Raw genomic sequence first — 115,343 nt, forward strand, 5'->3', positions numbered from 1 at the left:
CCTATTGAAAAATATAGCCTTGAACATCGCCAGAAAATGTAGCTTCCACTCTATGAAGGATGCGATCACAGCTTTTGCCAACAAAATAACACTGATGGCTAAATACATTAGAACTTAACGACCCTGCTCTCAAGAGGGGAATTTAGATACTGCTATAGTTAGGATCTATAGTTTCATAGTCGCAATTTCACCTCACCCCAACCCTCTCCTAACAGGAGAGGGAGTTTTTATGCCTTTGCTATCGTATAAGCTAGAGTTCTATAGTTGACGTTTAACACCCCTATAGTCCCCTCAAGGGGACAGTTCTGCTAAAGCTATAGTTGTAATTATAGTTTTATAGGTACAGCCTAAAATGGCACAGGTCGCGACCTGTCCCTACGAAACTATAGCCACGATAAATCTCGAAGCTTACCGATTCAAACTATAGTTAAGCTGTAGCTATGAGAAACGTATCAGTCTTTGGGTTGAGCGCCTTGTAAATATCTGGTGCCGTGAAGGCATTGCGACGAAGGAACAAAAGAGATTTGCACAGCGCGATGCCCGAAGACGAGGCCTCCCGGCCACGAGGGCACCAAAGCTAGATTGAAACTATAGATTTATAAAGCTCCCAGGATTACAAGAAATTTGAAAGGATAGCTTGGTTCAGATTGGAGAAAGCTTCAACTATAGTAATAAGAGGCTAGCAGGAGCTACGCACGCTGCTAGGTCTAAACTGCCTGGTCTTTAACTTATAAATCAATAACTCCCGTTATACTTCCTTACAAACCACTCCACAGAAACCAACGCTAACAACACCAAGAACAACCATTTCAAATCCACCATATCGCGGATATCTTCCTTGCTGTCGATAACAGGTTTATAGTTTGCTTTAAGAATATCTTGCTGGAGTTGTTTTAGCTGATTGGGGAAGTATAGGTTTGCACCGGTATTACTGGCGAGCTGATACAAAAGGTTATGGTCTGCCACGGCGTGCAGGGCTTCCAGTTGCAGTTCTTCTACCATAAAATCGCCCTTGTCCTGCTGTAGTGAGTTGTTAATGCGGGCAGTGGCGGTATAGGTATAGCGCCCGCCGGGTAGGTTTCCGATAGTTACGCCCGTTTGGTTTTCTCCATTTGCAAAATTGAAGGTCTTTGTAGCACCGTTTTCATCAGTGATCTTCAGGTTTATATTTTGGCCGTAAACTGGTTCTAGCGCTTCGTTGTATGCTTCTGCTTCAAAAGTGATCTCGTCGTTGCTGGTATAGTCGTTTTGGGCAGGATATACGTTCAGACGTTTCTTATTACGTGGGGCGCTCAGCAACTGCACCAGGTTCGTGATCAATTGGTCATACACTACAGGCTGTTGATTATTGGCTGCTTCGGCAATGCGCCATTGCCAGGTTCCGGAAGCCAGTAGCGTAGCGTTTCGGGTACTGCCTGTTGTTTGTACTGTTAATAATGGTTTGGTAGTGCGCACACGGCCTACTTGTTGGTAAAGCACCGTTTCTGTATTAGGAGCTAATTTGTAATCGCCGAAAGGTACTGTTGCTGGCGGGTATTGCTGCAGGCGCTCGGTGGTTTCTTCAGCCACCTTAAATGTACTGAAGTTGGGATTTATAGCCGTTGTTACTTCATCAGCCTGCCCATTTGTGCTCACGCGCACCCCTGTATTCAATCGGTTAAAATCCTGTATATCGCTTTGTGGACCAAGTATAAACAGGCTTGGGATATTTTTCTGTCGGACTAAATTTAAAGCGGCATCGCCTCCGGCTGTTCTGCCCGGCAACTGGTGAAGTATAGCTACATCGTAATCCTGCTGCTTTAGCGAGGTGAGGCCAGGTATAAACAGCTCAGTTTCGTAGTTTTCGTTGGTTTCGATGGCGGCACGCAGGGCGTTAATATCGGGGTGTGGCGCAGCAGCGGCTATCAGTATCTTTATCTTTCCTTTTACCACATCGATGTAAGCATGCTTGGTATTGTTGATGGCTGTAAACTCCCCTTGCAGCGGTACTACTTCAACTTCGTAATGACGTTTGCCTAAACCACCTGCCATCACCTGAAAAGGCACCTGCTGTACAGCCTGCCCTTGCTTTAGAGTTATCGTTTTACGGTCTATCGCTTTGCCATTCTCTATTAAGGTAACAGCTACAGTTTTATTGCCAAAGCCCTGCTGCTCTACTTCTGCTTCCAACGGGAAACGGTTGCCACTATAGGTTACTTTATTGTAGCGCAACGATGCCAGTACAATGTCTTTTTTAGGAACCGTATCACCCACAGCTACCGGGTAAATGCTATAGTTATAGTTGGCGTAGGTGGGTGAAATACCCTGGTTCACGATACCATCGGAAAGAAGCACCACGCCAGCCAGGTTCTGGTTGCTATAATCGTTGCGAATGTTTTGTAGTAGCTGGCTCAGGTTAGTGGAGGGCGCACCAAACTGCACTTGTTCCAGTGTTTCGGGTTTGGTGGTGTCGCTTAGCGTGCGAATCTCTGTTTCGTAGCCGGCATCCTGTAGCCCGGTAAGTATAGTTTGTAATTCACGCTGAGCCTGATTTAACTGAACAGAATCAGAAAATAACTTTACTGACTGGGAATTATCTACCGCGAAAACTATAGTTGGTTTTATAGTTGTGTTGGAGATATAACGCACCATTGGCCCCAGTAGCAGGAAGCACAGAAAGCTGACCACCAAAAACCGTAGTACCGCCAGACTGTAGTTTATACTTTTAGACCACGGAGCTTTCTTACTATACAATAGCCACGCATACAGTGCACCCACAGCCAGGCAGGCAAGTATAAGCCACGGAGAATAAGTCGTTATCAGTCGGAAACTGTTCAAGCGATTTTAGAATTTGAAGTATGGTTGGATGTCCTTTCAGCTAAAGATAAACAAAAAGACCAATGCTACTAACGATAACGTTACAGCATTGGTCTTCATATAGTTTTACGAAGTATAAAATTAATTCATCATTCGTAATTAATCATTCCTAATTCTTAAGTCAGCATACCGCCATCAACCTGTAGTACCTGGCCAGTAATGTAAGAAGACTGGTCGGATGCAAGGAATACGGCGCAGTTCGCCACATCCTCAGGAGTACCACCACGTTTTAACGGAATCGCCTTTCTCCATTCGTCTACCACTTTCTGATCCAGCTCGCCGGTCATTTCGGTTTCTATAAAGCCTGGGGCAATTGCGTTGCAACGGATATTGCGTGAACCCAGCTCTAAAGCAACAGACTTGGTAAAGCCAATGCTACCTGCCTTAGACGCTGCATAGTTTGCCTGGCCTGCGTTACCTTTAATACCTACCACCGAAGTGATGTTGATGATAGAACCATACTTGGCACGCATCATGTGCTTGGTAGCGCCTTTGGTCAGGTTGAAAACAGATTTCAGGTTGGTGTTGATCACGGCATCCCACTGGTCTTCGGTCATGCGCATCAGCAAACCATCGCGGGTAATACCGGCGTTGTTTACCAGTATATCAATCTTGCCGAAATCAGCCACTACATCTTCTATCAGTTTGTCGGCCTGCGCGATGTCCGATGCATCGGAGCGGTAGCCTTTTGCTTTACCGCCGTTGGCAGTAAGTTCCTGCTCCAGGGCCTGTCCTTTTTCAACACTTGATAAGTAGGTAAATGCTACCTGCGCGCCTTCTTCCACAAACTTCTGTGCAATGGCACGTCCTATTCCTTTTGATGCCCCGGTTACCAGAGCTACTTTTCCTTCTAATGCTTTCATAAGCACCAAAGTTATAAAAGATTTTTTAAAGCAATAATGCTCCTGCGGCCAACTACAGAAAAACAACTATAAATAACTGAACTATAGTTACATAGCAAAAACACTACACTTTTATAGTACAATCCTGCTTTACGACAAGTGCAAACTTAAATGCTAAATCAGGTATAGCAAAAATCAGCGTAACTGATTTATAATCTGATTATTGTATTGACATTTATTTTTATTTCTATTGCTTAAGCTATATTTTCGCACATAATTTCAATTTTAAGCCAGTTAGTAATGTTCAAACGTAGTATCAGCCTAGCCACCCTGATAGCTATATCAATGTTAGTGTTTTTCACAGTAGTACAAAACCTGACTTTCGAAAAAGCCAGTGCCCAGAGCAAACCAAACGCACCAGCACAACCAGTTCAGCCTACCAAAGTAAAAGCTCCTGCACCTATAGTTTATGGTATCCCAACCGACTCGCTGGAGATAGTGGAAGCAACTGTAAAACGTGGCGAAAACCTATCGGAGATACTGGATGAATATAACATTTCGCTGACGACTATTTCAGAACTGGCAAAAAAATCAAGAGAAGTTTTTAACGTGCGCCGCATCAGCGCTAACCGCAACTATACCATTCTGCACCTGCCAGATTCCGGCAAAACAGCTCAATACTTTATTTATGAGCCCAGCGAAACCGAATATGTGATCTACGACCTGCGCGGCGACCTGAATGTAATCCTGGAGAAAAGAAAAGTAGACACCGTTGAAAGAGCAGTAGCCGGTATCATCCAGAATTCGCTGTTCGATGCATTGATTGAAGCCGGAGGCTCTGCGCAACTGGTAAACCACTTTGCTGATATTTATGCCTGGCGCCTGGACCTGAACCGCATACAGCCCGGCGATAAGTTTAAGCTGATCTATGATGAGCATGTGGTAAATGGTGAAACCATCGGCTTTGGTAAAATAAAGTCAGCTTATTTTGAGCACGAAGGAAAAGAAATTTATGCAATTGGTTTCAGCGAAGGCAAAAGCATGGGTTACTACGACCAGGACGGAAAAAGTCTGAAAAGAGCATTTTTGCGTGAGCCCCTGGAGTATAGTCGTGTTAGTTCCCGCTTCTCTAAAAACCGTTTTCACCCGGTACAGAAGCGATACAAAGCCCATCTGGGTACTGACTTTGCAGCCCGCCAGGGCACTCCTATCCGTACGGTTGGCGATGGCGTGGTGTTGGAAGCAAAGTATACCAGCGGCAATGGCTATTATGTAAAGATCAAACACAACAAAACTTACACTACCCAATACCTGCACATGTCGAGGTTTGCAAAAGGCATGCGCCCGGGCAAACGCGTAGTACAAGGCCAGACGATCGGGTATGTAGGCAGCACTGGTCTGGCTACCGGCCCGCACCTGTGCTACCGCTTCTGGAAAAATGGCCGCCAGGTTGATGCACTTCGCGTAAAACTGCCTTCTGCCAACCCGATCAGCAAAAAGAACATGGATGAGTTTGAGGAACTGAAAGAAGCAACTATAAACCAGATGCAGGCCCTCGACCTAAATGGCACCAAACCACAGGAATTGCTGGCATCCGACAAACAGGAAGCACAAAAAGGAGCATAGGACTAACTATAGTGAAACATGGTTCAGGAAGGGCGCAGCTTTTAGTTGCGCTTTTTCTGTTTGTCTGAATCAGGATTTACAGGATGTAAAAGGATTGAAAAGGATTTTAGTGTACAAGCTATTAATTGCTGGCGCGAGTTTGTAACTCGTGTCTTACAAGAAGTTAATTTTTTTGTCATCCTGAAAGGATCTTTGGGTCGGAAGTATAGGCCTAACCTATTTGCAGCAATAGTTCTTAAAATGCCAGTGGCCACACCTTAGATTGAAAGAATGAATCAGCACTATCTATAAGCTCACAGTTTGTTGCTTAATATTTCGTAATTTTGCAGCCATTCCATTTAAGATAGAACTATGAGTGAGCTAACCCCACTAAGCGAAGTAGGTGAGTTTGGACTGATCAGACGCATAAAAGAGCAAGTTGTGTTGCAGCAACCCTCCACAATAAAAGGTATTGGCGACGATGCTGCTATAATTGAGCCCGTAGAAAAGCAACTGGTTATAACCAGCGACATGATGCTGGAAGGGGTACATTTTGACCTTACCTTTTGCCCTCTGAAGCACCTGGGTTATAAAGCCGTAGCTGTAAACGTATCGGATGTGGCGGCTATGAACGCCAAACCTACCCAGATTACAGTGAACATAGCCGTTGGCGCACGCTATACTGTAGAAGCCATTGATGAACTATACGAAGGCATCAGGCTGGCTTGCGAAAACTATAAAGTAGACTTGGTTGGCGGCGATACAACTTCCTCTAGAGCAGGTTTGGTAATAAGTATAACGGCTATCGGTGAAGTGGCCAAAGGCGAAGCAGTGTTGCGCAGCGGGGCAAAAGTAAACGATCTGATTTGTTTGACGGGTGATATTGGCGCAGCATATATGGGTTTACAGATACTGGAGCGCGAAAAGCAGGCTTTTATGGCAGATCCGGAAATGCAGCCTGAACTCGAAAAGCATGAATACATAGTTGGTCGCCAGCTTCGCCCGGAAGCACGTATGGATGTCATTCACGAGCTGAAAGAGATCGGCGTGAAACCAACTTCCATGATCGATGTGTCGGATGGGCTGGCATCGGAGTTGATGCATATTTGTTCACAATCTGGTGTAGGTGCTACCATTTACCGCGAAAACCTGCCTGCAGACGAGCAGATGTTGGAAGCTGCTATGGAATTTAACCTGGACCCGGTTATGTGTATGCTGAACGGTGGCGAAGACTACGAACTGCTGTTCACTGCTCCTCTATCAGATTACGACAAGCTAAAGAATCACCCGGATATCAGCATTATCGGTAAAATTACGGAAGCCAGCGAAGGCATCAACATGGCCAACAAACATGGTCAGTCGTTCCCGCTTAAAGCCCAAGGTTGGACGCATTTTTAATCTATTTGAAAAAAACTATTTGACATTGAACAATAGATAAAAACAAAAAGAGAAGCCGATTAAGCTTCTCTTTTTGTTTAATACAACTATAGTTTTCCCCTTTGACTTTTATCAAAACCTTAATCTTCCGGATAAGGAATAAACACGAAGTTCTGAAACTCGCCGTCAACTACAAAAAGGCAGCAGAACTCATCAGCGTCTTTATAAGCAGCTTTAAAATCTTCTACGCGATCTTCCAGTACCAATTGGCGCTGCATAAAATCTTCGAGGTACGATGCGTTGATGTTCCACTCCAAAGCCAGTTCTTCCTTAGCTAAAAAATTGGAGCCAACCGGCACCTGCGTTCTGCTGAACACAAAGATCGGGTACTTGGAAATGTTTCGCTTGCGCACCTGGTAAGAGGCTTCGCGCAATGTTTCGGCCACCACTACAAAATCCTTCGAAATGGTGCCCAGGTATTTACCGTTTAATTCCGGATCGTTTTCCATCGTATCTTATTTTGCAGTTAGTAAAACTATATTTTCAACTTTTGCAGTTAGTAAAACTATATTTTCAACGTGATGGGTCTGCGGAAACATATCCACAGGCTGCACACGCGCTACATCATACTTATCAGATAACAACTCCAGGTCGCGGGCCTGCGTGGCCGGGTTACAGCTTACATAAACTATACGGTCGGCGTGCACCTGCAGCAGTTTTTCAATCACATCCGGGTGCATGCCAGCGCGCGGTGGATCTGTAATCACTACTTCCGGTCTGCCATGGCGTTCAATCAGTTCATCCGACAGAATGTCTTTCATATCACCAGCATAAAAAGTAGTGTTAGTGATATTGTTAAGTTCTGAGTTGATTTTGGCATCTTCGATAGCGCTTGGCACATATTCGATACCGATTACTTCTTTCGCTTGATGGGCTACAAAGTTGGCTATAGTTCCGGCGCCTGTGTACAGGTCATACACCAGTTCGTTACCTGTTAAGCCAGCAAACTCGCGCGTTAAACGGTATAGCTCGTAAGCCTGGTCGGCGTTGGTCTGGTAAAACGACTTCGGCCCCACCTGGAAACGAATATCCTCCATCTGCTCGTAAATGTACGGCTGGCCTTTGTAGCAGATCACTTCCTGGTCGTGGAAGGTATCGTTCATTTTCGGATTCACCACATACTGCAACGACGTGATCTCAGGGAACTTGGCGTATAAGTCGTCCAGGATGCCAACTATAGCTTCCTGGTCATCATACTTTACTAACAGTATCACCATAAGGTCGCCGGTGTTCGCTGTACGAACTATAAGGTTACGCAGGAAACCGGTTTGCTTCACCGCATCATAATACTCCATACCTTTTGCACGGGTATAATCGCGAACAGCTAATCGAATGGCGTTGGATGGATCAGGTTGCAGGTAACAGTGCTGAATATCCAGAATCTTATCGAAGCGACCGGGCATATGAAAGCCCAGCGCATTGCGGTCATAGTTCTCACCAGACTGAATCTGCTCGTTGGTCAGCCAGCCAAAGCTCGAGAATGTGAATTCCAGTTTATTGCGGTAGAACTTATCCTGTTTAGAACCAAGTATAGGATCAAAAGCCGGAAGCGCTACTTTACCAATTCGCTCGAGGTTATCTTTTACCTGTTTCTCTTTATAGTAAAGTTGTGTGTCGTAACCAATGTGCTGCCACTTGCAACCGCCGCAAATACCGAAGTGCTCACAAAAAGGCTGCACGCGCAACTCAGAATACTCTCTGAACTGCACAGGCACAGCTTCCATAAAGCTCTTCTTCTTTTTGGTAACACGCAGGTCTACCACGTCGCCGGGAGCCACGCCGCCCACAAAAATTACCAAGTTGTTATGGCGCGCCAGACATTTGCCCTCAGCCACCATCTCTTCTATCTTAATGTTTTCGAGTATCTCGAAATGCTTTTGCTTCTTCTTTCTCACGATGCTGCAAAATTAGCTAATTTTTGGGATTTAGCTTTTGGTTTTAGTAATAGAGCCGGAGTTATAACCTGAAACCAACTATAAATCAAAAAGACAGCCACCTGAGCAGCTGTCTTCTTACTTTTTTAAGATAAAATTCTATTCTAATAAGCTTCCAGCAGGAACGTAATATCATCTGATGGAGCAAACTCCATTGGCTTTTGGCCTTGCAGGAAAACGCGTGCCGTAAGCGGGCCTTTTAATTCTATTTTATCACTTTGAACGCGCAGCATGCTACCTTCTCGCAGTCCTACAACTGGCTGACGGTTGTGCCCATGAAACTCTAGAATTCTGGTTTCGCGGGTTTCGCCCATGTGGGTAGAGTCTGGTATTGGGTCCAGGTAATGCGGGTTGATGTTGAATGGCACTAGTTCCAAAGCATCCAGCGTTTTGGGGTGTACAATAGGCATGTCGTTAGTGGTACCTATAGTTTTACCAGCTACGTTTGTTCCGGCACTGGTCCCGATGTACGGCATGCCTTTACGAACACGCTCTTTCAAGGGCTCTACCAGTTTGTTGGCGTATAGTTGCTTTAAAAGCAAAAAGGTATTACCACCACCTATAAAAACGGCTTCGGCTTCGTTTACAGCTTTCACCGGGTTATCATGCTCGTGCACGCCGGTCACGCTTATACCCCATTTCTCAAAAGCTTCGCGTGCTTTAGCTGTATAATCAGCATGTGATATGCCATTTGGGCGAGCAAAGGGTATAAACAAGAGGCTGCTTTTGCCTTTCAGTAATTCTTTTATTTCAGATTCGGCATGTTCCAGGTAACCGGTTCCATGCGTGGTAGATGTGCTTATTAATAACAAATTTCTGCTCATACTTCAAAAGTATAGAATTTGCCTGAGCTATAGTATAGTTGTTCTTAAGTTTTGGCTGAATGCTGATGGTTGATATGTTTAATTGTTGATTGCTGATTTTTTAATCAGTTAGGGTAAAAGACGCAACATATTGCATCTCTACAACATCTCAACTTACTAACTTACACTTTTCTAACTTCCTAACTACAAATCATTCGTTCTCTTTGTTGATAGAGAGCTTGAGTTTTATAGTTTCGGCATAGGGGTCGAGAGCGTGGTAAGTGGTAAGGGCGCGTACTAGGCCGATGCTTTTTAGGTCGTAAAAAAACCAGAGTTCCACGTAAAAATCATAGAGCCAGTACAGGTCAATTTTACACCAGCCTCTGATGCGGTGATGCAGGTAATGCCCTTCGGTAAGGGCGATCTCTGCCTGAAGGTGCGGCGGCAGATTATTGAATTCTTCGGGGCTGATCATAACTCAAACCGGATACTACACAAACCAACTGAAATAAAAAAAAGGCTGCTCATGGCAGCCTTTCTCATTAACGTAAATAGTTACTGAAAGATTTTAATTCAGAAACAAAGTATATAATTCGAATCGGTGAGAAGCAAAGCTCCAGTGTGATGATGAAGGATGTATTTCCACGCCATCTTCATCCATCAGGGTAATGGCAAAGCCTTCGCCCTGGTTCATCGGTTCTGTAAAGTGCTTTACAGGATATATTTTGCCTTCTTCCACCCACTCTTCCGGCTCAAATGCCGGTAACGATGCATCTATACATTTGGCATAAACTGCCATATAGTTCGGAGGTACAAATAAGTTAACCATGATGTTCTAACTTCAATATCAGAAAAATAATTCCGCTGCTGCACCTTTGGCAGGCCCTACAGCTACATATAAATTTACAAAAAGCGTGCCTATAAATACAGGTAAATCTGTGCAATAAATAATCCAGTTTTTTACCTGACAAACCAGCAAATAGCACTGCTAATGGCAGAACTATAGGTTCGGCATTAGTAATATAAAGCAAAAACTAATACAATGCAACAATGCGCCGTTAACTTGGCAAATACATTTACCTTGCTTTAATTCAGCACGTTATGTATATTCATATGTTAATACTTTTTTAAAACAGCCTATCATTTTGTTTAACAAATTAACCATGCCAGTTGCCGGCCACTTTGGCCTAAGGTGCGTAGTTAAATATTCCTTTACTTATAGTTACCACGTTATTTACCGTAAGAATCTATGGAGGCAAATGAAAATCAGAACCGGAGCAAACATACTTTTCCGGTAGCGCCCGGCGTATGGGGCATGAAGACCGTATTCGTGAACCTGTACTTTGTAAGCGAACCGGACGGCACCTGGACCCTGATTGATACCGGGGTGTATGGCTCGGCGGGCAAAATAAAAGCTGCTGCCGAAGAGCTGTTCGGGCCAGGCACAAAACCGCGTTCCATCCTGCTCACGCACGGCCACTTCGATCACATCGGCGCTGTTAAAGAGCTTGCCAACGAATGGGATGTACCAGTTTATGCCCACCCGCTAGAGCTCCCTTACCTGACCGGCCGCTCCAGCTACCCGCCACCAGATGCCAGCGTAGGCGGAGGCGGTATGGCCTACATGGCATTTTTGTACCCCAAAAAACCTATTAACATAACCAACCACGTAGAACTACTCCCTCAGGATGGTACCGTTCCCGGCTTACCACGCTGGCACTGGTTGCACACGCCGGGCCACACAGCGGGGCACGTTTCGTTTTTCAGGGAGAGCGACAGAGTGCTGCTGGCAGGGGATGCTTTTATCACCCGCCACGGCGAATCGATGGTAGCTGTGATGACGCAAAAAAAACATGTGTACGGACCGCCAAAATATTACACCACCGATTGGGCCGAAGCACACCATTCTGTAGAGAAACTGGCAAACTTGAGCCCGGCCGTAGCTGCTACCGGACACGGTATGCCTATGCGGGGGCAAACCCTGCAATGGCAGTTAGATGACTTGGTACATGACTTCTGGACGGTAGCTGTGCCCGAGCATGGCCGCTATGTGCATGAGCCTGCCATAACAGATGAATTGGGGGTAGTATCGGTGCCGCCAGCGCCAAGTAACCCCGTACCTAAAGTGCTGATGGCGGCCGGGGTGGTAGCCCTTGCCGGTGCAGCTATAGTTGCCATGCGCCACAAAAACGGCAAAGCAAAAACAGACAAAACATATCCATCCGGCAGGCCGTTTTCGCATAACAGGCCCCTGACAGATGTGCCGCCAACTATAGCTGACGACGTTGCACAGGAACATACCAATAATTACCCGTAACAAAAAAGGGCTGGCAGTTTTTATACTGCCGGCCCTTTTTTAAACTATAGTTTTACAGTTATGATTTGCCCCTGCCCGAGCCGCTTTTCTTGCCGCCACCATCGTGTTTGTTTACGGTAGCCCAGGCTCTTTTTTCAGCTTCTTTATCACTTACGCCACGTTTTTCATAGCTCTCCTCAATATGCTGCGCCTGGCGCTTCTGCTTATCGGTGTAGGCTGACTTATCTCCTTGTGCCATAATCTACTTTAGTTTAAATGAAACATATGCAAGCCCGAAGGCCCAGCTATAGTTTACGGCACTAACATAAAAATGGCCCGAATGTAAGGAGGCAAAAGATGTGTAGCTAATAACTGGTTGCCTTAAAGTAAATTTTAAACGTAGATCCTACGCCTTCTTCACTTTCTACTTCTATGCGGTCGCCGTTATTTTCCAGTATCCTTTTTACGATGTATAAGCCAAGCCCCGATCCCTCTACGTGTGTGTGCATACGCCGGTACATCTGGAATACTTTATCCCGTTGTGCTTCGTTCATGCCCAGCCCGTTATCAGCTATACTTAGCACCAGTTGCTCCGGGCTTGGTTGCGTCATGGTTACATTTATTTCCGGGACTCTGTCCGGAGACGAATACTTGATGGCATTGGATAACAGGTTATATACAATGCTGCGCAGGTTTTTACGCGGATAGCGCAACAACGAAAAGCCCTGTAGGTTAGAATGGATGCGGGCACCTTTTCTTTCCATGTTCAGCTGCAGATCCTCTTTCACTTCTTCTAGCAGGCCCTGTAGTTCAACTACTTCTTTAGTAGCATTGCTATCCTGCAGCCTTGCCACTTCAGTCAGGTCAGTTATTACATTTTTAAGCCTGTTTATAGAGGCGGTTATTCTGTCAAGTATAGGGTGGTGCGTGTTATCGCCAAGGTCTTCCTTCAGTACCTCAACAAGGCCCTCCAGGTTTATGACTGGTGCTTTTAAGTCGTGCGAGGCAGTGTATACAAAGTTATCGAGGTCGGTATTGATGCGGAGCAGCTCCTGGTTTTTGTGCATCAGTTCCTCATTTTTGCGGCGCTCCGACAGGTCTCTGGTTACTTTCGAAAAACCAATGTGTTTGCCCTGCTTGTTATAAACAGCCGTAATAACCACGTTTGCCCATATCTGGGTGCCGTCTTTACGTACACGCCAGCCTTCGTCCTCAAACTTACCGTCTGCTTTTGCTTTGGTTAACTCAAATTGCGGGTAATTACTTTCTATCGCCTCTCTGGGGTAAAAAATAGAAAAATGCTTGCCTATAATCTCACTGGCTTTATACCCCTTAATATGTTCGGCACCGGCATTCCAGGTAATAATGCTACCCGATGTATCCAGCATAAAGATGGCATAATCGTTTACGCCTTCAATAAGTAAGCGGTATAGTTCTGCAGTATTAAGGTTATTGGTCGCTTCGGTGCTTGTTGATCCCTCTGTTAAAGGCAAAGAGTTGTTTGTTTTACTCATGTGTGCGGCGTTGCGCTTATTAAAGAACGATAAATTAACCTGTAATTTACAAAGAACCATCCGCAAAAACCAGCTTTAGCAGCTCTATAAATTACCTGGCAAATATAAATCTTACTATACTTTTAGTTTATACATTAGTTGTACTAAAAAGCAAAAAAAGGGCTGCAACTATAGTTAGTCAGGAGGTTATAGTTAACTGGGCCTGCCACAAAAAAGCCCGGCGGTTTTGCCGGGCTTGTATTTTTAGTTTATCTCTATTTTTGTTACCAATTGGTTGTACCCGGCAAATACCCCAAGGCCGCCCTGCATGTTGGTATACATCAGCGCAGGTTCAGCAAACGGATTGCCATTCGATTCTTCCTGCTTGTCCAGGGCCCGGTGGTAAAGGAAATAGTTTTTGTCTGATACGACCAGCACACAGTTTATATAGTAGGGCTTATCAACGCTTCCGGAATTATAGTCGTAGTAAACCAATGGCTCCGAAGACATAATGCTGCCCTGGTAATCTTCGTCGTCCTGCAGTTGCTTGTCCTCGTTATCGTAGCTGCCATAAAGGCCCTCTTTATACGTATGCTTTTTGCCACTGAAATCTGTAAACGAATACTCTTTAAAGGCCAGGGTACGGTAAAAATTTTTGACTCCGGGGGCATCCTGCCATTTAAAGGTAATGGTATACTTAGGCACGCTTTGTCCATAATAATCCTGTATGATGGTGTAAGGCGCTGTTGCTTCGGTTATCGTTATACCATCGGTTAAGGGTATGGTACAAGTGGCTTCGGCGGTGCTGCCGGGCGCCGCTACTTTTAAATGGTATGTTTTTCCGGCTTGCACAGGCCAGGCACGCGCATCGGCTTCGTACTGGTTAGTAGTTGCATTGTAAGCCAGCGCAACTATAGCTGTACCATCTGCTATAGTAACTACAGCATCCTTTACATTGCGTTGTTCTTCCGTTAGCTGCTTGCCCAGGGCAGGTTGTGTTTTCTGTACCCGCACTACCAGCATGGTGTCCTGTGGCGAAATATAAGACACCACTACCAGTTTCGACTTACTTTCAAACGATTCAATATTGTTCACATCGCTTTCGCAGCCGGTAAGGGTTGTAACTATAGTTACCAGCAGGGTTATTACGCGTAAAATTTTCATATCAGTGTTTTCAGAAAGATCAGAATTTGGAACCGTAGCTAAACGAAGGAATGATCGGGAAAAGCGTAACCTGTTTCAGTTTTGCTTCCGTTTGCTGACCTTCTGTAGACTCTACATCTATGTAATAAAAGAATGGATTTTTACGATTGTAGGCGTTATAAAAGCTTACTTCCCAGGTGCGTTCTCCCCACTTTTTCTTTTTATGGAATTGTATGCCCAGGTCCATGCGGTGGTAAGCGGCCATACGGGAGCTGTTGCGTTCGCCATAGTCCACGGCTTTGTTATTGTAGTAAGAGTACCACTCTATTTCGTATTTACTTGGTTTGTTAGGGCTATCGTTATAGCTGCCGGTTGGCATAGTTACCGCATTGCCGGTGCCGTATACCCACGTACCAGACAAGGTAATGTTCTCGCGCAGCTCATAAATACCTACCAACGAAATGTCGTGGCGGCGGTCATAACGCGCGTAGAATTTTTTGCCAAAGTTTACAGAATCAAACTGTTGCTGCGTCCACGACAAAGTATAACCTGCCCAACCCGAGAATCGTCCTGCTTTTTTCTGCAGCAAAAACTCCAGGCCATAAGACCAGCCCTGCCCGGCCGTAATGTTATCTTCCCAGCTTACTTCATCGGCAGTTTCCGGGTCGTCCATCATCAAAAAGCTGGCTCCCTCTTTATACCCTATTATGTTATCCGACTTTTTATAGTAGCCTTCTATCGTTAGGGCCAGGTCTTTTTGGGTAAAATCTTTAGCCACACCTACAGCTACCTGCTGCGACCGTTGTGGTACTATGCGGTCTGTAGTTGGCACCCACAGGTCGGTTGGCAGGCCAATACCGGTGTTGCTGATCAGGTGCACATACTGGTTCATGCGGGCATAAGAGGCTTTCACGGCCAGGTCGTCGCGCAGGTTATAAGCTGCCGATAAGCGGGGCTCAGGCATCAGGTAGCTTTTGTGTTCGGAGGCAAAGTGGCTTAACCTGAAACCTGCATTTACCCGGAATAACGGCGATGGCTTGTAAGTATCTTCTATATATACCGATGATTCGAGGCTGTTTATACTTTGCTTATGATTCTTTAAGCCCGTCCTTTCAGAGTCTTTAACAACCAGTGCGCTTGGCGTAAACATATGGAACGTAGACTGCACACCAGCCCGGATGGCATGCTCCGGATTTGGCATAAAATCAAGGTCAGATTTCATTGAAACATCCTGTATACCTGAGAAGTAATTCAGCTCATAGTTGCCATTCTCAGCGTCTTTCTCTTCTGCTGATATATTGAATTTGTACCGGCTGAAAATAAGGGATGTGTTGGAAAAAAGCTGATCGTTAAACAAGTGGTTCCAGCGCAGTGTGCCAGTGGCGTTACCCCAGTGTACGCCGCCCATACTTTCGCTTTCTTTATCTTCATCTTTGTAAAAGAAGCGGTCCTGACCAAAGTAGCCGCTCAGGTATAGTTTGTTCTTGCGGCCAAAATCATAGTTTACTTTCGTGTTCAGGTCATAAAAATAGTAACCGGCCTTGCCGTCAGTTGGCATAAATGGCCGGGCAAGTACATCGGCATACGTCCGGCGCCCCGAAACCAGAAACGACGACTTTCCTTTTTTAAGCGGCCCTTCCAGCATCAATCTCGAGGATATTAGCCCGATACCACCTTCGCCGTGCAGTTCTTCCTTGTTGCCATCTTTCATATTAAGTTCGATAACCGAAGACAGCCTGCCGCCATAACGCGCCGGAAAGCCGCCTTTGGTCAGTTCCACACTTTTAAGTGCATCGCCGTTAAACAACGAGAAAAACCCGAACAAATGTGAGGCATTGTAAACCGTGGCATCATCCAGAATAATCAGGTTTTGGTCTGGTCCGCCGCCGCGCACATAAATGCCGCTGTTGCCTTCGCTGCCCTTCTGCACGCCCGGCATCAGCTGCAACACTTTCATTACATCTTTCTCGCCCAACAGCATCGGTATATTTTTTATCTGCGCTATCGGAACAACTATCTTGCTCATCTCTACCGAGCGGCTAACTTTTTCTACCCGCTCGGCCACTACTTCTACCTCTTTTAAAGATGTTTCCAGGCGTTGCAGGTCTATGTTGAGTGCCGTATTCTGGCGCAGTACTAACGTCCGGATCTCCTGTTTGTAGCCCAGGTAGCCAAAAGCAAGCCGAACGGAGTCAGTGGCGGGCAGGGTTAGCGAATAGAACCCGTAGGTATTGGTGCTGGTACTGATAACCGTGCCCGGCTGGTAAATACTAACCCCGATAAGTTGCTCGCCGCTGCCTTTTTCGCGCACATAGCCACTTATGGTGTATTTATTTTGAGCAAAAGCCAGGCTTATGCTGCCCAATAGCAGCAAGAGGGTAAAAAGCTGTTTCATAGCGGCTAAAAGTTTAATAATTCAGCAAAAATATATAATATTTCAGTAGCTATAATCGGGCCAAGTATTAAATTCTTAAAATATTTAGTAACCAAAATATTAAACCCATTCTGAATAGAGATACTGTAAAATTAGCCAACTATAGTTTTGCAGAGTCTTGATTTTCAACCACTACCGTGCCCTTCCGTACCCGTTCCAAACTACAGCTTACCGCCTGAAAAGCCACAGAAACTATAGCATCCGGCAACAATTGCCTACCTTTGTGTTATGATTTCGATGAGGCAGTTATTTTTAAAGCACCAGGCACAGACATCCGATTTTCCGTTGATGATTGAAGTGGAGAAGGCCGAAGGTGTGTATATGTATGGTGCTAATGGTGAGCGCTACCTGGACCTGATTTCGGGGATTGGCGTGAGCAATGTAGGGCACCGCCACCCACGAGTTGTAAATGCCATAAAAGAGCAACTGGACAAGTACATGCACCTGATGGTGTACGGTGAGTTTGTGCAGGCACCACAGGCAAAACTGGCCGAAGCGCTCACAAACACACTCCCGTCGCAATTGAATAATGTATACTTCCTGAACTCTGGAACCGAGGCTGTGGAAGGCGCCCTGAAACTGGCTAAACGTTACACGGGCCGCACCGAACTTATATCGTGTCGCAATGCGTACCATGGTTCTACGCAAGGCGCGCTTTCAGTAAATGGCAGCGAAAGTTTTAAGAATGCGTTCCGCCCTCTGCTTCCAGATGTGCGCCATATAACCTATAACCACCTGCCCGACCTGCAACATATTACTACCCGAACGGCTGCTGTTATAGTGGAAACCGTGCAAGGTGAAGCCGGCGTGCGCGTACCAGAAAACGATTACCTGAAACACCTGCGTGCCCGTTGCACTGAAGTTGGCGCTTTGCTCATTTTGGATGAAATACAGTGTGGGTTTGGCCGTACCGGTACGTTCTGGGCATTTGAGCAGTTTGGTATTGAGCCGGATATTTTACTTTGTGCCAAAGGCATGGGCGGCGGTATGCCGATAGGTGCTTTTATTGCGCCGCAGGAGATTATGGCTGCTTTCAAAACTGATCCTATACTTGGCCATTGCACTACGTTTGGCGGTCATCCGGTTTCGTGCGCTGCCTCGCTGGCTACCCTGCAAACCATACAACAGGAAAATCTTTTAGACGGTGTTGCTACCAAAGCTGAGCTGTTCAAAAAGCTGTTAGTACATCCGCGCATTAAAGAAATTCGCAACTGCGGTTTGATGATGGCTGCCGAATTTGAGTCCTTTGACGTGCTGAAAGCTGTAATTGACCAGGCTATTCTTAATGGCGTCCTCACCGACTGGTTCCTGTTCTGCGACAACTCCATGCGCATCGCCCCTCCGCTAACTATAACCGAAACCCAGATTGAAGAAGCCTGCGAAGTTATACTTAGAAGTATAGAGGAAGCAGTAGGTAAGTAGTTGTTTCGGCTGAATCAGGATTTTCAGGATTGTATAGACCTAGCAGCGTGCGCAGCTCCTGCTAGCGTCTTATTACTATAGTTGAAGCTTTCTTCAATTTCGTCATTTCGAACAAAGTGAGAAATCTATTACAGACTATAGTTGCAGTCTACACTTCCTTGAATCAAGCTATCCTTTCAAACTACTGTTATTCCTGGGAGCTTTAGTGACCTATCGTTTCATCTCTAGCTTTGGTGCCCTCACGGCCGGGAGGCCCCGTCTTTGGGCATCGCGCGGTGTACATTTCTTTTTCTCGTCCCTCGAAATGGCTGCGCCACCAGAAATCTACAAGGCACTCAACCCAAAGACTGTGATCTTTTTACTATTGACCTGTAGCTATAGTTTGAAACGGTAAGCTTCGATATTTATCGTGGTTGTAATTCCGTAGGGACAGGTCGCGACCTGTCCGATCTTGGTCTGTAACTATAAAACTATAACTCCAACTATAGCAGCGACAAAAAGCTCCCCGCCTTAGATAAGGAGGGGTTGGGGGTGGTTGGACCACGGAAACTATAAAACTATAACTATAGCAGCAGCTAAAAAAGCTCCCTCTCCTGTTTTTAGGAGAGGGCTGGGGTGAGGTAACACGGCAATATAAAACTATAGCCAAACGCTCGTAGGAACTCCAGACGCTACGAGGTCTAAACAAACAACTATAAAACAAAAATAGCTGGCAGAAAACTGCCAGCTATTTTCAAACTATAATTAAAGTATAAATTACTTACCTGCAGAAGTGGTAGCACCAGTCGGTACTTGTTTCTGCTGCGCTTTATACTTGTTCTCAAACTTCTCATACAGGTACTTCTGCTTGGTATTCAAGTCAATTTTGCGGCCTTGAATAAAAGCTTGTGTAACGTTGTTGGTGCGCATGTCCAGTAGGTCGCCGGATGATACAACGATGGTAGCATCTTTGCCAACTTCTACAGAACCAGCCTGCTTATCTATACCTAAAATCTTAGCCGTGTTTAACGACACAGATGCCAGCGCCTGCTCTTTATCTAAGCCGAAGGCGGCGGCGGTACCGGCAATAAAAGGCAGGTTACGGATACCATGTATGCTCAGGTCGTAATCCAGGGCAAACTGGATACCGGCTTTGTGCAACAGGTAAGGCATTTTGTAAGGATTATACACATCTTCTTCGGCACGGGATGGCAATGCATGCACGCCAGAATAGATCACCGGGATGTTATTGGCTTTCAGGAAATCAGCTACGGCAAGCGCATCGCCTGCTCCAACTATAACGATGTTCTTTATACCAAACTGCTTCACAAAATTCACCGACTCGATGATCTCTTTTCCATAGTTGGTATGGATGTATAGCTTCTTGGAACCATCAAACAGACCAGCCATCGCGCTAAGTTTAAGGTTTTCGGCATCGTTCTTACCCGCTTTAAAAACAGCCGCATCGCTCAACAATTGGCTAAGCTCCCGGAGGGTTTGCTCACGTTGTTCTTTCATGCGGTTTAGGCGCTCATCCTGCTGCCTGTTGCCGGTTGGTACCAGCATGGCAGGCCAATTCATGTGTATGCCTTCATCTGCTTTTACCACAGCGTCTTCCCAGTTCCAGGCATCCAGTTGTACCACTGATGATGAACCCGCAATTGTGCCACCAATCGGGGCAACCTGCGTCATCAGTACGCCGTTTGCACGCACTGTTGGTATAATATCAGAATCTGTGTTATAAGCTACCACCGAGCGCACATTGGGGTTAAGATCGCCTACTTCGCGCCAGTCTATAGTTGCCCGCACACTTTCGATCTCATTTAAGCCAAGGCTGGCATTTGGCTGTATCAGGCCAGGGTAAATGTGCTGCCCCGTTACATCTACAACCTCGTAACCACTCAGGTTAGCGCCGCTCTGCGGACCGGCATAAGTAATCTTACCATTATCAAACCCAACAGCAGCATTCTCTACCACCGTGCCATTGCCTACATGCAGGGTAGCACCTTTCAGCAATACAGGTTTGCTTTGCTTGGCAGCCGGAGCCGGCACCTGTGCAAATGCAGCAGTGCTCAGCAATAAAGCTGCAAAAGCGGATATATATCTTTTATTGATTTTCATGATTTTAATTGTTGCATTGCCGCATTGTTAACGAGTTGATCTTAAAAACTATAAACTCAACTTTTTAACCTACAGCAATTTAGCCATTTAACAATTTTATACTTAGTAAGCAATGTAGCTTTCTTCCTCGCTGTGCTCTACATCTTCGCAATGCATTACGCTTGCTTTTCTGTTGGTCGGAGCCTGTGTTTTTGCACCGCCTGCTTTGGCAGTCAGCATTTTCTGGATCAGGCGCATGCGCTCTTTTTCCATGTCCTGCTGCAATTGTGCATCGCGCTCAGCATCGTAATAGGCTATACCGTCTACAAAGGTCTTTTCAGGGTGCGCATAGATAGAAAGCGGGTGGTTGTTCCAGAGTACTACATCGGCATCTTTACCGGCTTTAAGGCTTCCTATTCTATCATCCAGGTGCAGCAGTTTGGCTGGGTTAAGGGTTACCATTTTCAGGGCTTCTTCTTCGCTCATGCCGGTATACTTCACACTTTTGGCAGCTTCCTGGTTCAGGCGGCGGGCCATCTCCGCATCGTCAGAGTTAATGGCTGTAACTATACCCAGTTGGTTCATGATGCCTGCGTTTTGCGGAATAGCATCTTTTACTTCCATTTTGTAAGCCCACCAGTCAGCGAACGTAGAGCCACCTGCCCCATGCGCTTTCATTTTATCGGCCACTTTGTAGCCCTCCAGAATGTGCGTAAAGGTATTCACCTTAAAGCCCATTTCATCCGCTACTTTTATCAGCATGTTTATCTCCGACTGCACGTAAGAGTGGCAGGTAATAAAGCGCTTGTCGTTCAGGATCTCTACCAGTGCATCCAGTTCCAGGTCGCGGCGCGGTGCTGCTGTTTTAGCCTGCTGCTTTTTAGATAGTTTGTTATAGTTCTTCCAGGCCTGCTCATACTCTTTAGCACGTGTAAAGGCATCTACATATACTTGCTCCACTCCCATTCTGGATTGCGGGAAGCGTTCGCTGGCATTGTTGCGGTTCGATTGTTTCACGTTCTCGCCCAATGCAAATTTGATGAAGCCATCAGCACCATCCACCAGCAAGTCCTGCGGACTTTTGCCCCAACGCAGCTTGATAATAGCCGACTGACCACCAATTGGGTTGGCAGAGCCATGCAGTAGCTGCGAAGTAGTAACACCACCCGCCAGCTGACGGTAAATGTTAATATCATCGGAGTTTACCACATCCTGCATGCGCACTTCGGCGGTTACAGACTGGCTGCCTTCGTTCACCCCGTTCAGGGCAATGTGTGAGTGTTCGTCAATGATACCCGGTGTCACGTGTTTGCCAGTACCATCAATAACTTTAGCACCAGACTCGCTCAGGTTCTTACCAACTTTGGCAATTTTACCGTTCTTGAGTAGCACATCCGCATTTTCCAGTTTGCCATCTTTCTCGTTTGTCCAGACGGTGGCATTTTTGATAAGGACAGCTTCCTGTTTTGGCAGTTCGGCAGCGCCATAGGCACGGAACGGATAGATCAGTTGGCCTACTTCTACTTTCTCCGCTTTCTTGGCCGTATCTTTTTTGTCCTGCTGGGTCATAGCCTCTGAGAACGTAGCCGACCATTTAACCGAGCTAGCATCCGGTAACTGCCCTTCGCCCTGTAGGTTTTTGTCAGCCAGCCAGCCGCTCAGGCGAATGGTTTCTTTGCTCTTTTTGCTGTCCGTAAACGATAAAGTTACCAGGTTGCCACTGTAAGTGATTTTACCATTTACCGTATCCTGACCAATAACAGAAAGCTCCGGTTTATCAGGAGTACCAGCAATTTTTAACTTTTTAGAAGTGTTGTTACCGATCTTCAAGGTATAAATGCCTCTGTAGTCAGATGGTACTTCTGTTATCTTGTAGCGGTCGCCCTGCACCCAGTTTTCTAAAATAATGTTGTCGTTAGCGAACAGGTTATCAGACGTGATGATGAAGTTAGCCAGCATCCCTTCGTTCAGGCTACCCACCAACTTATCAGCATTTAGTAATTTAGCAGGAGTAGCAGTCAAGGCTTTCAGGGCTTCTTCTTCAGACAGGCCATACTTTATGGCTTTGCGCACATTCGGCAAAAAGTCTTTCTTATCTTTCAGGTCTGATGCGGTGAAGGCGAATGTAACACCTGCGTTGGCAAGTATACCAGCGTTGGCAGGCGCCATTTCCCAGTGCTTCATGTCTTCCAGCGATACACGGCGGGCATCGAACGGATCTTCTACGTTATAAGCATCCGGGTAATTAACTGAAACTATAAGGGGTGCTTTGGTTGCTTTTACTTCCGGCAGCATCTGGTACTCGTCGCCGTTGGTTTTGATGATGTACTGCGTCTTGAATTCATCGCCTACTTTATCGGCACGCAATACACCTAGTTTATCATCTGCTTCAAATATCTGCGGAAATTTATTGGCATCGGTAAAAGCTTTCAGCGAGATATTTTGCTCACGGCCCGGGTTTTTGGCATTCCACTGCGCATCAAAATAGGTCTGGCGCAGCAGAGCCACCGAACCCATCATAGAACTAGGATAATCCTGTGGCGAAGACCCTTTATCAAATGATAACGCTCCGGCAGCTTTATCCAGTACAATTACTTCATTTTCGCGCTTGTCAGCCAGTGTTACGAGGGCGGCCGTACCACGCGCTATACCGTCGCGGTGCACAGCCAGCACCGTTCCGAAACCTTGCTTGCGCAGTTCATCGGCCTGTTTTTTATCTGCTTTAAAAAGTTCTACTGCATTGGTTTCCGGGCGGATGGCCTGGTTCCAGCTATACGCTCCCTGCTTGGTAGACTCCATTTGTGGTGGAGAGCCCCAGTTGCGTGGTGCACGTTTTACCTCGGGCAAACCATAGCTTGTGTACATATCCACGAAGCCAGGGTAAATGTGCTTGCCTTTTGCATCGACAACTATAGCACCTGCCGGCACTTTTACATTAGCGCCAACAGCCTCTACTTTGCCGTTCCGGATAAGGAGTGTGGCATTGTTGAGGGTGGTTTTATAGTCGGTGTGGATGGTGGCGTTGGTTAGCGCGACCAGACCGGGACGCTGGTCGTAAACGCCGTTGCGCGGAAAGGTCTCCTGCGCCATCGCGCTGCCCGCTCCTAAAGCCAGGCAGGCTGCAATGGTTAAGATTTTCTTCATGGATTAAAGTAAAAGTGAGCGAATAGGTTTTCGGTTAGTTTAGATTAACCAAATATAACAAATACTGCTGTTAAAACTTCGATTTTATAGTTAAAAATATAGCCTTGACAACAACTGAAATTTATCTACTTTTGATTTTAAATTAACCCTATCAACGCCTTTGCACATACTGAAAGGCAGACACGTAAACTATAGCCCTATGCGCCGCTGCACGCTGTTGCTGCTTACCCTGATGCTGACACTGGCAAAACTGCCTGCTGCTGCACAAACCCCTGATACAACCAACACAGTTACCAAGGAGAAAACCAGGGGCCTTATTCCCATACCAGTGCTATACTATACCCCCGATACCCGGCTGGGCTTTGGCGCCGCGCTGATCGGTTTCTTTAAACTGCAAAACACTACAGACAGCAGCTATACCCGTCTTTCAACTATAAAACTGATAGCTGATTATACCCTGAACAAGCAGATGGACCAGTGGCTGGAGTGGAATGTTTTTACCCGTGAGGAGAAGTACCTGCTGCGCGGCGAACTGCGCCACCGTGTATATACCGACCGCTTTTATGGCCTAGGAAATAACAGCGCTGTAGATGACGAACAGAAATATGAATACGACTTGATCGGAACCAAACTGGCCGGACTGAAGCGCACAGGTCAACATACTTTTCTGGGCCCCGACCTGCAACTTACCAAATACTATAACCATAAAAACCACCCGGTAGCGGAAGGCAGACCAAACCAACTGGAAGGCGTAGCCGGGAACAACGGCGGCATAAATAACGGCCTCGGGTTTATTTTTCTTCTGGATAGCCGGGACAATGTATCGTATGCCAGCAGCGGCATGTACCTGGAAGTTTCGGGGTATAAATTTGGCAGCTACCTTGGCGGCGATTTTGATTACAGCAACTATAACCTGAACTTCAGTAAGTATTTCCAGCTAAAGCCTAAGCTTATTTTTGCTACCAACACGGTGCTTACCTTAAACTCGCAACAGGTACCTTTTATGCGCATGGCAACTATAGGTGGCGACAAACTGCTGCGCGGATATGCCCGTAGCCGTTACCTGGCCCGCAACACAATAGCCACCCAGGTAGAGTACCGGTTCCCGATAAAAGGACGGTTGGGCATGGCTGCATTTACAGGTATAGGCGATGTGTTTAATGAAACCAGCGACCTGGCCCTGAACAAACTGAAGTATACGGTAGGCACTGGCCTGCGCTTTGCCCTGAACCCGGAAGAGAAAATAAACATACGCGTAGATGCAGGCTATGGCAGGGAAGGTATAAACTTCTTTGTAGTATTAGGCGAAGCATTTTAGAACTACCCCGGAAAGTATACCTTTGTAGCCATAGCTACTAGACAAACTATAATGCGCCTCCCTCTTTTAAACGAACTTCCGCTTCTTCAAAAGATCCTTATTGCCGGGTTGGTGCTGGCTATACTTTTTATACCGGGTTTCTCGGCGCCGCTGGCATTGCTGGCCGGGCTTATAGTTGGCTTGTTGCTGGGTAATCCGTGGCAGAAAATTACAACTATAGCTGCTAAATACGCGCTGCAGGTAGCTGTTGTGGGGCTGGGCTTTGGCATTAATTTATATCAGGTTCGCGAAACCGGTCTTACAGGTATAGTTTACACTGCTACTTCGCTGGCAGTAACACTGGCACTTGGTTTTTTACTGGGCAGGTTCTTGAATATTGCACCAAAACTATCGCATTTGGTTGGGGTTGGTACGGCTATTTGCGGCGGAAGTGCCATTGCAGCGGTGGCGCCAACTATAAAAGCCAATGCCCAGGAAATTTCAGTGTCGCTGGCTATCGTGTTTATATTGAATGCCGTAGCGCTATTTGTTTTTCCGGTGGCCGGGCACTGGCTGGGCTTAACGCAGCAGCAATTTGGGGTGTGGGCCGCCATTGCCATCCACGATACGAGTTCGGTAGTTGGGGCAGCCAGCAAATTTGGCAACGAAGCCCTACAGATCGCTACCACCCTGAAACTTACCCGCGCCCTCTGGATCGTGCCTATCGTATTGCTGTCGGCTTTCCTGTTCAAATCCAAAGAAACCAAATTAAAACTTCCCTTATTTATCCCGCTTTTCCTGCTGGCATCTGTAATTTATACCTTTGTACCGCCTGTAGCAACTATAGCCCCGGTGCTTGTAACTATAGCCAAAAAATTACTGGTACTCAGCCTGTTCCTCATTGGGGTAAATGTTAATATAGAAACCTTGCGTACCATTAGTGCTCGCCCGTTCTGGCTGGGCTTGCTGTTGTGGCTGCTGGTGGCTATACTTTCGCTGCTGGCTATTCTGTACCTGCTCTAAATTTTCCGTCCTAAACTTACCTGTTTCCGGAACTCGATCCTTTAAAAAATTGTACTGTTTTTATGCATGAAGATATGTTCATGTAATCAATTTTACGAAAGGGGAATTTAATGAATAGCTTACAGATAAGGTTGGACCAAAAGAAGTTGGAACGTGCAGCTTATGTACTTAAAAGTGTCGCGCACCCGATACGCATCAGCATTATTGACCTGCTGGAGCAGCGCGAGCGCCTTACGGTAAGCGAACTGCAGCAGGTGCTCCACATCGAGCAATCGCTGCTATCGCACCACCTGACTAATATGCGCGACAAAGGCGTGCTGGATACCAAACGCGAAGGCAAAAACGTTTTTTATTTCCTGACAGATGCCACCATTACAAACATTCTGGATTGCATAAACGGATGCAAAACCTTTTAACAACGCAGCTCTGGCAACCAACCCGATGGGGTAAATTATAGTTTGGTGTAGAGCATTTTAGAGCGACAATCGGTATCTTTATAGTATCAATTTTAAACGAAACTTGTAAAACATATGAAAACCATCATCGCCATAACTTTAGCCGGATTTTTTAGCTGCGCACAGCCACAAGAGCAAGGCACTGCCGTTAAAACCCTGACTCCTACCGAGTATAAAGAGAAAGCAAGCAAAGAAGGCGTACTGGTTGATGTACGCACCCCCGAAGAGTTTGCGGCCGGCCACCTCACCGAAGCTTCCAACTCAAATTTTCTGGATGGTACCTTTGCCGAAAGCATAAAAGGCTGGGATAAAGAAAAGACCTATTATCTTTACTGCGCAAGTGGCAACCGAAGCGGAAAAGCAGCAAAACTGATGCACGAAGCCGGATTTAAGAACGTGTACAATATTGGTGGTTACCAGGGCCTGAAAAGTGCCGGCTTACCAACCAAAGAGTAACACGTATCAGCCGCTGCTTAACTATAGTATCAACCACATTACCCCAACTTTTATGAAGATCGAGCAATTCTACGATAAAGGATTGGCCCATGCCAGCTATGCTATACTTAGCGAAGGCAAAATAGCGCTTGTAGACCCAGCACGCGATCCGCAGCCTTACTACGATTTTGCAAAAGAACACAACGCCGCTATAGTTGCCGTTTTTGAGACACACCCGCACGCCGACTTTGTTAGCTCGCATGTAGAGATCGCTAAAAAAACCGGCGCTACCATTTATGTAAGCAAATTATTGGGCGCTGACTACGAGCACCAGTCTTTTGATGATGGCGACGAACTAAAACTGGGCAAACTTACCCTGCGCGCCCTTAACACGCCTGGCCACTCCCCTGACTCGGTAACGATACTTTTGCTGGATGAGCAAGGTAAACAACACGCAGCCTTTACCGGAGATGCCCTGTTTGTAGGTGACGTTGGCCGCCCCGACCTGCGCGAAAACGTAGGCAACATGACAGCCAAGCGCGAAGAACTGGCCCGCCAGATGTACCACACCACCAACAACGTTTTCAAGAAACTGAACGAAGAAGTGCTGGTTTACCCTGCCCACGGGGCCGGCTCGCTTTGCGGTAAAAACCTGAGCCCCGACACGTTCTCAACTATAGGCCGCGAAAAAAGCACCAACTATGCGTTGCAGGATATGAGCGAAGGCGATTTCATTAAAACCCTGCTCGAAGACCAGCCCTTTATACCGAAGTATTTTGGCCACGATGTAAGCATGAACAAAGCAGGCGCTACAAGTTTTGAGGAAAGTATAAAAGCGGTACCTCGCCTGGCACCAGACGCAACCCTGGAAGAAGGCATACTTATAGTTGACACCCGTCCGCAGGCACAGTATAAGCAAGGCCATTTGCCAAACAGCATAAACATACAGGAAGGCGGCAAATTTGAGACCTGGCTGGGTTCTATAGTTGGCCCCGGCGAAACGTTTTACCTGATTGCTGAGAACGAAGCCGTATTAAACTCGGTAATTCGCAAATCGGCTAAAATTGGGTATGAAGGTAACATAAAAGGAGCCTTGCTAACACCGGCTATACTTCCGGAAAAGAGCCAGCCAACTAACCTCGCAGACTTCACTAACAACCCGGGAAAGTACACCATAGTTGACATCCGTAACAACGGCGAAGTAAAGGCAGGTAAGATATTCCAGAACGCTGTAACTATACCGTTACCGGAGTTACGGGAACGCATGCACGAAATACCGCAGGACAAACCAGTAATGGTGCATTGCGCTGCCGGTTATCGTTCTGCTGCCGGACAAAGTATATTGGAGCAAAGCTTTACGGTACCGGTTTACGACCTGAGCGATGCGATCAATTCATTTGCCGCTGTAGCACACTAATTTTAAGGCATTTACACTATAAAGCCCGCCATTTTGGTGGGCTTTTTTTATGTTATTTGTTTCAGATTAGGCCTACTCAAACTATACCTAGCGCTGTTCTATATTACTCCTATCCTGAGAAGGATTTGTAGCAAACCCTGGCGCAGACATTATTTCTGCCCTTTAACTGTAGTTCTGTATGAGTAGCAGTTTCTGTATCCAAAGTTCATGATAATTTCGGGGTATTTCGGTAACAAGGCACTTGTGCTACAGTTGCAATTTCTCTCCCCTAAGGGATTTTAAAAACACCTCAACTCTACATAAAATACAATTTAAAACCTGCGTATTACCAGTGAGCTCTGATCTTAACTCCGGGATGATAGTTAAAAGTAGTTAAGCGCTATAGTTGCAATCTTTTTGCAGTAAAATAACCTAATACCAATACGTTAATAATCAACAAATTTCGCTTACTTTTGAAAGTAACTTTACGACCTAATCTCCTGGTTGCTGCCAGTGTTGTTCGAAACCAAATCTATGCCTTTCACTACGTATTATACATCAGCCTTTTATAAAATCGAAATCGATTTGAAAGGTAACCTGCTGCGCTCTGAATGGCTGCGACACGTAACCGAAGATGAACTAATTTTCGGCGCTACAAAACTATACGAAGCGCTCCGCGACACGAAGGTAGAACGGGCTATTGCCAACGGTAAGGTGCTTGGTGCTCTTGGACCCAAGCCTAAAGACTGGATGGCGGCAGAATTTTACGAACTGCTATCGCAAACCAACCTTAAAAAACTGGCCAGGGTGTTGCCCGATAGCGTGTTTCATAAACTGGCGCTGGAGTCTGTTATTTCAAGAGCTGAAGCGCAGGGCAAAACCCGTTTTGATGTAAAAAGCTTTACAGACAACGAAGAAGCGCTGCGATGGCTCCTGGCCTGAACTATAGTTTCAGAAAAGTATAATCTTCCCGTCTGGCTTACAAACGGCTAACTTCCTAATTCTTATTATATAATAGTTGCCATATACCTATATTCTGATGTAACTTGAGTTCGGAATAGGAGAAGAAGAATCATGCGCGTATTACACACCTCAGACTGGCACCTGGGCCAGCGCCTTGTTACCCTCGAGCGTACCGACGAACACCAGCACTTTCTGGACTGGCTGCTGCAGACTATAGCGCAGGAGCAAATAGAGGTGTTGCTGATGGCCGGCGATGTGTTTGATACCGGCGCACCCTCCAACACCGCCCTTAAACTATACTATGATTTCCTGCGGAAAGTATGTGACACCTGCTGCCGCCATATTGTGTTTATAGGTGGTAACCACGATTCAGTGTCTACGCTTAATGCACCCAAAGACCTGTTGGCCTGTATGAACATACAGGTAATTGGCGGCGCCACCCCCGACCCACTGGATGAACTCATCGTTTTGAAAGATGCAGAAGGAAAACCCGAACTTATAGTTTGCGCCGTTCCTTTCCTCCGCGACCGCGACATCCGCCTATCCATACCCGGCGAAACCTACGAAGAGCGCGAAGCGCGCCTAAAACAAGGCATAGCCGACCATTATGCCCAGTTTGTGCCGCACGTGCAGCCGTACAAAGCGCAGCAAATTCCGGTAGTAGCCATGGGCCATTTGTTTGCAGCCGGCGGTACTGCTTCCGAAAGCGAAAAAGAGATACATGTGGGTAACCTGGGCCAGATCGGGGCCGACCAGTTTCCGAAAGAGTTTGATTATGTAGCCCTGGGCCATTTGCACCGACCACAGCAGGTAAACAACACGCACCACATCCGTTATTCCGGCTCGCCTATTCCGCTTAGCTTTAGCGAAGTAAACGACAACAAAGTTGTTTTTATACTTGATTTTGAAGCTGGTAAACTGGCAAATTTGCGTGAGCTGGATATTCCGGTTTGCCGTAAATTGGTGCGCTTTAAAGGCGACCTGGACAAAGTAAAACAGCAGATAGAGGTGTATGATAACAGCAGCTATAGTTTGCCAGCCTGGGCCGAGATACAACTGGAACTCAACGCTCCCCTGCCCGACCTGAACCAGCAACTGGAAGAAATCTTACAACGCAAACAAGACGAACTGCACCTGCTCATTCACCGTCCGCCGATCATTAAAAGAGAGCGCCAGACATTAGAGCAACAGACACCGGAAGAAGCCGACCTGCATACACTAAAAGAGAACGAGGTTTTCCTGAAACGCTGCCAAAGTGCTTTTCCTGAATCTGATCATTCTGAGCTAATTGCCAGCTTTAGTGAGCTGCTGGAATTGATGCGGCAGGAAGCATTTGAGAGTTAAAGAGGTTAAGAGTTTGAGAGTTTAAGAATTGTGGAGACAGAATCCTCTGCTTCTTTAAATGCACCAGACCTCGTAGCGTGCGCAGTTCCTACGAGCGTCTTGCCAGTTACAAAGTATAGTTCCAAGTAAAGTAAGCAATATCACCCCGTCATGAAAATCCTGTCCGTCCGTTTCCAGAACCTGAACTCGCTGAAAGGTGAGCATGAGATCCGTTTCGACCAGAGTCCCTTGGTTGATGCTGGATTATTTGCGATTACCGGACCTACAGGAGCCGGAAAAACCACTATTCTGGATGCGATAACGGTGGGGCTTTACGGCATGGTGCACCGCCATAACAACGATAAACCTCTCGACCTGATGACGCGCCATACTACGGAGAGCACCTCGGAAGTGGAGTTTGAAGCAAATGGCAAACGCTACCGCAGCAAATGGCAGATCAGAAGAAGCCGGGGCAAACTGGATGGCAAGATACAGGCCGTGCACATGGAACTATGCGACCTGGAAGATGAAAAACCGTTCGACCTGAAACCAAGCCAGGTACCGGATAAAGTTGCTGAGATTTCTGGCTTAGATTATAGCCAGTTTTTGCGTTCCGTCATGCTGTCTCAAGGTGATTTCGCCCGCTTTTTAAAGGCTAACCCAAATGAGCGCAGCAGCTTACTAGAGAAGATAACGGACACAGGCATTTATTCCGACATCTCGAAATCCGCCTTCGAAAAAGCAAAGACCGAGCGCCTGAAAAAGGAGGAACTGGAACGCAAACTACAGGATAGCAAACTATTACCCGAGGAACAGCGCCAGGCTTACGAAGCAACTATAGCTGAGCTTACCGAAACCGAAACTATACTTACACAAGCTACCAGCCAACTACAGGAAAAACGCCAGTGGCTGCTGCAACTACAGCAACTTCGCCAGCGTGCCGCAGACTACAAACTTACTTTGCAAGCGCAGGAAGAGAAACTGGCTACCCTGCAACCTGATTTCGTAAAACTACAGCAACACGAGCAAGCCAACCAGTTTGTAAGCGAACTCACGCAAATAAAACTCGCCAACGGCCACCTGACCGAAGTACAGGCCCAACTGTTAACCCTCGAAAAACAATTACCTGTACTGGAAGCAGAACTGGAACATGCCGGCCAAATAGCACTTGCGTCCGGTAAGGCACACCAGCAACAGGAAGAAGCTTTGCAGCAACTGGAGCCATTGTTGCAACAAGTACAGGAACTGGATCATCAGCTGAATACCATCCGCAACCAGTTTAAAACAGACAAGGAAGCATACCTGCAGTTTGAGGCTTTGCTGAAACAGGAAAAAATAACCCTGGAAGCAAAGGACGCAGAGTTGGCAACCATAACCCAAAAAGCCACTGCCCTGAAAAAATGGCTCCGGGAGAACCAGAAGCTGCAGGAGATGCGCAGTAACCTGCATGAGTTTCGGCAGGCTATAAAAGACCTTTCAGAAACCGAACGCAGCATAGCCACCCTCCAAAAAGAGCAACAAACCATACAGCTACAACTGCAATCGGAAGCCAATCGGTTGACAGCTATAGTTTCGGGGCAACAAACGCAGTTACAAAAACAGCAGGCCTTAGATGCCCGCAAACAGGAAAAGCTAACCCAGTTGCAAACTATACTTGCCACTAAAAGTATGGATGAGCTGGAAAAACTGGCCCAGGAGCAACCGCTGTTACTGGCACGTTTCGGGCGTTTGGTTGAGTTATCAAATAACTATAGTTTACAACAGCAAAAGGCAGCACAGTTAGCAAGTCAGCTACTTCAGTTGGAACAAACGATAGGTACTAAAAAAGAAGAGCTCCAGGCTACCACATCAAACTATAAAACGGCCACCGAACGGCTCCAGGACCTGCAAAAGCTGGTAGCCCTGCAGCAACGCATACAGGAACTGGAACAGCACCGCCACGCCTTGCAGCCGGAACAACCCTGCCCGCTGTGCGGCTCCGAACACCACCCGTTCGTAGAAGGCAATTACACCAGCACCCTGACAGAGGAAGAGCAGCGACGCGATGCGCAACAAACTTTGGTTAAGGAGCTTGAGGCAACTATAAACGGCCTGCAACTACACCTTAACACGCTTCATAACCAGCAGCAAAGTGCCGCTACATCTAAAACCGAAACCGAAACAGAGCTTGCGCAACTACTGCAAACCTACCAGCAGCAAAGCGAGGGCATTACAATAGCCATTACCGAAACAGCCCAACTGCAGCAGCAACTAAAGGCACAGCACGAGGCCCTGGGCAACCTGAACCAAACCTTGCAAAATGCCCGCACTACAAGTCGCGAAATTGAAACTATAAACGCAGATTTACAGCAGCTCCGCGAGCAGCAACTACAAGCCAATGCCGAAAGCAGCAAACTACAGCAGTCAGAAGAAATGCTGAAAGCGCAGTTGCAGCGCTACAGTACACAACTACAGGACCTGCAGGAACAGCACCAGGTTTTCACGGAGACGGCACAGTCTTTTGCGGCAAACTATAGTTTAACCTATAGTTCGGAACAGCGCCATAGTTTACTGCAACACCTCGAAACACAGGCCACTAATTATCAGCAACAACACGACGAATTTGAAGCCCTGCGCGAGCCATTTGTGCAGTTACAGGAGCAGGTACATAACCTTAAAGAGAAAGTAACAGAAAAAGAAAACGCACTAAAGGATAAGAAAACAGCCCTGGAGCAGGCACATTTGCACCTGACAGAACTGAAATCGGAACGCAGCCAACTTTTCGGGGAGAAAGATGCACAGCAGGAGCGCCGCGCCGCCCAACACGAACTGAGCCTACGGGCAAAACAGGCCGAAGAAGCCCGCGCTGCCCAACAGCAAAAGCAACAGGTACTACAGGAGCAACGCCAGCGCCAGCAAGAATATACCAACACACACACCAGCAAAAAGTCGGAGTTGGATGCCCTGCGCGATGGCCTGTTACATGTACTGCAACAGAAAGGAATTGAAACGATAGAAGCGCTAAGCCAGATGCTGCTGGAACGCGACGAAGCCGACCGCCTGGCAAACCTGAAAGCCCAGACCGAAAAGCACCTGACCGAGCTGCGCAAATCGTTGAGCGATGTGCAGCACGACCTGGCGCAGGCAGAGGCCAAAAACCTGACCACCGAAACAATAGAAACACTGCAGCAGCAGCTTACTTCCAAAGCAGAAGAGCATCGTAACTTAATAGCCCAAAAAGCCCGCCTGGAGCAACTGCTGGAACAGGACAAACAGCAACGCGAAAAGAACCTGGAACTGGCTTCGCAACTGCAAACACAGCAACACGAATGCAACCGCTGGAACCAGCTTGCTGACCTGATCGGCTCGGCTGATGGTAACAAGTTCAGTAAATTTGCACAGGGCCTGACCTTAGCCAGGTTAGTAGAACTTGCCAACCGCCACCTCCTAAAACTAAACGACCGCTACAGAATTCAGAAATCAGCGGCCGAAGACCTGGAACTGCTTATAGTGGACACCTACCAGGCCGAAGCCATCCGCCCGATGAACACGCTCTCCGGAGGCGAAAGTTTCCTGGTAAGTTTAGCGCTTGCCCTGGGCTTATCAGACCTGGCTGGCCGACGCACGCAAATCAATTCGCTGTTTATAGATGAAGGTTTTGGTACGCTCGATGCGGACACCCTCGATTCCGCTATCTCTACCTTAGAAAATCTGCAGGCCAGTGGCAAAATGATTGGTATTATCTCGCACGTAGAGGCCCTGAAAGAACGCATCAGCACCCAGATCAAAATTCAGAAATTAGCAGGTGGGGTTAGTAAAGTAGCGGTAGTTTAAGGAAAAGCTTGTTAGCTATAGTTTATCAGGACGAGATAAGACGCTCCGAGGTGGCAAGCACGCTCGGAGGTCTGGAAACCTTCCCGCTAACACTGGGGAGTTAGAGGGTTTGATTCTCAACTATAGAACTATAGATAAAACTATAACTATAGCAGAAAGTCCCCTATCGGGAGCAGGGCCGTTAAGTTCTGCCGAGAACTATCCCCTTGAGGGGATTATAGGGGTGTTATTCAGGACCAAAAAGCCAATTGTTAGCCAGTTTTAAATTCACCCGCTAATACAAACACCCCTCTGCGCTCCCCTCAAGGGGAGAATTTGCTAGAACTTAACGGCCCTGCCTCTTGGGAGGGGGCAGGGGTGGGTTAATTGGTAACTCTAAACTATAGTTAACCCAGATTTCTACTTACGTCGAAATAACAATTTGTAGGCCCGTTGCTCAAAAAGACCTCCGAGCGTGCTTGCCACCTCGGAGCGTCTCGTGCCAATAGCGCCACAAACTGCCTGGTCAAAGCAAACCACCAACCCCAACATCTTAAATTTAAAATTACAATAACAAAAGATGTATTATATATTTTTATATATTAGCAGTTTCAAATATTTTCCATTTCAAGCTATTATGAGAACATTTTTTACAAAGACACTGGCCTTTGCTTCGGCCGTAATATTATTGAGCAGCTGTGCGGGCAGCTACAAATCCATCACACCTGAAAACATGCATTACGAGGTAAAATCCGAAAGTAATGGTGTGGTATTACAGTACAGACTTGGCGTATTAGGCGAGCATGGCAACAAGAAGTATGTTAAGAAAGAAAGTAAGAACTTTATAAAAGTGGCTGCTGTGAAACTAACCAACAATACAGCTAACACAATAGATGTATCGAACGATGTAAAGTTTTTTTCCGGACCAAATCAGTTTTCTTCTCTTGAGCCTAAACTTGCACATGCAAGACTAAAGCAGAGTGTTCCAATTTATCTTTTATACACACTTTTAACCCCTCTAAGGCTTTCTGAAACAACCTATGTAAACGGGATTAAACAGGAAACAAGAGTTATATTCCCGGTTGGCCTTATCGTTGGTCCTGGAATTACGCTATATAATATGATAACCGCAGGTACTGCCAACAACAAATTATTAAGTGATTTGCAAAAGTATAGCGTGTTAAACAAACAGATTGCGCCAGGCGAAACACTGCATGGTATAGTCGTAATTCCGAATGGTGGATATAACCCGCTAAGTATAAAAGTTGGCGAAGAGGAGCTTCAGACAAAGCAATAAGCCAGCCTAACACCTAAAACTGCAGCCTGCCGGAACTATACCTGGCAGGCTGTTTTTGTTATCGCTCATGCTATAGTTTAACTAACAAAACAGCCCGTCTGCCGATTATTAGTTATAGTTTGTATAAAGCAGTTTCACGCAATCAAATCGTTTAGTATCTTCACTTTGACTAACTCTATTTCTTGTTCAAACGCAGAACAAACATGACAAAACCAATACAAGCTAACTCGGGCCGCTGGAAGAAAAACCTGCTTCTGGCTTGCTCCCTGGGCTTGTTCCTGACGCCAGGTATGGCACAGGAGGCAGCTACACCCAAAAAAGCCGACACTAAAAAAGAGGAGAAAAAAGATCTTCCGCTGGAAGGTGCCCGCAAAATAAACATCAACACCTCTGAAGGCTCCTGGCTGGCGCTGGATGTTAGCCCCGATGGCAAGCAGATCATCTTCAGTATGCTTGGCGACCTGTACCTTTTGCCTATAACAGGAGGTAAAGCCACTCAGCTAACCGATGGCATGGCTTTCGATACGCACGCGCGTTTCAGCCCGGATGGTAAGTCTATTGTGTTTGTTTCGGATAGAGATGGCGCAGACAACATCTGGACCATGGACCTGGCCACTAAAAAGCCCAAGCAGATCAGCAAAAGCAAAAACGAGAACTTTTTCTCAGCCGAATGGACACCGGATGGTGAGTACCTGGTTGCTTCACGTGGTCGTCGTAACCTGAAACTGCACCTTTACCATAAAGATGGCGGCACCGGCGTACAGCTAATCAATAAGCCAGAAAATCTGAAAACCGTTGAGCCTGCTTTTGGCAAAGATGATCGGTACATCTGGTTTTCGCAGCGAACAGGCGCCTGGAACTATAACGCCCAGTTACCACAATACCAATTAGCTACTTTCGATCGCCAGACAGGTGAGATAGAGACCAAAACAGCCCGATACGGTTCTGCCTTTGCTCCTACCCTTTCGCCGGACGGCAACTGGCTGGTTTTTGGTACGCGCCACAACAACCAGACCGGCTTAATTGCCCAAAACCTTAAAACCGGCGAAGAAAAATGGCTGGCCTACCCTGTACAGCGCGACGAGCAGGAAAGTATAGCTCCGCTAGGTGTGTTACCTCCTATGTCATTCACGCCAGACAGCAAAGAACTGGTAGCCTCTTATGGTGGTAAGATCTATAGTATACCGGTAGCTGGTGGTCCTGCCCGCGAAATCCCATTCCAGGTAAATACAGATATCGCCATCGGCCCTAAGCTGGACTTTAAATACCCGATAAAGGACGATAAAATGATGACGGTGACGCAGCTGCGCGATGCGGCTGTATCCCCAGACGGCAAACGTGTTGCCTTTACTGCCCTGGACAGATTGTATGTAATGGATTACCCGAACGGTACGCCAAAGCGCCTTACTGACCAGGAGTTTACACAGGCGCAGCCAGCGTGGTCGCCGGATGGCAAGACGATAGCTTATGTTACCTGGCACGAGAAAAACGGTGGCGCTATTTATAAAACAAATGCTAACGGTAAAGGCAAACCAACTAAGTTAACCCAGGAGAGTGCCGTATTCCAGGAGCCGGTATTTACACCAAACGGAGAGCGCATTGTGTTTGCCAAAGGATCGGCGCAGTCTTATAAAGAAGAACCGGGTCCGGGTGCATTTGATGCACGCCAAACTATAAACTGGATTCCGGCAAAAGGTGGCAAAAGCACGTTTGTTACCAATGCAGGTGTGGGTGCTAATCCGCACTTTGTTAAAGGCGACGACCGTATTTACCTCTACAACTATGCCGATGGCCTGATCTCGATCCGTTGGGATGGTACTGACAAGAAATCATACCTGAAAGTGAAGGGTATTACCACATTCGGCAGCGTTAACGGCGATGGCCTGATGGAGGAAATGTGCAACATGCTGCACCAGAATGAGCGCGAACCACAGCAGCAGGCAACTACAGCTACCACACTTATTAAAGCTCCAGTTGGCGATAAGGCGCTTGCCCTGATCAATAACGAGATTTATGTGGTAACTATACCGGTTGTAGGCGGCGAAACACCAACTATATCAGTGGCCGATGTGGCTACTTCTCAGTTCCCGAGCTGGAAACTGACTGAAATTGGCGGTCAGTTCCCGAGCTGGTCTGCTGATGGGAAAACGGTATACTGGTCTATAGGACACGGTTTCTTTGCGTATAATCTGGATGAAGCCAAGGCTAAAAAAGAGCAGATGGACCTAGCAGCTGAAAAGAAAAAAGAAGCCAAAGACAACGGTACTGATGCAAAACCTGACAGCGCCAACGCCGAAAAAGAAGCAATTGTAATTGCAGAGTATAAGCCAAAGGAAACTAAGATTACCGTACAGGTTCCACGTGATATTCCGCAAGGCATTGTGTTACTACAGGGTGCCCGCATTATTACCATGAACGGCAATGAGGTAATCGAGAATGGCGACATTTTAGTTGAGAACAACCGCATTAAAGCAGTTGGCAAATCTGGTTCGTTAACTGTTCCGCAAGGTGCCAAGATTGTGGATGTAAAAGGCAAAACTATAACACCTGGTTTTGTTGATACACACTCGCACATGTGGCCACGCTGGGGTGTGCATACCAACCAGGTTTGGATGTATGCTGCTAACCTGGCTTATGGTGTAACCACTACCCGCGACCCGCAAACCGGGACAACCGACGTACTAACCTATAGTGACCTGGTAGATGCCGGCAAAATGATCGGCCCAAGAGTATACTCAACAGGCCCTGGCGTAGGTTACTGGGCATACAACCTTAAAAGCCTGGAACATACCAAAAACGTATTGCGCCAGTATTCGGAGTATTACAATACCAAAACTATAAAAATGTACCTGGCAGGCAATCGCCAGCACCGCCAATGGATTATTATGGCAGCTAAGGAACAGGGCTTGCTACCAACTACAGAAGGTGGCCTTGACTTTAAACTGAACATGACGCAGGCCATAGATGGTTACCCAGGTCACGAACACGCTTTCCCGATCTATCCGCTTTACAAAGATGTGATTGATTTTGTAGCCAAATCGCAGATGGCTTATACGCCTACCCTGCTGGTATCGTATGGCGGCCCGTGGGCTGAAAACTATTACTATGCCACAGAAGATGTGGTTGGTGATAAAAAGCTGAACTACTTTACACCAAAGCCGGAACTAGACGCAAAAGCACGCCGCAGACCAGGCTGGTTTACCAAAGACGAGCACATATTTACGCGCCACGCTGAGTTCGTAAATAACCTTGTAAAAGAGGGTGGTTTGGCTGGTATCGGTTCTCATGGCCAGTTACAGGGTCTTGGGTATCATTGGGAAGTATGGTCGGTGCAATCGGGTGGCATGAGTAACCACGATGCGCTTAAAGTAGCCACTATACTAGGTGCCAGATCACTGGGCTTGGAAGGTGATATCGGATCTATCGAAAACGGAAAACTGGCTGACCTTGTAATAATGGATAACAACCCGCTGGAGAACATCCGTAATACTAACACCATTAAGTATGTGATGCGCAACGGCCGCTTGTTTGATGCCAACACCATGGACGAACTGGCCCCTACTGCCCGCAAAGCGCCTGATTTTGACTGGCACAGCGCTATGCCGGTAGGTGTGCCTGGCATAAAGCAATAAACTATAGTTACTGATAACAGTGCAAAAGCCCTCTACATTGGTAGAGGGCTTTTTTTATGGCCTGCAGTATGCCACCATCCAGGCAAGCGTCCAGCAAAACTTCATTTAAAACACATAAAAACAAGCATATAGAAATATGTATTTGTATTGCTAAACTCTTATATTTGCTGAGTTAAGACGCCCCCGCTACCTGAGTTAAAACAAACTTTTTAGAAGCCGCTGCCGATGATAACAGCTCTACTCGTACAATTTTTCCTGCTTATTATTGTGCCTGACCCAAAGGCAAATGCTTTGCAGCATTCTGCCAGCAATACAAGAGCAGCGCAGCATCACCAGGCCGAAGAACTATGTGAACTTAGCAAAGCGCATTGGTACACCGACCCCAAACTGGCCGTATCGTATGGCAGGCAAGCTATAAAATTAGCCACCAAAATAAACGACAAGCTACTGCTGGCCAGGGCTTATAACAGTGTTGGTTCAGGTTTTTATAACCTCGGCGACTATAACACCTCGGCTGATTATTACTACAAGGCTGTTAAGCTCCGCGAAGCCCTGGCAGATACAATAGGCATGAGCTCCAGTTACAATAACATCGGCAATATTTACCTGAACCAGCAGAACTACGAAAGAGCTCAGAACTACTACCAGAAATCGTTTGAATTAGCCGAACTTGTAAAAGATACTATAGGTATTAGCCGGGCACTTAACAGCCTGGGCAATGTGCACCGCCGCCAGCAACACTTCGACAAGGCCCTGCACTACTACCTCAGAGCGCTGCCATTAAAAGAGAGAGCCCAGGACGACCGGGGAACCGTTATCAGCCTTAACAACCTAGGCATAACCTACCAGAAACTCGGGAACAATAAAGATGCCCTGCACTACCTGCAGCGCGGGCTGGCCCTTGCCATCAGGTCCAACAACCTGCACGACCAGATATTTTCGTACCGGGGCCTGGCCGAAACGCACCAGGGCATGAAGGACTATAAAAATGCTATAGCTTATGCCAGAAAAAGCCTTGATGTAGCCCAGCATACCTACTCTAAAAGCGAAGCAAAGAACTCGGCAGAGGTGCTGCAGAAGATCCTGAGCGAGACCGGGAACTATAAAGCAGCATACCAGTACCTGAAATTGGTAGCAGCTTATAATGACAGCATCAACACCGAAGAAATAACCCGCCAGACCACCAGTTTCCAGGTAAAGTACGAAACAGCCCAAAAGGAAAAAGAAAACCTGAAACTACTGGCCGAGCACGAGCTGCACGAACAGGAAATAGAACACCAGACCCTGATAAAATATACGGCTATCGGGCTGTTAGCGCTTGCTATTACAGTAGTGATGCTGGTTTTCAGGGGGAGCCAGCGCACCAAGCGCATGAACAAACTGTTGTCGCGCAAAAATAAAAAGGTAAGCAAGTATAGCGAGAATATTAAAAATCAGAAAAACGAACTGGCGGCGCAGGCAAAAGAACTACAGCAGCAGAAAGAGGAACTTGAGAAGCTGAACCAGGTAAAAGACAAGCTTTTTTCTATAGTTGCACACGACCTCCGGGGGCCGTTGCTTTCTTTAAAATCGCTGTTGCAGGTACTAGCCATGGGCCGGATTACAGAAGAACAGTTTATGCATTTTGCCAAAACCCTGGAAGCGGAGCAGCAAAATACCCTTTGGCTGGTAGATAACCTGTTACTATGGGCGCGTTCCCAAATGCAGGGCACCTCTATAAAACCGGAAGAAATATGCATACATGCCCTTACCGATAATACCCTGAAACTGCTGGCCCCACAGGCGAACCGCAAAAGCGTAAGCATGCAAAACTTTGCCTCGCAAACTATAGCTGCCTTTGCCGATGCCGATATGATACAGCTTGTGCTACGTAACCTGGTATCTAACGCCATTAAATTCTGTAACGAAGGCGATGTAGTAACTATAGAATCAGAACTGCTAAACGACCATACCCTGCAGGTTGCCGTGCGCGACACAGGAACAGGTATCTGCCCTAAAAAAATGGAAAAGCTGTTTGGGCTGCGTACTTACTCTACCTTAGGTACCAACAAAGAAAGAGGTAGCGGACTGGGCCTAGCCATGTGCCGCGATTTTGTGGAAAGCAACCACGGTAAAATATGGGCAGAAAGCGTATTGGGAGAAGGAAGTGTTTTCAGGTTTACGTTACCGCTTGCTACTAAAACTATAGTTGCAACCCCGGAAGCCGAAGCCGCTGAGGTGCTTTAAAACAACTGTCTGCTTACTACAGTATACTACCTAAAACCTTACCTTATGCACCGCTCCGTACTTTTATACCTGTTGCTATGTTGTACCCTCGGCTGCAAACAAACCGACAGAGAAGAGGCGCAGGATCAATTCCGAAAGAGACAGGAAGCTATACTGGAACGCGACCGCAGTGCCGCAGAACCGGAAACCGCACCGCCTGCTGCCGAACCAACTATTACAACCGACAAAAACACAACTATAGCTCCTGCTACTACCGGCGATAAAGTAGTAGCAGTAAAAGATGGCGATACGATAGAGCTGCTACGCAATGGCCAAACTATAAAAGTAAGGTTATATGGTGTTGATTGTCCTGAAAAAACACAGGATTATGGGCAGCGCGCCAAGCAGTTTACATCTGACCTGGCTTTTGGTAAAACAGTGCGCCTGATAGAACACAACAAAGACCGGTATGGCCGCACGGTAGGTACTATTATACTTCCGGATGGGCGCAACCTGAACGAGGAACTGGTACGCAACGGTTTTGCCTGGCATTACAAAGCTTACTCCAAAGACCAGAAACTGGCAAACCTGGAAGCAGATGCCCGCCAATACAAACGTGGCTTATGGGCAGCACCAAACCCCACCCCACCCTGGGACTACAGAAAAGATAAAAAGACGACCGCGGCCACTAAAAAAGCTGATGCGTTAACTGCACCTTTACCTGCCGGGGCCACCACCCATAAAGTGTACATCTGCAACAGTGCAGGCTCCGGTGTATACCATACCACTAAAAGCTGTACCGTACTTAAACGCTGTAAAGACGAAGTGCTTACCGTTACCGAGGCTGTTGCCATCAGGCAGTATGGTCGCCGGGCAGATAAAACCTGCAGCAGCAATTAATAACTATCGCTATATTTGCCCTACCAACCCGAACGTATGAATATTACCTTAATTAACCGCTTTCTGAAATGGAGTGGCAAAGCAACTGCTTTAGCTATAGTTTGCAGCACCTTACTTTTTGCGTGCCAGTCTGCGGAGCAGCCCCAGGAAGAAGCAAACGTAGCAACAGAGCAAACAGCTGCCGCTGCCGACACTGTACAGCGCCGTCCCGCCCCCGATTTTTATGTGATACCCCCTGGCATGGAACGTAAGCGCGTATGGGTTTGCGATGATGCCTCAAAAGATGTGTTTCATACAAAAAACACCTGCGAAGCATTACGCCCTTGCAATGGCGCTTTCCGGAATGTGTCCTTGCAGCGCGCTATTGAAGAGTATGGCCGTTATAACTGCGAGATCTGCAGCAAAGAGCTGTCTGATATTTTTGACGATAAAAAGATAAGAGGGTAAACCAACCAAACGGATAGCTACCACCGTGCGGCCCACGTTTTTTTTGATTGGTTAAATCATAGCTTTACCACGCTTATAACAAGCACAGCGAACTATAAAGCTATTAAACTATAAGAGCCCCTTGCGGGGCTCTATTTATTTCATTTCGTGTAATATAAGCAATGGCATTTCGGCCTGGTAGGTCATGCGGTCGGCGAGGCGTTGGGTAAACAGTTCGGCAAAAAAGCCTTTGTTGCGCCTTAGTATAGCCAATACGCTACCGTTTTCCTGTTCAAAATAGGTTTTAAGTCCTTCGTCCGGGTGGCGGTTCACTACTTCTCTGATGCATAAAGTAGTTTCCGGGAAAATACCCGACACTTGGTTCCAGAACTGATTACCACGCTCCGTTAGTTCATCCGTTGATTCTTTAGCAACATGCACCAGGTCTACGCAGGCCCCAAACAGGTTCGCAAACTTAACAACGTAGTGCAGAGCCGTAATATCTTCCGGGGTATAATCGGTAGCGTACACAATTTTGGTAAAGTTAGGCGCTGCAGCATGCGACGGCACAGCCAGCAACGGACTTTTAACTTCTTCTACTACAGCCTCGGTGTTGCTCCCGATCAGGAGTTCTTCCAGGGCATTGCCGCCGCCGGTTGTTCCCATCACTATCAGCTCATAACCTTCGTTTTTGGTCAGGTGTTCCGCAATATCAGTCAGCAGGGCCTCTTTCAGGATATAATCGCAGGTAAACTCGCCGCTACGGTTGGCGCCATATTTTTCTTCTATCTGCATTACCATCGCTTTCAGGCGTTCGCCAGCCTCCCGTATCTGCTCGCCCAGCAATTCGCTTGCTACCAGAGCTGTTTCAGAAGTATCAACTATAGGCAGATGCACTACATGCAGCAGCGATAAATGCGCACCGGTTTTACGGGCAATATAAATGGCATAATCAAGAGCCTTGGAGGCCGTTCTTGAAAAATCGGTTGGGCAGAGTATCTTTTTCATGAGTTATAGTTGAGCATGTAGATCAATAATATGCTAAGATTGCTATGTATACGCAACCTGCCAAATCTGATTAACGGAAAAAACGCAAAAGTGATAACTATCATCTGTCGCCTCAGCCAAATACACACTATAAAACCGGCCGTTCTACATCTCTTGCCCCAGGGCTTTTATTTCCTTCCAGGTCCAGTTATGCTTTGGTTTTATATCCTGGTAGGCCTGTTGGTAATAGTGTACTATTGTTTGTTTAAGCTCCTGAGGTGCTATACTTGAAGGATAAATTTCGCGTTGGGTAGGGTTATCGTAGGCCTCTTCGCGGTTCAGGTTATGGCCCTGAAGGCGCAGCAATGGTCCCGTTTCCGTTACCGAATCAGCTGTCCAGGTATAGTTGCTTTGCTCCAGTTGGTTAAGTTTGGCGGCCAGCGGGGCCAATGGCAGTCGTGGTAAAGTTGGCCTTGAGGCGATATCTACCCAGGTGGTATACTTGTACTCCAGTTCGTAGCGGTTAGTATTGTAGCAGGCCAGCACTATATCAAACCCAACTGTACGACTGAAAAGCGCATAGTAATGTACCGGTTCAGGGGTATCGATGATGATCAATCCGATCTCGGGGTAACGGGTAAGCTTAGAGGCAGGGCTATACATGGTGCGGTAACCAAGCAGCACATCGCCTACTTCGTCTTCCCAGGCACCGCGCTCCCAATCCGGGTCTTTTAGTACCTGCTTAAAGCGGGGCAGAAAATATTCGAACTTTTTAACACACTGTGCTGCTTCCTTTTCCTCCATTTCATCGGCAGCGAATGGCTTATAAAACAATTCGCGCTCCCGGGCATTTATCCAGCAAACCAGTTTCAGGGCCTCGCCGGAAAGCGGGTGGTTCAGGTCCAGCTCCCTGAAATCTCCGATAAGCGCCATTTGCCTTAAAAGCTCTTCATGTTCCAGAGCCAGTTCCGGGTTAAGCAAGCTCCACACTCCCACAAATCCATCTATATCAAAATGGTTAGCTGTTACATAAGGTAGCTCCAGTCCATCTATATTCTCCCGAATGGCATTCAGAACTATAGCTGCACTCGTATCAGCACGAAGTATGTTCGGGGTAGGAGCGCCCCGCCAGTGCGAAAGGATCAGCCCGTTCGGGTGGGTGCTGTCTACAACTATAGCTTTTTTATCTTTTAGCTCCGAGAATGGTATAAACTGCTTTTTGCTCATACCTATAAAGGTCTGAAACTGGAAATTCAGATGCAAAAAAGGATTGTTCATTGGCGTTTAACTTGTATATTCAGTCAGGGAAATGAGATTAAAGTTTCTTTTTGCCATTCCGAGTATTCTTAAGACGGGAGTCGAAAAGAGCCAACGTAGCTCTGAGAGGTAGAGGTAGTTGGATTATAGTAACTATAAAACGACATCGCTAACTATAGCAAAGGTCAAAAACTCCCTCTCCTGTCAGGAGAGGGCTGGGGTGAGGTAAAACACCATCTATAAAATCACTTCTTTTTATTTCTGCCACGCCGGTTCGTGATGCGTTCCAGGCGTTTGTCTTTAACCCATTTCAGGTATTTCTGGAGAGGTTCTGCTTGTTGCAATGCAGGTATAGAATTGTAAAGTACAGCCAGTTCGCGGTTGGTAAAAGTCAGGTGCAGGGTACTGTGGCAGGGCTGGCAAAGGTCGGCAGTGGCACCATAACGGCCGCCTTCCTCGCGGGGCACCAGGTGGTGCCGGGAAACCTGCTGCACCGCCCGTCCACATAATTCGCAGTGTATTTCTTCTTTTTTACCAGCCATCTCTAATACTCTTTTAACAAAACAGTAAGCTATAGTTGCTGGTTTAATACGATGCCTGTAAAAAGTATGGGAGCAAGTTTACCCTATTCCGTATGAATAATCTGTACATTTGTCGCCCTGTTTTGCTCTTAATATTTAAACTATGAAAATGTCTAACGAACAGCCTGTACACGTTGCTGCAGCACAACACGACGAACGGGTTCCCAAAAAGCAGATACGCGAAGGGCTGCTGATCTTTACACTGGCAGCTATCCAGTTCACACACATGATGGACTTTGTGATCATGATGCCGCTGGGGCCACAACTGATGCGCGTATTCAATATATCGCCAAGCGAGTTCGGGTTCCTGGTATCGGCCTATACTTTTAGTGCAGCTGTGGCTGGCTTTCTTAGTGCCCTTTTCATCGACCGCTTCGACAGGAAACATGCCATGCTGGGCTTATACTTAGGTTTTACGCTGGGTACATTGGCCTGCGCCCTGGCTCCGGGTTATACGTTGTTGCTGGTTGCCCGCGTGGTGGCTGGTGCTTTTGGCGGTGTGCTGGGTGCGCTTATACTTGCCGTTATCGGCGATGCGATACCTGAAAAAAGACGTGGTGCCGCAACAGGTAAAGTAATGGCGGCTTTCTCGGTAGCCTCAATTGCCGGTATACCGGTGGGCTTGTACCTGGCCAGCATCTCAAGCTGGCATGCCCCTTTTTACCTGCTGGCGGGGTTAAGCTTTCTTATACTGGCGGCGTCGTTTAAACTGCTGCCTCCTATGCGTGGCCACCTCACCAATGCCGTTAAACAGAATCCTTTTCTGGTTTTAAAAGAGATACTGCAGAAACGAAACCTGCAATGGGGCATGGCTTTGATGGTTACGTTAACGATGTCAGGGTTTCTGGTAGTGCCGTTTATCAGTCCGTACATGGTGGCGAATGTGGGTTTTTCGGAGCAGGAACTGAGCTTTATATACCTGTTTGGTGGTATTGCTACGGTGTTTACATCGCAGTGGGCCGGGCGCCTGGCTGATAAGCATGGCAAGCAGAAGGTATTTGCCATTTCAGCTGTTCTTTCACTCGTCCCTATCCTCCTGATCACAAACCTGCCCCCTGTGCCGCATTACCTGGCGTTAGTGGTTACTACTATTTTCTTCATCTTTTTCGGGGCGCGTTTTGTGCCAGCCATGGCCCTAATTACGTCCAGCGTAGAGCCTAAACTGCGGGGAAGTTTTATGAGTATCAACTCGTCGGTGCAGCAGCTGAGCGCCGGGGTAGCCGCATTTGTATCCGGGCTTATCGTGCAGGAGGCTGCCGATGGGCGGTTACAACATTTTAACTGGGACGGCATACTGGCCTGCGTAATTACACTGATAGCCGTGTGGGTGGTACGCTACCTGAAGGCCGTTGGCTAAACGCATACTTTTGCAACTATAGCCCGTAAGTATAAACCGACAGAACCTCTAAAACTATGGCTAAAAAATCATTTAACGAACTTATCAGTAGCCCGGGCATGCCCGTTTTAGTTGACTTTTATGCCGACTGGTGTGGACCCTGCAAAGCTATGAACCCAGTAGTACAACAGGTAGCATCCGAATTTTCGGGGAAGCTGAAGGTGATAAAAGTGAATGTAGATAACAACCAGGCTGCCGCTTCGCAATACCGTGTGCAGGGCGTGCCAACATTTATTCTTTTCCATAAAGGACAGGCCGTATGGCGACAGTCCGGGGCATTGCCGGGCAACCAGTTAGCACAGGTTATTAAGAAATATGTGGAGTAATATTTTTACAACTGCAACGTAAACACAGTCGGTCCGCCTGCTTTGCTGTTAACGCGTATGCTCCCGCCATGCTGCCGCATAATTTGCTTGGATAAGCTGAGACCTATACCGGAGCCTTGCTTTTTGGTAGTATAAAAGGGGATAAACAGCCTGTCGAGCACTTCATCCGGAATACCGGGGCCGTTGTCGCGCACTTCTATCCGTACGTTAAATTTGTGGTTTTCGTCTCCGTAGGCTATCACTTCCACGCGTGGGTCTGTACTTTGGCGGCAAGCTTCATTGGCATTCTTTATCAGGTTTATCAGTACCTGTTCCAGTTGTTCGGGGTCGGCTTGCAAGGTAATGTCTGATGGTGCCAGGTATACGGCCAGCTGTATGTTTTCTTTTTCAAAATCAGGCTTCATCAGGGTGTGTACATCGCGGAGCAGTTCGTTTATACTTACCTCCTGAAGCTCGGGCAACGGCAGGCGCATTAAGCGGCGGTAGTTCTTCACAAAATGCAGCATGCCTGTAGTGCGCCGTTCAATCGTTTTCAGTCCGTCCTGTATATCTTCAAGGGCCTCCTCGTTAATAGGCTCTCCTACTTTGCGGGCGGCCATTTCATCTTCCAGTATGCTGGCAACGGTAGAAGTCAGCGAAATAACCGGTGTCATCGAGTTCATGATCTCGTGTGTCAGTACCCGTATCATCTTCTGCCAGGTCTGTACTTCCTGCTCTTCCAACTCGGCCTGTATGTTATGCAAGCTCACTATTTTTATGCTTTTACCCTGCGACACCAGCACCGTGGCATGCACCGAAAGCAATAACTGGTCGTGGTTATGATGGAGCGTTACTAGTGCTTTTTCGTTGTTGCCTACTTTCTGCAGCACATCCAGTAGTTGTGTACTGATGCGGTCCAGGGCTTTAATGTTGGTAAGGTGAGGTTGTTGTAATAATTCTTTCGCTACATGGTTCAGGAGCATTACATTTCCGTCCGCATCAAACGATAGTATACCAATACCTATATGCTCCACTATAGCTTGCAGGTATAAATAGTGTGCCTGCTTCTCGGCTTTTATTTTCAGAAAGGAGTCGGATATCTCGTTAAAGGATTTGTATAGATGGCTGAACGTAGGGTTACCGCCTTTTTCGGGAAAGCGCTGCGTAAAATCAGAATGCCGGATAGATTCTATAAAGCTGGTTATATCGCGGTTGGTACGCTCTACAAAATGGATCAGGGCGTATAGTTGTAGCGCCAGCAACACACCTATACAGAAAGCAGTAACATACCAGTCGGTACGGAAAAGCACTACCAGCAAGGCCACCATACTTAGCATGGCCAGCACCACCTGCAGCACCAGCCTTGCCCTGAAACGATTAAAGGCCATGTTTCTCGATGCGGCGGTACAATGCGGTTCGGGTAATGCCCAGCTCTTTGGCGGCATGCGTAATATTGCCGGAGTGTTTTACCAGCATTTTCTGCACCATCATTTTCTCCAATGCATCCAGGGTATAATCTCCTTCCGATAGCTCGTGGCCACCATGTCTGGGTGTTGTTTCGGTAACCGGGCTTCCGCTTGCATTCGGGGCAAAATAAAAATCATCGGCGTGCAGTTCGTTGCCATCGCAGAGTATAACTGCACGCTCCATGGCATGGTCCAGTTCCCGCACGTTGCCCGGCCAATGATATGCGGTGAGGCGATGCATGGTCTGTGCATTTAAACTAAGGTTGGGTCGGCCATATTTCTGGCTATAGTTCTGCAGGAAATGTTCGGCCAGTAATTTTATGTCTTCGCGGCGCTCGCGCAGGGGCGGCAGTTGTATCTCTACAGTATTAATGCGGTACAGCAAATCCTGCCGGAAGGTGCCTTGTTTTACCATCTCGTACAGGGGCATGTTGGTCGCGCAAATTAACCGTATATCAATTGGGCGTGGTTTGTTGGTGCCGAGCCGGGTTACCTGCCTGCTTTGCAACACGGTTAGCATTTTAGCTTGCAACGCAAGCGAAAGGTTTCCTATCTCATCCAAAAACAAGGTGCCGCCATTTGCAGCTTCCATCCGGCCTACCCGGTCTTCTTTGGCATCCGTAAAAGAACCCTTCGCATGCCCGAACAATTCGCTTTCGAACAGGGTTTCGCTTACGGCGCCCAGGTCTACTTTCTCGAAAGCATGTTCTGCCCGCCTCGATTTCTGGTGTAATGCCCGTGCTGCTACTTCCTTGCCTGTTCCGTTTTCGCCAAGTATAAGTACGTTAGCATCTGTGGCAGCTACTTTATCTATAGTTTGGTAAACGCGTTGCATAGCCGGCGATGTACCAATAAAGTCACCGTAATGGAACGTAGTATAGTGCGTTGATTTTGCAGTAACCGGTGCAATTTGCTGTTGCCGCACCTGGCAGGCGTTTTTAAGTATAGCTACCAGTTTATCGTTTTGCCACGGCTTCAATACAAAATCCGAAGCTCCCTCTTTTAAGGCACGCACCGCCAGTTCAATATCACCGTAGGCGGTCATCAGAATAACGGTAACCTTCGGGTCCAGCTGCTTAATTTGCTTTAGCCAGTGCAATCCCTCTTTACTCGAGGTGGCACCCGCACTATAGTTCATATCCAGCAACACTACATCTATAGGTTGCTCGGTAAGTATAGCCGGAATCTGGTAAGGGTCTGAGGTAGTCTTTACAGAAGTAAAATATTGCTTTAGCAGCAGCCTGCCAGCTGTCAATATATCTTCTTCATCATCTACAATTAATATCTGGCAGGTAATTTTGCTCATAAACTAAGGGCGATTTATACTATTGCTAATACTAATGTAAGTGTTTTTTATGCAATTTATCAAACTATCTGCTATGCTTTAAAGGGGCTCTACATTAAGTTTATAGCTGTTCCCCATTCCTGTTTCAGGAGAGTGTCCGGTAGCAGACAGTACACTGTACGTTTGCGGACACTCTAAACATGTAGCAAAACCTATACTTATTCATAATTTATTGATTTTAAACCATTTAACTAAAATGGCATATATATTGACATAGGCCAAAGCACAAGCCACAATTCTTTATCTATGGATCGCATCATCGAGAAAAAAAAGTATCCTCCTAAAAAAATAGCCATCATAGCCGCTGTTTCGCTGGTACTGGTGGTGGTTATTTATAACCTGCTTTTTGCCGAACATACCTCTAAACTAAACGTGGAGGCACAGCGCGTAACGATGGGCAATGTGCAGGAAGGTACTTTCCAGGAATTTATTGCAGTTGATGGCTCTGTTGACCCACTAAAAACGTTCTTCCTGGACATTACGGAAGGCGGGCGAGTGGAAAAGATTTATACCGATGACGGTAAAATGGTACAGAAAGGCGACACGATCCTGAAGCTCTCGAACACGACGCTGCAGATTGACTTTATGACCCGCGAGACCCAGCTGTACGACCTGATGAATGAGCGCCAGAACTCGGAGATATTGATGAAGCAGGACCAGATTCGCAAAATGAACGAGCTGACCGAGATAGAATACAACCTGATAACCGCCGAGCGAACTTACACCCGCAACAAAATGCTGATAGCGGAAGGCGCTATCCCAAAAGAAGAGTTTGAGACATCGAAAGATAATTACCTATACTTAAAAAAGCGCAAAGACCTGGCTGAACGCGCAGTACGACAGGATGCACAGCTAATGAACGACCGGCTGCGCCAGTTGGATGAGTCTATCAGAAGAATGCAGGCGAACATTGGCATGGCCCGCAACACCCTTAACAACCTTTATGTGGTGGCTCCCTTCACTGGACAGCTCTCTACCCTGAAAGCCGAAGTAGGCGAAAGCAAAGCCGCCGGCGAAAACATTGGCCAGGTAGATGACCTGAACGGCTATAAAGTGAAAGCCAACATTGACGAGCATTACATTTCGAAAGTATACCCGGGCTTAGATGGCAGCTTCGAGTTTAATGGCAAGACCTACCAGGTAAAGGTAACCAAGGTTTTCCCGGAAGTGCAGAACAACACGTTTCAGGTAGATATGGAATTTGCTGACGGAACCCCGGAAGGTATACGACGAGGCCAGACACTGCAACTTAAGCTTAACCTGAACGATGGCGGCAAAGCTATACTTTTACCACGCGGTGGGTTTTACCAAAGCACGGGCGGCAACTGGGTTTTTGTAGTAGATAAATCAGGTGACTTTGCTGAGAAGCGGACTATAAAACTGGGTCGCCAGAATCCGAACTACTATGAAGTGCTGGATGGCCTGAAGCCCGGCGAAAAAGTTGTGCTCTCGTCCTACGACAGCTACGGCGATATAGACCGGCTGGAACTTAAGTAAATGGCTAAATGGCTAAAGGTTAAATTGTTGACGCACCATGATTTAACAATTTAACAATTTAACAATCAACAATATAACAATTAAAATTCCGCTCCGCTAGTACAAAATAAAACTAAAAACATTTAAAGCTACCACACCACATGAACAAGGAACTATTAATCGAAACAAAGCAGCTACAGAAAAAATATGTAACTGATACCGTAGAAACCACTGCCCTTGCCGGTGTGGACCTACGCATTGCGAAAGGCGAGTTTGTGGCCATTATGGGTCCGTCGGGTTGTGGAAAGTCTACGTTGCTGAACATACTGGGTTTACTGGATAGCCCCTCTGGTGGCATGTTTAAGTTTCAGGGAGAGGATATTACCCATGCCAGCGAACGCCAGCGCGCCAAAATACGCAAGCACAACCTGGGTTTTGTGTTCCAGAGCTTTAACCTGATAGACGAGCTGACTGTGGAAGAAAATATTGCCCTGCCACTGGCCTACCTGGGCGTAAGCAAAGCCGAAACTGAGAAGCGTGTAACCGAAGCCATGGAACGCATGGGTATTGCGCACCGCCGCAACCATTTTCCGCAGCAGTTGTCGGGTGGCCAGCAGCAGCGAGCCGCTATTGCCCGTGCCACAGTTTCCAGCCCAAGCCTTATACTTGCCGACGAACCCACCGGTAACCTGGACTCGGTACACGGCAGAGAGGTAATGGCATTGTTAACCGAACTGAATGAAGCCGGCACTACCGTAGTAATGGTAACGCACTCCCCTTCCGATGCCGAATACGCACACCGTATTGTTAACCTGTTTGACGGGCAGATTGTAACTGAGAACCTGAACGTTAGAAAACATGCTGCAGAACTACTTTAAAGTAGCCCTCCGCAACCTGTACCGCAACAAGGTATACTCTGCCATCAACATTGCCGGGCTGGCCTTGGGGGTGGCTTCGTGTATCCTTATATTCCTGTATGTGCAGGACGAGCTAAGCTATGATAGCCAATTTAGTGATGCAGACCGCATTGTGCGGGTAGCCGGCGAAATAGAGCATGATGGCCAGACAAACAAGTTTGCTTTGTCTGCGCCAACGCTTGCCCCTTTCCTGCTAAAAGATTACCCCGAGCTGGAACATGTAACCCAGTTACTGCCTGCCAATAAACAAACCATCTGGTACAAAGACCGCAGCTTTAACGAGGACAAACTGCTATTTGCTGACAGCGCTTTTTTCGAGGTTTTTGACTATAAATTCCTGGCCGGTAACCCTGCTACAGCTTTAGACCAACCCCGAACTATAGTTGTAAGCGAACAGATGGCGCAAAAGTATTTCGGAAGCCCAGACAAAGCATTGGGCGAAGTCCTTAAATTCAGCCGCGACTCTTACAGGGTGACCGGTGTTTTTACGGACGAAGGCAATTCCCATATCCAGGCCAATGCTTTCCTGGCCCGCAGCACTTTCGACACACAACAGCAGGATGTATTAACAGATAATAACCACTGGTTTATGTTGAGCCGGTATACGTATGTCCTGCTGCGGGATGAAGCCCAGATCGCTCCTTTCCAGGAAAAACTGAAGACCTTTGCAGCTACCCATATTACTCCCTGGTTAAAGGAAAACGACTTGCAGGCTTCGGTAAAATTTGTGTTGCAGCCACTGCGCAGCATTCATTTCAATACAGAATATACAGAAGACATATCCACGCCGGGCAATATCAGCTACATCTATATTTTCTCGGTTGTCGCTGTTTTCCTGTTACTTATTGCAAGTATAAATTACATGAACCTGGCTACCGCCCGCTCCGCTAAACGCGCCAGGGAAGTTGGTTTACGAAAAGTAGTTGGGGCTTACCGTTCCCAGATCATTGGCCAGTTTATAGGCGAATCTCTTTTGATTACTCTGTTGGCCGTAATTCTGGCGCTTGCCCTGGCACAGATCCTTGTTCCTACTTTTAATTCGCTTACAGATAAGCAGTTCAACTCAAATTTCTTTTTACAGAAGGAAGTTATAGTTGTGCTGCTTGCCATTATCCTATTTATCGGGGCGGTAGCCGGTAGTTATCCAGCCATATTCCTGTCTCGGTTTAAGCCTGTTGATGTACTGAAAGCAGACAAAGCACCCCGCGGTGGAAACGCTGCTTTACGCAGATCGCTGGTTGTTATCCAGTTCACCATTTCTCTTATACTGATCATAGGCACGCTGGTGGTTTTCAGCCAGATGCGGTTTTTAAAGAACCGGGATCTTGGGTTCAACAAAGAGCAAGTGCTTATTATCGACATCCCGACCGGTGACTCTACTTTGGTAAATCAACTGCCCAGTATAAAACAGGAATTACTGCGCAACCCCAACATCGAACATGTATCCAATTCTTTAAATATACCGGCAGGCGACTTAAGCACCATACTGGTGTATGCTGAAAAAGATGGCGGCACCCTGCAAAATGCCATGAATGCGATGTTTGTGGATTATGATTTTGTGGATGTAATGGGCATCGATCTGAAAGAAGGGCGCAACTTCTCTAAAGAATTTAAAACAGACCTGAAAGGTGGACTGATCGTGAACGAGGCAGCCGTAAAAAAAATGCAGTGGAAAAATCCGATCGGTAAACGCATTCAGATGGCTGACTGGGATGCAAAAGTGATAGGCGTGGTAAAAGACTTCCATGTAAAATCGTTACATAGCAAAGTAGAGCCTTTAATACTGGCCCTTACCCCCGAGTCGTCGGGTTATTTACTGGTACGCATGAAACCGCAGGACATGCCGGCAACTATAGCTTTTGTACAGGAAAAATGGCAGGCATTCGACACCAAACACCCGATGGAGTATTTTTTTATGGATGAGTATTTTGATAAACAGTACCGGGCCGAGGAAAAGATGCTGACCGTGTTTGGGTACTTTGCCGGGCTTACCATTTTTATAGCATGCCTGGGTCTGTTTGGGCTGGCCTCGTTTACAGCGCAGCAGCGCACCAAAGAGATTGGCATCAGAAAAGTGCTGGGCTCATCCACTACAAGTATAGTTTTGCTGCTCTCCCGCGATTTTGCTGTGCTGGTTATGGTGGCTATACTTATTGCCATACCTATTGCCTGGTATGGCATGGATAAATGGCTGCAGGATTTTGCGTACCGCACGAACCTGAGCTGGTGGATTTTTGCCGTAGCCGGGCTCGCCGCCATGAGCATTGCATTGCTGACTGTAAGCTTCCAGGCCATAAAAGCTGCCATGCTCGACCCTATAAAAGCGATCCGGACACAATAAGAGTTTAGCCTGTGCAGTCCGGAAAGTGCAGGCATCTGTTTATAGTTTATACTTATACTCCCTGAAACCATGAAAAAACTGCTTTATCTTGTGTTGTTTATAGTTCCGGTTGCGCTGCTGGCCCAGAACACCAAACTGTTTAAACAGGCTGTAAAGGCTGATAACGTAAAACAAGCTATAGTTAAGTTAGAGATGCCGGCTGGTGAGCTGCACCTGAAAACCGGTACTACGCAGCTAATAGACGCACAGGTAAACTATAACCAGGCCGGCTGGAAACCTGTTATGAACTATAGCAAAAGTAACGGCGGCGCCAACCTGACGCTGAAGCAGGAAGAAATCAGCAACAAGGAAAATAACGGCGAAAATAAATGGACCATTAACCTGAATAAAACTATACCGCTGCAGTTAGCTGTAAGTATGGGCGCCGGCGAAGCAAACCTGGACCTGAGCAAAAGCCGCCTTGAGAAACTGGAGGTAGAAGCCGGCGCAGTGAGTTGCAATATAAACCTGGCAGGCAGCGCTGTAAAAACAGCTAAGATCTCGGCAGGTGTTGGCGAACTGAATGTGGATATGTCGGGTAACTGGAACCATAATGCGACGGTGGATATTTCGGGAGGCATTGGCGATGTAAAGCTGAAACTACCAAAAGGTACCGGTGTACGCATTAAAGCATCGGGGCTTGGCAGCAGAAACCTGAACGGCTTTAGAAAGAATACCGACTACCACCAGAATGCTGCTTTAGGTAAAAGCAAACATACGCTAACTATAAACGTATCCGGTGGCATGGGCAGCCTTACTGTAGTAGAAGTATAAAACACTTGCGGCGCACTGCCTGCTACTATTGCTTAAAACTAACTGCCCGATTTAAAAGCTTCCGTTACCGAACCCAAACCTATGAAATTAAGAAAACCACTCCTGCTGCTTAGTCTTGGCATTTTACTGGGCTGCTCCTCTGCCAAATCAGTTCAGACCTCCCAGAAATCATCGGAAGACCAGTACCACGTAACCATAGACCTGACCAAGGTAAAGGACGACAAAGTACAGGTAACCATGCTGGCACCGGAACTGAAGCAGGAAGAAGTTATTTACAACATGCCTAAGATTGTGCCGGGCACGTATTCAGTTTCTGATTTCGGGAAGTTTGTTTCTGAATTTACGGCTACAGATAAAAAGGGCCAGAAACTGGCTGTAGAAAAACTGGACGTTAACCGCTGGCGCATTAAAAATGCCAACGACCTGCACCAGGTAAGCTACTGGGTAGACGACTCTTTTGACGCCACCCAAAAAAAGGATGTACTGTTTGAGCCCGGCGGAACGAACATAGAGGCAGGCAATAACTTTTTACTCAACACCTTTGGTTTTATAGGTTACTTTGAAGGCATGAAAGCACTGCCTTACCAGCTAACTATAACCAAACCACAAGATTTTTATGGGTCCACGCCGCTTAAGGTAACTTCCAGCACAGCTACTTCCGACACATACCAGTTACCGGATTATGTAACGCTGGCCGACTCGCCGCTGATGTATAACCGCCCCGACACCACCGTACTGGACTTAGGTGAAACCGACGTTTTGGTATCGGTTTACTCGCCAAGCGGTAATATTAAATCTCAGCCGATTGCCGATAACTTAAAAGAGATACTGGAAGCGCAACGCAGCTACTTGGGTGGCAAACTGCCCGTAGATAAATATGCCTTCCTGATCTATGTACCGCAAAAAGTGGGCAAATCGGGTTCGTTTGGTGCCCTGGAGCATTCCAATTCATCTGTATACTACCTGCCCGAAATGCCGGAAGCCCAGTTTAGCAGCACCATGCGCGATGTAGCCGCCCATGAGTTTTTCCATATTGTAACGCCGCTTACTATCCACTCCGAACAGATCGGTAATTTCGATTTTATAAACCCGGATATGTCGAAACACCTGTGGCTGTACGAAGGCGTTACCGAATATTTTGCCTCGCATGTGCAGATCTATGAACACATTATGGACCTGGATACTTACCTGGACAAGATACAGGAACACATTGCTACCTCCAGGGCCTACTATAACGACACCGTGCCCTTTACAGTGATGAGCGCTAATGTGCTGGGCAAATACGAAAAAGAATATGGCAACGTATACCAGAAAGGCGCTTTGATAGGCCTGGTGCTGGATATACGCCTGCGCGAACTATCGCAGGGCAAGTATGGCCTGCGCAACCTGATGCAGGACCTGGGCAAAACCTACGGCAAAAACAAGTCTTTTAAGGATGATGAACTGTTTGATAAAATTGCCGAGCTGACCTACCCGGAGATACGCGAGTTTTTTACCAAGTATGTAGAAGGCAAGCAACCCCTGCCGCTGGAAGAGACCTTTAAAAAAGTAGGTATAAACTATGAGCCCATGTCGAAGCAACTGGTAAACTCGTATGGCAGCTTTGTGCCGGGTTACGACAGTGAGAGCGGCAGAATTATAGTTGAATCGACGGATGGAATGGATGCTTTTGGTAAAGACCTGGGCCTGAAAAACGGAGACCAGCTGATAAAATGGAACGGCACCGATATAGCACCAACTAACATCCGCGACCTGATCGGGAAGGAACTACAGGAAATGAAGCCCGGCGATGAGATAACCGTAACTGTTGGCCGCAAAAATAAATCCAAAGCTATAGAAGAAATAACCCTGAAAGCTAAGGTACGACAAGTGGAGCGCATGGTGCCCCATTACCTGCAACCAAACCCAGACGCAACTCCTGCCCAGTTAGCACTGCGCTCAGCCTGGTTAAATACAAAAAATTAATATAAATAAACTATATTGTAAAAGTAGAAAGGCGCTGTGTACAGCGCCTTTTGCTTTCTATAGTTGTCAGGCGGAGCTACTATAAATCACGTTTTCTTTAAATTCAGGAACTTCTAAAACAATAACGCCTGTTGGGTACTTATTCCATAGTCCGGGAATTCGTATTTTCCGGATTTATGTATCTTTGTGCCTGATTATCAAACTATAACCTGAATGCCCTTTTCTTTTAGCCGGTATCTTTTTCTGTTATTTTTTGTTCTGTCTGCCAGTATTGGCTTTGCCCAGCAGTACCGGGTAAGCGGGCTTGTAAAGTCGGCTGCAGCAAACGAGCCCCTGATTGGCGCTACCGTAGCAGTACCTCAATTAAGGCAGGGCACATCTACAAACGCAACCGGGTTTTATAGTTTAACCCTCCCGCCAGGCACTTATGACCTGCAAACTACCTACATCGGTTACCTGACCACCACTCAAACTATAACCGTTACCAACGCTGACCAAACTATAGACATAACTCTGCAACCAACAGAGAACCAGCTAAACGAAGTAGTGGTAGTTGCCAACAGCCTGCAACAGAAACTGACCGAGAACCGCATGAGTGTAGAGCAACTCTCTACCCGCGAAGCTAAGCTGTTACCTGCCCTTTTTGGGGAAGTGGATCTGATAAAAACATTGCAATTAAAGCCCGGCGTTCAGTCTGGAGGCGAAGGCTCGTCGGGGTTGTATGTGCGTGGCGGCGGCCCTGACCAGAATTTGGTACTGCTGGATGATGCCGTAATTTACAACCCATCGCACTTATTCGGCTTTTTTAGCGTGTTTAATCCGGAGGCTGTGCGCGATGTGGAACTATACAAAGGCGGTTTTCCGGCACAGTTTGGTGGCAGGCTGTCATCAGTACTGGATGTGCGCATGAACGAGGGAAATAACGAGCAGCTGCGTACCAGCGGCGGTATTGGCCTTATTTCATCCAGGCTTAGTATAGATGGGCCTGTCGTGAAAGATAAACTAACTTTCCTGGTAGCGGGCAGGCGCACTTACGTCGATTCGTTTACCCGCGTCATCAACAAACTAAACGAAGATAAAAAAGACTATAACCCGATACCTGACTACTACTTTTACGACTTTAATGCCCGCCTAAACTATAAACCAACCCCAAAAGACGAACTGACCTTAAGCGGTTACTACGGCCGCGATTTCTTTGTTTTTAAGGATTCCGGTTTCCAGTTCTCGTTTGACTGGGGCAACAAAACAGGGGTTATTAACTGGCGCCATAACTATAGTTCGCGGCTGTTCTCAAACACATCGCTTTCGGCAACGGCTTACGAGTACCGCATCAAAAACGAGATCGATGTGTTTAGTTTTAACCTGCGCTCCGATGTAAAAGACCTGACCCTGAAAACTGATTACGAGTGGCTGCTGGATGATAAACATACGATAAAGTTCGGGGCATCGGGCACCAATCACGCTTTTACGGTGGGGCGCCTAAACTTTTCAAGCGATGATAACAGCCTGAATTTTGGTGCGGGCAACAACTATAGCGCCAGTGAGTTTGGGGCTTACCTTTCGGATGATTATAAAATAAATGCACTGCTCTCGCTGAACTATGGCCTGCGGGTTTCGGGGTTTAACAACAAAGGCAAAACCTATTCGGCCCTGGAGCCCCGCGCTGCTGCCAGCTATAATTTAACGGAAAACACGACGCTAAAAGCCAGTTACGCCAGCATGATGCAGTACATACACCTGGTAACCAACTCCGGTGCCTCGTTGCCAACTGATATCTGGTTTCCGTCTACGCAACGCGTAAAACCGCAGCGCTCGCAACAGGTGGCAGCAGGTGTAAGCAAACTTTTCGGCCAGGGCAAATACCTTATCACTAATGAGGTATACTATAAATGGATGCACCGCCAGATCGATTTCCGGGATGGAGCCAATTTGTTTGTAAACGATAGCCTGGAAAATGAATTTCTGTTTGGCAAAGGCGAAAGCTATGGCAACGAACTATACCTGGAGAAAATAAAAGGCCGCACCACCGGCTGGATCGGCTATACCTTGTCGTGGACCTACCGCCAGTTTGACGAGATAAATGAAGGCCGCCGCTTCCCGACGCGCTACGACCGCCGCCACGATGTAAGTGTGGTATTGCTGCACCAGTTAAACGACCGTCTTAGCCTGACGGGCGCATTTGTGTATGGCACCGGCAACGCGTTCTCGTTGCCTGTAGCGCGCTTTGCTTTCCAGGATGTGGAGCGTAAAGAGCCAACCGTTATCCCCATCTACAGCGACCGAAACAGCTTCCGGCTGGATGCCACGCATCGCCTGGACCTGGGTGTAGTCTGGAAGCTTAAACCAAAGCATGGTGAAGCAGATCTTACGTTCAGTGCTTATAATGCCTATAATCGCCGCAACCCATACTTTGTATATTTTGATGAACTGAAGGACGAGCAGGATGAAAAGACCATCGGCTTCCAGGCCAAACAGGTTTCGCTGTTCCCGGTTATCCCTTCTGTTACTTACAATTTTAAATTCTGATGAAACGCATTTTATACCTATACCTGCTGCCGCTTGCCCTGATGTTTGGCTGCAACATGGAGAAAGACATTGAGATACTGCTGCCCGAGCACGAACCCCAACTGGTAGTAGAATGTTATCTGGAACAAGGCAAACGATTGCAGGCAACTGTGTTTGAGACATCTTCTTATTTTGATGCACCTACCCCACCGCTTGTGCCGGATGCCGAAGTATACATTACCTTTCGGGGCAAGCGCATTAAGCTGAAATATGAACCAACTACCAGCGCAAGCGGCAAACGCTTTATAACGCATACTTCTACAACCAGAATGTATGGTACGCCGGGCGAAGTATTTGGCATTGAAGTGATAGACGGCAAAGGCCGCAAAGTAACTGGTTTTACGACCATCTTGCCTAAGGTGCCCATTACCAAAGTAGAGTGGAAGTTTAACGAGAAAGACAAAGCCTATGTGCTTACCTCCTTTCAGGACGACGCCAATGCCACTAACTTTTACCGGTACATGACCCATCGCGGCAAGTTCGACAAAGGTTCTTCCAGGGATTTTGCCGCTACTGACGAACTCAACAACGGAAAAACAACTTCTTACGGTTCAGCTTATGATTATGTAGAAGGCGACACCCTCACACTTACCTTGTACCACATCGAGAAGCAATATTACGACTTCCTGCAATCTACTGACGATGCCAAGAATGCGAATGGAAACCCCTTCGCGCAGCCTGCCAAAGTAAAGTCATCAGTGCAGGGCGGCATCGGCATTTTCACAAACCTGGTTTACGACCGGGATACGGTTTATATCAGTAAGTAAGGGGTTTGTCAACTATAGTCAGCGGCAAGGAAAGTAGTGGGTTTTATAGTTGGTGTTTATTTCATTCCAGCCCTCTCCTAACAGGAGCGGGAGTGTTTTTTCCATTTTATCTGTCATCCTGGAAGTATCTTGTGGAAAGCTAGGAGAAGCCTTTGTCATAACACACCCCTACCCCTCTCAAGAGGGGAATTTTCTGCCTTAGCTATAGTTTGCTTTATGGTTCTATAGTTACAGCCTGTGATCGGACAGGTCGCGACCTGTCCCTACGAAAATACTAACACGATCAATTCCGAAGCGAGCAAGAACAAACTATAGGTAAGCGGTCAACAGCAGAACGATCACAGTCTTTGGGTTGAGCGCCTCGAGAGGTTCCGGTGCCGTCAGGCATTGCGACGTCAGGAGCAAAGGAAGCGAAAGCAGCGCGATGCCCAAAGACGGGCCTCCCGGCCGTGAGGGCACCAAAGCTCATTTGAAACTATAAGCAACTAAAGCTTCCAGGATTAGAGGAAGTTTGAAAGGAAGGCTTTTGACAGAGAAGTACAGGCTTAAACTATAGGACACATAAGATTCCTCGGCTTTGCTCGGAATGGCAAATAATGAAATAAAAATGCCTTGACTAAAGGATAGCCAAGGCATTTTTGTTAATCTATAGTCTCAACTTACTGTAAAGCAATTAACTCACGAATAAGTCGGGTCATAAGTGGCTCGGCTTTGGCAGCGGCGTCCAGGATATCGCTTAATATAACTTTCTTTATCCTGTCTGGGGTACCCATATCCGTGATAACCGAAACTGCAAAGCAAGGCATACCCATGTGGCGCGCAGCAATTACTTCCGGCACTGTAGACATACCCACCGCATCAGCACCAATAGTACGGATGTAGCTATATTCTGCCAGCGTCTCCAGCATTGGGCCTGGTACAGAAGCATACACTCCTGTACGTATGGTAAAGCCTTCTTTAGCGGCAATTTCTACAGCCTGCTGCACCATTTTGTGGTCGTAGGCTTCGCTCATATCCGGGAAGCGTGGGCCGAGTTCATCCAGGTTAGGGCCAAGCAACGGATTTGATGGCTGCAGGTTAATATGGTCGGTCTGGATCATCAGGTCGCTCACGTTAAAGTCTGGGTTCAGGCCACCGGATGCATTGGAAACAAACAGCTTTTGCACGCCCAGCAATTTCATCACGCGCACCGGGAAAACCACCTGGTGCATGGTATAACCTTCGTAAAAATGGAAGCGGCCCTGCATTACAATTACACGGCGTCCTGCCAGCGTACCCAAAATAAGCTTTCCGGAGTGGCTCTCAACCGTAGAAACAGGGAAGTGCGGAATATCGGCATACGACAGGCTGTACTGTACTTCGATCTCTTTTACCAGTGCACCCAAACCAGTACCCAGTATAATACCAAACTCAGGGACAAAGTTATCGGTGTTGTTCTGTATGTAAGCTTTCGCTTCGTGTAATTGCTGCATCATGGGCTTAATCTGTTAATATGCTAATAAGTGAATGTACAAATTTAGATTCAATGAATTTAACAACGCAAAATAGGCGATTTTATAGTTGCTAATAAATGACTTTCATCACAGGTTTAACGAGAGGAACTATAAACACCACAGCATCAAAACTATAGTTTACGGCAAGTTGCAAAGAATACGTTTAGCTTAAAATAAAACCGCCGCAGCTAACTATAGCCACGGCGGTCTGTAACCTATATCTGATGAACAATTAAGTTATTCATTCATCAGTCGTTAAAATTATTCTACGCTCAGGTTGTATAGCATACGCGTCTGGATGCCCTGTAGGTGTTCTACTTTTTTGTACATGTTATACAGCGGGTATAGTTCGCCCAGTTCGGCTTTTACGTACTGCGCTTTTACCTGCGAGCCGGCATCTCCTACCAGTTCCTCCAGGAAAGATTTGCGGGCCGGAAGCTCCGTTAACCGATAGTCGTTTTTGATGTTGGCTTTGGCCGCTGCTACTTCAATGGCTGTCTCCAGTCCCCCGAACATATCAACCAGGTTACGCTGCTTGGCCTCGGCGCCAGACCATACACGGCCCGATGCGTATTCCTTCAGTTTATCCTGCGTCATGCCGCGGCCCTCGGCTGCTTTTTTAGTAAACACATCGTAGATCTGGTTTATCTGGCGCTGCACTACTTCCTGCTCAAAAGCGGTCATCGGGCGTGTAAGCGTTGGCACATCTGAGTATTTGCCGGTCTTCACGTTATCTATAGTTATACCCAGCTTGTTGTTCATAAAGCCCTGTATGTTAGGGATGATACCAAACACGCCAATGCTGCCGGTAATGGTGTTAGGATGCGCTACAATGGTGTCGCAGCCCATGGCCAGGTAATAACCACCCGAAGCCGCCACATCAGACATAGAGGCAATAACCGGCTTTACTTTACGGGTCAGTTGTATTTCGCGCCACATTACATCCGAAGCCAAAGCGCTGCCACCCGGCGAACTGATACGCAACACTACTGCTTTTACTTTATCATCGAGACGGGCTTTGCGAATGGCCTCAGCATAACGCTCGCTGCCAATCTCATCGTCGTCGCCTTTGCCATCCACTATATCGCCTTCGGCATAAATTACGGCAATGCGGTTTTTAGAAGAGTTCTTCTCTTTCTTGCCTTCCGCTTTTTTATACTTGCTAAAGCTTATCAGTTCCAGTTTGCCATCTTCCTTTATACCCGCTTTTTTCTTCAGGTAAGTGATCGCTTCGTCATAATACCCTACGTCTGTTATCAGGCCATACTTCTTGGCATCGGCGGCATCGCGCACCAGCAGGTTATCCGAAATGTTCTTTAGTTCTTCGTAAGTCTTGTTGCGGGCTTTGGCTATGTTGCGCAGCTGAAAATCGTTGATCGAGTTCAGGAACGACTGCATCTGTAAACGGGCAGGGTCGCTCATTTTATCGAGGAAGAAAGGCTCTACAGCGCTTTTAAATTCACCAACTTTAAAAATCTGGGGTTTTATGTCCAGTTTATCCAGAGTGCCTTTAAAGAAATATACCTCGGAGCTCATGCCGTTAAATTCCATGGTACCTAATGGGTTCACATAAATCTTATCAGCTACGGATGACAGGTAATACGCTTTTTCGTTTGCCATATCGGTATAAGACACCACAAACTTGCCCGACTTCTTAAAGTCGATCAGTTCGTTCCGGATCTCTTCCAGTTTGGCCATTCCTGCATCTACAAACCGCATGTTCAGGAAAATCCCTTTTATGTTGTCGTCGGTTTTGGCTTTGCGGATAGATGCTTTGATCTGGTCCAGTCCGTCGGTGCTGGACAGGCCACCAAATGCAAAACCAAGTTCCTGCCATGGGTTGTGCGGGTCGCGCTCAGTTATCGGGTTATCGAGTTTCAGTTCCAGTACGGAGTTCTCCACTATCTTCACTTCTTTATCAGAAGCGGCACTGGCGGCAATACCGATCAGGATAAGGATGCTGATGAAAGCGAATAAGAGCAGGCCAACTATAGTTGCCAGCACATATTTCAGAAAGTTTAGCATATAAGTTTTGTGAGATAGAACAATGTGTTGTATTTACAAAGTATACTACTTTAACTACAATAAACGAATTTAAAGCTTATAGTTCAATACTTTCTACCCTTCTCGACCAACCCCGCCAAATACTAGACAAACGTTTTGAGTTAGAAAGTTGGGAAGTTAGAAAGTTAGAAAGTTGTTTGAGTTTTGGAGTTAGTGAGTTTAGGAGTTAAAGAGTTTAGAAGTTAAAGAAGTTAGAAGGTTAAAAATTGATTGTAGAGACGCAATATTTTGCGTGTTGTTAGCAACGAAGCTGTAAGTTTCAGTAAGTATAAATCTACTTTTAAATCTCAACAATATAACCTCCAACAATTTCAACTCGCTAACTCACAAACTCTTTAACTCAAAAACTTCCTCACTTTCTAACTTCCAAACTTTTTAACTCCTAATATCTGTATTTCTTGCCCCACTGGGCTTGTAGTTGTTTTCGCATTTCTACTTCGCGGCCGTTGTTTCCGGGGTCGTAAAAAGTGGTGTTGTTCAGGCCGTCGGGCATAAACTCCTGCTCTACAAAATTGCCTTCGTAGTCGTGGGCGTATTTATAGTTGTTGCCGTAGCCAATTTCCTTCATAAGTTTGGTTGGGGCATTACGGATGTGTAGAGGCACAGGCAAATTTCCGGTTTGTTGCACCATTTGCCGGGCTTGCTTTATGGCTTTGTAACTGGCATTGCTTTTAGGCGAGGTGGCTAAATAAACAGTGCACTGCGACAGTATAATTTCCGCTTCGGGGTACCCGATCATCTGCACCGCCTGGAAGCACGACGTAGCCATAAGCAAGGCATTGGAGTTCGCCAACCCAATATCTTCCGAGGAAGCAATAAGTAAACGTCGGGCTATAAACTTAGGGTCTTCGCCGCCTTCTATCATGCGGGCAAGCCAGTAAACCGCCGCATTGGGGTCAGAGCCACGGATGGATTTGATGAACGCCGAAACCAAATCGTAGTGCATCTCACCGGACTTATCGTAGAGCACGATGTTTTGCTGGGCAACCTGTTTTACAAGGTCGTTGGTAACTATAACTTCGTCGCCCTGCACGCCTTCGGCCACAATTTCCAGCAAATTCAGCAGCTTACGCGCATCGCCTCCAGATATAGTTAAAAGCGCTTCGTAATCTTTTACCTTCACGTTACGGTGGCGCATCCACTCGTCCTGTTCCAGGGCTTTGTCTACCAGTTCTATCAACTCATCTTTGGTCAGGTGCTTTAAAATATATACCTGGCAACGCGACAGCAATGCCGATATCACTTCAAAAGACGGGTTCTCGGTGGTAGCGCCCACCAGGGTAACGGTTCCTTTCTCAACAGCTCCCAGCAAAGCATCCTGCTGCGATTTGTTAAAGCGGTGAATTTCGTCGATGAACAGCACCGTACCCTGCCGCTTTTTAGCCTGATCAATTACCTCCCGGATATCTTTTACACCAGAATTTATCGCACTTAAAGCCACAAATGGCACTTTCATCTGGTTAGCAATAATGTTTGCGAGCGTGGTTTTGCCAACCCCCGGAGGTCCCCACAAAATCATGCTTGGTATAACACCGCCCTCAATGTAACGGCGCAAAATACCATCCGGGCCAACCAGGTGTTTTTGTCCGTAATACTGGTCTAAATTGTGCGGCCGCATGCGTTCGGCCAACGGTATATTCGGGTGGATCATGGGTGTTATACTTCTCCGGAAACTATAAAAACAAAGCTACAAAATTGAGTTGAGAACTGCCCCTCTGATTACCAGGGGAAGGCGCTTTGCCAACGTCAGGTTTGCACGTATAAATCAGTCGGCATTTGGTGGCTCTACCTTGTTTTCCCGGGCCAGTTGCTGCTGTGTCAGTTCGCTGTCGTCGCGCATGGCAGGTTCTACCATCGGGCTATGTTTTGGTTTCTCGTCTCCAAACAGAACGCCCCACTGTTTATAGTCTTCGGTACGGTCAAATACCACTTTTAAAACCGCAATTATCGGCAACGACAGAAACATACCGGCTATACCTGCCAGCTCGCCGCCTACAATTACGCCAACTATAGTTGCCAACGCATTTATCTTTACTTTAGAGCCCACAATGCGCGGCATCAGGATGTTGTTATCCAGAAACTGCACGCCTGCAATTACGCCCAGCACAGTAAGTATAGGCCATAGTTCCGACGACGAAGCCAGCGTTAACAGCACACCTATAATGTTGCCCAGCAGTGCGCCCACATACGGTATCAGGTTCAGGAAGGCGAAGATCAGCCCGATAAGCAGCGCGTGTTTTATACCGATTATCAGCAGAATGCCTCCCAGCAAAATGGTCATATAGGTTACCTGTATTAACAGGCCAAACAAATAGCTTTTGATGATGACCTGCATCTCGCGCAAGGTCTCCTCTACTTTCTCATGCTCTTCTTCCGGGAACCATAAAAACACAAACCGAAGCAACAGGTTTTTATAGAACAGCAACAGGAAAATATAGATCGGCAGCAGCCCCAGCAGAATTACCACCGATGTAACCGAGCCGGCCGCACCCGATAATAACGTGCCGCCATAGTTCAGGAGTTTGTTGCTTTGCTCGCTTATAAACTTTACCTGCTCCGCCGTGGAAAAAGGTGTTTTAGAGCCTACCCAGTCGCTTAAGGTTTTAAGGTGCTGGGTTACGTTGCGTTGGATGAGCGGAAAATCAGAGATCAGGTTGCCGATCTGGATAGAGAAAAACCAGATGATAAGCCCAAATACAACTATAAGTACCAGCAAACTCAGAATAATGGCCAGGATATCAGGTATTTTTAGCCGCTGCAGAAATCGGTAGACGGGCAGCATCATGATGCTTATAAAAAAAGCCAGCAGCAGCGGCGCCAGTATGCTATGCCCCAACACAATGGCCCACCCCAGGAAAAACAAGCCCATTATCTCTAAGGCTCTCCGGGCAGTTACCGGCATATTTTTTATCGAATTCATAGTTTCAGATTTGATCTTTCAGTGATCGTCCTTATACGGTGCAAAACCAATTACTGTGTACCTTTGCAGCATGAGTAAACAAGTGCAGGTGCATGGCGCGCTTTTCCTGGTGGCCGTGATATACGGAAGTAACTATAGTATAGCCAAGGAAGTGATGCCTGCTTATGTAGGCCCCTATGGCCTGATCGTGATTCGGGTTGTATCGGCGGCCATCTTTTTCGGGATCTTTTCGCGGCTGGTAATTCGGGAGAAGATAGTGGGCTGGGCTGATAACCTGCGCTCTGTGCTATGCGGTTTTACCGGTATAGCCATTAACCAGCTTTGCTTTTTCGGTGGCCTTAACCTTACCTCTCCCATTAATGCTGCTTTGCTGATGGTGATCGTGCCTATTATCGTACTCATCTTCTCGGCTATACTTTTGCGGGAAAGGGTAAGTTTGCGCAAGGTTTCGGGCATTGTACTGGCCTGCGCAGGCGCTTTTCTACTGATCTATAGTTCGCGCGGCGAGAGCAATTCGGGTAACCTGTGGGGCGACCTGCTTATTGTTTTAAATGCGGCGAGTTATGGTTTATACCTGGTGCTGGTAAAACCGCTGATGCAGAAATACAATGCCTTTACCATAGTCAGCCGCATTTTTGCAGTTGGAGCCGTTATAGTTGTTCCGTTTGGTTGGCAACAGGTTATAGCTCCAACCTATAGTTCGTTTCCTACAGAGATCTGGTGGGCTATAGTGTTTATGGTGCTGGCCGTAACTATAGTTGCTTATTTGTTCAATACCTGGGCGCTGCGTTATGCTAATCCGTCGTTGGTTGGCGCTTACATTTACCTGCAGCCGCTAATGGCTATTTTTATTGCTATCGGTTTTGGGAAGGATGTGTTTACCCTGCAAAAAGGAATTTACGCCCTGTTGATTTTTACTGGTGTGTATCTGGTTAGCCGCACGCGGTAGAATGTTGGGAAGAGTGATTAATTATTGTCATTTCGAACGCTAGCCGGTAAACCTTATACATCCTATAGTTGCTAAAGACCTGGCAGCGTGCGTAGCTCCTGTTAGCGTCTTTGCTATAGCTTCTCTTTTGTCATTTCAAACATCGTGAGGAATCTATCTTAGATAATAGGTGAATTCTCTACTTGCTTGACAAAAGCGATCCTTTCAAACTTCTTGTATTCCTGGGAGCTTTACTTACCTATCGTTTCAATCCAGCTTTGGTTCCCTCATGGCGGGGGTAGGGGCCCTCTTTAAGGGAGGCCCCGTCTTCGGGCATCGCGCTGCTGCCTTCTTGCTATCCTCGTTCCTCGGATTGGCTACGCCACCGCAACAAGTCAAAGGCGCTCAACCCAAAGACTGTGATCTTTCTATTATTCACCACTAACTATAGTTTGAACTAGCAAGCTTCGATATTTATCATGGTTATATTTCCGTAGGGACAGGTCGCGACCTGTCCGCTCGACAGGCTGTAACTATAGAACCATAAAGCAAACTATAGCAAAGGCAGAAATTCCCCTCTTGTGAGGGCCTATGGGTGTGTTATGACAAAGGCTTATCCTAGCTTTCCACAAGATCCTTCCAGGATGACAGATAAAGTGGTAAAAACTCCCGCTCCTGTTATGAGAGTGGGCTGGGCTAAAGTGAAAAACGACAACTATAAAACTGCAAATCCAACTATACAAAAAGCGAAAAACAACTTATGAGCGTCTCCGGCAGCAAGGCGTTCGAATGAGTTTTACAAGCAGCAAGGTGTAAATCAATCCTGCTCTTTCAAACAAATCCTACAAATCCTGATTCAGACAACAAAGGAAAAGCCCCACACAGTGCAGGGCTATTTCTCAGCATTCAAGAAACAGGTACTTATCTGCTTAGTACAAGCCGGCTACGGTATACTGTGTCGTTCATTTTAACTTCGCAAATGTAGAGGCCGGTTTGCAGGTTGGTACTGTTAATTTCGAGTTGGTGATTACCAGCTGCCAGCTGCTTTGCCGGTACTTCCCTTACCAGTCGGCCCCTGATATCGAAAAAGCGAACGGCTACCGAGGTGGGTGCTGTTACTTTTAACTGGAGCGTTGCCGTAGTGGCAAACGGGTTTGGGTAGATACTGAACGAGCCATTTTCGGCAGCTATATCGGTTTTAAGTTGCTGAGTCTGTTCGTGTGTTGCCAATAGGTGGTCTGGCATGTTACCGACATAATAGGGCCGCATCATTTCGTGGTCTTCGTGCGACAGAATATGGCAGTGCCAGGCATATAAACCAGGCCTGTCAAACTTAGCCACTAAGCGGGTTACTTCGCCGGGGGCTATAGGGTAGGTATCTTTTCTGCCATCCTGCCCTGGCTCAGGCGCTTTGGGCTGACCAATCAAGCGTACTTTGGAAATTGTTCCGTCATCCGGGTCATCAAAATCAACGCTAAACTTCTGTGAGTTCAGGACCTGAAAGGTAACAAGGTGCAGGTGTATCGGGTGAGCATCTGGTGTGGTGTTGTAGATCTCCCATACTTCTGTAGCGTTCAGGTCAGGATTTTCAGTAATGGGGTCTACATATTCTAACGCTCCGTTTTCTATAGTGCCCAGCATGGCTTTTAATCTGCCATATTCATCCATTCCCTCAAAAAGTAAAAGCTGTCTGGTTTTAGCCGGAGTATCGTGGTCGAACAGGGCACTGGCGCGCAGGTTACCGGAAACGGACGTAAGCGGGTATGTTGTATTGAGTGGTTTTGATACACTGAAAGCCATAATCTGTCCTTCGGCATTTGGGTCGGGTGCAGCACCTTTGGGATAAGGAGATTTGCCATTGTTGCGGATGATGATGGTTTTCCCCCAAAGGGCAGGATTTGAAAAATCGATAACTACATCCTTTCTTTCGCCGGGAGCGATTAGCAACTGATTTTGGACAACTGGTGCAGGTAACAACCCATTGTCTGAACCAATCTGCACAAAATTGAGCGGCACAGACATAAACAGGTTGTAGAACCTGGAATCGGAGCCATTAAGCATTCTGAAACGATATTGGCGAGGCTCTACATCCAGTACCGGCCAGGCCTTGCCGTTTACAAGTATAATATTGCCAAAAAATTCAGGTAACACGCTTGGGTAGGCTGCACCAGGTACTTCTGGTAGCGCAGGGTAGTATAGTTGTCCGTCTGCGGTAAACATGCGGTCTTGTATAGCCAGGCCAATGTCATATGGGTCGGCTGGTAAGTTATTGGTTGCTTTCAGTTGTTGCTCATGGTCATCGGTAAGTATATAAAAACCTGCCATGCCGGCATAAACGTTAAGCCGGGTTATACCTAGCGTATGGTCGTGGTACCAAAGGGTGGCGGCTTCCTGGTCGTTAGCATAGTGGTATGGTTCGTTATCTCCTTTTACAAAGTCCTCGCCTACTTTCCTGAAATCAGGGGTAAACCATGCTTCCGGAAGTCCGTCGCTAGCAGATTCGGTATGGCCGCCATGCAGGTGCGTAACTATAGGCACGCCATACTGCTCCCAGTTTTCTACATGCTCCATCGCCCAGTGTATACTTTCATCTATAGGCAGTAAATGGGGTAAGGGGCTACCCTCCGCTGTGCCATCAATAGTAAGTTTGTTATGCCAGAACACCTCTACAGGCACATCTTTTTTAGCTACCAGGGTCGGCCCGGGATACTGCCCGTTATAGCCCCATACGGTAGTTAGCAGCGGCTGGCCAGACACATCGCGTAAGCCAAGGTCCTGCTCAAACTGGGTTACCTGCATTTCAAAACGGCCGCCACCTGTAGCGTTTATAGTTGCCGGAATTGGAAGCTGGTTTTGGAATTTAACCTGTGATCGTGGATCGAGAAGTTGTTGTGCCTGAGAGGATATACAAATACCTGCAGACAGATAAAGTAAGAGACCTGAAAATGCCAGGCCGAAGCGTGTAGAGTTCATATTTCATAGCATATTTTTAATGGAGAGCAACAAATAAAACAACCTGAAAACTAGTGCTTTAGAAGCAAAGATCCTGATAAATTATACGTCAATTTAAAATTTAATACTATTTAATATGAATAAATTACACAACTATACCTTTTATGAACCGGGTATAGGTTGCAACTAACTATAAACTATAAACTACAAGCACAAAAAAGCCCCTGCCAGTTTCTACCTGACAAGGGCTCTATAGTTTATGCCTTAAACGGGTTAATTCGAATGAGACGTACGGTTTCGGTTACCATTGCTACGATTGCCACCGCTTCGTTGTCCGCCACCACCATTTGTACTACGGTTTTGTGAACTAAAATTTCCGCCACCAGTACTTCTTCCCTGGCTTCCTCCGGCAGAGCTTCCGGCAGGTTTATTGCCCCAGCGGCTTCTGCCACCGTTGCCACCTTTTTTCTTCTGCTCTTTCATGGTTGATGCAGCCTCGGCAAAATCCTTGGCTGTCATCGGGTACGGGTGGTTATCTATCACCGGAACATTCTTAGCGATCAGTTTCTGGATACTTACCAGATAAGAGGTTTCCTCAGCATCGCAGAACGATAAAGCTGTACCGCTTGCCCCGGCACGACCTGTACGGCCAATGCGGTGTACATAGGTTTCCGGCTCGTTCGGCAATTCATAGTTGATCACGTGGTTCAGGTCGTCCACATCAATACCGCGTGCGGCAATATCAGTAGCTACCAGTACGCGGGTACGGCTGGCTTTAAAATTATCCAGTGCACGCACGCGGGCATTCTGCGACTTGTTGCCATGTATCGCTTCGGCTTGAACTCCGGCTTTTGCCATGTCTTTCACTACTCTGTCGGCACCGTGCTTGGTTCTGGTAAATACCAGGGCACGGTCAATTTCATCGCCTTTCAGTAAGTGTATCAGCAAGTTTTTCTTGTCGGCTTTCTTTACATAGTAAACCGCCTGCTTTATAGTATGTGCCGTGCTCGAAACAGGCGTAACCTCTACTTTTGCAGGTTCTACCAATATGTTATCAGCCAGTTTCATAATCTCCGGAGCCATGGTAGCCGAGAAGAACAGCGACTGACGTTTCTCTGGTATCACGTTCAGCACTTTGCGTACGTCATGCACAAAACCCATGTCCAGCATGCGGTCGGCTTCATCCAGTACAAATATCTGCAAATGGCTCAGGTCGATAAACTTCTGCGCCATCAGGTCGAGTAAGCGGCCCGGTGTTGCCACCAGAATATCTACTCCCCTTTTCAAAGCTTCAGTTTGCGGATGCTGCGATACGCCACCAAAAATTACCGTGTGTTTTAAGCCGGTGTTACGGCCATAAGCGGCAAAGCTTTCACCAATCTGTAGAGCAAGCTCGCGGGTTGGCGTCAGTATCAACGACTTTATAGTTCGCTTGTTACGGTCCTGTGGCAAAGCATGTAGCAACTGCAGAATAGGAATAGCAAAAGCAGCCGTTTTACCAGTACCGGTTTGCGCACAACCCAGCAGGTCGCGTTTCTGAAGTATGTAAGGTATTGCTTTTTGCTGTATGGGGGTGGGGTTGGTGTATCCTTCTGTTTTAAGAGCGTTTAGGATCGGCTCTATCAGGTTCAATTCGTTAAATGTCATGTAATTGGTCTTATGATGCTGTACAGTACCATGTGCACTGGCTCAGCTTTGCCCGGGAATACATAGCATTTGCAATCAATCCCGGCGTTATTCTTTCTATCAACCTTAAAAGGGGAAGTATGGTTCTATTTGAGCCATAATGATTGACAGTCTGCAAAGATACACTTAAATATAGTGGTTTCCTATGCCGGGGTGTTAACGGTGTTTTGCAACTATAGTTCGAGATCAGATCTGGCCAACCCGCATCGCTATCGGAAACTGCACATCATAGGTTCTGCCATCGGGCCAGGCTTTCTTAAACTTTTCGGTTACACGCTCCAGCGGAGAGTAGCCGTTTTTTTGTATATAATGCTGCACTGCCGACCAGGAGTTAAGGTAGCCCAGTAAGTTATCTATCGTCCAGGTGGCGGTTATAGTTAGTTCCGGCTTTTCTTCTATTTCTGTAAAAGGGAAAGGAATGGTCGTATAGTTTTCATCAATATAGTTGCGTTCTGCATCCCAGTAGCCATCCAGCACATTGTGGTAAAAGTCGCCAAGTATAGGGTTTACTTCTGGCGATATGCGCGGCAGGTTATAACACCACACAGCAATGATAGCTTCGGGTTTGGCAATACGGTACACTTCGCGGTAAAAAGCATCAAAATCGAACCAGTGTATGGCCTGTGCCACGGTTACCAGATCGATGCTGTTTTCAGGCAAGTTGGTGGCTTCAGCGCGGGCGTGCAGGTAATGGATGTTGTCTTTTTGGATGGCGTTATCGAGTTGCTGCTGGCTGATGTCGGTGGCATAAACCAAATGGCAGCGTTCGGCTAGTTTGGCTGCTACCTGTCCGTTACCGGTTCCGCAATCCCAGGCGTTGGCGTAATGCGGCTTCAGGCTAAAGATAAAGTCATACAGCGCATCCGGGTACACCGGCCGGAATTTTGCATACAAAGCTGCCTGCGCAGAAAAGTTATCTTTTGCTGCTTTCATCACTTACTTTTTCAGGAATGCCAGCAATGGGTTAATAAACTTATCAAAGGCCTCGATGTGCGGCATGTGCCCTACTCCTTCCAGTTCTACCAGGGTGCTGTTTTTTATTTTTTTAGCAGTGTCTTTGCCCAGCTGCGGGTAGTTGCCCATAGTTGCCGCCACCTCTTTCGGAGCCAGATTCTTGCCAAGAGCTGTGCGGTCGCGCTGGCCAATAATAAGTAAGGTTGGCATTTGTAACTGGTCAAATTCATTAAGCACCGGCTGTGTAAAAATCATATCATAAGTCAACGCAGCATTCCAGGCGATACGCGGGTAGTTTTCGTTTATAGTCCAGCCGGCCAGCAGTTTTACCCACTCCTCGTACTCTGGTTTCCAGTTGCCGCCGTAGTAGTTTTCCAACTGGTACTTTTTGATCTTGTCATAAGTTTGCTGCAGTTCGCCTTTGTAGGCCTGGTCTATAGTTTGGTAAGGGGCTTTTCGTTTCCAGTCTTCCAGGCCAATCGGGTTAGCCAATATCAATTTTTCTGTCATCTCCGGGTACATCAGCGCAAAACGCGTGGCCAGCATCCCGCCCATCGAGTGCCCCAAAACTGCTACTTTTTTAATGTTGAGCGTATCCAATATAGCCTTGGTATTTTGTGCCAGCAACTGAAACGTATATTGCAGATGCTCCGGCTTAGAGCTCTTCCCAAATCCGATCTGGTCCGGAATGATAACGCGATAACCGGCTTTCGAAAGAGCTTCAGCAGTTTGCTCCCAATAAGCCCCATTAAAGTTCTTGCCATGCAGCAACATTACCGTTTTGCCGTTTGCCTTTGCCGGTTTCACATCCATATAAGCCATGCGCAGATTTTGCTTTTGTATCGTTAGTGGCAGGTATTGCACCTGGTAAGGGTATTTATAGTTCTCCAGGTTGATGTCCAGATTTTTAAGGTCTTGTTGCTGGGCTATAGTCGGGAGTTGTAACAGTAAAATGGCAAGTATAAGTAAAGTGGCTTTTCTCATTATTAATTAAGTGATGAATTAAACTATACGCAGTTGTCTTAACCGGGATAAGAGGTAATTGTTGGAATATTTGGATTTAGACCTCACAGTGTTTTCAAAACCTGTGAGTGTCTCGCAATGACGCAGAAAAGACACTCACAGGTCTTATAGACGCTGTGAGGTCAGGATAAAAACAAAAACGCCCAACCTGCTTTACCAGATTGGGCGTTTATCAAACTATAGTTTGGCCTTGTTAAGCCATTACTTCATTCAGGTTAGGTAACTTTAGCCTGCCGAAACGGTGCAGTGTGTTTAAATGTGAGCGAACGGCCTGCAGAAAGGTTTTACTCTCGATGTAGGTAAGGTTAAATTCTGACGCGGTTTGCTTTACAATGTCTGCAAGGGCCGGGTAATGCACATGACTGATGCGCGGGAACAAATGATGCTCGATCTGGAAATTAAGTCCGCCTACGTACCACGACAGCCACTTGCTCTTGCGGGCAAAATTAGCGGTAGTGCTGAGCTGGTGTATGGCCCAGTCGTTCTCGATAACGCCAGTTTCAGTAGGCAGCGGGTGATGAGTGCCCTCCACGGTATGCGCCAACTGGAACACCGTAGAAAGAATCATGCCTGCCACAAAATGCATCAGAAAGAAACCAAGCAGCACCTGCCAGAAAGGTATACCGAAAATTAGCGTAGGAGCTACCAGAATAGAAAAGAAATACAGCAGTTTAAAGGCTACGATCTTCGAAAATGCCACCGTATTATCTGACTTAGAATTAGCATTCACGCCACTTCTGATATACTTAAAGAACTGCACAAAATCTTTTATAATAACCCAGTACAGCGTAAGCAGACCATAGAAAAAGAACGCGTATACCCATTGCAGCTTGTGGTAAAAGCGCACCTTAGTGTGCGGCGAAAAACGCATGAACACCATGTCGTCAATATCCTCGTCCATTTCCACCACATTGGTGTAGGTATGGTGCAAAATGTTGTGCTGTAGTTTCCAGTTAAAGGCCGAAGCGCCCAGCAGGTTAACAGAGTGTGCCATCAGGTAGTTGATGATCTTGCTATTGGAAAAAGCACCATGGTTGGCGTCGTGCATTACACTCATGGCCACACCGGCTACTCCTATACCCATCACCAGCCACAGCACCAAACTGATCAGCACATGGGGGGTAAAGGCAAGCATAGCCGCGAAAGGCAGCACATAGAGCAGCATCAGAATAATGCTTTTGATAAGCAAGCGGGAGTTGCCGGATTTGGGCAGGTTATTCTCTGAAAAATAAGCGTCCACACGTTTGCGGAGCGTCGGAAAAAACAGACTTTTGTCTTTGTTAACGAATTTTACTTTGCCTTTAAGCTTCATTTAATCTACTTGATAATCTAAAAATTACGCACACTCCAAAAGCTGTTCTACAACTCAACGAGTTACTATAAGTACGCTAGCTTAGCTAAAAACAGTCGTATACCTCTTCATTTCTTTTTACAGAAACTTTCAGATGATACAACAAGCACGGATTTACGCGATTGGGGTGCAAATATAACGGAGAAACGGAATACTGTCAGCTTTCAGTAGCTATTTGATTTTTTAGCCGATGGCCTCGTTTAAACCGGGCAGCCTTCCGAAGCGGTGCAATGTAGCAATGTGCGAGCGAACGGCTTCTGCAAATGTTTCGTTCTCCAGGTATGGTACACCAAACTCGGCAGCGGTTTCTTTCACAATACCGGATATGGCCGGGTAGTGCACATGGCACACGCGCGGAAACAGGTGATGCTCGATCTGGAAGTTAAGGCCACCCACGTACCACGACAAGATCTTGTTGTGCCGGGAAAAGTTAACTGTGGTGTTCATCTGATGAATGGCCCAGTCGTTCTCGATAATACCATGCTCGTCCGGCCTCGGGTGACTTGTACCCTCAACAGTATGCGCTAACTGAAACACAACCGTCAGGACAATACCCGCCACAAAATGCATTAACAAAAAGCCAAGCAGCACCTGTAAAAACGGAATCCCGAAGAACAGCACCGGCACGCCCAGAATGATGAAAAAGTACAGCAATTTCATGGCTACCAGTTTGGCAAACCATGTTCTGTTTTCAGCAGATGTATTGGTGTTTACACCGGTCTTTTTGAAGAGCGCGTATTGCACAAAATCTTTTGCCACTACCCAGTAAAGCGTAAGTAACCCATAGAACACAAAAGCATAAAGCCATTGTATTTTATGGAAGAACTTTACTTTAGAATGAGGATTGAAACGCAGCACCAGCCTGTCTTGTATGTCTTCGTCCAGTTCTACCACGTTGGTATAAGTATGGTGCAGGATGTTGTGCTGTAGTTTCCAGTTAAAAGCGGAGCCACCCACAAAATTTAAGGTATAGCCCATCAGGTCGTTCACACGTTTGCTTTTAGAGAAAGCTCCATGGTTGGCATCGTGCATCACGCTCATACCAATACCCGCTATACCCAGGCCCATCATAAACCACAGCAACAAACTAAGCGGGTAAGCCGGCTGAAAAACGAGCAGCGCCACAAACGGCAGAAAGTAAAGTAACAGCAACACCACACTTTTCACTTTCATGGTAGTATTGGCAGTTGTCGGGATATTATTTTCAGCAAAGTAGGCATCTACCCTTTTGCGGAGCGTGGGGAAGAACAGGCTCTTGTCTTTGTTAACGAATTTTACTTTGCCTTTGAGTTTCATGCTTTTTGTAATGAGTGATTTAATAACTCACACAAAGAATTTAAAGCTCAAAGAGTGAATTGCGGGTAAATTAAGTGCTGCATTTAGTACAGCGTAAAACTATAGAAATGCCAGACATCCGACCCGGCCGTTTTATAAGCTGGTTTATGTCTTGATATCCCTACAAGGTAACTATAAATAGGGAGAATTGATTACAACACCTTTAAATAAGGTTATATAAATAAAACTATACTATAGCTGTTTAAGTTTCATAGCTGCGTTTTTCTATACTTTGTAAACTATAGCTCGGGCTACAAAACACAAAAAAGCGCTGACAACATTAGCTTGTGTCAGCGCTTTTTTACGGCTTTCGTTTACTTAGGCTACTTCAGTACCTACCATAAGAATGGTACCAATAGGCTTAAGCTTTTGCTTCGCATAACTGCGTGGTTGCATAGTTACGGCGGGTGTAAAAGTGGTAGCTACCTAAAATCAGTAAGCTCAGGGTGGTTACAAGCGCCATTACGCCCGTCATAGGTAAAAGTGTTCGATTGTGCAGGTAACTTACTGCCGCAGAGGCCAGGGCACCGGTTCCCATTTGCAAACTACCAAGTATAGCCGAGGCACTTCCCGCATTTTTGTTGAAAGGCGCCATAGCCAAAGCCGTAGCATTCGGGTTGATAATGCCTAAACTGAACATAAAGCTGAAGAGAAGTATAAGTGTGCCAACCGCTGTAAGGTTACCGGACAAACTACCAAACAGCAATACGATAGCTGCAATAAACTGGATAACTCCCACTTTTAGAGCAATCTGTTTACTGGTCTGGCGGCGCAGCAGCAGCCTGTTAAACTGGCTACCGGTAATATAGCCTGCCGCGTTCATGGCAAAAGCTATCCCATACATTTTATCGGATAACCCGAAATACTCCATAAACACAAACGGAGAACCAGAGATGTAGGCAAACAAACCAGCCTGCGCCAAACTACTGGCCACTGCATACGTCAGGAAAGAACGCTCTTTTAAAACGGAGGTAAAATCACGAAGTATAGCCTGTGGCTTAAGCGAGATAGAGGCATCAGGACCTTTACTTTCGGGTAAAAGGCGTGCGACTGCAAAAAGCACCGCCGCGGCAATTATGGCCAGCACTATAAATATGGCATGCCAGCCAAAAGTAGCCGTAACATAACCGCCTATAGTTGGCGCAATAATTGGCGCCACCCCCATTACCAGCATCAGGGTAGAGAAAACGTTTGGTATATCTTTAATCGGGAACAGGTCGCGGACCATGGCACGGCTGGCCACCATACCTACGCAGCCACCAAGCGCCAGCAGTAAACGCAACCCGATCAGCCACTCTACGGACGGCGCTAAAGCACAACCCAGGGCAGCCAGCACAAATATACTAAGCCCGATAACCAGCGGCTTTTTGCGCCCGAAGCGGTCAATTAAAGGGCCATAAATAAGCTGACCCACTGCAATACCGAAAAAGTAACTGGTAAGCGACAGCGCCACATGGGCAATGTCAGTGTTCAGGTCTTTGGCAATAGCCGGAAAGCCCGGTAAATACATATCGATGGCAAACGGGCCCAGTGCTGCTAAAGCACCCAGCACCAAAATGATTGTTCTGTGTTGTTTGTTTTTCATACGTTTCGTTAACAACTGAGAGCGCAAACCCGGCCATTTTGCCATGCTTGCGCTCTCAGAAGCGTTTATACAAGTTTTATTCTTTTCCTGAAAAGCGGGTTGGCTTAAAAGGAGGTGCAAAGATACTGCCGCAAATACGGGTAGCAGTGGACTGATTCTGACTTTAACTGGACGCTTTACGCCTGCTTGTACTTCTCCCGGAAAAGAGTAGGCGTCATGCTCTCCAACCTCCTGAATACCCGCGTAAAGTGCGAATGATCGGTGTACCCTAACGTATAGGCTATTTGCTGAATGGAATCTGACGTATAAATAAGCATGCGTTTGGCTGCCAGCACTACACGCTTCTCAATTACCCGCGAGGGGGTATCGCCGGTTATGGCTTTGCTAAGTTCGCCCAGTTTTTTTGTGGTAATGTTCAGTTGGTCGGCATAATACTCTACGGTACGGTGATGGGTGAAATGGGCATCGAGCAGGGCCAGAAACTTACTGAAAACGGTATAGTTGTTAGCTGTATCTCCTACGTTTTGCCCGGAAGCTTTGTGCTGCTGCTCTTCGCGCAAAACGGCCAGCAGCGCCGACAGCAAATGCCTGGTGTATACTTTGTTGGGTTCTGCCTGCTGAAAGTCCTGGTGCATGAGCCGGAACAGGCTGGTGATTTTATAGTGCAGCTCCGAGGTATGCACTGGCAATAACGTAAAACCGGTAACCTGGCTGAAAAGGTTATTGACAGACTGTGATAAAAACTCGTTGGTGAACCGGACTACATACAGGTGGGTCCAGGGTTGGGGCGTAAACTTATGCACTTTGCCCTGCGCCACTAGCACCACCAAAGGCCCTTTCAGTTCGTTGCGTTCGGTATCTAAGCTAAGCGTGGCGGCTCCTTCTTCTATAAACAGTATTTCCTGGAAAGCATGTCGGTGCGGACGCGCTTCATCTTTATCATATGTCGCCGGAATCTCCCGGTACCAGATCTGGAAGTCGGCTTCAGGCAGGTCGGGTAAACGGCGGTTTGGTTGCTCTTTTTGCATGGTTGTGCTTACGCAACAGTAAATGCCGGGTATAGTTTATAGTTGGCTGACTTTATAGTTATAGTTATAGTTATAGTTATAGTTATAGTTCCAGCTTCAGTATCACCATACCGCGATAGTCGGGCTTCATCCTTTCAAAATCTAACCTGTAGGTGCCACATTGTACGTAGCCATTCTGTTCATAAAACCGGATGGCATCGTGGCTGCTGTCCATCGCCTTCAGCCAGATAACTTTCTTATCCCGATCTTTTGCAAATTGGTTAGTGAAATCCAATACCTGCCTGCCGATGCCTTTGCCCGAGGCTGCTTTTGTAAGGTAGATCCGTTCCAGCTCCAGCGCCTCCTCCGAACTATAGTTTCCCAGCTCTTTATTAATGTTCAGTTTCAGAAAGCCCGCCAGCTCGTCATCGGCATAGATCAGGAAAAAGGCAGCATTGTTATCTTCCAGTTCACTTTTCAGTGCCGCATCGCTAAAGCTTTTTTCGATATACCAGGCACCGCCATCGTCCCACAAATGTAGATAATGGTCACCGTAGGCATTCAGGGCAATATCCTGTAAGGTATGTAATGCTGATATAGTAATAGGGACGATAGAAACTGCTGGCATAAATAAATTGAATTAGATGCGATGCCACAAATGTACAGTTCTTTAAACGCCCGGTAAAGCCAACTATAGCTTTTATAGTTTACGGCCCAGCTTAACGCCAGCCACGGCACCAATTGGCATGAAACCCGAACTATAGTTGTAAAAGAAAAAAGACTGCCTTATACGGGCAGCCTTTTTAGTCCTCTGTAAATAAAGCAGCCTGCGCTGCCAACTATATACTATAAAGTAAAAGCTTTAAACAAAAAAGCCACCCGGGTAGAGGACACAGGCGACCTTTTTGCTTATCAGGGTTTAAAAACCACTTACGTTAAGACGACCGCCTGTTACGCATTTACCTGAAAGTGATGCTGTAGGAACAGCGCTGCTCAGGATGGCATTTTTAATAGCAGCCGCAGTAGAACCCGGATGCGAAGCAGCATATAACGCTACACCACCAGTTACGTGCGGTGTTGCCATAGACGTACCGTTGTAAGAAGAATAGGTGTTAAAAGCTGTACTTGAGTTGATGGCAGAACCAGGCGCACCGATATCTACTGTAGTGGCACCATAGTTAGAGAACGATGATTTGGCACCTGTGTTTGTGATAGCTGCAACGGCAATAACGTTAGGCAGATCCATGTTAGATGGGTAGCTGGCTACGGCATCGTTGTTATCGCCTACGCCGTCGCTGCCGCCATTACCGGCTGCTGCTACAAACAGTATCTCTTTTGCGTTGGCACGGTTTACGGCATCATAAAGCGCCTGCGAAAAGCCGCCGCCACCCCATGAGTTGTTGCTGGCCACTACGTTCATGCCGTGGCGGGTTTTCAGGTCGGTCAGGTAATCTACAGCTTTAACAGCGTTGGCAGTAGTACCACCTCTGCGGCCCAAAAACTTAAGAGAGATTATGGTTACGTTCCAGTTAACGCCTACCACGCCTTTGCCATCGTTTGCAGCACCTATTGTACCGGCTACGTGTGTGCCGTGGTCATCCAGGCTGCCTCTTGAGCCACCGTCATATACCTCGTTGTTGTTACCGTCAAAGTCCCAGCCGTGTACATCGTCCACGTAACCGTTGCCATCGTTGTCAACGCCGTCAACCGGGTCGTAAGGGTTAGTCCAGACGTTGGCAGCCAGGTCAGGGTGGGTGTACTGGATACCTTCATCAATAATACCCACCACTACCGATTTTGAACCAGTGTTACCAGTTGCCCACGCTTCGCCGGCCTGGCTGCCATACTGGTTTGCAGGGCTGGTGCCATCGCCGTACATACCCCACAACGAACCATTGGTATAGTAAGGGTCAGAAGATGCCGCTGCATGAGTATAAATATAGTTTGGCTCGGCATACTCAATTTCTGCACCGCCTTTTATTTTGCTGATCGCTTCCAGGGCAGCCATTGGGGTATGCACCAGGGTAAGGCCTTCTCTGTCGCCGGCGCGCTCCATCATTTTAGTTAAGATGCGCTCTTTTACTTTACCGCTAATGCGGGCCAGGGCGGCCGATTTTGCCTCTGCCGATGCACCTGCTTTAAACTTAACAAGCACTTCGTTTGCTACATATTGCTGCCCGATGCCGGCAGCCGCAGCCGCCTCATGCGAGGTAGCAAATTCTTTATCTTCTAACATCGTTTCTTTTTCGCAGCTGGTAAGCACTGCCGCAGACAGAATGGCCATGGCAACAGCAGATTTTCCTGCCGTCAGGTAGTTTTTAATCATAATAGTTTGTTGTTTTAGGTGAAAAGTTAAGGTGTTGTAAGATCAAATATTCCAATTATAATAGACTATAAAAAGGAAGAATTTACAGCTCAGGTAACATCTAAATAACACCTGTTAGCCAACCACTTACACCAGATACAATCTATTTTTCACCTTTCCTGGCTCCAGATAACCGATATACCTAAAACAAAATATTAACAAAAAGTAACAATACTACTTTTGCTATGTTTTAAAAATATTTTGCTGCCCTGGTTAGGCTGGTCTACCTATAGTTGCAGTTTACATAAACTGACTAAAGCCACGAAAAGGCTCTAAAAACAAAGGCTGCCCTAAACAAATAAGGCAGCCTTCTGGCACTGCAAACCAATTCAGGCAGCAATATGGTCAACCAATACTTTTCACTTTTCAGGCTGTCATTTCAGGTTTTGTGAGAGAACAATACTTGGTGCCTGGTAAACAATCATACAAAGCCCTCTTTCGCGGAAGTTAAAGTTATTGGCAGTAGGCTAAGTATAGTCTGGTTAGATATATTTCCCGGCCAGGGTGCCCAGTTTTACTTTGTAGCGGATTATGCCGTTAAACTTTTCCTCCATCTTTAGCACTTCATGCGTTTTCTTGGTAACCCAGAAAATGCCATAGTTATCCGGGCTATAGTCTATGCGCAGCAGCCAGCAATCTATTGTCTGGTTATTTATAGTTGGAAGTTTTTCGGAGCCGGTAACTTTATAACTATAGATTTGCGGACCAGTTTTGCTGCCCGGGTGGTAAAAGTTTATCAGGAAAACAGTGTTGGCTTTTAGCGGCAGGCTCTCGAAAAACTCCATGTCCAGTTCCCAGTTATAGGTTGGCTGCGCTATAGGCATTACAAATTTGCGCCATGGGTTTGTCTTAGCAGTATCGGCAGCTGTTATTTTATCCGGGTAAAAGTTAAAAGCTGCTGTGCCCCTTGCCGATGTGCTGGTATGAAAGACAGGAGTAAAGTCCTTCTCCATCACAGACTCAATCGTTCGGTTACTCAGCGTATCAGCCCCGATCCAGTTCTGCCGGATAACCAGCCGTTCTTTGCCCTGCACCTGCTCAAATTGTACGTCGCGGTTCCAGAGGCTTTGGGTAAGCACTTTCGGGTTTTTGGGGTTGCTTATAGTTACCAGGTACTGCCGTGTGCCCGGCTTCAGGTGTTTGGTGTTGATGTGTTTACTAGTGACGCGCACCGTGTCGGGTTGGGCCATAGGAGCCGTGAACATGATGCCGAAAAGCACCAATAGCATTACTAATTTCTTCATAGTTATAGGGTTGGAATGTGTTAACTATAGTTCGATGTTTAAACTATAGTCTGCAAAATAAAGGCTTTTGCAGGAAGTATAAAAGCAAAAAGGGTTAGCCGAAAATCCGGCCAACCCTTTTTATTATAGTTAAAGCTATACTTACAGGTGAATTACTTCGTCGTAAGCAGCGGCGGCAGCTTCCATAATAGCCTCGCTCATGGTTGGGTGCGGGTGTACTGACTTGATGATCTCGTGGCCGGTAGTTTCCAGTTTACGGGCAACAACCACTTCTGCGATCATCTCAGTTACGTTAGCACCGATCATGTGTGCACCTAAGAACTCGCCATACTTGGCATCAAAGATAACTTTCACGAAACCATCTTTAGCACCGGCCGCACTTGCCTTACCAGACGCTGAGAACGGGAACTTACCCACTTTGATCTCGATACCCTGCTCACGCGCCGCTTTCTCAGTAAGACCAACCGAAGCGATCTCAGGAGAGCAATACGTACAGCCCGGTATGTTGCCATAGTTCAACGGCTCCGGATGATGACCAGCAATAGCTTCTACACAGATAATACCTTCAGCAGATGCTACGTGCGCCAACGCTGGACCAGGAACGATGTCACCGATCGCGAAGATGCCGTCTACATTTGTTTTATAGTACTCGTCAACTATAACTCTGCCACGGTCAACTTTAATACCCAGCTCTTCAAGGCCAATGTTCTCCAGGTTTGTCTGGATACCTACTGCAGAAAGTACTACTTCCGCTTCCAGAATCTCTTCGCCTTTGGCAGTTTTAACAGTTACCTTGCACAGGTCGCCGCTTGTATCAACTTTCTCTACCGAAGACTCCGTCATGATGTTGATGCCAGCCTTTTTGAAAGACTTCGCCAACTGACGTGATACTTCTTCGTCCTCAACCGGAACAATGTTTGGCATATATTCCACTATAGTTACCTTGGTACCCATGGCGTTGTAGAAGTAAGCAAACTCCACCCCGATCGCACCCGAACCAACCACTACCATAGATTTCGGCATTTTATCCAAAGCCATGGCCTGGCGGTAACCTATTATCTTTTTACCATCGATCGGCAGGTTAGGCAGCTCGCGTGAACGGGCACCAGTTGCGATGATGATGTTGGTAGCTTCTACCGTTTCGGTTTTGCCTTCGGCGTTGGTAACTTCTACCTTACCTTTGGCAACTACTTTACCAGTACCCATTATCGCATCAATCTTGTTTTTGCGGAACAGGAACTGGATGCCTTTGCTCATGCCATCGGCTACACCGCGGCTACGCTGAATTACTTTCGTAAAGTCTACAGAAGCTTCACCGATGTTGATACCATAATCAGCAGCATGGTTGATATATTCAAAAACGTTCGCGCTTTTAAGCAGGGCTTTTGTCGGGATACAACCCCAGTTAAGGCAAATACCACCCAGCGACTCGCGCTCGATAACACCTACCTTCATACCCAACTGCGATGCACGGATAGCTGCTACGTAACCGCCCGGTCCGCTGCCAAGCACTACTAAATCGTATTTTGATGCCATAGTCTCTATTTTTAAAATGATGAGCAAAATTAATCGGAAATCCCAACTTCACAAAACCACTTATTGGCCACAACTATAGCATAATGGCAAGATGCGGATTGTATCCATTTACTACAGATTCACAAAAACGGAAAAATACTTTTAAAAGAGCCCTGATCTGCTGTACTTTGCACTGAATTAGAAAACATTACAATTTTTGCATGAGAATACTTTTACCTCTACTCTTAGCTATATTCGTGTCTTTTACCGCCATCGCCCAGAAAACGGCGAAGGAATATTTTATTAACGGCAACGAAAAGTTTAACGCCGGAAAGTATACTGATGCTATTAAAGCCTACGACCAGGTGCTGAAGCTGGAGCCGAAACACGCCGCCACTTATACTAACCGCGGCGTAGCCAAAGACAGACTGCTGGATTACCGTGGTGCTATCGAGGATTTTACGCAGGCTATTACCCTAAACCCAAAGTATACGGAAGCTTACCTGAGCCGTGGCCTGAGCAAGTATAACCTGAAAGATTACCGCAGCGCCCTCCTGGACTATAACAAAGGCATTGAACTGAACCCCAAAGATGCCAAAGCCTATAACAACCGCGGTCTGGTGCGTTACGGGTTAAAAGACTACAGCGGTGCCATCGCCGACTATACCAAAGCCCTAACTATAAACACCCGCTACGAAGAGGCCTACTATAACCGAGGAGCTCCCAAGTATAACCTCGGCGACAAAGCCGGTGCCTGCGCCGACTGGACCAAAGCCAAACAACTGGGCGTAAAAGAAGCCGATCAGTATTTGAAGAAGTTCTGTAAGTAGATTCTACCGAAGTATAAAGTATAAACCCCGGCTGCTCTGATGAAGTGGCCGGGGTTTTGTTTTTGTGTTGTGCGGAATATTGTGGTAATTAGATGTTTGGGAGGAACTACATTTTGACACAATTTGGTTTGATAGTTACACCATATAATGAATCACACTTACATTTTTCGAAGAAAAGTATGGAAAGAGATCATAATACGATAAGGGTTGGAATTTGTAAATATACAAGTAGAAAAGTTCTGCAACTAAGGGACTTCCCTTCAAACGATGCAATAGATGAAAAAGGCTGGCTATGTTTACATGATGATACTGAAGAAGAAGAAATTCAAAATATAATTAAATTTCTTTACGGCATTGACATAGAAATTCATAATAACTAATGACAAAAGTAGATGCAATAAAGCAAGTTTTAGAAGATAATGGTGGTGTTGCAATTTGGAGTATCATATATAACCAAATAGAAAAGTATTATCCTAATATAAAAAACCAAAAGGATTGGAAAGCCGGAGTTCGTGGTGTTTTATATCGCGATTTAGGTAAAAATTTCAAAATGGTTGATGAAGGAGTGATAGCATTATTATATTATGATGAAAATAATCTTGCATTAACAGAGGACATACAGGATACATCAAAGGCTATTCAAGTAAAAGTTAGAATAGGTCAGGAAAAATTTAGAAGAAAATTATTAAAATATTTAAAATTTTGTCCAATCACAGGTATTGATGATAAACGAATTTTACTTGCAAGTCATATTAAACCTTGGGCATTATCTTCAAACGCTGAAAGATTAGACCCTAATAATGGTTTCATCTTTAGTCCAACCATAGATAAACTATTTGATAAAGGATTAATAACTTTTGAAAATAATAAAGAGTTAATTGCTTCTCCTGATCTGTCGATAAACAATATTAAAAAGATTGGATTGCAAGTAGGTAAAAAATATTCAAAGCTCCCAGTAGATAGTAGAACATCCTATTTAGAATATCATAGAAACAATATTTTTATTTCTGAGTTATAACTAGCTTGAAGAATTTTTATTTCAACATTTTAAAATTTAATTTATCGGATTTCTATGGTGGAGAAATAAGTAAAGGTTTCATAGAAATTTATCATACTAAACCCATCTTCACCTATGAAAATGAAGACCTTGAAAGTACGCTTGGGAATGCAGTAAAAAACTTAACACCTGTATGCTCCAATTGCCATCGAATGATCCATAGGAACTGGAATAAACTAGTTGAGATTCAAATACTAATTAATAGTATAAACGCTAACGGAGTATTTAAAAGATTTAATAGATAGAAATATTTTAAGCAGAAATAAATATCCTGTTAAAAAACAGAAAAGTCGCCCATACTTTATAGTTTAGGCGGCTTTTCTGTTTCATAGATTCTATAGTTGCTACAACACCTGCCCCAGTCCGAATAGCAAAACAAACAGCAAGGTAGTTATTGCCATTTGTTTTAAGTAAGGGTCGAGCTCTTTGGATGTTTGCTTGCGCCATACATTTACACCATTAACTATAACCAACGGCAAAGCAAGTATAAACAGCAGTTGCCACCAACTATAAAAGTTAAGCACCACATAAGCGAAAGCACTCAAAGTACCGGCAGCCAGCAAAAACAGGTGATAGATGCGTGCCTTTCTAGGACCTAACCTTACAGGGATAGAGTATTTGCCAGCCAGCACATCAGAGTTTATATCGCGGATGTTGTTTACGTTCAGCACTGCCGTTGCAAAAAAGCCGCACACCAAAGCAGGAAGTATAACTATAGTTTCCATAGTCTGCGCCTGCAAAAAGTAGGTTCCCAGCACACCCACCAACCCGAAAAAGATAAACACGAACACATCGCCAAACCCGGCATAACCATACGGATTAGAACCAGCCGTATAGTTGATAGCAGCCCAAATCGATGCCAGCCCCAAGCCCAGAAAGAGCAAAGCCAGTAACATCCCCTCGCTACCAAACGCTACCCAAAGCAAAGCCAGACCAGTAAGTAAAGATAGCAAGCTGAACACGACCATCCCCTTCTTCATGTGCTCAGCTGTAATATGACCAGCCTGCACAGCTCTTGAAGGGCCTTCACGGTGAACACTGTCTGCTCCGTGTTTGGAATCGCCGTAATCGTTTGCAAGGTTCGAGAGTATCTGCAGAAAAAGCGTAGTGAGCACGCAAAGCGCAACTATAGTTCCGTTAAAAACGCCGTTGGCAGCTGCCATAAATCCGCCCATACCAATGCAGCTAAGTGCCAGTGGCAAAGTCCGTGGCCTAAAAGCCGAAATCCAGGCCTTTACCAGGCCTGGATTTGGTGATGTGTGTGGTGTTGTATGATCCAACGAATAAACTCCGGTAAGTAGTAAATCTTATTTCTGAATGGCCGCGATAATCTCCTCACCCATCGGTTTTACTTTAGACGGGAAAAAAGCCACGACCTTGCCGTTCTCATCGATCAGGTATTTGCAGAAGTTCCAGGTTGGTTCTTCGTGGTTCGGTGCATGTTCAGCCAGCCAGGTATAAAGCGGGTGCTTATCTTCGCCAACAACAGAAACCTTCTCCATCATCGGGAAAGTAACGCCATAGTTCTTCTCACAGAAAGCAGCAATCTCCTGGTTAGAGCCTGGCTCCTGTCCGCCAAAGTTGTTCGCCGGAAAACCAAGTATAACTACCTTATCGCCATGTGCTTCGTGCAGTTGCTGCAGATCTTTGTACTGTGGCGTGTACCCACACTCCGATGCCGTATTTACAACCAATATCTTTTTGCCTTTATACTTCGCCAAATCTACATCTTCGCCATCCAGGGATGTCAGTTTAAAGTCGTAAAATCCTTGCTGTGTCTGTGTTTCTGTTGCCATAGTTTTGTCTGATGTTGTAGTAGAAGCAGTAGCTGTATTGCTGTTATTGTTTCCAGAACAGGCTACCATCATACCTAATACAGGCAGCAGCGTCAAAAGTTTAACAAGTTTTTTCATATAGTTTATAGTTTACGGTTGATAACCGGTGTTTATAGTTAATTGTTTGATCAGTGATGAACTAAGATTTTTCTGATTTATTAAGATTTACTTTAGCAGATAAAAGTCCCCCTTTGAAGGGGGCAGGGGGATGAGCTACTTTTGCGAACTTTCAATCCAGCCAATTATAACACGCTCCACATTCGGCAGATCTTTCATCACTTCAGTATCAGAAAACCTGAGTGTAGTATACCCTAAATCAGCAATCTCTTTATCCCGTTCTAAATCTTCTTCAGTTTTAAAATTGTGTGAGTAGCCATCTACTTCAATAACCAGTTTCAGCTCCTTGCACAAGAAATCAGCAATATAGTTACCAATAGGACGCTGCCGCAGAAAAGTATAACCAGTTTTACCTTTACTAAGAACTTCACACCATAATCGCACTTCTGCTTTTGTAGATTCTTTTCGGAGCGATCTTGCAAATGGCTTTAGGTTTTGGTTGTAGTGATTGTTGTTTGGCATAGCTCATGGTGCGTTTGTCATCCCCCTGCCCCCTTCAAAGGGGGACTTTTTTGCTATAGTTATAGTTGATCTATAGTTCTAAAGTAACTACCTGTATCGCAGACAAGTCGCGACTTGTCCCTACAATCCAAATCCTGTTTATCCTTCTTAATCCTACAAATCCTGATTCAGACAAATTACATACGCTCCGGCACGGCAATACCCAGCAAACTCATGCTTTCGCGTACAAAACGGGCAACCATAGCTGATAGGGCAATTCTGAAGTTACGGGCCTGTTCGTCGGTTTCGTTGAAGATCGAGATCTCCTGGTAGAAGCGGTTATAGGCTTTGGCCAGCTCGTAGGCATAGTTAGCGATAACAGACGGTGCGTGCAGCTTTCCGGCTTCTTCTACCACAGCGCCATAGTTTACCAACTGCGTGATCACTTCCTGCTCCGCCTCATGCATTATCTCTATCGAATCAAAAGCAGTTACGTCAACCTTTAAGCCCATTTCTGCAGCTTTGCGAAGTATAGCCGCGATACGCGCGTGCGTGTATTGTATGAATGGCCCTGTATTGCCACGGAAGTCGATCGACTCCTGTGGGTTGAAGAGCATGCGTTTCTTCGGATCAACTTTCAGCAGGAAGTACTTAAGCGCACCCATTGCCAGCGTGTGGTATAGTTCCTTTGCCTGCTCTGGTGTAAAGCCTTCTATTTTACCCAGTTCTTCGGTCTGCTGACGCGCGGTGTCGATCATTTCCTGCACCAGTTCATCAGCGTCAACTACAGTACCTTCTCTGGATTTCATTTTACCGGAAGGCAGGTCCACCATGCCGTAAGACAAGTGATAGATACCTTCGGCGTACGGCTTACCTAATTTCTTAAGAACAGCTTTCAAAACCTGGAAGTGGTAGTTCTGCTCATCAGCCACTACATATATAGACTGATTGTATGGGAAGTCGTTATACTTCAACTCGGCGGTGCCCATGTCCTGGGTGATGTATACTGATGTTCCGTCAGCTCTTAAGAGCAGTTTCTCGTCCAGGCCTTCATCGGTCAGGTCAACCCAAACAGAACCATCTTCTTTTTTAAAGAATACGCCTTTGGCAAGGCCTTCTTCCACACGCTCTTTACCAAGCATGTAAGTTTCCGACTCGTAGTAGAATTTATCAAAATCAACGCCGATATTTTTATAGGTGGCGTCAAAGCCTTCGTATACCCAGCCGTTCATCTGCTTCCAGAGGTCTACTACAGCGGTGTCGTTTTGCTCCCATTTCTGCAGCATTTCCTGGGCTTCCAGCATCAGAGGGGCTTTTTTCTTAGCTTCCTCTTTGTCCATGCCTCCGGCTACCAGCTCATCAATCTGCTCTTTATAAGCTTTATCAAACTGCACGTAGTATTTACCGGCCAGGTGGTCGCCTTTCGTGTTGCTGCTTTGCGGGGTTTCGCCGTTACCGAATTTCTGGTAAGCCAGCATCGATTTACAAATGTGTATGCCGCGGTCGTTCACCAGGTTGGCTTTCATCACCTCGTGGCCGTTGGCTTTCAGAATCTCCGAAACAGAGTAGCCTAAAAAGTTATTGCGCAGGTGGCCCAGGTGCAGCGGCTTGTTGGTGTTCGGCGAGGAGTACTCTACCATCACTTTTTTACCACTATCCTTGCCGTAGCCATACTTGTCGTTGCGCATCAGGTCGCGGAACAGACTCAACCATTCGGTTTGCTCTACTTCCAGGTTCAGGAAGCCTTTAACAACGTTAAAATCTTTTATCTCTTTGGCATTCTCTTTCAGGTACTCGCCCAGTGCCTGGCCGATCTGCTCAGGACCTTTGCCAGCCTGCTTGGTGTACGGAAAGGTTACGAAAGTAAAAGAGCCGGCAAACTCTTTGCGGGTTGGCTGCAAAGCAAGTTGGTCGGCATCAATTGTAATATTAAATAGGGCCTGAAGCGCCTCGCTTATGCGTTTAGAAATAGTAGCTTGTAATTGCATTAATGTATGGCTGTACTTTTAGATTCACGGTGTAAAATGGCTTCGGTGGCGGCTTCTAATATATCGAAAGCGTTTTCGGCCATGGTGTTTTCGGTGTCAAGGGTTGGGTTGATCTCCGTCATTTCGTAGCAGACAATGCGCGGGTCCTGCAGCAAAAGCGAGTTTAGTTCTTTGGCCTGCTCTACGGTTAATCCTATTTCAACAGGTGTGCCGGTTCCTTTCGAGAATTTGGAATCGAGACTATCCACATCAAAGGATACATAAATTATATCGCACTCGCGTAAACGGTCCAGGGCTTCGGCAGCTACCTCGGCAACTCCTTTGGCATTCAGCTCGGCGTAGGTATAATTCTTTATTCCGTATTTGGCCATCAGAAAATCTTCCGGCTCTTCGGTGTCTCGCACTACCATATACACCAGGTGCTGCGGCTCCAGTTTAGGGCCATCTACACCAAGCTTTTTAAGCGAATTCCAGAAGAAGATCGTTTCCGGCTCTGGTTCATTTATTTGCCGTTCCAGGTTATCGATGTGCAGGGCAGCGGCCAGGGGCATGCCATGTACATTACCCGAAGGCGAAGTATACGGCGAATGAATGTCAGCGTGCGCATCGATCCAGATCACACCCAATGTTTTATCAGGGTAAGCGGCTTTGATGCCGGCTATAGTTCCGTGCGCGTTGGAATGATCGCCGGAAAGTACCAGCGGAAACATATCCATGGCTATAGTTTGCTGTACGGTATTGGCTATGTTTTTTTGTACAGTAAGTATACTGTCTATGCGGTGCGCATGCGGGAAAAGATCTTTGTCGAACAGGGTATAGTTCAGATCCGGTACAGAAACAGAGTTGAAACGCTTGAAGTAGTCAGATCCTTTGTCCCAGCAGGCCACCCGCAGTGCATCCACCCCCATGCTGGCGCCGCGCGTACCGGCTCCCAACTCCGACCTCACTTCTATCAGTTTCACTTTTTTCATAGATTTTGAACAAACTTATTGCAAAGATGGTAAATAACGATCAATATTGCATATTTTCTTATAATACCCACAATCGAGAATGGATAAATATACCGACCTCATCCACCAGACATTCGACTTCCCGACAGACGAGTTTCAGGTGGAGAATAATGAGCTGCTTTTTAATGGTATTCCGCTAATGGATATCATCAAAAAATATGGCACTCCACTTAAATTAACATACCTGCCAAAGATAAGTTCGCAGATACAGCGTGCCAAAAAGCTTTTTAACGAAAGTATCGAAAAGCTGGACTATAACGGTACGTATACTTACTGCTACTGCACCAAGGCATCGCATTTCTCTTTTGTGCTGGAAGAAGCCCTGAAAAACGACATCCATATCGAAACTTCGTCGGGCTACGATATGCAGATCATCAGGTCTCTTTACAAAAAAGGCAAGATAAACAAGAACACCTACATCGTTTGCAATGGTTTTAAACGCCAGCAGTACCGCGAGTGGATCTCTGATTTCATTAACGAGGGTTTTGTAAACTGTATGCCTATCCTGGATCATATTGGCGAGATTGATTATTACAAAGAGCATGTGAAGGCAAAAACGAAGTTGGGCATGCGCCTGGCCTCCGACGAAGAACCGAAGTTCGAGTTTTATACGTCGCGCCTAGGTGTTCGCTACAACGATGTGATTGATTTGTATGAAAAGCAGATTAAGCCGGATGACAGGTTTGAGCTGAAAATGCTGCACTATTTTATAAACACAGGCATTAAAGATACATCGTATTACTGGTCGGAGCTTAGCCGTTTTGTGCGCAAGTATTGCGAACTGAAGAAAGTTTGCCCTGAACTGGATACGATCGATATTGGTGGCGGCTTCCCGATAAAGACCTCGATACAGGTAGAGTACGATTACCGCTACATGACCGAAGAGATACTGCGAACTATAAAACGCATTTGTGCTGAAGAGGGAGTGCCGGAGCCGAACATCTTTACCGAATTTGGTATTTTTACGGTAGGCGAGAGTGCGGCCAACATCTATTCTATACTGGATGAAAAGCTGCAGAACGATAAAGAACGCTGGTATATGATAGACGGTTCTTTTATCACGAATCTGCCGGATGCATGGGCACTTAACCAGCGCTGGCCATTGCTTGCCATTAACCACTGGGACAAAGAATATCGCCGCATACAGCTAGGTGGCATGACCTGCGACAGCCAGGATTACTATAACTCGGAGATGCACTCGTTCCAGGTATTTTTACCTAAACTCCCTAAAGATGAGCAGCTTTATATTGGCTTCTTCCATACGGGTGCCTACCAGGAGCAGCTGAGTGGTTACGGCGGCATTAAGCACTGCCTGATACCATCGCCGCAGCATATTTTAGTGGATAGAGACGAAAACGGAGAATTAAAAACGTGGCAATTTGCTCCGGAGCAAACAAGTGAGTCGATGTTACGTATCTTGGGCTACGAAGCATAAGGTAAACGCTATTTTCACTTTTTTTAGTGAACTGTTTTTGCTTTAATTGTATTTCCCTTATTTTTGATCTACCATCGTTAAATATTCACCGTCATGAAAAAGTTATTAGTATTCGGTACGCTTTGCCTTGCTATGGGCATGGCTTCCTGCAAAACCTACTGCCCGGCTTACAACTATAACCTGGGTAACGTAGAAAATCCTACTGTAAAGGAAAAAGTTAGCGTATCGGCATCTAACGAGACTCCAGCAACCGAGAAAGTAAACGGCTAACACAGCTACTTACACCCTGAGAAATATAAAACCGGCTTATGGCCGGTTTTTTTATTTGTGGTGAACTATAGCATTAGGCTATAAATTTGGATTGTAGAGTATAACTTTTAAATGAGCAGGGAACAATTCCCCTCTTGAGAGGGGTTAGGGGTGTGTTTACATTATGAGAGAACACATACCATACAAACCATACTTAAAAGAACTAGCTAGGCAACTTCGTAACAATAGCACGCTAAGCGAGGTACTTCTATGGCAAGAATTGAAAGGCAGCAAAATGCTGGGCTTTGACTTCCATCGCCAGAAGCCACTCGATAATTTTATAGTTGATTTCTATTGTAGTGAATTGAAACTGGCTATTGAGATAGATGGAGATTCACACAACTATAGCTTTGCAAAAGACACTGCACGTCAGCAACAATTAGAAAGTTTTGAGATTTATTTTCTCCGATGTACTGATTTGGAAGTTAAACAGAATATGCCAAATGTTTTGCGGACTATAGAGTGCTGGATATTGGATCAGCAAAAGTAAACACACCCCTAGCCCCTCTCAAGAGGGGAATTATGACCTACTTAACTTAGCTATATTGCTTTGAAGGCAAGTATTCGGCAAGCTTTACGAACTATAGTTTCCACCAACTATAACCTGAGCCGCCTTCCACAAATCATTCACTTGTAACGGGTAAGTGCCAGCTTCATATTTATCCCCAACCAATACTGACTTCACTCCCACTTTATCTGCAGCTTCCAGATCACGTAACGAATCGCCTACCATCCAACTATAGTTAACATCTATGTTATGCTTCGCAATGGCACGTTCCAGCATCAGGCTATCGGGTTTGCGCGACAGGGATTCGCTATAGTTTGGGTGTGAGGGTGCATAGTAAATGGCATCCAGCAGGTTGCCGCAGCTTTGCTGTAGTTTCTGGTGGCAGGCCATCACATCTTCTCTCGTATATAAACCCTTTGCTATACCTCCCTGGTTTGTAACTACTATCAGCAAATAACCGTTTTGCTTGAGCAATGCCAACGCTTCAGGCACTCCGGAAATTACTTCAAATTCGTCCAACTTGTAAGTATAGTCGCCGCGCTCGCGGTTAAGTACGCCGTCGCGGTCCAGGAACACGCATTTCTGATAAAGCATGAACTATAAATGGTTTTAAATGCTAAAATAGAAAATAAAGCGTTGGATATAGGTATAATTTTTCTGCAAGTGCCGTAAATAAAATTAGAACCATCTGTAGAAAAGCATGAAAATATAGTGCAATAGAAGGACGCAAAACGATAGAAGAGCAGTATGAGGGTAGCGATAATTGGAGCTGGAATTTCGGGGTTGGCGCTGGCATATTATCTTCAGAAACTGGGGATACCATACGACCTGTTTGAGGCAGAGGAGCACGTGGGCGGTAACATTAAAACCTTACAGGAAGGAGGCTACCTGCTGGAGCTTGGACCTAATGCCCTGCAATGTACACCCGAACTAACAGCCCTGATCAAAGAATTAAAACTTGAACAGGAAGTAATACCCACCGCACATTCTACCAACAACCGGTACGTTTTGCATGATGGCACCTACGAAAAATCACCTTCCAATCCTTTCTCGCTGCTATCCAACACGTTTTTTTCCTGGAAGACCAAGCTGCGCATATTAAAAGAAAAAGACGTGCCACCTGCTGATATAACTTACGAAACGATAACCCAGTTTTTTGACCGTCGCTTTGGCCCGGGCGTTATCGACTATAGCGTAAACCCATTTGTAACAGGCAACTATGGCGGCGACCCGGAAAAACTATTGGTGCATAAAGCTATCCCGATACTGAAGGAAATGGAAAACCGCTATGGTTCTGTGCTGAAAGGCCTGGTACAACATAAGAACGGACACCTTACGCACCAGAATATTTCCTTTGCCAAAGGTATGCAGGCTTTACCGAATGCCATTGCAGAAAAACTGATATCGCTGCACACCGACCACCGCGTAGAAATGATAACCCGCAACCAAGGTAAATACATTATTAGCTGCGCTACCACCGGCGACTACGATACCCAGGAATATAACCTGCTGGTGCTGGCACTACCGGCCCTGCCCGCCGCTGAACTACTGCACTTCACTTTTCCGGGTATGGCGGCTGCCCTGCAAAACATACATTACCCACCCATGGCCGTGGTGCACACCGTTTATAACCGCCGCGATGTAAGGCACGACCTGGACGGATTTGGCGTGTTGCACCCAAAAGCTGAATGTCCTTTTACCGTTGGCTCCATCTGGTCTAGTTCATTATTTGATGGCCGCTGCCGCCCCCACGAAGTGTTGTTTACCAGCTTTGTAGGCGGAGCACAGTACGAAGCCCATGCCATAACCGATAAAAAAACACTGATGCAGTGCGTACACCAGGAGTTGGCAGAAAAACACCACATCGCTTCCGACAAACCCATTTTTCAACACATGCATTTTATGGAGCATTCTATTCCGCAGTACGACATGTATATCGAGGATGCCCACCAGATGGCAAAGCAGCTGGAGCAGGATGGCCTGTTTATAGCAGCTAACTGGCAGGCAGGTGTTTCGGTGCCCAGTTGCATCCGGCATGCCAAGGAATTAGCACATAAAATTAATTTAAAAAGGCCCGCACCATCAATAGCCGAATAGCTATATTTGCGGTATGAAAGAATCGTTGGTGATCATCCCAACCTATAACGAGCGGGAGAACATAGAGGCTATAGTTAGAAAAGTGATGTCGCTGGCTCACCCCTTTCATCTTTTGATCATTGACGACAACTCACCGGACGGCACTGCCAGCATAGTGCGCGACCTGCAACTGGAATACCCGGAACGCCTGCACCTGGAAACCCGCCAGGGTAAATTAGGCCTTGGCACAGCTTATATTCATGGGTTTAAGTATGCCTTGCGCAACGGCTACGAGTATATTTTTGAGATGGATGCCGACTTCTCGCACAACCCCGATGACCTGATAAAACTACACGACGCCTGCGCGCTGGATGGCTACGACATGGCCATTGGCAGCCGTTACATACAAGGTGTAAACGTAGTAAACTGGCCCATGAACCGGGTACTGATGTCGTGGTTTGCGAGTATGTATGTGCGCATCATCACCGGCATGCCCATTGCAGATACCACCGCAGGCTTTAAGTGCTACCGACGCAAAGTGCTACAAACCATACAGCTTAACAAGATCCGGTTTGTGGGCTATGCATTCCAGATCGAAATGAAGTTCCTGACCTATAAGTATGGCTTTAAGATAAAAGAAGTGCCCATTATTTTTACTGATCGTACCAAAGGCCAGTCTAAAATGTCTTCGGGTATATTTAAGGAGGCTGTGCTGGGTGTGCTTAAAATGAAAATAAACAGCTTTTTCCGCCACTTCGACCGTTACTAAATTTCACTCTCTCGGTAATTCCCGGTATCATTCCTGCTTTGCGGCACAATTTCATAGCGGTTAACTATATATCTACGCTCAAATAATTAACTTTACCCTACTGTGCTTTGCCAACTATAAAAGCCATGTAAAGTATAAGTTAGCTTCGTATACTATTTATTTATGGATAATATATATTTCTGGATCCTCTTCAATGTTTTTGTACTCGCGTTGCTTGGCCTCGACCTGCTGGTGTTTCATAAAAAAGAGCATGAAGTAAAGATAAAGGAGGCGTTGCTTTGGAGCGGATTCTGGATCATGTTATCGTTGGGCTTTAACCTGCTTATTTATTACTGGAAAGGCCCTGCCCCTGCCCTCGAGTTTTTAACGGCTTACCTCATTGAAAAATCACTTAGCGTCGATAACCTGTTCGTTTTCATTCTTATTTTCAATTTCTTTAAAGTACCGGCCAAGTTTCAGCACAAGATCCTGTTCTGGGGTATTATCGGTGCGTTGGTGTTCAGGGCACTGTTTATACTGGTGGGTGTGGCGCTCATTGCCAAATTCCACTTCATTATTTACATACTCGGCGCGTTCCTGATATTTACAGGTATAAAAATGGCTTTCCAGAAAGGCGACGACGAGCTACACCCGGAGCAAAACCCATTTATAGTTTGGATCAGCCAAAAGCTGCCATTTACGAAGCACTCGGTTGGCGGTAAGTTCTTTACCAAGATAGACGGAAAGATTTTTGCCACGCCCCTGTTCCTGGTTCTGATCATGGTAGAGACGACCGACATCGTTTTTGCAGCCGACTCTATACCGGCTATACTTGCCATTTCTAAAGACCCGTTCATCGTTTACACGTCCAATGTGTTTGCGTTACTGGGTTTACGGGCCTTATATTTTGCCCTGGCCGGTATCATTCAGCTGTTCCATTACCTGCACTATGGCCTATCGGTTATCCTTGTATTTATTGGCTTTAAATTACTGATGAGCGATATTTTCCACCTGGATATGCGTATTGCGCTTGGTGTGGTTGGCGGAATTCTGGCCATTTCAGTTATTGCCTCACTACTGTTCCCCAAAAAGGATGAAGCCCTGCCAACACCGCAGGATTTTGGCCAGAAACCAGACGCAGACAAAAAATAATTTCAGCTTAAAAATTGCTTTTAAACGGATTTATACTTTTACTTGCATCAATTAAGATAACACATGACATTATTCTGTACATATTCGTTTACCAATATTTGCAAGGTCCAGCTATGCGGGGCTCTGGTGGTAGACATTTGTGTATAGTATAGATATACGTTAATACAAAGCCATTGAGAGCCCCGCCACAAGCGGGGCTCTTTTGTTTTTAACACTTTTTAAACCATTAAACCAAACGGCTTCAAAGCCAATTTCTAACAGTATTTTTTTAAACAGTCATGAGAGCAAGTAAAACCCCCATCAGTTTGGCACCGCAGTCCAGCTTCAGGAATGCAAGCGGAAGGCCCGTGCTGATTGCTGGCCCATGCAGCGCCGAGAGCGAAACCCAGGTATTAGAAACTGCCAAATTGCTGCAGAATATGCAGTCCGTTAATATATTTAAGGCAGGTATCTGGAAATCGCGCACACGCCCTAATAGCTTTGAGGGTGTCGGTAATGCTGGTTTGCCATGGCTGCAACAGGTAAAAGCACAAACAGGTATGCGCGTAGCCGTAGATGTATCGAATGCGCAGCAAGCCGAAGAAGCCCTGAAACATGGGATAGATATACTTTGCCTGAACGGCAGGGTAACTGTAAACCCATACAGTGTGCAGGAAATTGCAGATGTGCTTCGTGGGACCACTACCCCTGTTTTGGTGAACAACCCGGTTTATCCGGACCTTGGCCTTTGGATAGGTGCCTATGAGCGCTTGCAGCAAGCCGGCTTAACCGACCTGGGTGCTGTACACCGCGGCTTCTCAGGAGAAGACAAGGAGCTACTATACCGTAACAAGCCCAAGTGGGAAGTAATGCTGCAACTGCGCCAGGAGCTACCAGGCCTGCCAATACTTTGCGATACAAGCCATATTGCCGGCAAGCGCAGTCTGTTGTACCCGGTAGGCCAGCGTGCTCTTGATTTAGGTATAGATGGTTTGCTGTTTGAGTCGCACGTGAACCCGGCCGCGGCGCTTAGCAGCCAGCAGCAGCAATTGATGCCGCAGGAACTGGATGTATTGCTAAACGCCCTAAAAACCCGCGTGAAGCTGACCGAAACAACTGAACTGGTAGAGCATCTGGATACCCTGCGCCAGGAAGTGGAAACATTGGACAAGCAATTGATGGAACTGTTACTGCACCGCACTACCGTAGCCAGCCAGATAAGTAGTTATGGGTTAGGCAGTACGCCGGCAGAAGACCATTTCCGCAAACGCCAGGAGCAGCTTACCAGTTTACTTAAACCAGTTGCATAAAATGCTCAGTATCTGGTTATCGGGCAGTTATTTGACTCAAAAGCAGAAGAAGTATGAATTATAGAGCCAAAGGCACGTTTTACGGAAGTTCTGTGTTAAGTTGCAGCATAATCTGAAAACCTAACTTTTTACTGATATGAGTACTCCTCTTTCCCGTTTCCGTGCCATTGCCTTGTATGAAGGTATCTCGTTTCTGGTGTTACTGCTGATAGCAATGCCACTGAAGTATATGTTCGGTATACCTGAACTGGTAAAGTATGTGGGCTGGGTGCACGGTGTATTGTTTGTATTGTACATGGCTACACTGGCACATGTGTTTTTCGCAGATCGCTGGTCTATACTTAAAGCTATAGTTGCGTTTGCGTTGTCGTTCGTGCCATTTGGTACTTTCTGGCTCGATAAAAAGCTGAAAGAGGAAGAAAAAGCCAAGCAAGATCTAAAGCGCGAAAAGCAACTAGCATAACCTATACTTTTTTAAAACAAAAAGCCCTGCCACCAATGTTGGCAGGGCTTTTTGTTTTTTAAGCTCATAAGACATAGAGCAAAAGGCAGCTATTTTTTTAATATTATAATTTAAATATTTTATATTAATATATAAACTTATTTAGTATGTTTGCGTTATTTTAGCAAAACAAAGTATTCTACAAATAATTCAAAAATAAAAACCTGCACTTTGTATGGAAGAGGCTGGCAATTAGACACATAAATTAGCTATAGTCTGCTCAAAACACTATTAAACTATACTTACTATCAATCTTTACACTAAAACATCTAAAACATGAAAATTTCAAAAACCATTTACCTGCCTCTGTTAGTGTTGCTGGGCGCATTTACAGCGTGCTCCCCTGATTCTGAAGAAGTTTCCCCATCGGCCAGTTTGAGCCAGGGTGCCAAAACCAAGCCTGCTGCAGCGGCAAAAGAAAGCTTAACCCTAAGCCTAAGCTTTAGTGATAACCCGGTTAAAGTTGGTTCGGAAGTAACTGTTACAGCTGTTGTAATGCCTAACCCCAATGAAGGTGTTATCCGGATACAGCGCGCTGTAGATGCTTTGGGCAACTATACAACCGTTGCACTGGCAACTGACTGGCTAACTGTAGATGAGGAAACTGTAACTACAACTGATGCTATGGCTTCTTATACTTACACTCCGGATGCAGTGGGTATGTTTGGTTTCAGATCACACTACATTCCGAAGGGTGGCAGCGGCTACGGCGCAACCATGTCTACTGCCGATCTGGAAGTGATTGCGGCTTGTACAGGAAAGCTAACCTTTACGGGCGAAGCAAAAGCAACACAGCTCAGTGGTAACCTGTACCGCATTGAGGCTACCTATACTTTAGCTGCCTGCGAAGATTTTACTAACCTGAAACTACAGGGCGGTAACACGGCCCATACTACCTACGTGGAGGCCATACCTATTGCTACTGCTGCACGAGAAACCGGAAACGGCAACGTAGTTACTACCTGGGAAGGCATAAACATGACAGGCGGTACCACCAGAACTTATAAAGTTATCTTCGACAAAGAACTGAAGTCTGCCGGCACACACACCGTTACAGGCGACTGGTCTGTAAAAGGAACGGATGCCAGCGGCGCTCCTATTGAAATGCATGTAGCTGAACTAACTGTTACCATCTAACCCATTTCAGTCTACTATAAAAAAGCCCTGCCAGCAACGGTAGGGCTTTTTTATTTACTAATAGCTAGACTATAGTTTGCTAAGCCACGGCACCAGGTTCGTCGCAATTCTATCCGATTCAATTAAAAAGCCATCATGGCCATACGATGAATGAATCTCAACATAGGTGGCATCTGGCACCTGCTGGCTTATAAAAACCTGTTCCTGCACCGGGCAAAGTATATCGCTGCTGATGCCGATAATAAGGGTTGGCTGGGCTATAGTTTGCAATACATCTTCCAGATTTCCACTGCGGCCACGGCTCAGGTTATGGCTATCCATGGCTTTGGTGAGCAACCAGTAAGTATAGGCGTTAAAGCGGTTAACCAGTTTATCCCCCTGGTACCGGATATACGATTCAGCTCTGTAATTATTTATCTTTTCCGGATCAGGATCTGACTGGCGCTCAACCATGATCTCGTAATTGCGGTAGGTCAGCATACCGATGGCGCGGGCCGCTTTCAGGCCGGCACTTCCTGCTGTTTCAGATGCGTTTTGCCAGGTTGGGTCTGCTTCTATAGCTAGGCGCTGGGCAGTATGGATGGCAATGCCCCAGGCACTTTCGGCAGCCGAGGTAGCCAGCAGAAACAGGTTATCAATCACGGTACTTTCCATTACGCACCATTCCAGTGCCTGGTACCCACCCATACTTCCGCCGGCCAGCAAATAGATTTTATCAATACTTAAGTGCTTCCTCAGTAAAATATGTACCGCTACCATATCACGGATCGTTACCAACGGGAACTGGCTATAGTATGGCTTCCCGATTTCAGGATTTACACTTGTGGGCCCAGTACTGCCGTAACATGAACCCAATATATTGGCGCAAACTATAAAATACTTTTCCGGATCAAGTGCTTTGCCTTCGCCTACCAACCCGTTCCACCAATCAGCTGCATCGGCGTTGGCAGTAAGGGCGTGGCATATCCAGACCACGTTATCTTTGGCAGCATTCAGGGTGCCGTAGGAGTGGTAAGCTATCGTAAGCTCTGGCAAAACATCGCCACTCTCTAGTGCAAATGGTTGTTTATAGTTAAAATATTGGGTTGCGTTGTTTTTCATTTGTATGCAAAGTAAGTACATGTTTTCTTTACATCCACAACTAAAAACAACAGCATGGCAGCAATAGAAATAAAAAGAGTAAGCGGCGAGTATGGTTTCGAGGCCAAAGATGAACAGGGAAACACGGTACATTTAGATAACAGCCCCGACTCAGGAGGCCATAATTTTGGCGTACGCCCGATGCAGGCCTTGCTCATTGGTCTGGGTTCTTGCAGCGGCATTGATGTGATCTCGATCCTTAAAAAACAGCGTCAGGAACTGCAGGGCTACCATATGGTAATTGAAGGCGAGCGCGAAAAAGTACAGGATTTTTCGCTCTGGAAAACTGTGCACATGACCTTTAACCTGACCGGCAACCTGGACCCCGACAAAGCCTACAAAGCCTGCCAGCTATCCGTAGAAAAATACTGCTCCGTAGCCGAAACATTGCGCCGCGCGGGCTGCACCATTACCTGGGAAGTAAACGTGAACAAAGTATAACTATAGCAGTTATACCTGAGTAACTATAGTTTTATACTTTAAAACCCAACCCCATGGCCTTAGACCCGATCACGCAGGCAATCCGCATCCAGACAGAGCGCACCAGTCAGATGGAGCACGCCACTCCCCTGTTTCTGACTAGTAGCTTTACTTTTGAGGATGCGGAAAGTATGCGCGCCGCCTTTGCCGACGAAACCGACGACAACATTTACAGCCGTTTCAGCAACCCCAACGTGCAGGAGTTTGTAGATAAAATGTGTGCTTTGGAAGGCGCTGAGGCAGGTTTTGCTACAGCTTCGGGAATGAGTGCGGTATTTGCCAGCTTTATGGCTTTGCTCAAAAGTGGCGATCATTTGCTGGTCTGCAACTCTATTTTTGGCAGCACGCACACCATTGTTACCAAGTACCTGCCCCGTTACGGCATCACTTATACCTATGTAAGTGCCGATAAGCCGGAAGAATGGGAAGCCGCCATCCAGCCCAACACCCAAATGCTGTACCTGGAAACTCCCACCAACCCGGGGCTGGACATTATTGACCTGGCATTTGTATCGGAGCTTACCCAAAAGTATAACCTCATCCTAAACGTTGATAACTGCTTTGCCACGCCTGTTTGCCAGAAGCCGATCGATTTTGGGGCACATCTTTCCGTACACTCTGCCACCAAATGGATTGATGGGCAAGGTCGTGTGATGGGTGGTGTGGTTGTCGGTAAAAAAGAGCTTATCAAGGAAATTTACCTGTTTTGCCGTAGTTCTGGTCCTGCCCTTTCGCCGTTTAATGCCTGGGTGCTGAGCAAGAGCCTGGAAACGCTGGATGTACGCATGGAGCGCCACGCTGCCAACGCCCTTAAAGTAGCTGAAGCTCTGGAAAACCATAAAGCTATTTCGTGGTTGAAGTACCCCTACCTGCCGAGCCATCCGCAGCACGCGATCGCTAAAAAACAGATGAAGAACGGAGGCGGTATAGTTTGTTTCGAGCTGAAAGGCGGGCTGGAAAGTGGCCGTACATTTTTAAATAACCTACAGATGCTTTCGCTGACAGCTAACCTGGGCGATACACGAAGTATAGCCTCACACCCGGCCAGTACCACCCACGCCAAACTAACCGAACAGGAAAGAATGGCTGTTAATATCACCCCCGGTTTGATCCGGATATCGGTTGGGTTGGAACAAGTGGATGACATACTGCAGGACATTTTGCAGGCCCTGAACAACGTATAAAACTTCTTAAAAAGTGGCTTTAAACTATAGCCAGCGGCATAAAAAATAAAATTTTAGAAAAAGGTTGACCTTTATAAAATTCCTGCCGTAGATTTGTAGCAATAATTCTTATCCAGAAAGGTGGAGGGACAGGCCCGATGATACCTTGGCAACCAATCGATTTGATAATGGTGCCAATTCCTGCTCTGCAGCAATGCAGGGGGAGATAAGCAAGAGTGAGCAATCAAGGTTACGTACCTTTTCTTTGGCTCTTCTGTCTTATCGGAAGAGCTTTTTTTATGCGCTTCCGGTAGGAACTCTGGATAAGTGGTTTTACAATTTTTAACCATCAACATCCAGACAGAAATGAAAGAAGCAACCAGCATTCTCCACCACATTCCGGTAGACCTGCAAACAGGCGCCATTGCCGTACCTATTTACCAAACCTCCACTTTTGTACAGGAAGCGCCCGGTGTAAACAAAGGGTTTGACTATACCCGCTCCAACAACCCGACCCGCAAAGTGTTGGAAGACCTGATAGCCAAACTTGAAAATGGCGCGAAAGGTTATGCATTTGCCAGCGGCCTGGCAGCGATTGATGCTATAGTTAAGTTACTGGAATATGGCGATGAGATTCTGGCCGTAGATGATATTTATGGCGGCGCTTTCCGCCAGTTTGAGCAGGTGTTTAAGAAATTCGGGATAAACGTAAACTATGTAGATGCCACTTCGATTGAGAAAGTGGTAAATGCCGTAACGCCGCGCACAAAACTTTTCTGGATAGAATCGCCGACCAACCCAACACTTAAGATTGCCGACATAGCCGAGATTGCCAAAGTAGCCAAAGCCAACAACTGCCTGCTTTGTGTAGACAACACCTTTGCCTCCCCTATTGGCCAGAAACCAATAGAACTGGGCGCTGACCTGGTAGTACACAGCGGTACCAAGTATATTGCCGGCCACTGCGATGTAATTGCCGGCCTTATAGTTACGAGCACTCCCGAACTCGGCGAGAAGATAAAATTCTACCAAAATGCTACCGGCGGTGTACTTAGCCCGTTCGATAGCTGGCTGACGATACGCGGCATCGAAACGCTGCAACTACGCTACAAGCAACACAGCCACAATGCACAGCAGGTTGCCGAATTTCTAACCACACTGGAAGGTGTTAAAAATGTATACTACCCAGGCCTGGCTTCTCACCCGCACCACGACATTGCCCGCAAACAGCAGAAATATTTTGGCGGCGTTATTTCTTTCGACTTAACGATAGATTCGGCAGAACTGGCAAAAGAGATTGTTTGTTCTACCAAATACTTTAAGCTGGCCGAAAGCCTGGGCGGGGTTAAGAGCCTACTCTGCCACCCTGCCACCATGACCCACAAAACTATACCTGCAGATAAGCGGTACCAGGCAGGCGTAACCGACAGCCTGATCCGTTTGTCAGTTGGGTTAGAGGATGCTGAAGACCTGATAGAAGACCTGCAAACAGCTATTAGTAAGGCGCTTGCAAAAGCGAAACAGGAAAAAATATCAGCCTAAGAACAGAAACTATAGCGATGACCAGGAAAGAATTAACTATCGGATTGTTTGGCTTTGGCTGCGTGGGGTATGGTTTGTTTGAGGTGTTGCACAAAACGCCCGGACTTAAAACCACCATCAAGAAAATATGCGTGCGGCAGGAAGGAAAACCCCGGCCTATACCTGCCGAGAACTTTACGTTAAACAAACACGACATACTGGACGACCCGGAAATCAACGTGGTAGTGGAACTGATCGATGATGCCGATGCTGCTTTTGAGATTGTGTCGGAAGCGTTGAAAAAAGGGAAAGCAGTTGTGTCTGCAAACAAGAAAATGATAGCCGAACATTTCGAAGAGTTGCTGGAGTTACAGCGAAAGTATAACTCACCACTACTTTATGAAGCAGCCTGTTGTGCCAGTATCCCGATCATCCGTAACCTGGAAGAATATTACGACACTGACCTGCTGACTTCTGTGGAAGGCATTGTGAATGGCTCGTGTAACTATATACTTACCAAGATTTTTGCCGATAACCTGGGTTACGACATCGCGCTGGCCCAGGCACAGGCACAAGGTTATGCCGAAAGCAACCCAAGCCTGGACACCGGCGGCTCCGATGCGAAGTATAAACTGCTGTTGCTGATAGCCCACGCCTTCGGACTGGTACTTAACCCGGATGATATTTTTACCCTGGGCATCGACCGAATCGGGAATACAGAGCTGCAATATGCCCGCGAAAAAGGCTATAAGATAAAGCTGGTAGCGCAAGCCATCAAAAACCCGGATAACACCATCGGCTTTTTCGTGATCCCTAAATTTGTGGGCCCGGAAAGCAAGCTCTATACTGTAGATGATGTTTTTAACGGCGTGATTACGCACACCAGCTTTGCTGAAACCCAGTTTTTTGTAGGCAAAGGCGCCGGCGCTTACCCTACGGCTTCGGCAGTGCTTTCAGACCTTTCGGCACTTACTTATGATTACCGTTACGAGTATAAAAAACTGCACCAGACCGAACCACCAGTACCCGGCGGTGATACCCTGCTGCATGTGCTTTTAACGGACCTTACAACTGAACTTGCGGCATACGAGCGCTTTTTTGAAAGTATAGAAGAGACCTGCACCCGCCGGAATGGCAGTTACGTGATAGGCTCCATCACCCTGAGCAAGCTAAAAAAGTTGATAAGCTGCACAGCAGGCAAGCCCTCTGTTATTCTGCAAAGTATAGCGGAGCCTGTGAAAGCAACCGAACTTCAAACGATAGCTGAACTGGAAGAGCAGGCGGTGTAAAAGATATTTCCTGGATGTGTATGAACGGAGGTTGCTAAAACGGGCAGCCTCCGTTTTGTTTAGTTGGTAACTATAGTTTGTGCCGTTTTGCGGGCCGAAGCCTGCGCTAGTATACTTACCACTACCAGCTGCAGCGCATGATAAAGCATGATCGGCAGCAGTATAATCCCTACCATGTTGGCATCCGGGAAAAGCACTTTGCTCATGACCGTACCATGCACCAGCGACTTTTTAGAACCACAGAAGGTAGCTGTTATCTTATCTTCCCAGGATAAATTCAATAGCCTACTGATGCCCATAACTATAGCATACACCAGAAAGAATAAAGCCAGCATCCCTGTTCCTAGCCCAATTAAATGCAGCAAACTCAACCCACGAAAGAGTTCCCGGGCAAACGACTCGCAGAACGAACTATACACGATAAGCAGAATGATACTCTGATCAAAAAACCGTATCCTGGATTTATACTTTTCAGCAAAAGTCCCGAACCGTTTATGAAGTAAAATGCCAAGTATAACCGGCACCAGAACCTGTAGAACCAGTTTCAGCATCACATCCTGCATATCTATACTTCTTGCTCCCGCCGAGAGGAAAATACCCATCCAGAGTGGGGTAATAAAAACGCCAAGTAAACTCGAAATGCTGGCATTAAATATAGCCGCCGGTATGTTTCCTCCCGCCACTGATACCATCACTACTGATGAGGAAACTGTAGAAGGCAGCGCCGCCAGGTAAAAAATGCCTAGCCAAAGTAAATTACTGCTATCAGCACCCACAACCTGCATAACTATAAGTATTAGTACCGGGAACAACACAAAAGTACTAAGCTGCACCAGCATATGTAAGCGCCAGTTGCTCAGTCCAGTCTTCAGTTTTTCGGGGCTCAGGCGTAAGCCATAGAACAGGAAAATAACCGATACCCCAATATCTGTAATAGTGCCCAGTGCCAATGGTCCATCCTTTAAACCAAGTTGCGGCCATAAGTAGGCTAACACGATAATGAGCAGCAGCGCCATCATAAACCAGTCTAAGCCTATGCGGGTGGTATATTTAGTAAGGCGTGGTAGCAGCCCGATACCTTTGTCCGAAGTATAGCTTTCCTGATCTGATTTCATGTTTATACTTATTTGGCTGCTGAAAATGATGCTAAACTAAACGGCCCGGCAAGTATGGTTGCGGGGCCGTTTAGCTATAGTTTATAGTTTGGGTTTAAAAATCGAGCAGGTCTATGGTTTCCAGTTCAAACTCAGTTGTATCTACTTCTTCTACCTGGCTGGTGTCGTGGGCAGTTACGATCAGGTCGCGGGCCCGGCCATATAGGCGCACGTTCGGGTAAAGGTTCTCATATTCTGCCTGTGTTATCAAGCCTCTGCGGCGCATAATGCCACCAATCAATCTGTAGTAATAGCCTTTAAAGTTGCGCAGGTTGCCGTAGCTATCGAATGATGAACGGTAGCGTTTCGGGCTTGGAATGATGCTGGTCAGGAAAATAGCTTCGGCCAGGTTGAGTTCTGAAGGTTGCTTGCCAAAGTAGAACCTCGAGGCATCTTTAGCACCATATACGTTCGGTCCCCACTCAATAATGTTCAGGTAAACTTCAAACATGCGGCTTTTCGATACCAGGTCCAGGTTCTCTATCAGCCAAACGATGATGGCTTCTTCTACTTTACGGGTTACTGTTTTGTGGCGCGTCAGGAACACGTTTTTTACCAGCTGCATCGAAATAGTACTACCACCACGCACAAACTCACCCTCCTTCAGGTTGGCAATAATAGCCTGCCTAAAAGCCTCTTCATGGAAACCGTTATGACTGTAAAATCCTGCATCTTCAGCGGTAAGTATAGCATTGCGCAAATACGGCGATATGGCATTGATACGGGTAAAGAACGGGTTAGACGGCCCAACCGTAAACGTACGAACAGGCTTGCCATACTCATACACCGTGTGCACGAACGAACCGTTTATTTTCTGGATATTGGTTTTACCCCACTGCACGATCTTGAAGTCTTTGGAAGCATCCAGGTCGGAGTTAAATTTCAGATTTTCCAGGCTATCCATATTCACATGGAAGCTCATTTTATACGTCAGGTCACCCTGCGCCTTAATTCCATCCAGGTTCTCGAACAAGCCCGGCGGCAGCGACTCGAACACGTTATTGGCAGGTATCGGCTCGGTGTTTATTTTCAGGTCGATGATCTTGGAAGTAGCGTTCTGGTAAGAGGCCTGTATACTGGCTACGGCTTTGTTGATGCGTACTTCGGTCGGTTCTTCTATGGCATAAAAGTCTTTACCTATTGTTACCACATAGTCTATGGCACCCTCTTTTAAAAGCACATCTTCGGTAGCTATTTTCGGATGATTTACCACCAGGTTCTGCACTTTGGCATTGCCTTTCATGGTAAGCTTTTCTTTCTTATAAGTTTTATCCTGCAGGCTCAGGTGTAGGGTATCAAAGGTAACCGTGCCGCCAAACTTTTCTTTTACATAAGGCAGTCGTATGCCTTTGGCATCGGAGGCATAAAAACTGGCAGCTATGTTATAATCTCCCGGGTCTATGGTGCCCTGCACGCGCATGTTGTTTACCATCGAGTCCAGCCGAACAGAGAGTTGTGCGTCAATGTTGCCATCATCAATTTTCAGGAAGGGCAGCTTTACATCCATAGTGCGGTTCGGGGACACATAGGATACGTTCAGGTTCTTGAAATCCACCTGGTCGGGCACGTTATCGAAAGCAGTTTCAATCAGCCGGTTCAGTAGTTCACCATAGTTGCGGCCGCCTTTTTTGGTGGTATCTGCCGGCTCTTCTTTATCACCCTCAAGCAAGAAAGAAAAATTATTGACCTCGCCGTTTTTGCGGGCGGTAACAAAGCCGTTGGCTACTTCCAGTTTTTTAAACCCGATGCGGCCACGTAACAAAGAAGTTAAACTAACCGAGGCATGCACGCTGTCGGTAGCAAAAAGGGTATCGCGGTCATGGGGTACCATCGAAATACCGCTCAGCACCACCGAGTTCAGGTCAGTGAATTTTGCCTGTGTTATCGTAAAATCTACGGGATATTTTTTCTCAATTCTGGCCTCCACCTGTTTTATAGTGTACTCAAGCAGCTGCCCCCTGAAGATGACAACCAGTACGAAAAGTATAAGAAACAAAGACACCGCAATGCCCAGTCCAATCAATATTCTTTTTTTCAATCGATGATCCAAAATGTTCGTTGCGAATTACGCTAATAAGATTCAGTATCTAAAATATGAATACACATATTATACCCGGTAAAGGTACGTTTGCAAGTGCATTACATGTTATATCTCACCTCATACGGGGCTCTTGTGTTTTAGATATAGTTATAGTTGTATACTTGCATCGTTCTGTAAACATAACGCCAAACAGTGCTATAAATTTCGGATACTGTTGTAGTTGCGTTGGCGTACTATAGCTTTCCTGCTTATCTTTGAACAAAAACTATACCTGTGATGACCCTTACAACGCTTACTGCCATTTCGCCGGTGGACGGTCGCTACCGCCGCAATACTACTGAGTTAGCCGGTTACTTTTCTGAGTTTGGCCTGATCCGGTACCGCGTGCTGGTAGAAGTGGAATATTTTATTGCCCTCTGCGAACTGCCACTGCCGCAACTGCAGCAGGTAGATAAGAGCCTATACCCGGCCTTGCGTGCACTATATGAGCAGTTTACCGAGCAGGATGCCCTAACTATAAAAGAAACCGAAAAAACCACTAACCACGACGTTAAAGCGGTAGAGTATTTTATAAAAGATAAGTTTGATGCGTTAGGGCTCGGCCAGTACAAAGAATTTATACACTTTGGGCTTACCTCACAGGATGTAAACAACACAGCTATACCGTTATCGTTGCGCGAGGCTGATGAGCGTGTGCTGCAACCGTTATACCAGCAACTGCACCAGACCTTGGTTGAATTAGCACAGCAATGGAAAAACATACCCATGTTGGCGCACACCCACGGGCAACCGGCTTCCCCTACCCGACTGGGCAAAGAGATAATGGTATTTGCCGAGCGCCTGGTACAACAAATGGACTTACTGCGCCAGGTTCCTTTTTCGGCTAAGTTTGGCGGTGCTACCGGTAACTTTAACGCACACCACATTGCCTACCCAACTATAAACTGGCCGGAGTTTGGTAACAAGTTTGTGCAGGAAAGCCTGGGCTTGCGCCGCAGCCAGTACACCACCCAAATAGAGCATTACGATAACCTGGCTGCTTATTTTGATGGCCTGAAACGCCTGAATACGATACTGATTGATTTCTCGAGAGATGTGTGGCAGTACGTATCGATGGGCTATTTTAAGCAGAAGATTAAAGCTGGTGAAGTTGGTTCTTCTGCTATGCCGCATAAAGTAAACCCGATCGATTTCGAGAACGCTGAAGGTAACCTGGGCATCGCAAACGCCATATTGGAGCATTTATCGGCCAAGCTACCTATCTCCAGGCTGCAACGCGACCTGACCGACTCTACTGTTTTAAGAAATGTGGGTGTGCCGCTGGCGCATATTGTAATTGCTTTAAAATCGTTGGAGCGTGGCATTGGCAAACTGGAACTGAACGAAGCCGCCCTTACCCAACACCTCGAAGATAACTGGGCTGTAGTAGCAGAAGGCATCCAGACAGTATTGCGCCGTGAGGGCTACCCGCAACCTTACGAAGCCCTGAAAGCCCTGACCCGAAAAAACGAAAAGATCACCGCCCAAACCATCAGCAGCTTTATTGATACCCTGCAGGTAAGCGAAACTATAAAAACCGAACTGAAGCAGATAACGCCTTATAGTTACACAGGTGTGGATATGCTGTAAAGTATAAGCCCAAACTATAAATCAATAAACAGAATCCCTGGTCAGGTAATGGCCGGGGATTTTTTGTTGTGGCAAAACAGATTTTTGGAGCAAATGTATAGTTATTTCGTTTTGTCTCGTTTAACTATAGTTTACCTTTCGCTGACCACAGGCTTAATGGAAAAATATCTACCGTACGCTGTATTGTTTCTGAGGATTGCGCTGGCCTTTACCATCCTGGCTTTTGTAGCCGATAAACTGGGTTACCTGGGTCAGCCGGGCACTTCGGGTATACTTTGGGCCGACTGGGATATGTATATAAAGAAACTGCAGGCCGCATTGCCCTATATCCCCAAGGGCATCTCTGAAAAACTGGCTATAGCTGCCACCCTCCTGGAAACTATACTTGCCCTGATGCTACTATTTGGAGTAAAGGTGCGTTGGGCTGCCATTGGTACCGGAATTTATACTTTGCTGCTGGCGATAGTGGTAGGATATGCTATAAGTGTAATAGCTGTTTTAAACTATGGTTTGCTGGCAGTTAGTGCCGCCGCTTTTCTGCTTGCCTGCTGCCCCATCTATAAATTTACACGGCACGGCATAAAAAAACGCAGCACCTACCATCCCTATTAAACGGGCATCGCCTCCGCCTTCAGGTCGTGCTTCAGGAAATAGGCTAAGGTAAACTGTTCATCAGCTAAAGTATAGCTTGCCAGCCGGGGTTCCACTTCAAAATCGCCTTCGTTAAAGGGTTTGTAAAAATGCACATTCTCATCTGAATATGGTAGTTGCCTATAGTTTACACCCGCTGCCGCTGCCAGTTCCGCCATACTATAATCCTGATTGCCTGTTAAAGCCTGCACCTGTTTTCCGGTAAAATCCTGCTGCAACAAATGTGCGGCTGCCACATGCGCCACTTCATACGACGAGACATAAGGCAGTTTCAGGTCCGGAGCGTAAGGTGTGTGCAGTCCCCAGTTCAGGTTCTCGAAAAAGTTACCGCAACGCAGGTGCAGCATATGTTGTTCTAGGTAGTAATTCAGTTCAGCTTCCAGGGCAACCAGGCGTGTGGCTTGCCCGGCTTTTTTAATAATACTGTTACTGATATTAACGATGTGTGTAACCGGAGTATCTTTCAGCAGCCGCGCCAACCGGGCAGCTGTAGCGTTCAGGTCGCTAAACGCACTGTCGGGTACGGTCAGAAACAGGCTGCTGGCTTTGCGCAGTGCTTCTTTCAGAAAAGTGTCGTCGTTAAAATCACCAAGCCAAAGTTCTGCTTTTCCTTCAAAACGCTTCAGATTTTCGGGGTTGCGGCCTACTACACCTACCGTTACTTCTTGTGCAAGCAGGCGGTCTGCAATTTTGCCACCTATGTTACCACCGGCACCTAAAATTAAAATGTAATTCTGCTTTTCCATAGTTTATGAGGGCGTAATGTAATTTCTGCAATTTCTCTAAAAAACAAACTATAGCGGCTGGCCTACTTTAAAGGTAAGTACCTTGCTGCCAGCCTGGCCACTTGCCGTTAACCCTTGTATAAATACCAGGTAAGTACCGGGTTGGTCTGAAGTATAAAAGGAGGAAGTTGCTGTAGTTCCGGTTTTTACTTTCAGGTCTGGAGCCCAATGCAACAGGTTTCTGAGATCTGCCAAACGGCTTTGCTTCTGGGTGTCGGTGTCGTATGCCGGGGCATAAAACTCTCGCTGCAGCTGTAAACCTTCATATTCCTGCATCAGGGCGCGTGGGTCCAGTTCAAAACCGCCCAGGTCACCTTTGTAGGTGGTATAACTTACAACCCCTTCGTATAGCTGCTGCCCGGTAAAGAATCTGCTGGCTATCACTTCCAGTTTGTTCACCTTAAGCGGATTGAAAGCCATGATCTTGTTGACATTGAAAACAGGCACGCCATCCAGCAATACCAGCGGTTGCTCCTCAAATATAGTTTTGTATGGCCTGTTAACTACCATAAAATAGAAATTACGCTTACGCAGCCGCACTACTACGCCCGGCACATACTCGCGCATTACTTCCTCCATTACCTTAAAGCGCTTATAGTCGTCCAGGTAATATTGCTCTGTTGCATGCCCGTAAAACGAAATACTATCGATGCCGGCTGCAGCAAACCGGTTGGTGTACTGGCCAAAGTACGCCTGCTGCACCTGGCTTTGCACATGGCGCAGGGTCAGGTCCTGGTATAGTTTATCGGAGAGTTTGAAAGCAGGCAGCTGACGAGCAGCAAACTTATCTGAAAAGGGGCTGAATAATTTAAAGTGGTAGGTGCTGTCTTTTGTGAAATCGCTTTGCACTACAATCTCTTTCTGCCCGAAATAATCCTTTACTTCATACCTGATCAGGCCGTTGGTATCGCTTTGCGAGCTGTATAACCGGATGTGCTTGCTAGGCGATGCCAGATAGGTCATTATGCCGGGGGCTGGTGCGCCTGTACTTTTACTGGTTACCTGCCCGGTTATCCAATGCCCGCCAAACTCAGGGGCAAAACTATAGGTAGCGGGTGTTTTGTCCAGGATATCTTCCCATTTAAAACGACTCCAGCCATGGGTCAGCATCAGGTTATCTATCGCCTGGCTATCTGTTGCGCCGGCAGCCGAAAAGTAGTAGCCCGGGTTTTCTATAGTTCCTTTCAGGTCAGATGTCAGCCAAAGGTAACTTTCTATGCTGTTGGCAACCGTGGCCTGCAACGAGTCCAGTCGGTATACAGCCATCGAAAGGTTAGCAGCCGTATTGTTTTCCGGACCGGCCTGGGCAGTAATATCTAACGCTACTTTTTCGCGGGTTGTATAGTGTTGCTTGTCAGTGGCCAGATTTAGGTGCAGCAGTTGGGTAGGCTGCTTAAAGTATAACCGTTCGCTTACAGGCTTTTTATCCGCGTTAAATACTGTAAAGTGGGTAATTCCGTCTGCCAGCGCATTTTTATCTACCAGAAAAGTAGCAGCACCCTGGTTTATAGTTGCCGTTTCCGATACTGCGATCATTTGCCGGGTATGGCCAAGCAGGTATAGTTGTGCTGCCTGCTGCCCGGTTTGGCTTACGGTTATTTTAAGTTGGTTATTGACTTCTTCCTGCAGGTTTAACGCATTGCCCTGGTCGTAAACTTTGGGCAGCGGTTGTTCAAATTTCTGCCCGTTGGGTAAAGTAACTATAGCGGTATAGGCCATTCCTGCCTCAGGCGTAAAAGTAACATGTCCTATCCCGAATCTGTAAGGGGCTATATCGGCTATTTTCTTGCCTTTTGCGTCTCTTATCTCTCCTTTATAAGC

At 46.5% G+C, this 115,343-nt stretch carries 90 protein-coding genes and 1 riboswitch (1 of these 91 running past the window's edge); of the genes, 45 read left to right on the top strand and 45 right to left on the bottom strand.

All coding sequences use genetic code 11. The features are described 5' to 3' along the window. Window positions 1–735: 735 nt before the first annotated feature. Complete coding sequence (locus GWO68_RS12165) at window positions 736–2,817, bottom strand: VWA domain-containing protein (RefSeq protein ID WP_162346729.1); 2,082 nt, start codon at window positions 2,815–2,817, stop codon at window positions 736–738. A gap of 155 nt (window positions 2,818–2,972) precedes the next feature. Then, window positions 2,973–3,719 carry a 3-oxoacyl-[acyl-carrier-protein] reductase gene (gene fabG, locus GWO68_RS12170; RefSeq protein ID WP_162346730.1) on the bottom strand — a complete coding sequence of 249 codons (747 nt, stop codon included), beginning with the start codon at window positions 3,717–3,719 and terminating at the stop codon, window positions 2,973–2,975. Window positions 3,720–4,043: 324 nt separating this feature from the next. Between fabG and GWO68_RS12175 the strand changes: the two genes are divergently transcribed. Together GWO68_RS12175 and thiL are read left to right on the top strand one after the other, a co-directional pair. Beyond that, entirely contained in the window at window positions 4,044–5,324 is a 1,281-nt protein-coding gene (locus GWO68_RS12175; RefSeq protein ID WP_235942043.1) for a peptidoglycan DD-metalloendopeptidase family protein, read from the top strand. Window positions 5,325–5,675: 351 nt separating this feature from the next. Further along, window positions 5,676–6,701, top strand: a complete 1,026-nt coding sequence (thiL, locus tag GWO68_RS12180; protein ID WP_162346732.1) for a thiamine-phosphate kinase — start codon at window positions 5,676–5,678, stop codon at window positions 6,699–6,701. A 119-nt stretch (window positions 6,702–6,820) separates the two neighbouring features. Here thiL and GWO68_RS12185 read toward each other — a convergent pair whose 3' ends face one another. The 5 genes from GWO68_RS12185 to GWO68_RS12205 all read right to left on the bottom strand — a co-directional run bounded on the left by GWO68_RS12185 (window position 6,821) and on the right by GWO68_RS12205 (window position 10,306). After that, window positions 6,821–7,189, bottom strand: a complete 369-nt coding sequence (locus GWO68_RS12185; RefSeq protein ID WP_162346733.1) for a hypothetical protein — start codon at window positions 7,187–7,189, stop codon at window positions 6,821–6,823. A gap of 6 nt (window positions 7,190–7,195) precedes the next feature. Continuing rightward, a complete protein-coding gene (gene rlmD, locus GWO68_RS12190; protein ID WP_162346734.1) occupies window positions 7,196–8,635 on the bottom strand; it encodes a 23S rRNA (uracil(1939)-C(5))-methyltransferase RlmD in 1,440 nt (479 codons plus the stop codon). Between the two features lie 143 nt (window positions 8,636–8,778). Continuing rightward, a complete protein-coding gene (gene pepE, locus GWO68_RS12195) occupies window positions 8,779–9,498 on the bottom strand; it encodes a dipeptidase PepE (RefSeq protein WP_162346735.1) in 720 nt (239 codons plus the stop codon). A gap of 190 nt (window positions 9,499–9,688) precedes the next feature. Then, window positions 9,689–9,952 carry a hypothetical protein gene (locus GWO68_RS12200; protein WP_162346736.1) on the bottom strand — a complete coding sequence of 88 codons (264 nt, stop codon included), beginning with the start codon at window positions 9,950–9,952 and terminating at the stop codon, window positions 9,689–9,691. 93 nt (window positions 9,953–10,045) lie between these two features. Then, the gene (locus tag GWO68_RS12205; RefSeq protein ID WP_162346737.1) at window positions 10,046–10,306 is read right to left on the bottom strand and encodes a hypothetical protein; all 261 of its coding nucleotides are present in this window, start codon (window positions 10,304–10,306) and stop codon (window positions 10,046–10,048) included. Window positions 10,307–10,726: 420 nt separating this feature from the next. On the opposite strand from GWO68_RS12205, the gene GWO68_RS12210 reads away from it, so the two are divergent. Further along, on the top strand, window positions 10,727–11,794 hold the full coding sequence (locus tag GWO68_RS12210; protein ID WP_235942044.1) for an MBL fold metallo-hydrolase: 1,068 nt from the start codon (window positions 10,727–10,729) through the stop codon (window positions 11,792–11,794). 58 nt (window positions 11,795–11,852) lie between these two features. Here the strand turns inward: GWO68_RS12210 and GWO68_RS12215 are convergent, their stop codons facing one another. The 4 genes from GWO68_RS12215 to GWO68_RS12230 form a co-directional block, all read right to left on the bottom strand. Further along, window positions 11,853–12,032 carry a hypothetical protein gene (locus GWO68_RS12215; RefSeq protein ID WP_162346738.1) on the bottom strand — a complete coding sequence of 60 codons (180 nt, stop codon included), beginning with the start codon at window positions 12,030–12,032 and terminating at the stop codon, window positions 11,853–11,855. Window positions 12,033–12,138: 106 nt separating this feature from the next. Beyond that, the gene (locus tag GWO68_RS12220; RefSeq protein WP_162346739.1) at window positions 12,139–13,287 is read right to left on the bottom strand and encodes a sensor histidine kinase; all 1,149 of its coding nucleotides are present in this window, start codon (window positions 13,285–13,287) and stop codon (window positions 12,139–12,141) included. 243 nt (window positions 13,288–13,530) lie between these two features. Beyond that, a complete protein-coding gene (locus GWO68_RS12225) occupies window positions 13,531–14,430 on the bottom strand; it encodes a DUF4249 domain-containing protein (protein ID WP_162346740.1) in 900 nt (299 codons plus the stop codon). 19 nt (window positions 14,431–14,449) lie between these two features. Further along, window positions 14,450–16,804 carry a TonB-dependent receptor gene (locus GWO68_RS12230; RefSeq protein ID WP_162346741.1) on the bottom strand — a complete coding sequence of 785 codons (2,355 nt, stop codon included), beginning with the start codon at window positions 16,802–16,804 and terminating at the stop codon, window positions 14,450–14,452. 267 nt (window positions 16,805–17,071) lie between these two features. Here GWO68_RS12230 and GWO68_RS12235 point away from each other — a divergent pair, with 267 nt between their 5' ends. Beyond that, window positions 17,072–18,265, top strand: coding sequence for an aspartate aminotransferase family protein (locus GWO68_RS12235; RefSeq protein WP_202923746.1), 1,194 nt, complete (start codon window positions 17,072–17,074; stop codon window positions 18,263–18,265). Between the two features lie 756 nt (window positions 18,266–19,021). On the opposite strand, the gene GWO68_RS12240 is transcribed toward GWO68_RS12235, so the two are convergent. Both GWO68_RS12240 and GWO68_RS12245 read right to left on the bottom strand, forming a co-directional pair. After that, on the bottom strand, window positions 19,022–20,365 hold the full coding sequence (locus GWO68_RS12240; protein ID WP_162346742.1) for an amidohydrolase family protein: 1,344 nt from the start codon (window positions 20,363–20,365) through the stop codon (window positions 19,022–19,024). A 102-nt stretch (window positions 20,366–20,467) separates the two neighbouring features. Beyond that, on the bottom strand, window positions 20,468–23,488 hold the full coding sequence (locus tag GWO68_RS12245; protein ID WP_162346743.1) for an amidohydrolase family protein: 3,021 nt from the start codon (window positions 23,486–23,488) through the stop codon (window positions 20,468–20,470). 160 nt (window positions 23,489–23,648) lie between these two features. Here GWO68_RS12245 and GWO68_RS12250 point away from each other — a divergent pair, with 160 nt between their 5' ends. The 13 genes from GWO68_RS12250 (at window position 23,649) to GWO68_RS12310 (ending at window position 42,653) form a co-directional block, all read left to right on the top strand. Then, a complete protein-coding gene (locus tag GWO68_RS12250; protein ID WP_235942045.1) occupies window positions 23,649–24,806 on the top strand; it encodes a BamA/TamA family outer membrane protein in 1,158 nt (385 codons plus the stop codon). Between the two features lie 51 nt (window positions 24,807–24,857). Further along, window positions 24,858–25,808, top strand: a complete 951-nt coding sequence (locus GWO68_RS12255) for a YeiH family protein (protein WP_162346744.1) — start codon at window positions 24,858–24,860, stop codon at window positions 25,806–25,808. Between the two features lie 110 nt (window positions 25,809–25,918). Beyond that, window positions 25,919–26,224 carry an ArsR/SmtB family transcription factor gene (locus GWO68_RS12260; protein ID WP_162346745.1) on the top strand — a complete coding sequence of 102 codons (306 nt, stop codon included), beginning with the start codon at window positions 25,919–25,921 and terminating at the stop codon, window positions 26,222–26,224. 114 nt (window positions 26,225–26,338) lie between these two features. Further along, window positions 26,339–26,719 carry a rhodanese-like domain-containing protein gene (locus GWO68_RS12265; protein WP_162346746.1) on the top strand — a complete coding sequence of 127 codons (381 nt, stop codon included), beginning with the start codon at window positions 26,339–26,341 and terminating at the stop codon, window positions 26,717–26,719. Window positions 26,720–26,771: 52 nt separating this feature from the next. Further along, window positions 26,772–28,115: a rhodanese-like domain-containing protein gene (locus GWO68_RS12270; protein ID WP_162346747.1), complete on the top strand. Its 1,344-nt coding sequence runs from the start codon at window positions 26,772–26,774 to the stop codon at window positions 28,113–28,115. Between the two features lie 513 nt (window positions 28,116–28,628). Then, window positions 28,629–29,036 (top strand): hypothetical protein, encoded by a 408-nt coding sequence (locus GWO68_RS12275; protein ID WP_162346748.1) that lies wholly within the window; start codon window positions 28,629–28,631, stop codon window positions 29,034–29,036. 132 nt (window positions 29,037–29,168) lie between these two features. Continuing rightward, the gene (locus tag GWO68_RS12280; protein ID WP_162346749.1) at window positions 29,169–30,401 is read left to right on the top strand and encodes an exonuclease SbcCD subunit D C-terminal domain-containing protein; all 1,233 of its coding nucleotides are present in this window, start codon (window positions 29,169–29,171) and stop codon (window positions 30,399–30,401) included. A 150-nt stretch (window positions 30,402–30,551) separates the two neighbouring features. Then, window positions 30,552–34,193 carry an AAA family ATPase gene (locus GWO68_RS12285; protein WP_162346750.1) on the top strand — a complete coding sequence of 1,214 codons (3,642 nt, stop codon included), beginning with the start codon at window positions 30,552–30,554 and terminating at the stop codon, window positions 34,191–34,193. 616 nt (window positions 34,194–34,809) lie between these two features. Beyond that, complete coding sequence (locus GWO68_RS12290; RefSeq protein ID WP_162346751.1) at window positions 34,810–35,469, top strand: hypothetical protein; 660 nt, start codon at window positions 34,810–34,812, stop codon at window positions 35,467–35,469. A 203-nt stretch (window positions 35,470–35,672) separates the two neighbouring features. Continuing rightward, window positions 35,673–39,101 carry an amidohydrolase family protein gene (locus GWO68_RS12295; RefSeq protein ID WP_235942046.1) on the top strand — a complete coding sequence of 1,143 codons (3,429 nt, stop codon included), beginning with the start codon at window positions 35,673–35,675 and terminating at the stop codon, window positions 39,099–39,101. Window positions 39,102–39,326: 225 nt separating this feature from the next. Then, on the top strand, window positions 39,327–41,327 hold the full coding sequence (locus GWO68_RS12300; protein WP_162346752.1) for a tetratricopeptide repeat-containing sensor histidine kinase: 2,001 nt from the start codon (window positions 39,327–39,329) through the stop codon (window positions 41,325–41,327). A gap of 45 nt (window positions 41,328–41,372) precedes the next feature. Then, window positions 41,373–42,206, top strand: coding sequence for a thermonuclease family protein (locus GWO68_RS12305; protein ID WP_235942047.1), 834 nt, complete (start codon window positions 41,373–41,375; stop codon window positions 42,204–42,206). Window positions 42,207–42,242: 36 nt separating this feature from the next. Then, window positions 42,243–42,653 (top strand): hypothetical protein, encoded by a 411-nt coding sequence (locus GWO68_RS12310; protein ID WP_162346753.1) that lies wholly within the window; start codon window positions 42,243–42,245, stop codon window positions 42,651–42,653. A 135-nt stretch (window positions 42,654–42,788) separates the two neighbouring features. Here GWO68_RS12310 and GWO68_RS12315 read toward each other — a convergent pair whose 3' ends face one another. The 3 genes from GWO68_RS12315 to GWO68_RS12325 form a co-directional block, all read right to left on the bottom strand. Continuing rightward, window positions 42,789–43,640 carry a universal stress protein gene (locus GWO68_RS12315; protein ID WP_162346754.1) on the bottom strand — a complete coding sequence of 284 codons (852 nt, stop codon included), beginning with the start codon at window positions 43,638–43,640 and terminating at the stop codon, window positions 42,789–42,791. A 144-nt stretch (window positions 43,641–43,784) separates the two neighbouring features. Then, window positions 43,785–44,897, bottom strand: coding sequence for a DUF6687 family protein (locus GWO68_RS12320; RefSeq protein ID WP_235942048.1), 1,113 nt, complete (start codon window positions 44,895–44,897; stop codon window positions 43,785–43,787). Window positions 44,898–45,121: 224 nt separating this feature from the next. Beyond that, on the bottom strand, window positions 45,122–45,418 hold the full coding sequence (locus GWO68_RS12325) for an HNH endonuclease (protein ID WP_162346755.1): 297 nt from the start codon (window positions 45,416–45,418) through the stop codon (window positions 45,122–45,124). A gap of 142 nt (window positions 45,419–45,560) precedes the next feature. Between GWO68_RS12325 and GWO68_RS12330 the strand changes: the two genes are divergently transcribed. Both GWO68_RS12330 and trxA read left to right on the top strand, forming a co-directional pair. Next, complete coding sequence (locus tag GWO68_RS12330; RefSeq protein WP_235942049.1) at window positions 45,561–46,814, top strand: MFS transporter; 1,254 nt, start codon at window positions 45,561–45,563, stop codon at window positions 46,812–46,814. A 56-nt stretch (window positions 46,815–46,870) separates the two neighbouring features. Continuing rightward, on the top strand, window positions 46,871–47,179 hold the full coding sequence (gene trxA / locus GWO68_RS12335; RefSeq protein ID WP_162346756.1) for a thioredoxin: 309 nt from the start codon (window positions 46,871–46,873) through the stop codon (window positions 47,177–47,179). A 5-nt stretch (window positions 47,180–47,184) separates the two neighbouring features. Here trxA and GWO68_RS12340 read toward each other — a convergent pair whose 3' ends face one another. Both GWO68_RS12340 and GWO68_RS12345 read right to left on the bottom strand, forming a co-directional pair. Continuing rightward, window positions 47,185–48,603, bottom strand: coding sequence for a sensor histidine kinase (locus GWO68_RS12340; RefSeq protein ID WP_235942050.1), 1,419 nt, complete (start codon window positions 48,601–48,603; stop codon window positions 47,185–47,187). Next, window positions 48,536–49,930, bottom strand: coding sequence for a sigma-54-dependent transcriptional regulator (locus tag GWO68_RS12345; protein WP_162346757.1), 1,395 nt, complete (start codon window positions 49,928–49,930; stop codon window positions 48,536–48,538). Before GWO68_RS12345 ends, GWO68_RS12340 begins: the two co-directional genes overlap by 68 nt. Before the next feature lie 285 nt (window positions 49,931–50,215). On the opposite strand from GWO68_RS12345, the gene GWO68_RS12350 reads away from it, so the two are divergent. The 7 genes from GWO68_RS12350 to GWO68_RS12380 all read left to right on the top strand — a co-directional run bounded on the left by GWO68_RS12350 (window position 50,216) and on the right by GWO68_RS12380 (window position 60,813). Continuing rightward, window positions 50,216–51,466: an efflux RND transporter periplasmic adaptor subunit gene (locus tag GWO68_RS12350; protein ID WP_162346758.1), complete on the top strand. Its 1,251-nt coding sequence runs from the start codon at window positions 50,216–50,218 to the stop codon at window positions 51,464–51,466. 140 nt (window positions 51,467–51,606) lie between these two features. After that, complete coding sequence (locus tag GWO68_RS12355) at window positions 51,607–52,323, top strand: ABC transporter ATP-binding protein (RefSeq protein ID WP_162346759.1); 717 nt, start codon at window positions 51,607–51,609, stop codon at window positions 52,321–52,323. Next, the gene (locus tag GWO68_RS12360) at window positions 52,304–54,703 is read left to right on the top strand and encodes an ABC transporter permease (protein ID WP_162346760.1); all 2,400 of its coding nucleotides are present in this window, start codon (window positions 52,304–52,306) and stop codon (window positions 54,701–54,703) included. Before GWO68_RS12355 ends, GWO68_RS12360 begins: the two co-directional genes overlap by 20 nt. Window positions 54,704–54,772: 69 nt before the next feature. Then, window positions 54,773–55,516: a toast rack family protein gene (locus tag GWO68_RS12365; RefSeq protein WP_162346761.1), complete on the top strand. Its 744-nt coding sequence runs from the start codon at window positions 54,773–54,775 to the stop codon at window positions 55,514–55,516. 81 nt (window positions 55,517–55,597) lie between these two features. Further along, a complete protein-coding gene (locus tag GWO68_RS12370) occupies window positions 55,598–57,481 on the top strand; it encodes a M61 family metallopeptidase (protein ID WP_162346762.1) in 1,884 nt (627 codons plus the stop codon). Window positions 57,482–57,694: 213 nt separating this feature from the next. Continuing rightward, window positions 57,695–60,007, top strand: coding sequence for a TonB-dependent receptor (locus GWO68_RS12375; RefSeq protein WP_162346763.1), 2,313 nt, complete (start codon window positions 57,695–57,697; stop codon window positions 60,005–60,007). After that, window positions 60,007–60,813, top strand: coding sequence for a DUF4249 domain-containing protein (locus GWO68_RS12380; protein WP_162346764.1), 807 nt, complete (start codon window positions 60,007–60,009; stop codon window positions 60,811–60,813). The genes GWO68_RS12375 and GWO68_RS12380 overlap by 1 nt, the downstream gene beginning before the upstream one ends. Before the next feature lie 659 nt (window positions 60,814–61,472). On the opposite strand, the gene GWO68_RS12385 is transcribed toward GWO68_RS12380, so the two are convergent. The 4 genes from GWO68_RS12385 to GWO68_RS12400 form a co-directional block, all read right to left on the bottom strand. Next, entirely contained in the window at window positions 61,473–62,288 is an 816-nt protein-coding gene (locus tag GWO68_RS12385) for a purine-nucleoside phosphorylase (protein WP_162346765.1), read from the bottom strand. Between the two features lie 279 nt (window positions 62,289–62,567). Continuing rightward, window positions 62,568–64,331: a signal peptide peptidase SppA gene (sppA, locus tag GWO68_RS12390; protein ID WP_162346766.1), complete on the bottom strand. Its 1,764-nt coding sequence runs from the start codon at window positions 64,329–64,331 to the stop codon at window positions 62,568–62,570. A 421-nt stretch (window positions 64,332–64,752) separates the two neighbouring features. Beyond that, the gene (locus GWO68_RS12395; RefSeq protein WP_162346767.1) at window positions 64,753–66,021 is read right to left on the bottom strand and encodes a replication-associated recombination protein A; all 1,269 of its coding nucleotides are present in this window, start codon (window positions 66,019–66,021) and stop codon (window positions 64,753–64,755) included. Between the two features lie 114 nt (window positions 66,022–66,135). Then, window positions 66,136–67,290 carry an AI-2E family transporter gene (locus GWO68_RS12400; protein ID WP_235942051.1) on the bottom strand — a complete coding sequence of 385 codons (1,155 nt, stop codon included), beginning with the start codon at window positions 67,288–67,290 and terminating at the stop codon, window positions 66,136–66,138. A 70-nt stretch (window positions 67,291–67,360) separates the two neighbouring features. On the opposite strand from GWO68_RS12400, the gene GWO68_RS12405 reads away from it, so the two are divergent. Continuing rightward, window positions 67,361–68,239 carry a DMT family transporter gene (locus tag GWO68_RS12405; protein ID WP_162346768.1) on the top strand — a complete coding sequence of 293 codons (879 nt, stop codon included), beginning with the start codon at window positions 67,361–67,363 and terminating at the stop codon, window positions 68,237–68,239. A gap of 900 nt (window positions 68,240–69,139) precedes the next feature. On the opposite strand, the gene GWO68_RS12410 is transcribed toward GWO68_RS12405, so the two are convergent. The 12 genes from GWO68_RS12410 to lpdA all read right to left on the bottom strand — a co-directional run bounded on the left by GWO68_RS12410 (window position 69,140) and on the right by lpdA (window position 85,256). Beyond that, window positions 69,140–71,191, bottom strand: a complete 2,052-nt coding sequence (locus GWO68_RS12410) for a multicopper oxidase domain-containing protein (protein ID WP_162346769.1) — start codon at window positions 71,189–71,191, stop codon at window positions 69,140–69,142. Between the two features lie 252 nt (window positions 71,192–71,443). After that, window positions 71,444–72,817 (bottom strand): DEAD/DEAH box helicase, encoded by a 1,374-nt coding sequence (locus tag GWO68_RS12415; protein WP_162346770.1) that lies wholly within the window; start codon window positions 72,815–72,817, stop codon window positions 71,444–71,446. Between the two features lie 225 nt (window positions 72,818–73,042). After that, a complete protein-coding gene (locus GWO68_RS12420; RefSeq protein WP_162346771.1) occupies window positions 73,043–73,789 on the bottom strand; it encodes a class I SAM-dependent methyltransferase in 747 nt (248 codons plus the stop codon). Window positions 73,790–73,792: 3 nt separating this feature from the next. After that, window positions 73,793–74,794: an alpha/beta fold hydrolase gene (locus GWO68_RS12425; protein WP_162346772.1), complete on the bottom strand. Its 1,002-nt coding sequence runs from the start codon at window positions 74,792–74,794 to the stop codon at window positions 73,793–73,795. 232 nt (window positions 74,795–75,026) lie between these two features. Continuing rightward, on the bottom strand, window positions 75,027–76,145 hold the full coding sequence (locus tag GWO68_RS12430) for a fatty acid desaturase family protein (RefSeq protein ID WP_162346773.1): 1,119 nt from the start codon (window positions 76,143–76,145) through the stop codon (window positions 75,027–75,029). Between the two features lie 222 nt (window positions 76,146–76,367). Continuing rightward, on the bottom strand, window positions 76,368–77,480 hold the full coding sequence (locus GWO68_RS12435; protein ID WP_162346774.1) for a fatty acid desaturase family protein: 1,113 nt from the start codon (window positions 77,478–77,480) through the stop codon (window positions 76,368–76,370). A 400-nt stretch (window positions 77,481–77,880) separates the two neighbouring features. Further along, a complete protein-coding gene (locus GWO68_RS12440) occupies window positions 77,881–79,104 on the bottom strand; it encodes a multidrug effflux MFS transporter (RefSeq protein WP_235942052.1) in 1,224 nt (407 codons plus the stop codon). 176 nt (window positions 79,105–79,280) lie between these two features. Further along, window positions 79,281–80,132: an AraC family transcriptional regulator gene (locus GWO68_RS12445; protein ID WP_162346776.1), complete on the bottom strand. Its 852-nt coding sequence runs from the start codon at window positions 80,130–80,132 to the stop codon at window positions 79,281–79,283. Window positions 80,133–80,214: 82 nt separating this feature from the next. Then, on the bottom strand, window positions 80,215–80,739 hold the full coding sequence (locus GWO68_RS12450) for a GNAT family N-acetyltransferase (protein ID WP_162346777.1): 525 nt from the start codon (window positions 80,737–80,739) through the stop codon (window positions 80,215–80,217). Window positions 80,740–81,030: 291 nt separating this feature from the next. Then, the gene (locus tag GWO68_RS12455; protein WP_235942053.1) at window positions 81,031–82,437 is read right to left on the bottom strand and encodes a S8 family peptidase; all 1,407 of its coding nucleotides are present in this window, start codon (window positions 82,435–82,437) and stop codon (window positions 81,031–81,033) included. Between the two features lie 521 nt (window positions 82,438–82,958). Beyond that, the gene (locus GWO68_RS12460; RefSeq protein ID WP_162346778.1) at window positions 82,959–83,720 is read right to left on the bottom strand and encodes a DUF3108 domain-containing protein; all 762 of its coding nucleotides are present in this window, start codon (window positions 83,718–83,720) and stop codon (window positions 82,959–82,961) included. Window positions 83,721–83,861: 141 nt separating this feature from the next. Next, the gene (gene lpdA, locus GWO68_RS12465) at window positions 83,862–85,256 is read right to left on the bottom strand and encodes a dihydrolipoyl dehydrogenase (protein WP_162346779.1); all 1,395 of its coding nucleotides are present in this window, start codon (window positions 85,254–85,256) and stop codon (window positions 83,862–83,864) included. A 200-nt stretch (window positions 85,257–85,456) separates the two neighbouring features. Here lpdA and GWO68_RS12470 point away from each other — a divergent pair, with 200 nt between their 5' ends. From GWO68_RS12470 to GWO68_RS12480, 3 genes are all read left to right on the top strand, one after another. After that, complete coding sequence (locus GWO68_RS12470; RefSeq protein ID WP_162346780.1) at window positions 85,457–86,065, top strand: tetratricopeptide repeat protein; 609 nt, start codon at window positions 85,457–85,459, stop codon at window positions 86,063–86,065. 179 nt (window positions 86,066–86,244) lie between these two features. Further along, window positions 86,245–86,445, top strand: a complete 201-nt coding sequence (locus tag GWO68_RS12475; RefSeq protein ID WP_162346781.1) for a hypothetical protein — start codon at window positions 86,245–86,247, stop codon at window positions 86,443–86,445. Further along, on the top strand, window positions 86,445–87,083 hold the full coding sequence (locus GWO68_RS12480; protein WP_162346782.1) for an HNH endonuclease: 639 nt from the start codon (window positions 86,445–86,447) through the stop codon (window positions 87,081–87,083). Before GWO68_RS12475 ends, GWO68_RS12480 begins: the two co-directional genes overlap by 1 nt. 383 nt (window positions 87,084–87,466) lie before the next feature. Here GWO68_RS12480 and GWO68_RS12485 read toward each other — a convergent pair whose 3' ends face one another. The 5 genes from GWO68_RS12485 to GWO68_RS12505 form a co-directional block, all read right to left on the bottom strand. Then, window positions 87,467–88,402: a 1,4-dihydroxy-2-naphthoate polyprenyltransferase gene (locus GWO68_RS12485; RefSeq protein ID WP_235942054.1), complete on the bottom strand. Its 936-nt coding sequence runs from the start codon at window positions 88,400–88,402 to the stop codon at window positions 87,467–87,469. Window positions 88,403–88,429: 27 nt separating this feature from the next. Continuing rightward, entirely contained in the window at window positions 88,430–89,035 is a 606-nt protein-coding gene (locus GWO68_RS12490) for a glutathione peroxidase (protein ID WP_162346783.1), read from the bottom strand. A 135-nt stretch (window positions 89,036–89,170) separates the two neighbouring features. Continuing rightward, a complete protein-coding gene (locus GWO68_RS12495; protein WP_162346784.1) occupies window positions 89,171–89,536 on the bottom strand; it encodes an endonuclease domain-containing protein in 366 nt (121 codons plus the stop codon). Between the two features lie 176 nt (window positions 89,537–89,712). Then, window positions 89,713–91,503 (bottom strand): arginine--tRNA ligase, encoded by a 1,791-nt coding sequence (gene argS, locus GWO68_RS12500; protein ID WP_162346785.1) that lies wholly within the window; start codon window positions 91,501–91,503, stop codon window positions 89,713–89,715. After that, window positions 91,503–92,474 (bottom strand): arginase, encoded by a 972-nt coding sequence (locus GWO68_RS12505; protein WP_162346786.1) that lies wholly within the window; start codon window positions 92,472–92,474, stop codon window positions 91,503–91,505. Before GWO68_RS12505 ends, argS begins: the two co-directional genes overlap by 1 nt. Before the next feature lie 79 nt (window positions 92,475–92,553). Between GWO68_RS12505 and GWO68_RS12510 the strand changes: the two genes are divergently transcribed. From GWO68_RS12510 to GWO68_RS12520, 3 genes are all read left to right on the top strand, one after another. After that, on the top strand, window positions 92,554–93,948 hold the full coding sequence (locus GWO68_RS12510; RefSeq protein WP_162346787.1) for a type III PLP-dependent enzyme domain-containing protein: 1,395 nt from the start codon (window positions 92,554–92,556) through the stop codon (window positions 93,946–93,948). A gap of 93 nt (window positions 93,949–94,041) precedes the next feature. Next, window positions 94,042–94,218, top strand: coding sequence for a hypothetical protein (locus tag GWO68_RS12515; RefSeq protein WP_162346788.1), 177 nt, complete (start codon window positions 94,042–94,044; stop codon window positions 94,216–94,218). Window positions 94,219–94,381: 163 nt separating this feature from the next. After that, window positions 94,382–94,747 (top strand): endonuclease domain-containing protein, encoded by a 366-nt coding sequence (locus GWO68_RS12520; RefSeq protein WP_202923748.1) that lies wholly within the window; start codon window positions 94,382–94,384, stop codon window positions 94,745–94,747. Window positions 94,748–94,831: 84 nt separating this feature from the next. On the opposite strand, the gene GWO68_RS12525 is transcribed toward GWO68_RS12520, so the two are convergent. Then, window positions 94,832–95,359 (bottom strand): D-glycero-alpha-D-manno-heptose-1,7-bisphosphate 7-phosphatase, encoded by a 528-nt coding sequence (locus tag GWO68_RS12525; protein WP_162346789.1) that lies wholly within the window; start codon window positions 95,357–95,359, stop codon window positions 94,832–94,834. Between the two features lie 153 nt (window positions 95,360–95,512). On the opposite strand from GWO68_RS12525, the gene hemG reads away from it, so the two are divergent. From hemG to GWO68_RS12555, 6 genes are all read left to right on the top strand, one after another. Continuing rightward, a complete protein-coding gene (gene hemG / locus GWO68_RS12530) occupies window positions 95,513–96,862 on the top strand; it encodes a protoporphyrinogen oxidase (RefSeq protein ID WP_162346790.1) in 1,350 nt (449 codons plus the stop codon). A gap of 13 nt (window positions 96,863–96,875) precedes the next feature. Further along, window positions 96,876–97,610, top strand: coding sequence for a polyprenol monophosphomannose synthase (locus GWO68_RS12535; RefSeq protein WP_162346791.1), 735 nt, complete (start codon window positions 96,876–96,878; stop codon window positions 97,608–97,610). Between the two features lie 162 nt (window positions 97,611–97,772). Continuing rightward, a complete protein-coding gene (locus tag GWO68_RS12540) occupies window positions 97,773–98,741 on the top strand; it encodes a TerC family protein (RefSeq protein ID WP_162346792.1) in 969 nt (322 codons plus the stop codon). A 278-nt stretch (window positions 98,742–99,019) separates the two neighbouring features. After that, complete coding sequence (locus GWO68_RS12545; RefSeq protein ID WP_162346793.1) at window positions 99,020–100,030, top strand: 3-deoxy-7-phosphoheptulonate synthase; 1,011 nt, start codon at window positions 99,020–99,022, stop codon at window positions 100,028–100,030. Window positions 100,031–100,166: 136 nt separating this feature from the next. Beyond that, window positions 100,167–100,493 (top strand): DUF3817 domain-containing protein, encoded by a 327-nt coding sequence (locus GWO68_RS12550; RefSeq protein WP_162346794.1) that lies wholly within the window; start codon window positions 100,167–100,169, stop codon window positions 100,491–100,493. A 315-nt stretch (window positions 100,494–100,808) separates the two neighbouring features. After that, on the top strand, window positions 100,809–101,669 hold the full coding sequence (locus GWO68_RS12555; protein ID WP_162346795.1) for a hypothetical protein: 861 nt from the start codon (window positions 100,809–100,811) through the stop codon (window positions 101,667–101,669). Window positions 101,670–101,738: 69 nt separating this feature from the next. Here GWO68_RS12555 and metX read toward each other — a convergent pair whose 3' ends face one another. Beyond that, window positions 101,739–102,770 carry a homoserine O-acetyltransferase MetX gene (gene metX / locus GWO68_RS12560; RefSeq protein WP_162346796.1) on the bottom strand — a complete coding sequence of 344 codons (1,032 nt, stop codon included), beginning with the start codon at window positions 102,768–102,770 and terminating at the stop codon, window positions 101,739–101,741. 54 nt (window positions 102,771–102,824) lie between these two features. Here metX and GWO68_RS12565 point away from each other — a divergent pair, with 54 nt between their 5' ends. The 4 genes from GWO68_RS12565 to GWO68_RS12580 all read left to right on the top strand — a co-directional run bounded on the left by GWO68_RS12565 (window position 102,825) and on the right by GWO68_RS12580 (window position 107,262). Beyond that, window positions 102,825–103,250 carry an OsmC family protein gene (locus tag GWO68_RS12565; RefSeq protein ID WP_162346797.1) on the top strand — a complete coding sequence of 142 codons (426 nt, stop codon included), beginning with the start codon at window positions 102,825–102,827 and terminating at the stop codon, window positions 103,248–103,250. Window positions 103,251–103,303: 53 nt separating this feature from the next. Continuing rightward, window positions 103,304–104,473 carry a trans-sulfuration enzyme family protein gene (locus GWO68_RS12570; protein ID WP_162346798.1) on the top strand — a complete coding sequence of 390 codons (1,170 nt, stop codon included), beginning with the start codon at window positions 103,304–103,306 and terminating at the stop codon, window positions 104,471–104,473. 105 nt (window positions 104,474–104,578) lie between these two features. Next, a riboswitch (SAM riboswitch) is annotated at window positions 104,579–104,685 on the top strand. 94 nt (window positions 104,686–104,779) lie between these two features. Next, the gene (locus GWO68_RS12575; RefSeq protein WP_317164526.1) at window positions 104,780–105,994 is read left to right on the top strand and encodes a trans-sulfuration enzyme family protein; all 1,215 of its coding nucleotides are present in this window, start codon (window positions 104,780–104,782) and stop codon (window positions 105,992–105,994) included. A gap of 17 nt (window positions 105,995–106,011) precedes the next feature. Then, window positions 106,012–107,262, top strand: coding sequence for a homoserine dehydrogenase (locus tag GWO68_RS12580; protein WP_162346800.1), 1,251 nt, complete (start codon window positions 106,012–106,014; stop codon window positions 107,260–107,262). 59 nt (window positions 107,263–107,321) lie between these two features. Here the strand turns inward: GWO68_RS12580 and GWO68_RS12585 are convergent, their stop codons facing one another. Further along, complete coding sequence (locus GWO68_RS12585; RefSeq protein WP_162346801.1) at window positions 107,322–108,377, bottom strand: bile acid:sodium symporter family protein; 1,056 nt, start codon at window positions 108,375–108,377, stop codon at window positions 107,322–107,324. A gap of 94 nt (window positions 108,378–108,471) precedes the next feature. Continuing rightward, window positions 108,472–110,454 carry a biosynthetic peptidoglycan transglycosylase gene (locus GWO68_RS12590; RefSeq protein ID WP_162346802.1) on the bottom strand — a complete coding sequence of 661 codons (1,983 nt, stop codon included), beginning with the start codon at window positions 110,452–110,454 and terminating at the stop codon, window positions 108,472–108,474. 279 nt (window positions 110,455–110,733) lie between these two features. On the opposite strand from GWO68_RS12590, the gene purB reads away from it, so the two are divergent. Both purB and GWO68_RS12600 read left to right on the top strand, forming a co-directional pair. Further along, window positions 110,734–112,086, top strand: coding sequence for an adenylosuccinate lyase (gene purB / locus GWO68_RS12595; RefSeq protein ID WP_162346827.1), 1,353 nt, complete (start codon window positions 110,734–110,736; stop codon window positions 112,084–112,086). 93 nt (window positions 112,087–112,179) lie between these two features. Next, entirely contained in the window at window positions 112,180–112,698 is a 519-nt protein-coding gene (locus GWO68_RS12600) for a DoxX family membrane protein (RefSeq protein WP_235942055.1), read from the top strand. On the opposite strand, the gene GWO68_RS12605 is transcribed toward GWO68_RS12600, so the two are convergent. Next, window positions 112,695–113,483, bottom strand: a complete 789-nt coding sequence (locus tag GWO68_RS12605; RefSeq protein WP_162346804.1) for an NAD(P)H-binding protein — start codon at window positions 113,481–113,483, stop codon at window positions 112,695–112,697. The genes GWO68_RS12600 and GWO68_RS12605 overlap by 4 nt on opposite strands. Window positions 113,484–113,531: 48 nt before the next feature. After that, window positions 113,532–115,343, bottom strand: partial view of a hypothetical protein gene (locus GWO68_RS12610; RefSeq protein ID WP_162346805.1) — the 3' portion only. 600 nt of this gene lie beyond the right edge of the window; 1,812 of the gene's 2,412 nt are visible here — the last part of the coding sequence; its start codon lies off the right edge, out of view; the stop codon is at window positions 113,532–113,534.

This window comes from Pontibacter fetidus, from assembly GCF_010119545.1.
Lineage (GTDB): Bacteria > Bacteroidota > Bacteroidia > Cytophagales > Hymenobacteraceae > Pontibacter > Pontibacter fetidus.

Excerpts from the sequence above, each read along its gene's own strand:
- fabG (WP_162346730.1), bottom strand. The coding sequence starts at position 3,719 with ATGAAAGCATTAGAAGGAAAAGTAGCTCTGGTAACCGGGGCATCAAAA.
- GWO68_RS12175 (WP_235942043.1), top strand. The coding sequence starts at position 4,044 with ATGTTAGTGTTTTTCACAGTAGTACAAAACCTGACTTTCGAAAAAGCC.
- thiL (WP_162346732.1), top strand. The coding sequence starts at position 5,676 with ATGAGTGAGCTAACCCCACTAAGCGAAGTAGGTGAGTTTGGACTGATC.
- GWO68_RS12185 (WP_162346733.1), bottom strand. The coding sequence starts at position 7,189 with ATGGAAAACGATCCGGAATTAAACGGTAAATACCTGGGCACCATTTCG.
- pepE (WP_162346735.1), bottom strand. The coding sequence starts at position 9,498 with ATGAGCAGAAATTTGTTATTAATAAGCACATCTACCACGCATGGAACC.
- GWO68_RS12200 (WP_162346736.1), bottom strand. The coding sequence starts at position 9,952 with ATGATCAGCCCCGAAGAATTCAATAATCTGCCGCCGCACCTTCAGGCA.
- GWO68_RS12205 (WP_162346737.1), bottom strand. The coding sequence starts at position 10,306 with ATGGTTAACTTATTTGTACCTCCGAACTATATGGCAGTTTATGCCAAA.
- GWO68_RS12210 (WP_235942044.1), top strand. The coding sequence starts at position 10,727 with ATGGAGGCAAATGAAAATCAGAACCGGAGCAAACATACTTTTCCGGTA.
- GWO68_RS12215 (WP_162346738.1), bottom strand. The coding sequence starts at position 12,032 with ATGGCACAAGGAGATAAGTCAGCCTACACCGATAAGCAGAAGCGCCAG.
- GWO68_RS12220 (WP_162346739.1), bottom strand. The coding sequence starts at position 13,287 with ATGAGTAAAACAAACAACTCTTTGCCTTTAACAGAGGGATCAACAAGC.
- GWO68_RS12225 (WP_162346740.1), bottom strand. The coding sequence starts at position 14,430 with ATGAAAATTTTACGCGTAATAACCCTGCTGGTAACTATAGTTACAACC.
- GWO68_RS12230 (WP_162346741.1), bottom strand. The coding sequence starts at position 16,804 with ATGAAACAGCTTTTTACCCTCTTGCTGCTATTGGGCAGCATAAGCCTG.
- GWO68_RS12235 (WP_202923746.1), top strand. The coding sequence starts at position 17,072 with ATGATTTCGATGAGGCAGTTATTTTTAAAGCACCAGGCACAGACATCC.
- GWO68_RS12240 (WP_162346742.1), bottom strand. The coding sequence starts at position 20,365 with ATGAAAATCAATAAAAGATATATATCCGCTTTTGCAGCTTTATTGCTG.
- GWO68_RS12245 (WP_162346743.1), bottom strand. The coding sequence starts at position 23,488 with ATGAAGAAAATCTTAACCATTGCAGCCTGCCTGGCTTTAGGAGCGGGC.
- GWO68_RS12255 (WP_162346744.1), top strand. The coding sequence starts at position 24,858 with ATGCGCCTCCCTCTTTTAAACGAACTTCCGCTTCTTCAAAAGATCCTT.
- GWO68_RS12260 (WP_162346745.1), top strand. The coding sequence starts at position 25,919 with ATGAATAGCTTACAGATAAGGTTGGACCAAAAGAAGTTGGAACGTGCA.
- GWO68_RS12265 (WP_162346746.1), top strand. The coding sequence starts at position 26,339 with ATGAAAACCATCATCGCCATAACTTTAGCCGGATTTTTTAGCTGCGCA.
- GWO68_RS12270 (WP_162346747.1), top strand. The coding sequence starts at position 26,772 with ATGAAGATCGAGCAATTCTACGATAAAGGATTGGCCCATGCCAGCTAT.
- GWO68_RS12275 (WP_162346748.1), top strand. The coding sequence starts at position 28,629 with ATGCCTTTCACTACGTATTATACATCAGCCTTTTATAAAATCGAAATC.
- GWO68_RS12280 (WP_162346749.1), top strand. The coding sequence starts at position 29,169 with ATGCGCGTATTACACACCTCAGACTGGCACCTGGGCCAGCGCCTTGTT.
- GWO68_RS12285 (WP_162346750.1), top strand. The coding sequence starts at position 30,552 with ATGAAAATCCTGTCCGTCCGTTTCCAGAACCTGAACTCGCTGAAAGGT.
- GWO68_RS12290 (WP_162346751.1), top strand. The coding sequence starts at position 34,810 with ATGAGAACATTTTTTACAAAGACACTGGCCTTTGCTTCGGCCGTAATA.
- GWO68_RS12295 (WP_235942046.1), top strand. The coding sequence starts at position 35,673 with ATGACAAAACCAATACAAGCTAACTCGGGCCGCTGGAAGAAAAACCTG.
- GWO68_RS12300 (WP_162346752.1), top strand. The coding sequence starts at position 39,327 with ATGATAACAGCTCTACTCGTACAATTTTTCCTGCTTATTATTGTGCCT.
- GWO68_RS12305 (WP_235942047.1), top strand. The coding sequence starts at position 41,373 with ATGCACCGCTCCGTACTTTTATACCTGTTGCTATGTTGTACCCTCGGC.
- GWO68_RS12310 (WP_162346753.1), top strand. The coding sequence starts at position 42,243 with ATGAATATTACCTTAATTAACCGCTTTCTGAAATGGAGTGGCAAAGCA.
- GWO68_RS12315 (WP_162346754.1), bottom strand. The coding sequence starts at position 43,640 with ATGAAAAAGATACTCTGCCCAACCGATTTTTCAAGAACGGCCTCCAAG.
- GWO68_RS12320 (WP_235942048.1), bottom strand. The coding sequence starts at position 44,897 with ATGAACAATCCTTTTTTGCATCTGAATTTCCAGTTTCAGACCTTTATA.
- GWO68_RS12325 (WP_162346755.1), bottom strand. The coding sequence starts at position 45,418 with ATGGCTGGTAAAAAAGAAGAAATACACTGCGAATTATGTGGACGGGCG.
- GWO68_RS12330 (WP_235942049.1), top strand. The coding sequence starts at position 45,561 with ATGAAAATGTCTAACGAACAGCCTGTACACGTTGCTGCAGCACAACAC.
- trxA (WP_162346756.1), top strand. The coding sequence starts at position 46,871 with ATGGCTAAAAAATCATTTAACGAACTTATCAGTAGCCCGGGCATGCCC.
- GWO68_RS12340 (WP_235942050.1), bottom strand. The coding sequence starts at position 48,603 with ATGCCGCCAAAGAGCTGGGCATTACCCGAACCGCATTGTACCGCCGCA.
- GWO68_RS12345 (WP_162346757.1), bottom strand. The coding sequence starts at position 49,930 with ATGAGCAAAATTACCTGCCAGATATTAATTGTAGATGATGAAGAAGAT.
- GWO68_RS12350 (WP_162346758.1), top strand. The coding sequence starts at position 50,216 with ATGGATCGCATCATCGAGAAAAAAAAGTATCCTCCTAAAAAAATAGCC.
- GWO68_RS12355 (WP_162346759.1), top strand. The coding sequence starts at position 51,607 with ATGAACAAGGAACTATTAATCGAAACAAAGCAGCTACAGAAAAAATAT.
- GWO68_RS12360 (WP_162346760.1), top strand. The coding sequence starts at position 52,304 with ATGCTGCAGAACTACTTTAAAGTAGCCCTCCGCAACCTGTACCGCAAC.
- GWO68_RS12365 (WP_162346761.1), top strand. The coding sequence starts at position 54,773 with ATGAAAAAACTGCTTTATCTTGTGTTGTTTATAGTTCCGGTTGCGCTG.
- GWO68_RS12370 (WP_162346762.1), top strand. The coding sequence starts at position 55,598 with ATGAAATTAAGAAAACCACTCCTGCTGCTTAGTCTTGGCATTTTACTG.
- GWO68_RS12375 (WP_162346763.1), top strand. The coding sequence starts at position 57,695 with ATGCCCTTTTCTTTTAGCCGGTATCTTTTTCTGTTATTTTTTGTTCTG.
- GWO68_RS12380 (WP_162346764.1), top strand. The coding sequence starts at position 60,007 with ATGAAACGCATTTTATACCTATACCTGCTGCCGCTTGCCCTGATGTTT.
- GWO68_RS12385 (WP_162346765.1), bottom strand. The coding sequence starts at position 62,288 with ATGATGCAGCAATTACACGAAGCGAAAGCTTACATACAGAACAACACC.
- sppA (WP_162346766.1), bottom strand. The coding sequence starts at position 64,331 with ATGCTAAACTTTCTGAAATATGTGCTGGCAACTATAGTTGGCCTGCTC.
- GWO68_RS12395 (WP_162346767.1), bottom strand. The coding sequence starts at position 66,021 with ATGATCCACCCGAATATACCGTTGGCCGAACGCATGCGGCCGCACAAT.
- GWO68_RS12400 (WP_235942051.1), bottom strand. The coding sequence starts at position 67,290 with ATGAATTCGATAAAAAATATGCCGGTAACTGCCCGGAGAGCCTTAGAG.
- GWO68_RS12405 (WP_162346768.1), top strand. The coding sequence starts at position 67,361 with ATGAGTAAACAAGTGCAGGTGCATGGCGCGCTTTTCCTGGTGGCCGTG.
- GWO68_RS12410 (WP_162346769.1), bottom strand. The coding sequence starts at position 71,191 with ATGAACTCTACACGCTTCGGCCTGGCATTTTCAGGTCTCTTACTTTAT.
- GWO68_RS12415 (WP_162346770.1), bottom strand. The coding sequence starts at position 72,817 with ATGACATTTAACGAATTGAACCTGATAGAGCCGATCCTAAACGCTCTT.
- GWO68_RS12420 (WP_162346771.1), bottom strand. The coding sequence starts at position 73,789 with ATGAAAGCAGCAAAAGATAACTTTTCTGCGCAGGCAGCTTTGTATGCA.
- GWO68_RS12425 (WP_162346772.1), bottom strand. The coding sequence starts at position 74,794 with ATGAGAAAAGCCACTTTACTTATACTTGCCATTTTACTGTTACAACTC.
- GWO68_RS12430 (WP_162346773.1), bottom strand. The coding sequence starts at position 76,145 with ATGAAGCTTAAAGGCAAAGTAAAATTCGTTAACAAAGACAAAAGTCTG.
- GWO68_RS12435 (WP_162346774.1), bottom strand. The coding sequence starts at position 77,480 with ATGAAACTCAAAGGCAAAGTAAAATTCGTTAACAAAGACAAGAGCCTG.
- GWO68_RS12440 (WP_235942052.1), bottom strand. The coding sequence starts at position 79,104 with ATGAAAAACAAACAACACAGAACAATCATTTTGGTGCTGGGTGCTTTA.
- GWO68_RS12445 (WP_162346776.1), bottom strand. The coding sequence starts at position 80,132 with ATGCAAAAAGAGCAACCAAACCGCCGTTTACCCGACCTGCCTGAAGCC.
- GWO68_RS12450 (WP_162346777.1), bottom strand. The coding sequence starts at position 80,739 with ATGCCAGCAGTTTCTATCGTCCCTATTACTATATCAGCATTACATACC.
- GWO68_RS12455 (WP_235942053.1), bottom strand. The coding sequence starts at position 82,437 with ATGATTAAAAACTACCTGACGGCAGGAAAATCTGCTGTTGCCATGGCC.
- GWO68_RS12460 (WP_162346778.1), bottom strand. The coding sequence starts at position 83,720 with ATGAAGAAATTAGTAATGCTATTGGTGCTTTTCGGCATCATGTTCACG.
- lpdA (WP_162346779.1), bottom strand. The coding sequence starts at position 85,256 with ATGGCATCAAAATACGATTTAGTAGTGCTTGGCAGCGGACCGGGCGGT.
- GWO68_RS12470 (WP_162346780.1), top strand. The coding sequence starts at position 85,457 with ATGAGAATACTTTTACCTCTACTCTTAGCTATATTCGTGTCTTTTACC.
- GWO68_RS12475 (WP_162346781.1), top strand. The coding sequence starts at position 86,245 with ATGGAAAGAGATCATAATACGATAAGGGTTGGAATTTGTAAATATACA.
- GWO68_RS12480 (WP_162346782.1), top strand. The coding sequence starts at position 86,445 with ATGACAAAAGTAGATGCAATAAAGCAAGTTTTAGAAGATAATGGTGGT.
- GWO68_RS12490 (WP_162346783.1), bottom strand. The coding sequence starts at position 89,035 with ATGAAAAAACTTGTTAAACTTTTGACGCTGCTGCCTGTATTAGGTATG.
- GWO68_RS12495 (WP_162346784.1), bottom strand. The coding sequence starts at position 89,536 with ATGCCAAACAACAATCACTACAACCAAAACCTAAAGCCATTTGCAAGA.
- argS (WP_162346785.1), bottom strand. The coding sequence starts at position 91,503 with ATGCAATTACAAGCTACTATTTCTAAACGCATAAGCGAGGCGCTTCAG.
- GWO68_RS12505 (WP_162346786.1), bottom strand. The coding sequence starts at position 92,474 with ATGAAAAAAGTGAAACTGATAGAAGTGAGGTCGGAGTTGGGAGCCGGT.
- GWO68_RS12510 (WP_162346787.1), top strand. The coding sequence starts at position 92,554 with ATGGATAAATATACCGACCTCATCCACCAGACATTCGACTTCCCGACA.
- GWO68_RS12515 (WP_162346788.1), top strand. The coding sequence starts at position 94,042 with ATGAAAAAGTTATTAGTATTCGGTACGCTTTGCCTTGCTATGGGCATG.
- GWO68_RS12520 (WP_202923748.1), top strand. The coding sequence starts at position 94,382 with ATGAGAGAACACATACCATACAAACCATACTTAAAAGAACTAGCTAGG.
- GWO68_RS12525 (WP_162346789.1), bottom strand. The coding sequence starts at position 95,359 with ATGCTTTATCAGAAATGCGTGTTCCTGGACCGCGACGGCGTACTTAAC.
- hemG (WP_162346790.1), top strand. The coding sequence starts at position 95,513 with ATGAGGGTAGCGATAATTGGAGCTGGAATTTCGGGGTTGGCGCTGGCA.
- GWO68_RS12535 (WP_162346791.1), top strand. The coding sequence starts at position 96,876 with ATGAAAGAATCGTTGGTGATCATCCCAACCTATAACGAGCGGGAGAAC.
- GWO68_RS12540 (WP_162346792.1), top strand. The coding sequence starts at position 97,773 with ATGGATAATATATATTTCTGGATCCTCTTCAATGTTTTTGTACTCGCG.
- GWO68_RS12545 (WP_162346793.1), top strand. The coding sequence starts at position 99,020 with ATGAGAGCAAGTAAAACCCCCATCAGTTTGGCACCGCAGTCCAGCTTC.
- GWO68_RS12550 (WP_162346794.1), top strand. The coding sequence starts at position 100,167 with ATGAGTACTCCTCTTTCCCGTTTCCGTGCCATTGCCTTGTATGAAGGT.
- GWO68_RS12555 (WP_162346795.1), top strand. The coding sequence starts at position 100,809 with ATGAAAATTTCAAAAACCATTTACCTGCCTCTGTTAGTGTTGCTGGGC.
- metX (WP_162346796.1), bottom strand. The coding sequence starts at position 102,770 with ATGAAAAACAACGCAACCCAATATTTTAACTATAAACAACCATTTGCA.
- GWO68_RS12565 (WP_162346797.1), top strand. The coding sequence starts at position 102,825 with ATGGCAGCAATAGAAATAAAAAGAGTAAGCGGCGAGTATGGTTTCGAG.
- GWO68_RS12570 (WP_162346798.1), top strand. The coding sequence starts at position 103,304 with ATGGCCTTAGACCCGATCACGCAGGCAATCCGCATCCAGACAGAGCGC.
- GWO68_RS12580 (WP_162346800.1), top strand. The coding sequence starts at position 106,012 with ATGACCAGGAAAGAATTAACTATCGGATTGTTTGGCTTTGGCTGCGTG.
- GWO68_RS12585 (WP_162346801.1), bottom strand. The coding sequence starts at position 108,377 with ATGAAATCAGATCAGGAAAGCTATACTTCGGACAAAGGTATCGGGCTG.
- purB (WP_162346827.1), top strand. The coding sequence starts at position 110,734 with ATGACCCTTACAACGCTTACTGCCATTTCGCCGGTGGACGGTCGCTAC.
- GWO68_RS12600 (WP_235942055.1), top strand. The coding sequence starts at position 112,180 with ATGTATAGTTATTTCGTTTTGTCTCGTTTAACTATAGTTTACCTTTCG.
- GWO68_RS12605 (WP_162346804.1), bottom strand. The coding sequence starts at position 113,483 with ATGGAAAAGCAGAATTACATTTTAATTTTAGGTGCCGGTGGTAACATA.